The organism is Caulobacter sp. 1776, assembly GCF_040545685.1.
Lineage (GTDB): Bacteria > Pseudomonadota > Alphaproteobacteria > Caulobacterales > Caulobacteraceae > Caulobacter.
This window is the reverse complement of sequence record NZ_JBEPMI010000004.1, coordinates 169791-279930: the sequence shown is the minus strand read 5'-3', so window position 1 is coordinate 279930 and position 110140 is coordinate 169791. Positions and strand designations below refer to the sequence as shown.

The window sequence follows — 110140 nt, the reverse complement described above, 5'->3', positions numbered from 1 at the left end:
CCTGGCGGACGGGCGACGTCTACGATCCCGAGGACATCGCCGAACTGGAGCGCCGCCTGCGCGACACCAGCGTCTACGACTCGATCTCGGTCTCGCTCGCGGATCACGACAAGGCCACGCCCGAGGGGTTTCGGCCCGTCGTGGTCACCCTGTCCGACCGCCGGACCCGGACGATCGAAACCAGCGTCGGCTACTCCACCAGCGAGGGCGGCGGTGTCGATCTGCGTTGGAGCCACTACAATCGGCTGAAGCGCGCCGACACCATCACCTACGCCTTGAAGTTCGCCAAGCTTGAGCAGCGCTTGGGGGCCGAGATCGCGTTGCCGCATTGGCGGCGGCCGCAGCAGACCCTGAAATTGAACAGCTCGATCTTCCGCGAGGACACGGACGCCTACAATGAAACCGGCGCCACGATCGGGGTCGATCTCACCAAGCGCCGCCAGACGACGGCCTATCGCACCTTCGGCGTGTCGCTGGACCTGTCCCAGACCAAGGAGCAGGTCAGCAACAATGGTCTGGTCGCAGGGCGCAAGCTGAACCTTGCCACCTTCGCGGGCCTGGCGGCTTATGCCTGGGACTTCTCGGACAATATCCTGGATCCCAAGCGCGGCTGGCGGCTGGAGGCGCGGGGCGAGCCGACCTACGTGGTCGGCGATACGACCCTGCCATATTTGAAACTGACCACCCAGGGCTCGGCCTATCTGCCGTTCGGCAAGCTCGCCAGCACGGTGCTGGCCGCGCGCGTGAAGCTGGGCGCGATCCTCGGCGGCGGCGTCCCGGAAGTGCCGGCCTCACGGCGGTTCTTCGCCGGCGGCGGCGGCTCGGTGCGCGGCTATGCCTACCAAGCCATCGGCCCGCGCCTGGCCGACAACACGCCACAAGGCGGCGCTTCGCTGGTCGAGACCTCGTTCGAGGTGCGCCAGAAGGTCACCGACCGCTGGAGCGGCGTGGCCTTCATCGACGCCGGCGCCATTGGTACGGACAAGACCCCGCGGCGCGAGGATTTCCGGGCCGGCGCGGGCTTGGGCGTCCGCTATGACCTCGGCTTCGGCCCCATCCGCGCCGACATCGCCGTGCCGCTGGGCAAGCGTTCGGGCGATCCGGCTTTCCAGATCTATCTCAGCATCGGGCAAAGCTTTTGAGCGGGGAGCACGACAAGCCTGACCTGACGGAGACCGTCGCCCACGCCGCCGAAGCGGCAGGTGAGACCGCCGTGAAAGCCGCGAAGAAGATCGGCTGGGGCGGCGTGCTGCTGATCGCGGCGGGGATCCTGGCGGCGATCCTGATCGTGATGGCCGGCGGCCTGCGCTACGCGCCCATCACCCCACAAGGCCGCATGTTCCTGGAAGCCCGCGCCTCGGGCTTGAAGCTGGGCCGCATCGGCAAGCTGCATATCGAGGGCCTGTCGGGCGATATTTGGAAGGACTTCGGCGTCCGTCGCCTGACCATCTCGGATGAGAAAGGCGTCTGGCTCGAGGCGCATGACGTCCGCGTCGCCTGGCGACCCACCGAGCTGTTCGGCCGCCGGTTCCATGCCGAGCGGGTCGACGCCCGCGACGTCATGGTGCTGCGCCGACCCACGATGGCGCCGAAGGGGCCGAAATCCAGCGCGGCGCCGGTTTCGGTCGACCTCGACGCCTTCGCCTTCCGCTTGGTCACGCGACCGGCGTTCAGCGGCAAGGACGGCGATTTCGACGTCAACGGCGACTATGAGATGGCCCGGCAGGGCGGCCAGAAGGGCAAGGTGGCTGTGGCCTCGCGCCTGCATCTCGGCGATCACCTGACCTTCGACTTTGACCTGGGCCGCTCCCAGAGCCTTCACCTGAAGGCCGACGCCACCGAGGCGAACGGCGGCGCGATCGCCGGCGCGCTGGGCCTATCTCCCGAGCGCCCGTTCGATCTCAAGGCCAAGGCGGACGGCACGACCAGCCGAGCCGCGTTCAACGTCGTGGCGCGAACCGGCGATACGATCCCGCTGCGTGCGGAGGGGGCCTGGACGCCGGACGGGGGGGCGGCGCATGGGCGGCTGGATCTCGAGGCCTCGACCCTGACCCAGCGTTTGGCCCACATGTTTGGGCCTCAGGCCGACTTCACCCTCGAGGGCAGGAAGGCGACCAAGGACGGTCTGTCCGACCTGAACCTGGCGGTCATCGCCCAGAACATGACGCTGCACGGCCATGGCCTGGCGGATCTCGCCAAGAAGCGGACCGGTCCGGACGGCATCGCCTTCAGCGCCCAGGTCGGCGCTCTGAAGCGGATCGTCACCATCCCGCAGATGGGCCGAGGTCTGGCCGATGGCGTCTTCCGGCTGGAGGAGGGCGGTTTCTCCGTCGAGGGCGATGTCGACGTCGCCGATCTGGAGCTTCTGGGCTATCGGCTCAAGCGCGCCAAGGGCCCGGCCAAGGTGCGCTGGGCCAAGGGCGAATTGGAGATCAAGGCCCAGGCGGCTGGCTCGGGCGGCGGCGGGACGGGCCTATTAGCCGTACTCGGGTCCAGCCCCAAGGCGACCTTCGAAGGCGCGCGGATCAGGGGCGGTCGCTTTCTGATCAAATCGGCCCGCATCGACGCGCCGAACCTGATCGTCACCGGCAAGGGTGAACGCGGCGTGCTCGGCGGGCTGTCGTTCGACGGTGAGATGAAGGTGGCCAGTCTGGGACCTGTTCGTCCCGGCGCGAAAGGTTCGGTGACAGCCAAGTGGACCGCGTCCAGCTTCGCGGGAAAGCCGTGGAACTTCACCGTCGATAGCCGTGCGGCGGGCTTCGCCACCGGCTATGCCGAGATCGACCGCCTGCTGGGCGCGACGCCACGCCTGAATGGCAAGGGCAGTTGGAACGACGGGGTTCTGGCGATCGCCGACGCCAGGCTGGAAGGAACCGCCGCTAACCTCAAGACCGCGGGCAAGATGACCGTCGCCCAGGGCTTGAACCTTGACTTCAAGCTGGACTGGTCCGCCTCGGGTCCGTTCAGCGCGGGCCCGGTGGTGATCGCAGGCAAGGCGGCGGGCGACGGACATGTCGGCGGGACGCTGGCCGCGCCGAAGGCCGAGCTGAACGCCGACTTCGACTCCATCGATCTGCCTAGGTTGCCCCTGACCAAGGCGCATTTGACCCTGACCTTCGCCCGCGCCCCCAACGCCACCGACGGTGCGGCGGCGCTGCGGGCCGACAGCGCCTATGGCCCGGCGCTTGGCCGAACGGCCTTCCGTTTCTCGCCAGGCGGGATTGAGCTCAGCGAGCTGGACGTCGACGCCGGCGGGGCCAAGGCCAAGGGCGCGATGAGCCTGCGCGACGGCCTGCCGGCCACCGCCGACCTGACGCTGGCCGTCGGTCCCGGCGCCTTTCTGCCCCAGGGGCAGGTCAAGGGGACGGCCAAGCTGGTCGACGCGCCCGGCGGCGGTTCGGCGAGCGCAACGCTGGATCTGACCGCCGAGGACGTCGCCAGCGGAGCCTGGAAGGTGCATTCGGCAAAGATCAAGGCCGACGGCCCGTTGTCGCGTCTGCCGCTGTCGATCGACGCGCGGGGCGAGGCGCCTGGCGGGCGCTGGCGCCTCGGCGGCGCCGGCGAGTTGGCCCAGATGGGCAAGATCTACGACCTGACGCTGAACGCGGCCGGCCGCCTGGGTCGCACTGAGGTCAAAACCCGTGAGGCCGCTAAGATCCGGTTTGGTGACGGCCCAACCCAGGCTCGGCTGCGGCTGGCGATCGACAAGGGCCGCGCCGACATCGACGCCGATATCGGCGGGGCCGCGGCCATGCTGAAGGCCGAGCTGGCGGATGTGGCGATCACGGCCTTCAATCCTGACCTGGAGGGCGACATCGACGGCGCTTTCAATTTGCGGGGCGAAGGCGAGAGGCTGACCGGTGATTTCGACATGCGCCTGTCGAAGGCTCGCGAACGCGGCGCGAAGATCGAGCAGTCCCTGAACGCGAAGGTCCACGGTGACCTGAACGACAATCGCCTGACCATCGTCGCCGACGGCGACAACAGCCAGGGTCTCAAGGCCGAGGCCAACCTTGTGCTGCCGGTCGAAGCCTCGGCCAGGCCGCTGCGCCTGGCGGTCGACAAAAAGCGCGGCGTGCAGGGGCGCTTCTCGGCCCAGGGCGAGATCAAGCCGCTGTGGAACCTGCTGATGGGGGCGGATCGCTCGTTGTCGGGTCGGATCAACCTGCAAGCCAGTCTGGGCGGCACCCTGGCCGATCCGCGGCTGATTGGTTCGGCGACCTTGGACAATGGCGGTTTCGAGGATGGCCAGACGGGTCTGCGTCTGAAGAATGTCACCTTGCGCTCGGCTCTAGCCGACAACGCCATCGACGTCAGTCAGGCCATCGGCGAGGACGGGCAGGGCGGCACGATTTCGGGCGCCGGCCGGATCAGCCTGGCCCGCGACGGGATCGGCAGCTTCAAGCTGGACCTGAAGAGTTTCCGTCTGATCGACAACGACCTGGCCTCGGCCGTCGCCACCGGTCAGACCAGCATCAACCGCTCCGCCGATGGCAAGATCAAGCTGACCGGCGCGGTGACCATCGATCGGGCCGACGTCTCGGCCCAGAGCAAGACGCCGGTCGGCGTCGTGGCCATGGACGTGATCGAGCGCAACCGCCCGCAGGACCTGGACCAGGGCCTGCAGCGCCGCCCGACCACCGGCGGGATGATCCTGGACCTCGATCTGAAGGCCGCGCGTCGGGTGTTCGTGCGCGGCCGAGGGCTGGACGTCGAGCTGTCGCTGGACGCCCATGTCGGCGGCACCTCGCTGGCCCCGCAACTGAGCGGCGTCGCCCGCGTGGTGCGCGGTGAATACGACTTCGCCGGCAAGCGGTTCGAGTTCGACGACGACGGCGTCGTCTATCTGTCGACCCAGCTTGACCGCATCCGCTTGAACCTGTCGGCCTCCCGCCAGGATGCCTCGTTGACGGCCGTGGTCAGGATCCAGGGCACGGCCGCCAAGCCTGAGATTACCCTGACCTCCAAGCCCGAGCTGCCCAGCGACGAGGTACTGAGCCAGGTGCTGTTCGGCTCCTCGGCGGCTCAGCTTTCGCCGATCGAGGCCGCCCAGCTGGCCTCGGCCCTGGCCTCTATGGCCGGCGGCGGCGGCTTCGACGTGATCGGCAATCTCAGGAGCTTGGCGCGGCTGGATCGCCTTGCCTTCGCCGAGAGCGCCACGGGCATGACGGTGTCGGGCGGCAAGTACGTGACCGACGACGTCTATGTGGAGATCATCGGCGGCGGTCGTGAAGGCCCAGCCGCCCAGGTCGAGTGGCGGATTCGCCGGACTTTGTCGCTGGTCTCGCGGATCGGCGGTCAGAACGACGCGAAGCTTTCCGTTCGCTGGAGAAAAGACTACTAAAGACGCAAGGCTGTTGCGCGGGCGCCCGGTTACCTCGCTTGAGGTGAGCACGATTTACCCGCGGCCCTTGGTTATCGTGACTGAGGGAGGACCGGCCTAGATGCGTCTCAAGTCAGAAGATCGCGTGGTTCTGGATCACGTCGCGCGCGACGGCGGCCTGATCGTCGATCGCGCCGTGGACTGGTGCGCCGTGAACTCCGGAAGCCGGCACCCAGCCGGTCTGGAGCGCCAGAGGCAGATTTTGCTCGACGCCGCCGCACGCCTGCCCGCCGCGCCGATCGAGATCCCGTTGTCGCCGTCGCGCGAGATCACCGCCGAAGGGCGCGAAAGCGAGTTCCATCACCCGCCATCCCTGGCCGTGATCGTGCGCCCAGAGGCGCCGGTCCAGGTCGTGCTGACCGGTCACTACGACACCGTCTATCCCGAAACGAGCCCGTTCCAGGTTGTCCGGACCCGCCCCGATGGGGCTCTGCATGGGCCCGGCATCGCCGACATGAAGGGTGGAATCTCGGTGATGCTGGCGGCGCTGGAGGCGTTCGAGCGCCACCCCGATGCGGCGAACGTCGGCTATCGCGTGCTATTGTCGCCGGATGAGGAGATCGGCTCGATCGCGTCCGGCCCGGTGCTGGCGGAGTTCGCGCGGCAGGGCCATGTCGGCCTCACCTATGAGCCGGCTCTGGCCGACGGCGCCTTGGCCTCGGCGCGCAAGGGTTCCGGCAACTTCCACATCGTCGTCCACGGCCGCGCGGCGCACGCTGGGCGGGACTTCGCCACCGGCCGCAACGCCGTGATCGGCGCCGCGCGGGTGGCCGAGAAGCTTCATGACCTGAACGGCCGGCGCGACGGGGTCACGGTCAATGTCGCCCGCATCGACGGCGGCGCGCCGCTGAACATGGTGCCGGACGTTGCGGTGGTCCGCTTCAATGTCCGCTTCCCCGAAGCCGAGGCCGTCGCCTGGTTGGAGGCGCAGGTCGCGCGAATCGTCTCGGAAATTGGCGACGACCTGCACGCTCACCCGCATGGCCTGATCACCCGCGGCGCCAAGCCGTTCAACGTCGCCCAGCAGCAGCTGTTTGGCGCGGTGAAGGATGTCGGCGCTCTGCTCGGCCAGGACATAGCCTGGAAGCCCTCCGGCGGGGTCTGTGAAGGCAACAACCTGTTCGCGTCGGGCCTTCCGAACGTCGACACCCTGGGCGTGCGCGGCGGCGACATCCACAGCGAGGCCGAGCACGCCTGGCCCGAAAGCTTCGTCGAGCGCGCTCAGCTCTCGGCCCTGATCCTGATGAAACTGGCCAGCGGAGAGATCGATGCCAGAGCGATCCGCGCGGCCATGGGAACTGTCTAATGCTTGTTGTCCGTCCCGCCGGTTCCGCCGATTTCGACGCCTTGATGGAGCTCGCCGTCCTCTCCGGGCGAGGTTTCACCAGCCTGCCTGAAGACGAGCCGACCTTGCGCGCGCGCCTGGCGCTTTCCGAAGCCAGTTTCCAGGCGGGCGTCGCCGCGCCGGAGGCTTGGTACACACTGATGCTGGAAGACCTGGACGCCGGCGACGTGATCGGCGTGGCGGGCGTCAAGGCGGGGGTGGGGTTGAAGCGGCCGCACTTCTCGTTCCGGGTCGTAACCCTGGCTCAGTCCTCTCCGACCTTGGAAAAGCGGTTCGACCACCGGGCCCTGGTTCTGGTCAACGAGTGCGCCGGCTGGTCGGAAGTCGGCTCGCTGTTCCTGCGTCCCGAGCGTCGCAAGGGCGGGGCTGGGCGTCTATTGGCCCAGTCGCGCTACATGCTGATCGGCCTGGAGCCGCAGCGGTTCGCCGAGATGGTGCTGGCCGAGCTGCGCGGCTGGTTCGACGAGGACGGCGGCTGTCCGTTCTGGGACCACGTGGCCAGCAAGTTCTTCCGGCTGGAGTTCGACGAGGCCGACATGATGAGCGCCTCGACCGACGGCCAGTTCATCCTGGACCTGGCGCCGCGCCATCCGATCTATGCCGAACTGCTGCCCAGGGAGGCGCGCGAAGTCCTGGGCCGGGTTCATCGCGAAGGCGAGGCCGCGCGCGCCATGCTGGAGGCGGAAGGCTTCCGGTATGAGGGTCTGATCGACATTTTCGACGCCGGCCCGACGGTCGCGGCGCGTCGTGACGATATCAAGACCGTTCGCGAGGCCCGCCGCCTGCGCCTGAAGGTGGGCGAGGACGCGTTCGGAGAAGAAGCGCTGATTTCCACGGGAGCGATCGGCGCGTTCCGGGCCGTGCGCGCTCCGGTGCTGATCGACGGCGACACGGCGATCCTGAGTCGCGAGGCGGCCGAGGCGTTGCGGGTCTCGGAAGGCGAAATGGTACGGGTGAAGGTATGAGCGGCGCTCTCTATATCGATGGCAAGTGGCGTTCCGGCCGGGGCGTGGAACTGGTCTCGACCGATCCGGCGAGCGGCGAGGTCGTCTGGCGCGAGGCGACGGCCAGCGAAGCTGATGTGGCCGAGGCCGTCGAGGCCGCGCGCAGAGCCTTCCCGGCCTGGGCCGACCGCCCGCGTGACGAACGCATCGCCATCCTGCGCCGCTACAAGGAGGTTCTGGTCGAGCGCGCCTCCGCCTTCGCCGAGGCCCTGAGCCGCGAGACCGGCAAGGCGCTGTGGGAGACCAAGGCCGAGCTGGGTTCGATGGCCGGCAAGGTCGACCTGTCGATCAAGGCCTATGACGAGCGGACCGGCGTCACCGAGACCATCATGCCGTTCGGGCGGGCCGTGCTGCGCCATCGGGCCCACGGCGTCATGGCGGTGCTGGGACCGTTCAACTTCCCGGGCCACCTGCCCAACGGCCACATCGTCCCGGCCCTGCTGGCGGGCGACACCGTCGTGTTCAAGCCATCCGAAGAAACACCTTTGGCTGGCCAGCTGATGGTCGAGGCGCTGGAGGCGGCCGGCGTTCCGGCCGGCGTCATCAACTTGATCCAGGGCGGCCGCGAAGTCGGCCAGGCGCTGATCAACCAGGAGATCGACGGCCTGCTGTTCACCGGCTCGGCCGCGGCCGGGACCTTCTTCCGGCGCCACTTCGCCGACCGGCCGGACGTGATCCTGGCTCTTGAGCTGGGCGGCAACAATCCGCTGGTGGTGTGGGACGCGAAGGACGCCGAGGCGGTCGCGGCTTTGGTCGTGCAGTCGGCCTTCATCACCACCGGTCAGCGCTGCTCGTGCGCGCGTCGGCTGCTCGTGCCGGACGATGCTTCGGGTCGCGCCGTCATCGAGGCGACCGCGGCTCTGGCCGACCGGCTCCCGATCGGGCCTTGGAACGGGCAGGGCGAGGTCTTCATGGGGCCGCTGATCTCGGCCCGCGCCGCCGACGCCGCCCGAGCGGTCGCCACGACCATGGGCGGAGAACGCATCCGCTCGTTGGGGCCGGTCGAAGGACTGGGCGAAGCCTTCGTCACCCCGGGACTCGTGGACGTCACCGGTGTCGACACGCCCGACGAGGAATTGTTCGCCCCCTGGTTGCAGGTGCGCCGCGTGGCCAGTTTCGACGACGCCCTGAAGGCCGCCAACGCGACGCGTTACGGTCTGTCGGCGGGATTGATTTCCGACGAGTCGCAGCGCTGGGATCAGTTCGTGAACCGCATCCGCGCCGGGGTCGTGAACTGGAACCGACCAACCACCGGCGCGGCGGGCTCAATGCCCTTCGGCGGCCTCGGAGCGTCCGGCAACCACCGACCCAGCGCCTACTACGCCGCTGACTACTGCGCCTATCCGGTCGCCAGTTTCGAAGCCGAGGCCGTGACCGACACGCTCAAGGATATCAAGGGGCTGCGGGCATGAGCTCGGCGTTCGAGGCCAATTGCGACGGCCTAGTTGGCCCGACCCATTCCTACGTCGGTCTCTCGCCAGGCAACCTGGCCAGCACCCGGAACGCCGGCGAGGTCTCGAACCCACGCGGCGCGGCGCTCGAAGGGTTGTCGAAGATGCGGCGGCTGTCGGATCTGGGCGTGCCACAGTTCGTGCTGCCACCGCACGAGCGTCCGGCTGTAAGTCTTTTGAAGTCGCTCGGTTTCTCCGGATCCGACGAGACGGTGATCGAACAGGCCTGGAAGGACGCGCCGGTCTTGGCCGCCGCCGCCTGTTCGGCCTCGCCGATGTGGGCCGCCAACGCCGCGACCGTCACCCCCAGCGCCGACACGGCCGATGGCCGCGTTCATTTCACCGCGGCCAACCTGCTGACCAATCTGCATCGCAGCCTGGAAGGCCCTCAGACCACGCGAGCGCTGCGCCGTTTGTTCCCGGACGAGACCCGTTTCGCTGTGCATGATCCGCTGCCGGCCCAGCCGCACTTCGCCGACGAGGGCGCGGCTAACCACGTGCGGCTCTGCGCCGAACATGGCGCGCCGGGCGTCAATCTGTTCGTCTGGGGCCGCGAAGCCTGGGGCCACTGGGATGGCAAGTTCCCGGCTCGCCAGACCCGCGAGGCGTTCGAGGCGATCCAGCGCCGCCACGGCGCGGCGCGGGCGGTCTTTCCGCAACAGGCCAAGGCGGCGATCGAGGGCGGGGCGTTCCACAACGACGTCGTCTGCGTTGGCACACGGGAGTGCCTGCTCTTTCACGAGCGCGCCTTCGAGGACCACGCCCGGATGGAGCGCCACGTTCGGACCGCCGCCAAGGGCCTGTTCGAGCCGATGTTTGTCGAGGTTTCGGAAGCCGACCTGCCGATGGCCGATCTGGTGGCCAGTTATTTGTTCAATTCGCAACTGCTGGTCGTCCCTGGCGAGGACCGCCTGGTGCTGCTGGCCCCGGCGGAGACGCGCGACAACCCGCGCGCTCATGCCGTGGCCGAAGGCTTGGCAGGCGCCAACGGTCCGATCGGCCGAGTCGAATATGTCGATGTGCGTCAGAGCATGCGCAACGGCGGCGGTCCGGCCTGCCTGCGCCTGCGGGTGGTGCTGACCGAGGAGGAGCTGGCGGTCGCCAACCCGGCCCAACGCTTCCTGCCCGGGTTGCATACCCTGCTCGCGGACTGGGTCACGCGACGCTATCGCGATCGCTTGGCGCCCGCCGATCTGGCCGACCCTCTGCTGTTGATCGAGAGCCGCGAGGCGCTGGACGAGCTGAGCCAGATCCTCGACCTCGGCGGCGACTTCTATCCGTTCCAGAGGGATGCATGAGCTTCACTATCCGACCCGCCGCTTCGGCCGATCGCGACGCTATTGTCGCCCTGCACCGCGCCGCCGCCGTCACACCCGGCGCCTTGGCCCGCGCGCCCGAGGAGGTCACGCCCGCCTATGCGGACGGCGCGATCGCCGCCGATATCTGCCTGGTCGCGGTCGAATCCGATGGCTTTGTCTGCGGCGAGATCCACGCCAGGCGCGAGAGCCCGGCGATCTTCGCCCATGTGCTGGGCGGCCTGACCGTGGCCGTTCACCCGGAGCGCCAGGGGCAGGGGATCGGCTCGACGCTGTTCGAGGCGCTAATCGCCTGGGCGCGTGGCGCGGAGCCGCCGATCCTGCGCATCGAGTTGGCGGCGGGCGCGGGCAATCCCGGCGCGGTCCGGCTGTACGAGCGGCTGGGCTTCCAGCACGAGGGTCGCCAGGTCGCGCGGGGCCGGCTGGCCGACGGCCGCTTCGAGGACGACATCCTGATGGGGCTGCTGCTCTAGTCCCGCAGGGCCTTGAGCGCCTCGGGAAAGCGCCGGGACAGCGGTACTTCGAGATCGCCCAGCTCCACGGCGTAGTCGCCCGAGCCTTCCGGCTTCAGCCCGGTGACGCGGGCCTTGTTGACCAACCAGGACTTGTGGCTGCGGACAAAGCCGTGCGCGCTCAACTGCTCTGACACCGCGCTCAGCGACGAGCGCATCAACGGCCGCCGCTCCTCGGCCAGGACGAACTCGACGTAGTTGCCGGCGGATCGCACGGCCAGGATGTCGGCGACCGGTACGCGGATCAGCCGCGCGCCATCCTGGATGTCGAAGGTGGCCGGCGGCGCGGGAGCGTAGGTCTCCGGCGGTTTCTGGGCGCTGCGCCGCAGGGCCAGCCAGTAGATGATCGTGGCCAGGCCATACGACATCATGTCCTTGCGAAACTCGTACGGAAACTCCGTCGACAACGGCCCGAACGTGTAACGGTCGTGCAGGAACATCACGTAGCCGATCTTGCGCAGGATCACGAAGCCGGAGACGTGCAGGACCGAATAGACGACCACCGCGACGAGATGAGCCGGCGCGGCGATCCACCAACGCGGCCGACCACGCACCATCCAGAAGGCCATGGCGGCTGGAAGGACGAAGATACACAGGGTGATCAGCGCGCTGCTGCCCTCCCAAATCGAAGGCGCGATAACGCCCAGCTTCGGCGCGTCGTGCTGAATCGTCAGGACGTTGACGACCGCGATGGCGGCGATCAGGCAGGCTCCAAGGAGCCACGCACGACCAAGCCACAAACGCTCTTCGCCGGTCATCCCGAAAAGGTGGCCGGTCATCCCTGATGCTTTTCCGGTCGTCCCAGGCAGCGGCCGCTGATCCCCTGGCGCTTGGCCGCCGCCAGAGCCGTGGGGCACGTCGTCAGCATCGCTTTTCAAGCCGGACGCCCTCTCATGACCACGACCGCCTTACCCCTCGATCGGCGCTATGACCTCGACTGGATTCGGGTCGGCGCGTTCTTCCTGCTGATCCTCTACCACACCGGCATGTTCTACGTGCCGTGGGAATGGCATGTGAAGACCCCGCACATCGTGGAGGGCCTGATGCCCTTCATGCTGATGACCAATCCCTGGCGCCTCACCTTGCTCTTCCTGGTCTCGGGCGCGGCGACGCGGTTCATGGCCGACAAGACCCCAGTGGGAAAACTCACGGTGGCCCGGATCGCGCGGCTGCTGCCGCCGCTGCTGTTCGCCATGTTCGTGATCGTGCCGCCGCAGTCCTACTATCAGGTCGTCGAATATATCGCGGCTCACCCCGGCGCCCCCGCCGGCGTCGAGAACTTCTGGATCCGCTACGTTACCGGTTCCGGCCATTGGTGCGGGCCGGATGGCGAGTGCCTGGTCACCCCGACCTGGAACCACATGTGGTTCGTCGCCTACCTGCTGTTCTACACCCTGGTCCTGGCCGTCATGCTGCTGGTCTGGAAAAAGGCCGGCCAGCACATCCAGGCCGCCGCCGAGTGGCTGCTGAAGGGCGTCGGCCTGTTCGTTTGGCCGGTGCTGTTCCTGGGCATGCTGCGCGCCACCCTCTACGCCAAGTTTGGTGAAACCCACGCCCTGGTCGGCGACCACTATGTGCACGCCGTTTCGTTCAGCGCTTTTCTGCTGGGCTTCGGCCTGGCCAAGTCGGAAACCCTGCGCGACCGTCTGACCGCCGCGCGTTGGCCGGCCCTGGCGGTGGCCATCGCCGCCTGGCTGGCCTGGTCGGCCTATGTCTGGACCTATCGCAACGACACGCCCATTCCGGCGCCGCAACTGAAGCTCGTCATGCGCTTCGTGTTCGCCGCCGACACCTGGTGCGCGATCATCGCCATCCTCGGCTTCGGGGCCAAGCACCTGGCCAACAAGGGCGGCCCGGCGCTACGCTACCTGACCCTGGGCGTGTTTCCGTTCTATCTGGTCCACCAGACTCTGATCGTGGTCATGGCCCATCACCTGGCCAAGCTGGGTCTGCCGCAGGGGCTGGAGGGCGCGATCCTGGTCGTGGCCACCTTCGCCGGTTGCTTCGCGACCTACGAGATCGTGCGGCGCATCCCGGGCGTGCGAATCCTGTTCGGCTTGAAAGGTCAGCCGGCTGAGACGGTCGCCAGCCGGCCGCCGGCCTTCGCGTAGGCCTGGGTCCCTCGCGTGATGACGGCGTCGCCGGGAGCGATCTCGGCGACGCCGATGTCCGTGGCGCCGGCCAGGCGCGCGTAGAGGGCGCTGAAGTCGCGTAGCGTGACCTGCTGCAAGGTCTGAATCGAGTCGATCACGAAATAGACCTGCTGGAAGTCGTCGATCCGATAAAGGGTGCGCATGACCCGTTCCAGGTCGAAACCGATGCGGTTGGGGGAGGGATCGTCCAGCGCGAAGACCGATTCCGCGCGCGACGAGACGATGCCGGCCCCGTAGATGCGCAAGCCCGCGGGCGTGTTCATCAGGCCGAACTCGACCGTGTACCAGTAGAGCCGCGCCAGATTGGCCAAACGTCCCAGGCCCAGCGCCCTCTGACCGCCCTGGCCATAGGCCTGCATGTAGTCGGCGAAGGTCGGGTCGGTCAGCATCGGCACGTGGCCGAACACGTCGTGGAAGATGTCTGGTTCCTGCAGGTAGTCCAGCTGGTCCGGCTTGCGGATGAACTGGCCGGCCGGAAAGCGGCGATTGGCCAGGTGATCGAAGAAGACGTCGTCGGGCACCAGGCCCGGCACCGCGACCACGCTCCACCCGGTCAGGCGCTGGAGTTCTTCGTTGATGCGGTTGAAGTCGGGTATGCCCGTGCGGTGGAGGTCCAGCGCGTCCAGGCCGCGCAGGAATTCGTCGCAGGCGCGGCCGTGCAGCATGTCGGCCTGGCGCTCATACAGGGTGATCCAGACGTCGTGCTCGGCCTGGGAGTAGCTCTCCCAGCCCTGGTCGATCGTCCAATCGGGGCGGGCGCCCGGGGGCGGCCCATTGCTAAAGCCATCTCCGCTCATGGAACAACGCTACGCCCCGAATATCGCAAAAGCTGTTCGGAGTTTGCCCTAAAAGTGGGGATCGCCGGAGAGAGATTTCCGTTAGTGCGAGATCCGGGGGCGAAGCTTGTATTGCCCGTGATCGAACGACTCGAAGATCACCGCCGTTTGCGGGTGACCGACGGGCTCGCCGCTGTCGTCGGGCAGCAGGTTCTGCTCGGACACGTAGGCGACATAGCTGTTGTCGTCGTTCTCGGCCAGCAGGTGATAGAAGGGCTGGTCCTTCTTCGGCCGGATATCCTCGGGAATGGACTCCCACCATTCATCCGTATTGGCGAACACGGGGTCGACGTCGAACACCACGCCCCGGAATGGGAAGATGCGGTGCCTGACGACCTGTCCGATCGCGAATTTGGCGAGTCTCGAATCCATGGCGTTAAGAATAGCAGTCTCACCTGACTGAAACCTGAACGGCGTGAGCTCCGAACCCGGAACACAAGCGGGCGCCTTCCGACGGGCGAGCGACATGCTATGGTCGACTCGAAGTGAGGCGTCGCAACCGTTCGCGAAGCCTGCGAGACAGGTAGTAGAGACCATGTCGGACGCGCCGCGCGCGCCCGGCGCCCCGCAAGGACGGCGCCGGCGGTCTCCGGAAGAGTCGACGTGTTATGCGGCGCTCGACCTGGGGACCAACAATTGCCGCCTGTTGGTGGCGACGCCCTCGCCGCGCGGATTCCGCGTCGTCGAGGCCTATTCCCGCATCGTGCGCCTGGGAGAGGGCTTGTCGCAAAGCGGCCAGCTGTCCGAGGCGGCCATGGACCGCTCGCTGGCGGCCCTAAAGGTCTGCGCCGAGAAGATCCGCCGCCGCAAGGTGGTGCGGGTCAAGGCCGTGGCCACCCAGGCTTGCCGGGGCGCGACCAATGGTCCCGACTTCGTGCGCCGGGTTCACGAGGAGACCGGCCTCAAGCTGCAGATCATCAGCCCGCGCGAGGAGGCCCAGCTCTCCGTCGCCGGTTGCATGAGCCTGTTCGACCGGGAGCAGGACGCGGCGTTGGTGGTCGATGTCGGCGGTGGCTCAACGGAGTTGTCCTGGGTGGATCTGAAAGGGGGCGGTCTCGACGCCAAGCCGCGCCAGTTCGCCGCCTGGAAGCTGCCGATCAAGGCGTGGCTGTCGATCCCCGTCGGCGTGGTCACCTTGGCGGAGCGCTTTCCGGAGGGCGAGCGGGCCGACGAGAACTGGTTCCGGTCCATGGTCGACGATGTCAAGGCGCGGATCGAGGCCTTTCCGCACGCCGAGCCGATGCGCCAGATCTTCGCCGAGGGCAGGGCCCATCTGGTCGGCACCTCGGGTGCGATCACCAGTCTTGCGGGGTTGCACCTGGGCTTGCCGCGCTACGACCGCAACGTCGTCGATGGCCTCTGGATGGACCGGACCGACTGCGACGCCGCGTCCGAACGCCTATTGAGCCTGACCGCCGTCGAGCGGGCCCAGGAACCGTGCATCGGCGCGGACCGGGCCGATCTGGTCCTGGCCGGCGCGGCGATCCTGCAGGCGGTCCAGGAGCTGTGGCCATGTTCGCGCGTGCGTGTCGCCGACCGAGGGCTTAGAGAAGGGCTCCTGATGTCCCTGATGTCCGATCAGCAGCGACGCCCGCGCCGGCGTCGTCGCGGCGGCGCCTCGAAGAAGCCGGAAGCCGCATGAGCGATGAAGAACCGCCCCGCAAGCGCATGGTCAAGCCGCCGGCCGGGGGCAACGAGGGCGGTCGCGCCAAGCCCGCGCGCCTGAAGACCGCCTACGGCCGCACGCCCAGCCAGCAGGCCTGGCTGGAACGGCAGATCAACGACCCGTTCTCGGCCAAGGCCCGCGCCCTGGGCTATCGCAGCCGCGCGGCTTTCAAGATCAGCGAGATCGACGACAAGTTCCGTTTCTTCAAGAAGGGCGCGAAGGTCATCGACCTGGGCTGCGCGCCGGGCGGCTGGCTGCAGATCGCCGTCGAGCGCGGGGTCACCGACCTCGTGGGGATCGATCTTCTGCCGGTCGATCCCGTGGCCCCGGCTCACCTGCTCGAGATGGACTTCACCGCGGATGACGCGCCGGCCAAGTTGCTCGAACTGCTGGGCGGCGAGCCCGACCTCGTCATGTCGGACATGGCGCCGAACACCGTCGGCCATCGAGAAACCGACCACCTGCGTATCGTCGGTCTGATCGAGATCGGCGCCGAGTTCGCCATCGATGTCCTGAAGCCGGGCGGCGCGTTCGTCGCCAAGGCCTTCCAAGGCGGCGAGACGGCGGAAATCATCGGCCGTCTGAAGCGCCACTTCGACAAGGTCCAGCACTTCAAGCCCAAGGCCAGCCGTGCGGACAGTTCGGAGGTCTTCCTGGTCGCGACGGGGTTCAAGGGGCGCTGACGGAAAACGTGTAGAAATCTCTATTTCGTCTTTAGGTTATTGATAAATCACGGAAATTTACATTTCAGTCTCTTGCGGATCGGCCTGGAGTGGCGCGAGCCTGCGGCGTGCGCACATCGCGCCATTCGAGAGGCTTACCCATGTCGAAGTCCCTGAGCATCGCTGTCGCCTTTGCCATCGCCCTGTCCGGCGCGAGCGTCGCCTCCGCCGCCCCCTGCAAGGACGCCAAGGGTAAGTTCACCAAGTGTCCGGCCGCCGCGCCGGCCAAGCCGACCAAGTGCAAGGACGCCAAGGGCAAGTTCGCCAAGTGCGGCGCACCGGGCGCCAAGCCGGTCTAGACTGTTCGGCGGCGTCGCGGACGCCGCCGTCTTCCATCGGAAAGATTCCTCTCCATTTCCGACCTGCGCGGGTCGACAACCGCCGGCCTCACGGCTATATCCGCGCCGCAAAATGGAGACTCCGATGGAGATTCGCGAAGGGCTTACCTTCGACGACGTTTTGCTCGAACCCGGCCCGTCCGACGTCATGCCCACCCAGGTGACGACCGAGACCCGGTTCACGCGTGAAATCAGTCTGAACATCCCGCTCGTGTCCGCCGCCATGGACACGGTGACTGAAAGCCGCCTCGCCATCGCCATGGCGCAAGCCGGCGGCCTGGGCATCCTGCACCGCAACCTCACCAATGAGGAGCAGGCCGACCAGGTTCGCGAGGTCAAGCGCTACGAAAGCGGCATGGTCATCAACCCGCTGACCATCCATCCCGACACCACCCTGGCCGAGATCCGCGAGATCACGGCCCGCCGCAAGATCTCGGGCTTCCCGGTGGTCGAGCGCGGCAGCGGCAAGCTGGTCGGCATCGTCACCAATCGCGACATGCGCTTCGAGGGCGACGCCAGCGTCCCGGCTTCGGCGATCATGACCCGCGAGAACCTGATCGTCGTCGCGGAAGGCGTCGATCAGGCCGAAGCGCGGGAGCTGCTGCGCAAGCACAAGATCGAACGCCTGATCGTCGTCGACGAGGCCTATCGCGCCGTCGGCCTGATCACGGTGAAGGACATCGAGAAGGCCCAGGCTCACCCCCTGGCCGCCAAGGACGACAAGGGCCGCCTGCTGGTCGGCGCGGCCTCGACCGTCGGCGACGCCGGCTTCGAGCGCTCGATGGGCCTGGTGGACGCCGGCGTCGACGTCGTCGTCATCGACACCGCCCACGGCCACTCCAGTCAGGTCGCCCAGGCCGTCTCGCGCCTGAAGCGCGAAGCCAATCGCGTCCAAATCGTCGCCGGCAACATCGCCACCTACGACGCCGCCCGCGCCCTGATGGACGCCGGCGCCGACGCGGTGAAGGTGGGCATCGGCCCGGGCTCGATCTGCACCACCCGCATCGTCGCGGGCGTGGGCGTGCCGCAGCTGACCGCGATCATGGAAGCCGTCCGCGCCGGTCGCGAAAGCGGCGTGCCGATCATCGCCGACGGCGGCATCAAATATTCCGGCGACCTGGCCAAGGCCATCGCGGCCGGGGCCTCGACCGCCATGATGGGCTCGATGTTCGCCGGCACCGAAGAAGCGCCGGGCGAGGTGTTCCTGTACCAGGGCCGGTCGTACAAGAGCTATCGCGGCATGGGCTCCGTGGGCGCCATGGCCCGTGGCTCGGCCGACCGCTACTTCCAGAAGGAAGTCACGGACAACTTCAAGCTCGTGCCGGAAGGCATCGAGGGCCAGACCCCGTTCAAGGGCCCGATCTCGCCGGTGCTGCACCAGCTGGTCGGCGGCCTGCGCGCGGCCATGGGCTATGTCGGCGCGCCGACCATCGCCGAGCTGCAGAAGCGCGCCAGGTTCGTGCGCATCACCGGCGCGGGCCTGCGCGAAAGCCACGTCCACGACGTGATGATCACGCGGGAAGCGCCCAACTACCCGAGCGCGGTCTAGCCGATGCGGATGGCCTTCGAGCTGCAGATGGTGGCGGTGGCGGTGATCATCGGGATCATCCACCTCCTGTGGGCGGCCGCGGCCGCCCAGCCGCAGCGCGGCTTGAAGTGGAACATCGGTCCGCGCGACGAACCCGTCGTGCTGACCGGCGTCGCTGGAAGGCTCGAACGAGCCTTCGCCAATTTCCGCGAGACGTTTCCGTTTTTCGTGGCCCTGGTGGTTGTCGACTATCTCGGCGGTCGCCTGGGTGCGCTGACCTCCTACGGCGCGGTGATCTACGTCGTGGCGCGAGCGGTCTACGTCCCGCTCTATGCGTTCGGCGTTCCGATGGCCCGTAGCCTGGTCTGGTTGGCTTCCCTCGTCGGGATACTGCTACTGCTCGCGGCCCTGGTGCTCTGATGCGCGACGGAGGGCGGGTTTCGGCGGCGATCGAGGTTCTCACCGAGATCGAGACGCGGCATTTTCCGGTGAAGATGGCGCTGAAGCGCTGGGGTGAGACGGCGCGTTACGCCGGCTCCAAGGACCGGGCCTTCGTGTCCGGTTTGGTGCTGGACGCCCTGCGCCGCAAGCGCTCGCTAGGCTGGATGATGGGCGACACCAGCGCACGCGGCGTCGTACTGGGTGTGCTGGCTTTCATCTGGAAGTGGACCCCGGACCGTGTCGCCGAAGCCGCGGGAGAGGAACACGGTTTCGGAGCCCTGACCGACGCCGAGCGTGAGCGCCTGGGCGCGCCCATTTCCCTGGACGACGCCCCGGCCCCGGTGGCCGGCGACTACCCCGATTGGCTGGAAGAGCGTTTGGTCCGGACCTTCGGCGTCAACCAGATCGTGGAAATGCGGGCGTTGTCCGAGCGCGCGCCGGTCGACCTGCGGGTCAACACCTTGAAGACCGACGCCGAGCGCGCCGCCAAGGCCCTGGCGCCAATCCACGCCGCGCCGGCCGGGATCCTGCCCAACGCCTTTCGCATCCCCGCGCCCGCCGCCGCCGACCGCACGCCGTCGGTTGAGGCGGTTCCGGCCTTCTCCAAGGGCTGGTTCGAGGTGCAGGATCTGGGCTCGCAGATCGCCGCCGCCGTGGCCGGCGAGGTCAAGGGCAAACAGGTGCTGGACTTCTGCGCCGGCGGGGGCGGAAAGACGCTCGCGCTCGCCGCCGCCATGGGCAACACCGGCCAGATCTTCGCCCATGACAGCGACGCCCGGCGTCTGGCCGACACCATCCGGCGCGGCCAGAGGGCAGGGGTCCGCAACCTGCAGATCCGCTCGCCGATCGAGGCCACGCCGCTGAAGGGCCTGGAAGGCAAGATCGACGTCGTCTTCGTCGACGCGCCCTGCACCGGCGCGGGCACCTGGCGCCGCCACCCGGACGCCAAGTGGCGGCTGTCGCCCGACCAACTGGCCAAGCGCCAGATCGAGCAGGACAGCGTGCTGGAAGACGCCGCGACTTTTGTGAAGGCCGGCGGCCGCATGGTCTATGTCACCTGCTCTCTGTTGATCGACGAGAACGAGGACAGGGTCGCCGGCTTCCTCGATCGCCACCCCGAATTCTCCGTGAAGCCGATCGCCCTGCCGGGCGTCGAGCACGTCACGCCCGAAGGCTATCTGCGCCTGACCCCTTACCGCGCCGGGACGGACGGCTTCTTCGCCGCCGTATTGGAGCGCGCCTCCTACACGCCTTGACCGAAACTGACCGACCGCTGGAGACCCGCCGATGACCACTGAAACCCACCACCAGCGCGTCCTGATCGTCGACTTCGGCAGCCAGGTGACCCAGTTGATCGCTCGCCGGGTGCGCGAGGCCGGTGTCTATTGCGAGATCCATCCGTTCGACAAAGCCGAGGCCCTGGTCGACGACTACAAGCCCTCGGCCATCATCCTCTCGGGCGGCCCCGCCAGCGTGCTGGAGGAGGATAGTCCCCGCATCGGCCGCAAGTTGTTCGACTTGGGCCTGCCGATGCTGGCCATCTGCTATGGCCAACAGCTGCTGTGCGACGTGCTGGGCGGCAAGGTCGAGGGCGGCCATGCCGGGGAGTTTGGGCGCGCCGAGCTGACCATCGGCAAGGTCAACCCGCTGTTCCAGGGCTTAGCCGGCGTCGGCGAGTTGGAAACCGTCTGGATGAGCCACGGCGACCGCGTCACCGCCATCCCGGAAGGCTTCGAGGTCGTCGCCACCTCGACCGGCGCTCCGTTCGCCGCGATCGCCAACGACGAAAAGAAGATCTACGCCGTCCAGTTCCACCCCGAGGTGGTCCACACCGTCAACGGCTCGAGGATCTACAAGAACTTCCTGGCCCTGGCCGGGCTGAAGGGGGACTGGACCATGGCGGCCTTCCGCCAGGAGATGGTCCAGAAGATCCGTGACCAGGTCGGGACCGGCAAGGTGATCTGCGGCCTATCGGGCGGCGTCGACAGCTCGGTGGCCGCCGTCCTGATCCACGAAGCGATCGGCGACCAACTGACCTGCGTGTTTGTCGACACAGGTCTTCTCCGCAAAAACGAGGCCGACCAGGTCGTCACTCTATTCCGCGACCACTACAACATCCCGCTGGTCCACGTGGACGCTGGCGAGATGTTCTTGGGCGAACTGGCCGGCGTCAGCGACCCGGAGACCAAGCGCAAAACCATCGGCCGCCTGTTCATCGAGGTGTTCGACAAGGAAGCCGCCAAGATCGACGGCGCCGAGTTCCTGGCGCAAGGCACGCTCTATCCCGACGTCGTCGAGAGCGTCTCGGCCCGCGGCGGCCCCTCGGCCGTGATCAAAAGCCACCACAATGTCGGCGGCCTGCCGGACTACATGAAGCTGAAGCTGGTCGAACCGCTGCGTGAGCTCTTCAAGGACGAGGTCCGCGCCCTGGGCGTCGAGCTGGGCTTGGCCCCGGCGTTCGTCGGCCGCCACCCGTTCCCCGGCCCGGGCCTGGCCATCCGCATCCCGGGCGAGATAACACCCGAGAAGGTCAAGGTGCTGCAGGACGCCGACGCCATCTATCTGGAAGAGATCCGCAACGCGGGCCTCTACGACCGGATCTGGCAAGCCTTCGCCGTGCTGCTGCCCGTGAAGACGGTCGGCGTCATGGGCGACGCCCGCACCTACGAGAATGTCCTGGCCCTGCGCGCGGTCACCTCGACCGACGGCATGACCGCCGACTTCTTCGAGTTCCCCTGGCCGGTCCTGGGCAAGACCGCCACCCGGATCATCAACGAAGTGCGAGGGGTCAACCGGGTCGTCTACGATGTCACGTCCAAGCCGCCCGGCACGATCGAATGGGAGTGACGGTAGACGGGATGTCCGCACTTCGTGCGCGACGCATTCAAGGGTTTAGGTATCGGCGCGCCTCGACCAGCTGCGGTCGTTCGGGTCGATCGGCATGCGGGGCCATCACCACGAGCTTTTCGAAATAGGCGCGGGCCTTGCGGCTGTCGCCAGCGCGTTTGGCGGCCTCGGCGGCGCCACAGAGCGACCAGAAGCGATTGGGTTCCTGGACAAGGGACGCCTCGAACGCCGCTAGCGCCTCGGCGGGGCGACCTTGCTCCAGCAGCATGTCGCCCAGCATCTCCCGGGCCGGCGCGAGAGGGCCTGGGGTGACGGAAGCCAGCTGGGTCTTGTCCTCGATGTCCGCGGCCGCTCGCATGCCCGCCAGCGCCTCGGCGACCCGCCCTTGGCTCAAGGCGAGGATCGCCGCTACCGCCCGTCGCTGTATGTCGGTTTGCTGCGCCCAATAGTCCTCGCCCTGCTGGGTAAGTTTGTCGTGGATCTGGTCCAGTGACCCGATCGCCGCTCGCGCCCCGGCGTCGTCATTCAGATGCGCCGCGCCCAGGCCGCGAGCGAAATAGGTGATCGAGTCGGCGTAGGGGAAGCGGCTGGGTGTCGGCTCGAGCTTCGCCGCGCTCGCCCAATTTCGGCGCTCAAGGGCGTAGCGCGCCGGGATCGCGGCGTGGGCGTAATAGGCGGCCGAGGCTGGCGCCGCACCGTTGGCCTTGGCCGGATCGAAGCGCGAAAAGACCTGGACGGACGCTTCGGTCAGCTGTCCGGCCGCCTTGTCCTGTCCAGTCTGCAGGTAGGCATAGATCATGTAGTCGCTGGCGTGCAGTTCGTCGGCCGGCTGGCCGGCGGCCCGCGCCGAGGCCGCCGAGGCCAGGTTGGTGTCGATCGAGGCCTGCCAGTCGCCGATCCGGGTGAAGGTGTGGGAGGGCATGTGAAGGGCGTGCGGCGTCGAGGGCGCGATCGCGCCGTACCGCTTTGCTGCTTCGGCGGCGCGAGACGCCAGTGCCGGTTCGTCATAGGCGTGGATAATGTAGTGGGCGAGGCCCGGATGGTCGGGATACTTGGCGAACAGCGTCTCCAGGATCGCGCCGGCCTTCAGTTGCTTGGCGTAAGTCTTGTCGGCGGGATCGGCGGCCGCCGCCAAAGCCAGGGCGTAGAAGATCCGCGCTTCGGTGTCCTTGGGATAGGCGGCGGCCAGACGCTCCATCGCTTGTTCGTAGGCGACGGTTCGGGCGTCCTGGTCCAGCGTCGAGGCGTCGGTGTAGAGGTGCGCGACCGCCTCGATATAGTCCCGCTCGCGCGGGGTCTTGGCCTTCAGGGCGCGGCCGGCCTGAACCGCGTCGAGGCCCTGCTTCAGCTGGGCGGGCGACTTGAAGCCGGCGAACGGGTTGCTCCAGCTGCTCAGCGCAATGCCCCAGTAGGCGATGGCGCAGCTGGGATCGGCCGCGAGCACGGCGCGATAGCCGTCGATCGCCGAGCCGAACTGGAAGGAGTGCATCAGGGCCACGGCGCGATCGAAGCGAGGCTGGGCGTCGGCGTTGCACGAGGTCTCGAAGCTGACGCTGCCTAGGCGCTCCACGGCGGCATGGTCATGCCCGACTATCTGAGCGGAGGACTGGCTGGTGGCAAGCGCGGTCAGCAGGGACGCGGCGAGAAGGGTCTTGGATCTCATGACACCTGGCCATTCGCATAAGAGGTTGGGGACTAGGCTCTTAGGGCTTGCCGAAAAGTCCACCGCGACAACGGCAAACGGCAGAAGGCGCCTCCATCTCAGCTTGCAGGCCGCGGTGGACAGGCACAAGTGCGCGCGGGCGAGCGCAGGCGGCGCGACTTAGCTGGTCGGAAGGCCCGCTTCATGGAAGGGGCGCGGCCAGCCTTGGATTGGAGATGCGCGATGACGCTTGGTGGTGGTCTCGTGTTGCAGCCATCGGGGCGTGCTCGACACCGTTCGCCGGGCCCAGGCGCTCTCGGGCGTCGATAAGGTCCATGCCGTGGTCGGCGGGTTCCACCTGGTGCGCCCCCGCACCGAAGACGACGCGCGGCGGACGGCCGCCGAGTTCGTCAAGCTGGACTCGACCTACATCATCCCGATGCACTGCACCGGCGAGGTGTTCATCGCCGAGGCGACCCGGCTCATGCCCAGCAAGATGTTCCGATCGTATGTGGGGACGCAGCTGGTGTTCGACGCCAAGGCGTAGAGGGACGGGTATCGAGCTCCGCGCAGGTCCGCTTTCCGGCGGGACGCCAAGTTCCGCAACTGGCGCGACGCGGCCGGCGGCGGGAAGTTTCGGATCGGTTGGGCGGGGAGCCCCAGCAACGTGCAAGCCGACACGGCTCAGTCCGATAACGAGTTGGCGCGGTCTGCTAGTCGAATGGCGCGCTCGGTGAATGTTCAAATTCTCCGCTGCCCTAACTTCCCCTCATCGGCGCTGGCGATCTCGATGATCGCCGAGGCGCCCTGATCCTGGAGAAGGCAGTCATGAACAACCTCATCAACGACGCGCGTCACATCCCGGTCGGCGACACCGGGACCACGGTATCGTTCAGCCCGATCACCCTGGCCGCGCCCGGCCGGGCCCTGCCGCTCGAGCTGCGCATCACCGGGCCGGTTTCGGGCGAGGCCCTGCCCATAGTGCTCCTGTCGCACGGCCACGGACCGTCGAACTACATCCCCTCGAAGGATGGCTATGGTCCCCTGGTCAACTTCTATGCCGAGCGCGGCTTTGTCGTGATCCAGCCCACGCACCTGAACTCCAAAGTTGCGGGGCTGCCGACAGGCTCGGCCGGAGGACCGCTGTTCTGGCGCTCACGCGTCGAAGACATGAGCCTGATCCTGGATCAACTCGACGAGATCGAGGCCGCGGCGCCGGCCTTCAAGGGGCGACTCGACCGCGACAAGGTCGCGGTTGTCGGCCACTCGATGGGCGGACAGACCGCCGGCATGTTGCTGGGTGCGCGGCTCACCGATCCGAAAGACCCAGACGCTCAGGACGTCAACATGCTGGAGCCCCGCATCATGGCGGGTGTGGTTCTCACCGCGCCTGGCAATGGCGGCGACAGTCTGAGCGAGATGGCCGCCACAAACTACAGCTTCTTCAACCCCGACTTCTCCCACATGACCACGCGGAGCCTGGTCGTGATCGGCAGCGACGACGCCTCGGCCCACCTCACGGTCCGCGGTCCGTCCTGGCACGCGGACCCCTACTACTGCAGCCCCGGCGCCGAGGCGCTGATGACCGTCCTTGGCGGCAAGCACGGTCTCGGCGGCATTTCGGGCTATGACGCCAAGGAGACCGACGACGAGGACCCCGAACGCCTGGAGATCGTCCTGCGCATGACCTGGGCCTATTTGCGCTCGGCCTTCGACGGCGACGATCGCGCCTGGGCGGCCGCGCGCGCCGCCCTGCAGGTCCATGCCCCGTCACAGGCGCGGGTGGAGCTTCGCTAGCGGAACAGCGCGTTCCTGGCCATGCTTGGGCGCATGGCCAGGGACTCGCGCGAATGATAGGCAAGGAGCTACGGACATGACGTCCCCAGTGGCGGATCGAGGCCGGTTTCCACCGACGCTCTGGCGGGCCATGCACAGCGCCGGCCTGGAGCCGCCCAAGGTGCTACGCGCGGCGGGGCTGCCCGCCAGCCTGCATCTCGACGCCTCGGCAACACTCTCCACCCGCCAGCTCTTCGCGATCTGGAAGGCGCTAGAGAGGATCGCGGATGACCCGGGGGTGGCGCTGCGGCTGCTTGACGGCGCCGATCGCTGCGGCCATCAGCCCGCCTTCATTTCCGCACTCTACGCGTCGGATTTTCGGGACGCCATTCAGCGGATCGAACGCTTCAAACGGATGGGCGCCTGCGAGGTTTTCAGGATCGAGGAGGCGAACGGGCGGTGGACGATCATCAAGGAATGGCCGTTCGCCACAGAAGCGGAGCCGGCGGTCTCCGTCGACCTCAGCTTCATGTTCCTGCTGGAGCTTGGACGCCGAGGAACCGGCAGGCGCATTACCCCGGTGCGGATTGAATACCAGCGAGCCGACCCGGCGAACCGCGAACTCCAGGACTACTACGGCGCGCCTGTGGTCTTCGCGGCCGCTCGAAACGCGATGACCTTCCACGCCGATGACCTGGCCGCGCCCTTCCCCGGGCACAGTCCCGAGTTTCTCGATCTCGTCACGCCGGGTCTGGCGGCCGCCTTCGCGGAGATCCATGAAGGCCACACGATCGCCGACCGCGTGAAGTCGGTTCTCAAGCGCTCACTGGCCAGCGGGCGCCCTGAGTTGGCGCACGTGGCGCGGGATCTGGGGATGAGCGAACGTACGCTGCAAAGACGGATAACCGATGAGGCCACGACGTTTCGAACGCTGCTCTCGGATGCGCGGCGCGAGCTCAGTCAACAGTTGCTCGCCGATCCCGCCATTCACATCGACGAGGTGACCTACCTGCTCGGGTATCAGGACACCACGTCGTTCTATCGGGCTTTCAAGGACTGGGCGGGCGTTTCGCCGGGCGAGTGGCGCTCAGGAATTGGACAGGAATCCCAGACGTCCGAGGTGCTGCACTGAACGTCCGCTTGCTGAAGGGACGCCAACGTCAGCTCTTGGCGCATACGGGCCTGGGGGCTAACGCAGACTGGCGCGCAACGGCTTGAACCGACCTTATGCGAGCCGGACTAAGTCGTCAGCCAGCCGGGCGGGGATTTCAAGGGCGATTTCCGCGCCAACAATCCCAGAGGCCAAGCCGCCTTTCGAGCCGCTTGCCAGCCTCCCCGTGGAGCGAGATCCCCAGGCAGCCGCTTGAAAGGTCTCAGCGCCGCGCGCTGACATGCCCGCGCTCAGGCCTGCCGGTACTCACCCGAGCCAGACGTTCCAAGACCGGTTGTCTAGCAGGCGACGGAACTCGGCATGTTCGGGAAACCGCGCCTCGATGCCCACGCGGGTTAGGCGGTCGAGAACGCCGAATTCCTTCTCGCGCAGCCGCTCGTCGATACAGAACTTGCTGTCCTTGCCCGCCAAGCCGCCAAGCCGCCAAGCCGCCAAGCCGCCAAGCCGCCATGCCGCCAAGCCGCCAAGCCGCCATGCCGCAAGCGTCGCGGATGCGCTGACTCGTGTGAATGGTTCAATCCACGAGGCGGGGTCAGGTTTCCCGCCCCTCGGCAATGACTAGGGGCCGAACGTGCTCCCCTTGGTGACAGGCCAGCACCGGCCATTGGCGCGGGTCCGATTTAGATCCGTCGGAGCCGTCGGTATCGGCACGGGCTGCATCAGCCGCTTTCCGCTCTCAGGCGTCTATGAATGTCAGTGGCGGCGATGGCCGCCTCGGCCGCGGCGACGGCGATCTGGTTGAGACCGCGGACGACATCTCCGGCCGCGTAGAGGCCGTGGATCGATGTCTGCTGATGGGCGTCGACGATCAGGTTGCCCTCATCGTCGTGGGCCGCGCCCCAGCGGACCGCTAGGCGGCTCTGCATCTCGCAGCCCAGGGCCAGATAGAGGCAATCGAACGCGCGCCCGTCCGGGCCGGCCAGTTCGAGCCCATCGGTGTTCACCGAGAGTTGGGACAGCGCGATCGATCTGATAGCGACGCCGCGCGCCACCAGCGCAGCCGACTCTCCCAAAGACGAGGGGGCGCCAAGGTGCAGCAGGGTGATGTCCGAGGAATAGGTGCGCAGGAAGGCGGCTTCACGAGCGCCGAGATCCCCATCGCCGAGTACGGCGATGCGTTGGTCGATCGCCTCGTAGGCGTCGCAGATCGGGCACATGCGAACCCGGCCGGCGGTGATCGCCGCCTCGAGGTTGTCGAGCGCCGGCAGGCGATCGACGACGCCCGTGGCCAGGAGCACGAACGGCGTCAAGACCCCGGTCTCGCCGCCCTCGGCGTCGGTAATCCGCAGTTCGAAACCGTCGGCCGTTCGCGCCAGCGTCTGGGCGACGGCGGCACGACGCTGCGCGCCGTAGAGGCTGGCCTGCTCGGCCATGTTCCGAAGGAGGGCCGGGCCGCCGATCCCGCTGGGAAAGCCGGGCGTGTTGTGGCTTTGGGGGATCCAGGCCGCCCGCGGACGGCCGCCGTCGAGGACCAGCACCTTGCGGCGAAAGCGGCCCAGATAGGTGGCGGCGGTCAGACCGGCCGGACCGGCCCCTACAATAATCGTATCGAACCGTTCCATGACGCCTCTCCTTGATAAGCCCGCGTCGGGCAGGGCCGACAATAGAGGCTCCACCAGGGCGCGGCGCGCGACCCCGTCCTCGGTCGGGGCGGTCACACGATGCGGTCGCCGTTGACGCTGACGTGCGAGGTGATCCTGGCTAGGCCATGCGAAACTCGCGTTAGGCCGTCAGCAAACTCCGAACACCCCGCGCGGTTGCCTGTCGTACGCTTTGAAGACGGAACGGCGCCATCCGTCGGACCGTTGCTGGGAGAGCGGCGGCGTCGCCGTCTAGAGGGCATCTTGCGCGACCACGACTCGACTTTTTTGACGATGCGACGCCAAGCGCCCGCTCTGCTGAAGCGCCTTGACCTGGCGACGGTCCTCGAATGGGCTTCCCGCGGCGGCTATGCCGCGCGCGGGCTGGTCTATCTCGGCCTCGGCGGAATTGTCCTGCTGGCTGCCCTCGACCTGACACCCAGGGCCCGCGGAGCGCGCGGCCTGCTGGCGACATGGTCCCAGTGGCCGTTGGGTTCGATCCTGATCGGCGCGATCGGCTTCGGCCTCCTGGGCTTCGCGGCTTGGCGCGCTTTGCAGGCCGTGTTCGACGCCGACCGCCATGGGCGTTCGGCCAAGGCGTTGGCCATCCGCCTAGGCCAGGCTGTCAGCGGCGTGATCTACGGCGCCCTCGCTTTCAGCGCCTTCGAGTTGCGCGACCAGTTCGAGGACTTCGGCGCGGCCGACGAGGAACGATCGGCCCAGGCCCTGGCCGGCCGGCTCCTGGCGACGCCGCACGGTGACGGCTTGCTGCTTCTGGCGGGCGCGTTGATGTTCGCCGTGGGCGTCGGCAACATCGTCCAGGGGTTCGCGCAGGATTTCGGCAAGCGGCTGGACTGCGGCGAACGCCTTTGCCGGCGCGTCGTCGTGCTGGGTCGGATCGGCTATGGCGCACGCGGGCTGGCGACGCTGCCCACCGGCGCCTTCCTGGCCCGCGCCGGATGGCAAACCCGGAGCAGCGACGCTCACAGCTGGGCAGGCGCCCTGCAGGCTCTCGAGGGACAGCCGTTCGGCGAGTGGATGCTGGCGATGATCGCCGTCGGCCTGCTGGCGTTCGGTCTGTTTGGCCTCGTCGAGGCCGCCTTCCGACGTATCCGCCCAGTCACCCCAATTCATCAGAGCCATGGCGCGGCCTAGCCCACGGAACGGCCGCGCTCGCGCGCCGTTGTGGCTTGCTGCGGCAGGCCGGTGCAGATTTCAGGGACGAGATGGACAAGAACGGCTCGAGCAAGGGGCGCGCGCCTCGGCCATCGGAACGCGGTCCCATCCTGACCCGCACGCGAAACCTGAAGATGGCCCGTTCGGCCCATGCCTATGTCCGCGGCAGCACGGTGAGGTTCTACGAGTGGCTGGACGCCAGCGCCGGAAAGCTGCCCGGCGGACCGCCGATCTGGATCTGCGGCGATTGCCACCTTGGCAACCTCGGACCCCTGGCCGACGCTCGCGGCCGCGTGGACATCCAGATCCGCGACCTTGACCAGACCGTGATCGGCAATCCAGCCCACGATCTTATTCGCCTGGGCCTGTCGCTGGCCTCCGCCGCGCGCAGCTCGGATCTTCCCGGCGTCGTCACCGCCCGGATGATCGAGGGTCTGATCGAGGGCTACGAGGCCGCCCTGGCCGAGGATTTCGAAGCCAAGTCGCGCCATCCGCCGATGATCGGCGCGGTCTTGCGGCAAGCGTCGAAGCGTAGCTGGAAACACCTCGCCGCCGAGCGCCTTCGGGGCATCGAGCCCAGGATCACCTTCGGGAAGCGGTTCTGGCCGGTCAGCCGGGCCGAGCGCCGCGAACTGGAGGAGCTTTGCCTCAGCGAGCCCATCCATGGCTTGGTGACCAGCCTAAAGTCGCGCGACCGCGGCGCCGAGCTGCGCCTGCTGGACGCCGCCTACTGGATGAAGGGCTGCAGCTCGCTGGGTCGCCTGCGCTACGCCGCCCTGTTGGCCGTCGACAATGGCGATGGCGATGAGCACATCTGCTTCCTGGACCTCAAGGAGGCGGTCAAGGCGGCCGCGCCGCGCGATCCAGAAGGCGACATGCCGCGCGACAATGCCGAGCGCATCTTGGCTGGAGCCCGCGCCCTGTCGCCCAATCTAGGCGGTCGGATGGCCGCCTGCCGCTTGCTCGGCAGGCCCGTGATCGTGCGCGAACTGATGCCGCAGGACATGAAGATCGAGTTCATGGGTCTCACGCCGGACGAAGCCATGGCTTCGGCCCAGTCGCTGGCCCGGGTGGTTGGTGACGCCCATGGTCGTCAGATGGACGAGCCCACGCGCCGGAGTTGGCTGGATGAACTGGCGCGCAACCGCACCGGAGGACTCGATGCGCCGTCATGGCTGTGGTCCAGCGTCGTCGAACTGACCGCGGCCCACGAGGCGGCCTATCTCGAGCATTGCCGGCGCTATGCGCTCGGCCTGGCGGTGTGACGTCCAGTCTTGATCCGGAGGAAAGGCCGCTGACGATGGAATCGACTGGGATCCGTTCCGGTTGCGCTTGCGGCGCGAACTCCAGGTCTCGGCGCGATCCGGCCGATCTGCGGCGTCCGGGCGGTAGGACGAGGGAGCTGAGTTCTTTAGAGCAAGGCAATGATCCCGCGACTGTTCACAACGGGCGGTCGCGGACATGGCTCGGTCCGGATGAGTATCGAAAGGCGCGGGCGGCTCGGAGCCGGGACTAGTCCGGGCCTGCCTCCTTTCGATCGCCTCCTCGGAGACGTGCGGCGTTGCTACGGGATTGCCGCCAAGCCGTCTGCTGACCGTCCGAAAACTGCGCGCCACCCGAAGGCGCTTCCGGCGGGCTGCACCGACCAAGGCGATATCCCGATCGGCCGGACAGGATGGCTTCGCGGAGGCCCTGCCGTGATCCGCTAGCTTCCGGCAGCGCCAGGCAAGGATCGAGACCCGGAGCCAATTGGAACGTCCTTCGTTGCATGGGGTAGTCAGGGCAGCGCCCGCACGTGGGCGCCCGCCTGGTCGTCGCGGGAACGGCGATCGCGCATCGGAGCGGATGTCCCATGAGCAAGCCTGCAGGCATCAGCAGACCTCCGACGTTGATCGCCGCGCTCGCCGTCGCGATTGGCTTGCTCGGCCTTTTCAACCTAGTCGGCGGCGTGTGGTTGCTAGCGTTGAAGGGCAGCCCATACTATGCGGCGGCCGGAGCGAGCCTGCTTGCGACAGCGGTTCTGCTGTGGCGTCGACGCGCCATCGCCCTCCATGTGTTCGCCGCGGTCATCGCCGTCACCCTGGTCTTGGCGATCGTGGAAATCGGCTTTGACTGGTGGAAGCTGGCGCCGCGCGGCGACCTTCTTTTCCCGCTCGGCCTGCTGCTTCTGCTGCCTTGGGTGACGCGCCAGCTCGGCGACGGTTCGGGCGAGGCCAAACCCAGGCGATGGCGCGTTGGGCCGCTCGCTCTGACCCTGGTCGCGGCCAGCATCGTGGCGGTAGTCTCCATGGCCACGGACCACGACCTGCGAGGACGCCTTCCCGACGTGCGGAGCACGGTGGCGGCCGACCCCGGCGGCGTGGCTGAGGGCGACTGGAGCGCGTACGGCCGTTCATGGGCGGGCGACAAGTGGTCGCCGCTGAAGCAGGTCACGCCCGAGAACGTCGGCCAGCTGCAAGTCGCCTGGCGTGTTCGCACGGGCGACCTCAAGCGGCCCGGCGATCCCGAGGAGACGACCTACGAGGTCACGCCGATCAAGGTGGCCGACACGGTCTATCTCTGCACGCCGCACAACATCGTCCTGGCGCTCGACGCCGAGACGGGCGCGACGCGCTGGCGGTTCGACCCGCACATCGCCGTGCCCGCAGGGCTGCAGCATCTCACCTGCCGCGGGGTTTCCTTCCATGGCCCCACGGCCACCGAGGGCGCGAGGGAGCCCTGCGTTCAGCGCATTCTGATGGCGACGAACGACGCACGGCTGATCGCGCTCGACGCGCGCAACGGCCATCTCTGTCCCGGCTTTGGCCGCGGCGGCCAGGTCGATACGCTGGCCGGCATGCCGCCGCACGAGCGCGGCTGGTACCAGTTCACCTCCGCGCCTCTCGTGACCCGCGATCTCGTCGTGCTGGGCGGGGCCATCTACGACAACAAGTCGATCCACATGCCGTCCGGCGTCATCCGCGCCTACGATATCCGCGACGGTCATCTGGTCTGGAACTTCGACCCGGGCCGACCCGACGACACCACGCCCCTCAAGCCGGGCCAGCGCTACAGCGAATCCTCGCCCAACAGCTGGAGCACCTCGGCCGTCGACCAAGCCTTAGGCTTGATCTACGTGCCGATGGGCATGGGCGCCGTGGATCAATGGGGCGGCCGGCGTCCCGAGACGACCGAGCGGTTCGCCACCTCGATCCTGGCGCTCGATATCGCCACCGGACGGGCGCGCTGGGTGTTTCAGACCGTCCACCACGACCTGTGGGACATGGACGTGCCGGCCCAGCCCGCGCTCGTCGATCTGGACATCCCGGGCAAGGGCCGTGTTCCCGCGCTCGTCCAATCGACCAAGACCGGCAACATCTTCGTCCTGGACCGGCGCGACGGCAGGCCGATCCATCCGGTCGACGAGCGCCTCGCGCCGCAAGGCGCGGCGCAAGGCGACTGGACGGCGCCGACCCAGCCCCATTCCAGCCTGACCCTGATGCCCGAGCGCGCCCGCGAAAGCGGCATGTGGGGCGCGACCATGCTTGACCAACTGGCCTGTCGCATCAGGTTCCGGCAATTGCGCTACGACGGTCCCTACACCCCGCCATCGGTCCAGGGTTCGCTGGTCTATCCCGGCAACTTCGGGGTCATGGACTGGGGCGGCATGGCCATCGACCCCGAACGGCAGATCGCCTTCGCCCATCCCAACTACATGGGGTTCGTCGATCGCCTGGTGCCTCGAAACCAGGCCGGCGCCGATCGCAACGGCCCGAGCGGCGGATCGGACCTGAGGGGTTCGAGCGAGCATGGCTATAATCCAAACCGTGGGGCGCCGTTCGCGGTCGAGCTGAACCCGTTCCTGTCGCCGCTGGGACTTCCCTGTCAGGCTCCGCCTTGGGGCTATGTCGCGGGCCTGGATCTGGTGACCGGCAAGGTCGTCTACAAGCGTAAGAATGGCACCGTGCGCGACCAGACACCGTTGCCGCTGCCCTTCAAGATGGGCGTGCCCAGCCTAGGCGGACCTATGATCACCGCCAGCGGCCTGGCCTTCATGTCGTCGGCGATCGACAACTATGTCCGCGCCTACGACGTCAGAACCGGCGACGTCCTCTGGCGCGCGCGTCTGCCCGCCGGCGCACAGGCGACCCCGATGACCTATCGCTCGCCCGCTAGCGGCCGCCAGTTCGTCGTGATCGTGGCCGGCGGTCATAGCTCGCTGGGCACCAAACTTGGCGACTCGATCATCGCCTACGCTTTGCCGAACCACTGACAGAACGCGAGCGTCCAGACGACGCTGAAATCGCGGCCACCTATCGGGTTACTGAGCTTGCGACGGGCGGCGTTCGAGCACCGAACGTCGCGTTCCCGGAAGTGCGCCAATGCCAGCAATTGGCGCATAGAGGAAAGCCTGGCGGCCATGAACTGACCGGTTAGAGGCGCACGAAGGGGGCCAGGAGCTTGCCCAACCGTCCGGGTAAGACGATCTGGCCGTCCAGGGCCGCCACGCACAGGCAGGGCGAGTCGGATACCACGCGCGGCTGATGGAGTACGCTGGGGTCGGCCTCCTCGAAGTCCCCCGGCTCGAACACGCCGTCCTCGGTCGCATAGGCGCCCTCGATCACGCAGGTCAGCTCCACGCCCGCGTGTGTATGGCGCGGCGCCGACTGGCCCGGCGCGATGCGCAGCAGAATGACCCGGCAATCTCCGTCGCGCGGGCCCAGGACATTGCGAACGCGCACACCAGGTCCGGCCCAGCGCCACGGACCCAACTCGAAGCCGCGCAGCGGCGCCGGCAGGTCGTGATCGGCGGCGCTGGGCCGCGCCGTTGCGACGCCAGCCGTCGGATCGGGGCCGTCGAGGCGCGCCAGAACCGCGTCCAGGGCGCCGTCCTCAAGCGCGCTCGGCGCCAGGTCGTCGAGAACCGCGCCGCCCACGGCCTGGGCCAGATGTGTCCAGGCGCGGGTCTGGGGTCGCATCGCTAGATGGGTGGCGACGACAACCGCCTCCGGCGCGCTCAACGTTCCGGCCTCGAACGCCAGCAAGCGCTCTTCGCTGGGATGACGGCGCACGTTCATGCCTGGCCTCGCGTCTCACACTCGATGAACGCTCGCAGCTTCATCATGCCAAATCGGATCCGGGCCTTGACGGTGCCCAGCGGCACGCCGAGGGCCTGGGAAATCTGACTGTGGGTCTGTTCCTGGTAAAATGCCATTTCGATCGCTTGGGCTTGGTCGGGGTTGAGGCTGTGCATGGCGGCCCGGACGCGGGCGCCGTCTTGCGCGCCGCTCAAGATCGTGTCCGGCTGGGCCGGCGCCTCGGCCCCGAAGGTGGCGTCGAAGGTGTGGAGCGCCGAGGATCCCCGGCGCAGCGTGTCGCTCCTCAGATTGCGCGCGATCGTGAAGATCCAGGCCGCCACCGACGCGCGCGCCGGATCGTAAGAGGCGGCCTTGCGCCAGACTGCCAGCATCGCTTCTTGCGTCAGTTCCTCGGCCGCGGCGGGCGGGGTTCCGCTCTTGACCAGCAGGGCTTTGACGCGCGGCCCATAGTGGTTGAAGACCTCGATGAACGCCACGCGGTCCTGGTTCTCGGCGATGCGGGCGATCAGCGCGCCAAAGTCGCGCGGCGAGGGGCTCACCAAGGCGGTGGCCTTTCGTTGGACGGGCATGGTTCGAGTCGCATGCATGACCCTTATACGGCGCGGGCGGGCCGGTGGATGGATCGGCGTTGGGGCTTGGGCCAGATTTTTTGCTGAAACCCGTCCTGGCGGACTCATGGCGGGGCCGCGCCCACGTCCTCGAGCGCGTTGTCGAAGCCGAGTTCGCGCATGCGGGTCTTCAGCGCCGCCTGCTGAGCAGGCGGCAGTCCGGGCGTGCGCGCCAGCAGCGCCACGAACTTGCCGTCCGCGGTGCTGGCGATCATCCAGCCATAGCTGTCAGCGCGGTCGATGACCCAGTACTGCCGACGGATCAGGCCGCCGAAAAAGCTGGCCTCGAACTTGGCGTTGGTGGCCGGGTCCACGATCTTGGCGGCGGTGTCGACATGGCGAGCCGGGCCATTGCGGTCGCCAGCGTGACAGACCTGGTCGATGTCGAAAGACCCGTCGCGCTTCCGCGCCCAGACCTGATAGGCGCCGTGGCAGTTGCGCTGGCGGCTGTTGGGCGTGCGGACAATTTCGTACCAACGGCCCATGAAACGCTCGATCTCGACCACCCGCCGGGGCTGGGGCGCCGTTTCGGCCATGGCCGGCGTTGCGGCGAGGAGGGCGGCGAGGAGAAGGGGGAGGAGGGTTCGCAAGGTCATTGTCCCGGCCTCAGGGCTTCGCCATGGGTGATGAGATGAGCAGGCGCGGGCGGGCGTGGGCGTAGGCGGACGCCCTTGGCGAAGATCTTCAACGCTTCCCAGTGGATCGCCGCCACGACGCCAAAACTGAGCAGCGGATGACGGACAAGAGCCGACAGCAGGCCAGCGTCGGTGAGCGGCGAGCGCTTGCCGGCGAACCCCGCGGTGAGCACCACGCCGCCGGCGTCCAGGACCTCAACCCGCACCGCGATCGTCTCGGACGGCGGCGAGACCGTGAAGCGATAGGTCAGGTCCATGTCCATGAAGGGCGAGACGAAGAAGCGCTTAGGCGCGGTCTGATGGAGCGGACCATCTTCTTCAGGGACGGCGATCATATAGCCGTGGTCCTGGCCGAAGGTGTTGCGCACCTCGTAGAGAATCGCGTTCAGGCGGCCGTCGCGGCCATGACAGAAATACAGGCTCAAAGGGTTGAACCCATAGCCGAAGATCCTCGGCATGCACAGCAGGCGCACTGGCCCGCCCGGCTCAAGTCCCGCCTCGACCAGGCGCTCGGCGACATAGGTCCGAAGGTCTCCGCCGCGATGATCGCCATGGTCGCGGGTATCGAACGACGCCAAACCCACGCGTCCACGGCGCAGCCAGCGAAGACGGGCGAAAAGATCGTCGAGCTCGGTCAGGTCGAGCAGGAGCATGAAGATCCGATAGCGAAGCGCGTGGGCGCGGGGCCGCGCGCGCTTGTGGAACACCGGACCGCTATAGATCGCCGACGCGCTCATCAGGCGGCCTCCGCGAGCGAGGGCCGCGCCAAGGTGATGCGGCCGCTCTCGCCCGCCACCGTCCAGGGACGGCGCACCCCGCCGAGCTGTTCAGCGACCGCCAAGCCTGCCTGCAGTCCGTCCTCATGGAAGCCCGCGCCGAAATAGGCGCCGCAGAACCAGGTGCGTCGCGCGCCCTGCAGCGACCAGAGTGACTTCTGGGCGGTCAGGGCCGCGGCGTCGAAATGGGGGTGGTCGTAGGCGTGCGTGCTGTAGGTGAGGTCGGGATCGGGCGCGATGTGCGGATTGAGCGTTACGAAGAGGGGCGGGCGCCGGGGCAGGCCTTGCAGGTGGTTCATCCAGTAGGTGACGCAGCCGGCCGCCGGATCGTCGCGTCGGCCAAGATGGTTCCAGCTCGCCCAGGCCCGCCGGCGGCGCGGCATCAGCCGCACGTCGCCGTGCAGGACCGCGGTGTTGGGCGTGTAGCGAAAGGCGCCAAGCAACGCGCGCTCCTCGGCCGAGGGTTCATCCAGCAGGGCCAGGGCGCGCGGCGCGTGGGCGGCGATCACCACATGATCGAAGGCCTGCCAGCCGCCCGCGGCGTCCTCGACGATCGTCTCCGTGGGCGTGCGCCGCACGCGGGTGACGGGCGCGTTTCGGCGGATGTCTCCGGAGAAGGCCTTGGCCAGCGCCTCGACATAGACCCGGCTGCCGCCGTTGACCGTGCGCCAGCTGCGCCGTCCGATGAACCGCAGCAGATCGTGGTTTTCGAAGAAGCGGATGAAGGCCGCGGCCGGATGGTCGCCGACACCCTCGATGCTGGCCGACCAGATGGCCGCGGCCATAGGCAACAGATGATCCTGTCGCAGGGCCGCGCCATAGCCCTGATCCTTCAAGTACTGGCTCAGCGAGATGACTGGGTCGAGCGTCGCCAGATGGCCCGGCGCGGTCCGGTAGAAGCGGTTGAGATCGCGCAACATCGACCAGAAGCGTGGGCGCAGCAGGATGCTCGGCTGGGCGAAGAGCGATGCCAGGCTCTTGCTGCCATACTCCAGCTCGCCCTCGTCCAACGACACCGCCAGGGACATGTCGGCCGGCTTGGTCGGCACGGCGAGGTGGTCGAAGAGCGCGGTCAGGTTGGGATAGTTCACCTCGTTGTAGACGATGAAACCCGTGTCCACCGCCACACCGCCGGCTTCGACCGTGTTGGCGTGTCCGCCCAGGCGGTCCTCGGCCTCGTAGAGTGTCACGTCGTGCTCGCCGCTCAGCAGCCACGCGCATGAAAGCCCTGAGATCCCGGCGCCAACGACGGCGATCCGCAGCCGGCAGGCGCGGGGAGGGCGAGCGGGAGACTGGCCGTGCGGCATGGATGGCTCCGGGGCTGGGCGCGCCGTCGGGCGCGCTTCAAACCCTGATACGGCCGAGATGTTTTTTCGGACGCACCATGCGTCCGGCCCGTTAGCCGCCCCGTATCGAGGCCATGATCCTGCGCACACCCTCTCCATGGACGGCCCGTTCGGCCAGCTCGCCGCTAGAGCGCTTTCGGGTGCGCTCATGATCCTCGCAACAACCCTGGCTTTTGGCCTGATGACGCTCGTGATGGGCCTGGCCTGGGTCTGTGTTCTCCGAACGGGCAACGGCGGCTGGACGGACGTCTTCTGGACGTTCGGAACAGGCGCTTGCGGTGTGCTGGCCGTACTTACGCCATGGTCGGGCGCGCCGGACGCTCGGCGGGGCCTAGTCGCTGCGCTGGTGGCGATATGGTCCTTGAGGCTCGGCGCTTACGTCGCGCTTCGCGTCGCCCGGGGCGCCGAGGACGTGCGCTACCAGACGCTCAAATCTCAATGGGGCGAACGCTTCAAGCCGCGAATGCTGGCCCTGGCGCTGGTCCAGGCGCCCGTCAGCGCCTTGCTCTGCCTGTCCATCACCTCGGCCGCGGCGCGTCCTGGCCCAGGCCTGCGGGCCGTCGATCTCTTCGGCGGGGCCATCGCGCTGTTCGCCATCGGCGGCGAAGCCTTAGCCGACGAGCAGATGCGGCGCTTCAAGGCTGGCTGGCACGCGCCCGACGCGGTCATGGATCGTGGCCTCTGGGGATGGTCGCGCCATCCGAACTACTTCTTTGAATGGGTTGGGTGGCTGGCCTATCCGGTCATCGCCATCGATCTTTCGGGTGGATGGAGCGCGGGCTGGCTGTCGCTGCTAGCCCCGCTGGCCATGGGCCTGGTGCTGACGCGCCTAACCGGGGTCCCACCGCTGGAGCAGGCGATGCTCGCCGCCAAGGGCGAGGCCTACGCCCGGTACCAGGCGCGGGTCAGCGCCTTCTTTCCCCGTCCACCTCGCAGAGGAACTCCCCGATGAGCCTTTTGGCCGCCTCCATCAATCGGCTGCAAGACGCCCCGTGCCCGGACTTCATCGTGCGGCCCGCTATCGGTGCGCTGGTGGCCAATGCCCGCCGCCAACTCGCCCGGACACCGTGCGGGTCCGAGGCCGATTTCGCCGCCGTCATGGCGGCCCGACCGATCGCCGAGCACACCCAGGCCGCCAACGCTCAACACTACGAATTGCCGGCGCGGTTCTTCGAACGTGTCCTGGGACCGCGGCTAAAATATTCCAGCGCCTACTATGAGACGGCGGACGCCACCCTGGCGCAGGCCGAGGAGGCCGCGCTGGCTCGCACCTGCCAGAACGCCGGGCTAGCCGACGGCCAGACGGTGCTGGAACTGGGCTGCGGCTGGGGCTCGCTGTCCCTGTGGATGGCGGCGGCCTATCCCGGCGCGTCGATCACCGCGGTGTCCAACTCCCATGGCCAGAAAGCCTTCATCGACCAGCAGGCGCGCGAGCGGGGTCTCGCCAACCTGACGGTCGTCACGGCCGACATGAACGACTTCCAGACGTCGTCGCGCTTCGATCGCATCGTCTCGGTCGAGATGTTCGAGCATATGGCGAATTGGCGCGCGCTCTTGACCCGCATGCGCGGCTGGCTCGCGCCCGACGGTCGGGCCTTGGTCCATGTCTTCGCCCATCGGACCGCGCCTTACCGCTTCGAGGTCGAGGATCGCTCGGACTTTATCGCCCAGCACTTCTTCACGGGTGGCCTGATGCCCAGCCACGGCTTGATGCGTCAGTATTCCGATGTCTTCGCGGTCGAGGCCGACTGGCGCTGGAGCGGGGCGCACTACGCCCGTACGGCCAACGACTGGCTGGCCAATTTCGACCGCCACGAGCACGAGATCATGGAGGTGATGCGTTCGGTCTATGGCCAGGACGCCGTCCTTTGGACGCGCCGCTGGCGCCGGTTCTTCCTGGCGACGGCCGGCCTGTTCGGCGATCGCGGCGGCGCCGAATGGGGCGTCAGCCATTACCGTCTCGCGCCGGTTTGAGGAGAACCGCCATGCCCTATCTCACCGCCTATGTCACATCGATGATCGTCTTCCTCGGGCTCGACGCTGTCTGGCTATTGGTCATGGGGCCGCGTCTCTATCGACCCGTGCTGGGCGACATTTTGGCCCCAAAGCTCAACGCGCCGGCCGCCATCGCCTTCTACCTGATCTACGGCCTGGGCATTTTGATCCTGGGCGTGGCGCCGGCGTTGCGCGAGGGCGCGGCCGGAAGGGCCGCCCTGAACGGCGCGGTGCTGGGCTTCGTGGCCTACGCCACCTACGACCTGACCAACCAGGCCACCTTGCGCTTCTGGTCCACCCGTCTGACCCTGGCCGACATGGCCTGGGGCGCGGCGCTGACGGCCCTGGCCGCCTATGCCGGCCTCCAGGCCGCGCGGCTCGTGGCCCGCTAAAGGCATCGCCCTTAGCGAGATCGGGATCGATTGGGTCGCCAAATATGATTGGGTTTCAAGAGACGCCGGGTCGCAATGACCGCCTTGGCGTCTCCGTGCTGGTAAGGCCTCCACGATGAACGACCTGTCCCACGCGTCTTTCGTCGTCCCGCCGTGGCGCCGCCAGGCGCTCTTTCGTCCCGTCCTGGACCTGCTGTCGGCCAACTGGAGCTGGGGGCAGCTGACCATCGTCGAACGCGGCGGGCGCGACATCATCTGGTGGGCAAGCGGTTTGGATTGGACTATGCCGAACCTTGCGGCGCTGGTCCGAGCGCTTCGAGGACGCCGCCGCCAACAGCGCTCTGGATACGATGGGCCTCGACGAGCGATTTCGACGGCTGTGGCGGTTCTACCTAGCTTACTGCGAAGCAGGCTTTCGCGCAGGGCGCACCGACGTCGTTCAATTTTCGCTGGATCGCCATGGCTAGCTGTGGTGCTGAACTGAACGTCAAGTTCTCGGAGGGCTGACAACGTCAGCAAATGGCGCTACTCGCGCCGCGGACCGGGCAGGCGCGAGCGCTCGAGGCTCAGCGTGACGCCGGCGTTTCGCCCGGCCAGGGTGGCCACGCTGTATTCCGCGGCGACGCCGAGAATCAGCGAAGCCTCTGAGGCGTTGAGGCCATAGTCCTGCTCCAACCACTGGACCATGGCGCCCGTCGCCGCCCGGGCGGCTTCGTCCAAGGACGAGGCCTGACCTAGGACGCTTATCCGTTGATCGGTCTCGATCCGTGGACTGGCGATCGGTCGAGCGGGTAGGAGTTTGACGCTGAACTCCACGTCGAGGGAGGTCTCCAGCGCCCATTGGGTCGTCTCGCCATCGCCTTGCCGTGCATGGCCATCGCCCAGAAACAACATCGCGCCCGGCTGGAACACCGGCAGATAGACAGTCGCGCCCTCGACGATCCCGTTGAAGTCCATATTTCCGCCCCAACGGCCGCTGTCGCCTGCCGACTGCGGCGGAAAGCCAAAGTCCGGCGCGACGCCGAGGCCGCCCAGCATCGGGCGAACGGGAACGGCATAGCCCTTCAGGTTATCAGGGGCGCCTTCCAGGCTGGCCAGACCCGCAGCCCGATCGAGCCGCCAGCGAACCCGTTTGCCAAGGCCGCTCGCCTTCGCGGCCAAGCCCAAGGACATCGCCCGCCCTGTTACCCCGTCGAGGCTGTCGGCGTAGTCGCGATTGAGCGCCAGACGCCGGATCGTGATTGCGAGCACATCCCCGGCCTTCGCGCCCACGACATAGAAGGGTCCGGTTTGCGGATTGCCATAGAGGGCGACAACTCGCCCCTGTTCGTTGACGCCGCCGGAGTCGATCGTCCGTGTCGACACGATGTCCCCTGGTCGGATGACCAGGGCTGGCGGCAAGTCGGCGTTGAAAGTGTTCGAGAATTGCTTTGGCTCATAGGTCACTGAGCGGACGGGGCCCTGTGGAATATCCAGCCGCATCGCGCTAAAGGCGTGACGCGCGCGTCCGGTATTGGTGGTGTCGGGATAGTCCGCCCATCCAGTCCATCGATCACCGCGCGCGGTTGCCTCGAAACGATACGGCACGCCGTGGCTATCGACCGCTTCGAAGATCAATCGGCCCCCGTCATAGCGACCGGTCACCGGCCAACCGTCGAGCGACCCCGAAAGCGCTTTTCCCGCCGTCTCCAGGGTTAGAGCGCGATGCTCGGTGTTTCCCCATTGGTCCACCGCGAGAAGCCAGGTCTGGGGCGCGGCATACGCTGACGAAGCGGCGGCGAGAATGGCGAACGACAACAGCAGGGCGCGCACGGAGGCTCTCCAGAAGGCCGTCGCAAATTCGGCAATCGGTTCGCCGAAGACAAATGAAGCTTCTGAAAGGTTGGCGCTGGCGGCATCCAGTTCGACGGGTCTGATCTCTCAGTTGCCCGCGGCGCGGAGGCACGGCGAACGTCCCTTTTCTGGAGACTTGCCAATGGCAGCACCTGGCGCAGCGCTGCCGCGGGCTGAAAACCCCTTGCCATCCGTGTCGATGGACTTTGACGCCGAGAGAGACGGGCGGCCGTGGCGGGCCGCCCGCCTTCGGCCTGCGCTTAGTCCGTCTCGCTTAGCGCCGCCGCGATGGCTCGCGCCACGGGATAGGTCGGCTCCAGCCCGTCGATCGGCTCGAGCGGCGGCTGGGCGATGAAGCGAACCTGCCTGCCGCGATGCGGCTGGGCCGCGTGCACCAAGAACGGGTGGCAAAGATAGACCGTGCCCGCCGAACCCGTCGCGGCGACCTCACGCCGGTGCGCCGACTCCTCGAAGCCGGTGGCGGCCAACTCGCCCAGGGTCAGACCGATCTCGCCTGCTGGAGCCAGACGGCGGGCGATGTCCCGATGCGAACCGGCGCGAATGCGAGTTGGCGCGTCCGCGGGGCCGACATCGGAAAACAGGAACAGCACCAGGAGCGCCCGTCCGCGGGAGGCGATATTGGCGCGCCACTGCAGGAAGTCGGGGGTCTCGGTCCCGAAGCTCACGTCGATGTGCCAGCCGGCGTCGCCGGGGTCCTTTGGTGAGGGGAAGCGGATCGGGAAGGTCCCAAGCGCGCGCATCGGCCGCCAGCGGCCGGGTCCGACCAACTGGTCGAAGGCCGCGGCCAAGACCGGTGAGCCAGCGGCGTCCCTGAAAGGTTGGTCGGCGTGCATGCCAAGCCGGATCACAGGCTCGGTCCAGGTCGCCGGATCCTCGGGATCGCATCCGGTCTCGCGCCACAGGATGGCGCGACCGGCTTCGGCCAACGGGCGAGGAAAGGCCTCATCGAGGCGCACGAAGCCGTCGCGAACGAAGCGCTCGATCTCCGCCGCGCTCAGCGGGCGGGATGGGTGATTGGTCATGATGGGATCAACGCAGGTTTGAGCCGCCGCCGTAGGCGACGGTTGTCTGAAAGGGCGGGGCGCGAGGCTCGCGCCAACGAACCCGTCCGCGAAGGACGGCCGCGTTCAGTTCAGCGGAAAGCGAGTGCGGATCATCATCATGGCCAAGAGCCTATCGTGACGCGGCGAGACCGGCAATCTAGGCGCTCTTCCCAGCGGGCCGAAGGTCCGATCCAGATCGGGAGCCAAGGGCAGCTATTGGCGCAATCCCGATGCAGTCTTCTCTCCGAATGAGGCTTCTCGGGTTGAAAGCTTCGCGTAAGCCATGCCTGACATAGCGCTGGGCATCCTCCCCGGAGCCCTTCGCCATGACCCCTCCATCGTTGTTCTCTACTGTCCGATATGTCGGCCGGATCGCCAGCCTGGTCCTGTTGTGCGCCACGCCGCATCGGGCCCTGGCCCAAGCCTTGCCCGAGCCCGCCGCCGAGCCCGCGCCCGAAGTCACGCCTGAACCCGCGCTCAAGGCCGGGCCGCCCGCCAACGATCCGTGGGAGGCCTTCAACCGCAAAGCCTTCAAGTTCAATCGCGACTTCGATCGCGTCCTGATCGGGCCGCTGGGACGCGGCTACATGAGGGTGGCCCCGCGCGTGGTGCGCGGCCGGGTCTCGGCGTTCGTCGCCAACCTGGCTGAGCCGCGCACCGCCCTCAACGACCTGGCCCAGGGGCGTCTCCGCGCGGCCGGAGTGACGACCTCGCTGTTCGTGATCAACACCACGGTTGGCGGGCTTGGCCTGTTCGATGTCGGCGGTAAGCTGGGGCTGGAGCGCCACCAGGGCGACTTCGGCCAGACTCTCGGGCGCTACGGCGCCGGATCGGGCCGCTATCTGGTGTTGCCGCTGATGGGCCCGACCACGCTGCGCGACGGCGCGGGGCGGCTGGTCGACATGATGACCGATCCGGTGTCGATGGCGACGGCGGGCGGGTCGAGGGTGTTCGGTCCGGTTCGGTCGACGGCCACCCTGCTGGACGTCCGCGCCAATGCCGACGGCTTTTTGCGGGCGCTGGACGATGCGGCGGATCCCTATGTGATGATGCGCTCGGCCTACCTGCAGAACCGCGCGGACATGATCCGCCAGGCGCGCGGCGGGGTCCAGGTGCTGCCCGACTTCGACGCCGCCCGGATCGAACCGTGATGGCCTATCGCTTCACCCCCTGGCGGGTCGTGCTGGAGTGCGCGGCCCCGACGTCCCCGCCGCGACCCCAGCCCGCTCCGCCGTTGTTCAACGCCCCGGCAGCCGGCAAGACGAAGGGGCGCATGAAGGACCGCCTATGATCCGCAGCCTGCTGAAGCCGTCGCCTCACCGGCGGACCGGACCGTCGCTGATGCGGATGCTGGTCCCACTGGTGCTGTTCGCCGTGACCACGACCCTCCTGTTCGCGATGGTCCAGGGCGACGATCCCGACGACCGCGCGCTGACGGTCCAGGAGCGGCTGCGGCCGAGCCGGATCGCTGGTGAGCTTCGCGACTCGACGCCGGAGATCACGCTGCTGCTCGTCCTGATGATGGGCGGGGTCTATGTCACCCTGCACCTGGGGCTGCGGCCGCTGCGGCGCCTGTCCGACCTGGCCGGCGGCATCGCCCCGGCCACGATCGAGGCGCGGCTGCCCGTCGAGGCCGCGCCGCGCGAGGTCGCCCCGCTGGTCGAGGCCTTCAATGCGGCCCTTGACCGGCTGGAGGTGGGCCTGCGCGCGCAGCGGGACTTCTCGGCCAACGCGGCCCACGAGCTGCGCACGCCGCTCGCGACCCTGCGAGCCCAGGTCGAGAGCCTGCTGGAGCCGAACGAGCGGCGCGCCGCCAGCGAGGAGTTCGAGCGCCTGGGCCGGCTGATCGCCCAGCTGCTGGCCCTGGCCGAGGCGGAGGGCGGCGCGGCGGGCGCCAGCGCCCGCTTCGACCTGGTGGGCTTGGCGCGCGACGTGGCCAGCGACATGGCCGGCTTCATCCTGTCCAGCGGGCGCACCATCGGCTTCGACGGCTCGGTCGAGGTGCTGTTGGTCGACGGCCAGCCGGGCTTGGTGGAGACGGCGCTGCGCAACCTTCTGGAAAACGCTGTCCGTCACACCCCACCCGGGGCCGAGATCCTGGTGACGGTCACCGCCGCCGGTGTGCTGCGGGTCAGCGACGACGGCCCCGGCGTCCCGGTCGAGATCCGCGACCGGGCGTTCGAGCGCTTCAGCCGCGGTGATCCGCGCGGCGCGGGAGCGGGTCTTGGTCTGTCGATCGTACGCCAGATCATGGAGCGGCACGGCGGGGTCGCACGACTGGCGGCGTCCGAACGTGGCGCATGCTTTGAGTTGGAGTTCCGGTCGCGCGGCCGGCGCGATCAGTCGACGCCCGCTGCGCTGACAGGCAGCCGGACGGCCATGTAGCCCAGGCCTCGCAGCGCCCGGATCGTCACGTCGGCGCGCAGCTCGGCCATCTTCCGGCGCACCCGATGGACGTGCACCTGGATGGAGTTGTCGGTGTAGTCCTGTTCCAGGCTGTGCAGGCTGTCGCCCAGCTGGGCCTTGGTCACCACCCGGTCGGGATGGCGCAGGAAGCGCTCCAGCACGATGCTCTCGCCGCGCGACAGGGGCAGGCGCGCCTCGCCCACGCGGATCTCGCGAGCGCCCTGGTCGTATTCAAGGTCGCCATAGCGCAGGACGTCGGCCGTCAGGGCCGGCCGACGTCCCAGCGCCCGCAGGCGCGCCACAAGTTCCTCGATGGCGAAGGGCTTGACCAGATAGTCGTCGGCTCCGCGCTCCAGGCCCAGCACCCGCTGGTCGACGCTGCCCAGGGCGGTTAGCATCAGCACGGGCGTGCGCAGGTTGGCGGCGCGGGCCTGGGCCAGTAGGTCCAGCCCGCTGTCGCGGCCGAGCATGATGTCGAGGATCACCACGTCGTAGGTCACGCCGCGCCAGGCGTGCCAGCCGTCCTCGAGGGTCTCGAAGAGGTCGACGATGAAGCCGGCCTTGGCCAGCGACCGTGTGGTCGCCTCACCCAAGCGGACATTGTCCTCGATCAGCAGGGCGCGCATGGGATCAGAACGAGTACAGCAGGGCGAAGACCAGCTGGCCGTGATTGGCCGAGCCTTGGCGGTCGACTATCGGGCTGTCGGCCGCGCTGTCAACGAGACGGCCGTAGGCGCCGTGGGTCAGGGCGCTCCAGCGGTCGTTGATCCGATAGCGCAGGCTGGCGCCGACCTGGACGGTCTCCATCCCGGCGCCGGCGGCGTAGGGGGAGAGGCCGCTGGCGGCGGCCCCGCGTGCTGAGACGCCGTAATAGGTCTGCATGTACTTACGGTCGGCCCAGACGGCCGAGGCGTCCAGGCCCAGGCTCCAGCGGTCGGTCAGCTGGCGGTCGTAGGCGACTTCGAAGCGGGCCAGCTTGCCCTTGTGGACCTTGCCGGTATCGGTCAGGGCCTCGACCTCGATCGCCAGGTCTCCGTCGCCGACCTCGAACGACTTGCGCACGAAGACGCCGGCGTTGACGGCGGCGTCGATCTCGCCCAGGCGGCGGACAGCAAGGTTCTTGATGTCGTCCTTGCGGCCGCGCTCGTAGGCGACCACGGGGCCGGCTTCCAGGAAGCCGCCGGGCACGAGGTTGGCGCGCAGCGAGGCGCCTTCCAGCGCCACATAGTAGTCGCCCCGGCCGTAGCGCAGGCCGACGAAGGGCAGGGGCTTGAACTCGTAGTCCTTGGAGCCCTTGAACTCGGGGCGATAGACGCCGGCCGCGCCCAGGGACAGGCGCAGGCCGTCGCTATCCTCGGCGCGCGCGGCGCTGGCCATGGGGACGATCAGGCACAGGGTCAGAAGGGGAAGCTTCATGTCACTCGGGTCCGGCTAGGCCGCTTTCGCGCGGCAGCCGGGCTATGCGAGCCCAAGCTTGCGTGGAGCTTTCAAAGGAAAGTCGGCGCGGGGCGGCGAAACCGTTCGCCCTTTTATTCGCCGCCCGACGCGTGTCCGGTTCCCGCGCGGGGGCCGAGGTCTGCTTCTGGCGCCTTGCCGAAGAGGGCGGGCTAGCGCGGCATCGACGGAAGGACGACGCTGACCCTCAGGCCGGTCCCAGTCACGTCGTCCAGAAACGCATCGCCCCCGGCGCGCACCGCCAGAGCCTTGACGATGGAGAGGCCCAGGCCGCTGCCATGGCCGGAGCTTTGCGGGCCGCGCGCGAACCGCTCGAACGGGCGTCGCTTGAGGCTGACCGAAAGACCAGGACCATCGTCAGTCACGGTCAGCAGCGCTCCGGAGTCGGTCTGACGCGCGCCGATGACGACAGTCTTGCCGCCATAGCGCAGGACGTTGTCGACTAGGTTTTCCAGAATCTGCTCGACCAGCGGCGCGGCCAGCGGGACGAGGATTGGCTCAGCCTCGACCTCCAGGACCAGAGTCGCGCCCGCCGCGCTCACACGTCCAGCCCAGCGATCGGCGAGGGTCTGGACGCTAGCGGCCAGGTCGCTTTCCTGCCGTCCGTCCGTCTCGACGGCCTCGGCGCGCGCCAGGGTCAGCAACTGCTCGATCAGGCGCTGCAGGCGATCCACCGCCTCCAGGGCGTCGGTCAGCGAGGCCTGGTCCGAGGCCGGGCGCTTGCCGCGCGCCAGCAGGGTCAGGTGGGTCTTGAGGATCGCCAGCGGCGTGCGGATTTGGTGCGAGGCGTCGGCGGTGAAGCGCCGGACGCCGTCGACCGATCGCTCGAGTTGGCCCAGCAGGCTATTGAACGCCACCACGACCGGTTGCAGCTCACGTGGTACGTCGCCGACCGCCACCGGCGCGAAGTCCGGGTCGCGGGCGTCGGAGCGGTCGGCCAGACGTCGGCGGAGACCTTCCAGCGGTTTGAGGCTCCACCGCGCGGCCGGCCAGATTAGCAAGGCCACCAGGCCGACCAGCCCGACTTCGATCGCCCCGACCGTCGCCATCAGCGTCTTGCGGACCGCCGTCCGCGACTCCAGAGTCTGGGCCACCGAGATGACGACGGGAGCCTGCGCGCCGGGCACGCGCAAGGTCGCGGCCGACTGGCGCACGCGGCGGTCCTTGTAGACAAGGGTGCGGAAGACCGGTTCGCCGCCCGCGGCGATCGCCGTCGCGTCGAAGTCGGGCAGGTCGTCATAGCCGGTCAGCGCCCGGCCCGATTGGCGGACGTTGTAGAACACGCTGTCGCGCTGCGGGCTGTCGAGCAGGCCGAACGCCCAGGGCGGCAGGTCGACCTCGACCTGATGGTCCTCGACCGTCACCGACTCGGCGATCGCGCGCACCGACGCCGCCAGCAGGCGGTCGGAGGTATAGTCCACGACCCTCTGGGTCACCCACGCGTCGCCGATCCCGATCAGGACGGCCGACACGACCAGCGGCGTCACGAGGGCGACCAGCAGGCGGGCGGTGAGGGACTGGATGCCAACCATCAGGGCTCGAGCATGTAGCCCTGGCCGCGCAAGGTCAGGATCTTCGGGCCATTGGGCTCCAGCTTGCGGCGTACGCGGCCGACATAGACATCCAGCGCATTGGGGCCGGCCTCGTCGTCGTGGCCGAAGATCTCGCCCGTCAGGCGCTGGCGGGACACCACCTTGCCAGCGCTGGCGGCCAGCACCAGCAGGACGGTGTGCTCGCGCCGGCGGAGCTCCAGGTCGCGACCGTCGACATAGGCGCGCGCGCCGTTGCGGTCGATCGTCAGGCTGCCGACAGAGAGCGTGGGGGAGGGGTCTCCGCCTCGGCGGCGGGCCAGGGCGCGGACGCGGGCGGCCAGTTCCTCGGGCTCGAAGGGCTTGAGCATGTAGTCGTCGGCCCCGAGGTCCAGGCCGCTGACCCGGTCTTTGAGGGCGTCGCGGGCGGTCAGGATCAAGAGCGGCGTGCGGTTGCCGGCCCGGCGCAGGCGCACCAGCACCTCCAGGCCGCCGATGTCGGGCAGGCCCAGGTCTAGGACGATGACGGAATAGGGCTCGGCCAGCTGCTGGAGCGCGGTTTCGCCGTCGGTGACCCAGTCCACCGTGAAGTGTTCCGCCTTGAGGAAGGCCACGACGCCACGCCCCAGCGCCTCGTCGTCCTCCACGAACAGAAGCCGCATGTGGTCGGGTTCCAGGGTTGGACGACTCCGCCCCTATCATGCAACGTCGCTGGCTGTGAACAGGGCGAGCATGCTTCGAAGACAGCTTCTGATGACGCCGGTGGCGGGCCTGGTGGCCGGTTGCGCGCGGACCGACGGCGCCCGGTTCGGCGGCCTCGAGCACGCTTGGCGCGCCCGCGCCGCCGCGCGGGAAGGCGGCCTGACGGTCTACGCCAATACCGGCGACGCCGAGATCGAGCCCGTCGTTTCGGCCTTTCACGCCGAGCATCCGAAGGTGCGCGTCGACTTCCAGCGGCAGAACTCCGCCGAGCTCTACCAGCGCTATCTGGCCGAGCGGCGGGCGGGAAAGCCCAGCGCCGATCTCGTCTGGAGCTCGGCGATGGATCTGCAGATCAAGTTGATCAACGACGGCTACGCCCAGACTTTCGACACGCCGGCCCGCGCCATGCTGCCGCCGTGGACAATCTGGAAAAGCCAGGGCTTCGGCGTCACGGCCGAGCCGATCGTCTTCGTCTACGATCGGCGGCGGCTGCCCGACGCCCGGGCCCCCCGAAGCCACGCGGCGCTGCGCCAGATGCTCGAGGCGGGCCAGCTGAAGGGCTCGGTGGGCCTATTCGACACCGGCCGGTCAGGAGTCGGCTTCCTCTACTATTCCCAGGACCGCCAAGCCTGGGCCGACACCCTGGCCCTGACGCGGGCGATCGGGAAAACCCGACCGCATCTCTACGAGTCGACGTTCACGCTGCTGGAGGCGGTCACCGCCCAGCAGATCTTGCTGGGCTACAACGTCATCGGCTCCTACGCCCTGGAGCGGCAGCAGGAGGATCCGAATCTCGGCCTGATCTTCCCCGAGGACTACACCCTGGTGATGTCGCGGATCGCCTTCATCTCGGCCGCCGCGCGCCGGCCCAACGCCGCCAAGCTGTTCCTGGACTTCCTGCTCTCGGTGAAGGGCCAACGGCTGCTGGCCGAGCGCAACCTGACGCCGGTGCGCAACGACGTTGCAGGCGGCGTCGGAAAGGCGCCCGGGGCCTCGGCGCGGCCGATCGAGGTCGGACCCTCGCTGCTGGCCAATCTCGACCAGATGCGCCGCCGCCGCCTGGTCGCGGACTGGCGCGAGGCGCTCGGTCCCGATCACGTCGACGACTATCGCCGCGTTCGCGACAGTCTGGTGACAGGTAACCGACCCTAGCCTCCGGATAAGCGGCGGGGAGCCGCGCAACAAGGCCGGCGGAATCGCCGGTAGGAGGGGGATCTCCGGTGACCAGAATTCAATCCGCATTCGTCAGCGTTTCGGCCCTGGCGCTCGTGCTCGGCGCGGGCGAGGCCATGGCCCAGTCGATGCCGGCCCAAAACACGTCGGGTCAGGCCGAGACGGCCGCCGAGGCCACCACGCTCGACGCCGTCATCGTCACGGGCTCCAAAACCCGCCGGCGCGACGCCGACTCGGTCGGTCAACTGACCTCGATCACTGAAGAGGATCTCCAGCGCGCGGCCGTCGCCTCGGTCGGCGAGCTGTTGCAGAAGCTGCCTAGCGCCGGCGTCAGCTACAATTCGAACGGCACCCAGGGCACCTCGTACGGCGGCAGTTCGATCAGCCTGCGCTACCTGGCCAACACCGATGGCGCGGCCGATCGGACCCTGGTGCTAGTCGACGGCCACCGCTGGGTGGACGGTGTCGGCGCGCGCGGCATCCGTGACTTCGTCGACCTCAACACCGTGCCGATCGGCATGGTCGGCAGCATGGAGGTGCTGCAGGACGGCGCCTCGGCCATCTATGGCGCGGACGCCATCGCCGGGGTCGTCAATCTGAAGACCAAGCGCAACCTCGATGGCTTCCAGGTCGAGAGCAAGTACGGCGTCACCTCGCGCGGCGACGGCGAGTCGTTCAGCTTGCAGACCAACTGGGGCAAGAAGTTCGAGCGCGGCTCGGTGTTCGTGTCGCTGAGCTACGTCAACGAGGACCCGATCGAGACCAAGGACCGCGAGATCACCCGCGTGTCCCTGACGGCCGGGCCGAACAACCTCAGCGCCGCGCCCTCCAGCCCGCGCGGCCTCTATATCCTGCCGGGCTTCTCGACCACGGCGACGCCGCTGACCCAGAACGTCGGCGTCACCACGGCCACGGGCTTGGCCAGCTATCACCGCGCCACGCTCCCGGACGACTACTACAACACCATGGCCCAGGGCATCTACGCCGTCGGCCCCAGCGAGCGGTACGGGATCTTCGCCCGCGTCGACCAGGAGCTGACCGACCACGTCAAGCTGACGATGGACGTGATGTGGAACCGCCGCAGCTCCCAGCAGGTGTTCTCGCCGACCAATCTGTCCATTGGCGGCACGGCCGGCACCTATCGCGGTTTCTCGATCGCGGCCAACCAGCCATACAACCCGTTCGGCGTGGCCTTCGCGGCCAACCAGGCCTGGAACATCCAGATCTTCACCACGCCAGTCGGCTATCGGATCAGCAACCAGCAGGTCGACACCTACCGGGTGTCCGGCGAACTGGCTGGTGACGTCGACCTGTTCTCGCGCAATTGGAACTGGTCACTGTTCGGCTCGGCCGCCCAGAACCAGATGAAGTTCTCCTCGCCCGGCGGCATCGACCTTGAGCACCTGGCCCTGTCCCTGTCGGCTCCGTCGGTCTGCGCCGCCCAGGCCGGCTGCGTACCGGTCAACATCTTCGGCCAGATGACGCCGGAGCAGGCGGCCTACATCAATGCCACGGCCCGCGAGACCAACCTCACCAAGCTCTACGACCTGACCTTCGACGTGAACGGCGAGCTGATGCAGCTGCCGGGCGGGCCGCTGGCCATGGCATTCGGCTTCGAGTGGCGCAAGAACGTCGGCGAGGACCGCCCCGACGCCTATGTGAACACCGTCTCGACCGGGACGGGCGCGCTGCCGCTGCCGTCGACCACGGCGACCACCACCAACGTGATGCGCACGCCGACCGCGAACGGCTCGTATAACGTCAAGGAAGCCTTCCTCGAATTCACCGCGCCGATCCTGGCCGACCTGCCGCTGGTCAAGAAGCTCGAGCTGGACGTCGCCACCCGCTACTCCGACTACGACACCGCCGGCTCCAAGCTGACCTCCAAGGTCGGCGTCGGCTATCGCCCGATCGATGGCGTCCTCTTCAGAGGCACGTGGTCGCAAGGCTTCCGCGCGCCTTCCCTGATCGAGCTCTACACCGGCTCGCGTCAGTCCAACCTCGCGGGCAGCAATACCGACCCCTGCAACGGCGGCGCGGCCGCGCACCCCAATCTCCCCGGCTGCGCGGGCGTGCCGTCGACCTATAACCAGAGCTCGTACAATGGCGGCCTGCTGCCGTTGACGGTTTCGGGCAACGGCAAGCTCGATCCCGAGACCGCCGAGACCTGGAGCTATGGCGTGGCCCTGCAACCGGCCTTCGCGCCGGGCCTCAGCCTGACGCTCGACGGCTACGAGATCACCATCAAGAACGCGATCTCGACCCCGTCGGTGGCCAACGCCCTGCAGCTGTGCGCCACCCAGGCCGGCGCGTTCTGCGACCAGCTGACCCGCGACGCGACCACCGGCCAGGTGCTGAACTTCAGTTCGTCGTTTATGAACCTCAACCAGATCAAGACGGCCGGCTATGACATCGCCGCTCGCTATCGCCGGGTCACCGACCTCGGGATCTTCGAGGGCTCGGTCTCGGGTACGCGTCTGCAAAAGTTCGACGTCACCTCGCCGAACCCGGCCGGCGGCGCGCCGCTGGTCACCCACGCGGTCGGCACCTCGACCGGCGGCACCACTCCGGCCACGGCGCGAGCCACCTATCCGCGCTGGAAAGGCCTGGCCTCGTTGCGCTGGTCGAACGACGATTGGGCGGTGATGTGGCGCGGCCGCTATATCGGCTCGACCAAGGACGGCGCCGCGCCGGCCCTGCCGGCCACGCCGGTCAAGGGTGACCGCGTGAAGGCCATCGCCTACCAGGACCTGCAGGTGGAAAAGGCCTTCGAGAAGGTCCGGGCCAACGTGACGGTCGGCGTCAACAACGTCTTCGACAAGTCGCCGCCGCTGTCCTACGCCAACGCGCCGATCAACTTCGACATCTACACCTACGACGTCATGGGGCGGTACTACTATGTCCGCTTCGGCAAGTCGTTCTAGTCGATCGGAGCGCGCGTCTCATGGCGAATTCGCCGATCACCCGCCGCGCCTTCGGGGGCGCGGCGGCCTTCCTTGGACTGCTCGGTTCGACCCGGGCCCTGGCCGCTGCGACGCCCTTCGAGGTCGTTCTGGAAAGCAATGTCGGCGTGAAGACGCGTGACGGCGTCCGGCTGGCGACCGACATCTACCGACCGGCCCGCAACGGCAAGCCGGTCGCCGGTCGCTTCCCGGTGATCATGGAACGCACGCCCTACGGCCGAAACGTCGCCAGTTTCCGGGACATCACCGCGACCGACAAGACGCCCCGGACCCGCGCGAATATCGCCGAGATCTACGTCTCACGCGGCTATGTGGTGATCTTCCAGGACTGCCGCGGCCGCTACGATTCCGAGGGCGAGTTCATCAAGTATCTGAGCGAGGGCGCGGACGGTTACGACACCTGCGCCTGGATCGTCCGCCAGCCGTGGAGCGACGGCCGGATCGGCACGATGGGCCTGTCCTACGCCGCCCATACTCAGATGGCGCTGGGCTGCTTGAACGCGCCGGGCCTGAAGGCGATGTTCCTCGACTGTGGCGGCTTCTCCAACGCCTATCAGGGCGGCATCCGTCAGGGCGGGGCGTTCGAACTGAAGCAGGTGACCTGGGCCTACAACCTGGGTCTCGAGAGCCAGGCGGCGCAGAACGACCCGCGCCTGCTGGCGGCGCTGAAGACCGTCGACCTCAAGGCCTGGTTCGCCAGCATGCCGTGGAAGAAGGGCCACACGCCGGTCAGCCTGCTGCCGGACTACGAGGCCTATGTCTACGAGCAGTGGGAGCACGGCCAGTTCGACGGCTTTTGGAAGCAGGCCGGCATCTACGCAGAGGGCTACTACGGCGCCTTCCCCAAGGTCGACATGGTCCACATGTCGGGCTGGTACGATCCCTATTCGCGCACGGCGACCGACAACTATGTCGGCCTGAACAAGGCCGGGCGTAGCGTCCGCCTGATCATGGGGCCCTGGACCCACGGCGGCCGCTCGACCTCCCATGCCGGCGACGTCGAGTTCGGACCGGCCGCGACCATCGACGGGGATGGCGGCGTCGACTTCTTCACCCAGCGCCTGAAGTGGTACGACCGCCACCTGAAGGGCCTGCCCGCGACCGCCGCCGAGCCGCCGGTCCGGCTGTTCGTCATGGGCGGCGGCGATGGCCGCAAGACCGCCGAGGGCCGCCTGAACCACGGCGGCGCCTGGCGGAGCGAGACGGCCTGGCCGATCCCGGATCGTCGCGAGACTGTTTTCTATCTCGGCGCTGACGGCGGCCTGCGGACCGCCAAGCCGTCCGCCGGCGAGCGGCCGCTGAGCTACGACTTCGATCCGGCCGATCCTGTCCCAACTATCGGCGGCGCCGTCACCTCGGGCGAACCGCTGATGCGCGGCGGCGGCTTCGACCAGCGCGAGACGCCCGACCTCTACGGCGCCCGCGAACCCCTGTTGCCGTTGGAGGCCCGGCCCGATGTGCTGGTCTTCCAGACCGCGCCGCTGAGCGAGGACGTCGAGGTCACCGGCGCGATCACGGCCGAGCTGTGGATCTCGTCCGACGCGGTCGACACCGACTTCGTCGTAAAGCTGATCGACCTCTATCCGCCCAGCGCGGACTACCCGGCCGGCTACGCCCTGAACCTGACCGACGGCATCCTGCGCTGCCGCTATCGCGACTCCTGGGAGAAGCCCGAACTGATGACCCCGGGCCAGGTCTACCGGATCAAGGTCGAGGCCTTCCCGACCTCGAACCTGTTCAAGAAGGGTCATCGGATCCGGCTGGACGTCTCGTCGAGCAACTTCCCGAAGTTCGACATCAATCCCAACACCGGCGCGCCGGAGGGCGTGGGCCTGACCCGCGCGGTGGCCCGCAACACGATCCACCTCGACGCGGCGCGACCCTCGCACGTCGTCCTGCCGATCATTCCGAGGCGCACGTGACAATGTCGGCCGAACCCCACGCCGACGCCCCCGGGCCTCTGCTGACCCGCTGGTGGGCGCTGATGGAGACGCGCTTGGGCGTCGCGCCGCTACCGCTGCTGCTGATCGTCCTGGGCCTCGCCGGCGCCTATGTCGCCATGGGCAAGGCGCCGTCGGACATCCTGGCCAACATCGCTTTCCTGGTCACCGGCGGCTTCCTGTGCGCCGAGATCGGCAAGCGGATCCCGGTGCTGAACCGCCTGGGCTTCGCGGCGATCTTCGCGACGTTCGCTCCGTCCTATCTGGAATATGCCGGCCTGCTGCCCAAGGTGCTGGTCACGGCGATCTCGGACTTCACCGAGAGCTCGAACTTCCTCTACCTGTTCATCGCCTCGATCGTGGTCGGCAGCATCCTGGGCATGGACCGCCGCTCGCTGATCACGGGCTTTGGCAAGATTTTCATCCCGCTGATCCTGGGTTCGATGGTTGCCTTCGTGGTCGGCTGCTCGACCGGGGTGATGCTGGGCCTGGGCTTCAAGCACACCCTGTTCAAGGTCGTGGCCCCGATCATGGCCGGAGGGGTGGGCGAGGGGGCGATCCCGCTGTCGATCGGCTACGCCCACTTCTCGGGCCAGCCGCAGGGCGAGGCCTTCGCCGAAGTGCTGCCGCCGGTGATGCTGGGCAGTCTCAGCGCGGTGATCCTGGCCGGCGGGCTGAACTTCCTGGGCCGCCGCTTTCCCAAGCTGACGGGCGAGGGCCGTCTACAGCCGGGCGAAGAGGACGCCGCGCCGATCGCCCACGCCTCGGTCGCCGGCGCGCCGTCGCCCCAGACCCTCGGGGCCGCGTTGCTGATGGTGGCGGTGCTCTACCTGCTGGGCGCCCTGACCCAGAGCCTGCTCCATTGGCCCGGGCCGGTGGTGATGCTGGGCTTGGCGGTGGTCATCAAGCTGGCGCGTTTGGCGCCGCCGTCGCTGGAGCAGGGGGCCTACGCCAACTACCAATTCTTCTCGACTTGCGTGACCTATCCGCTGCTGTTCGCGATCGGCGTGGCCAAGACGCCATGGGAGAAGCTGATCTCGGCGTTCAACCTGCCGACCCTGATCACGATCTTCGTCACCGTGGTCTCGCTGATCACCACGGGGTTCGTGACCTCGCGCTGGGTCGGGCTCTATCCGATCGAGGCGGCGATCGTGAACGCCACTCATTCCGGACAAGGCGGCACCGGCGATGTGGCGATCCTGACGGCGGCCAACCGCATGCAGCTGATGCCCTTCGCCCAGATCGCCACGCGGATCGGGGGAGCCATTACGGTAACTTTTATCTTAGCCGCTTTCGCAAGGTTCAAGTGACGCTGTGTGACTAGCTTAAGGTCAGGTTCAGGGAGGCGAGCCAGCTCTTGGCGCTATGGCGACTTGAGCAACCGTCCCTAGAGAAAGCCCCGGTTCCAAGCCACCAATGGTCGCGCTGGTGTCAGGGCGCTTGCGTTGGCTGTTACCACCAGGATCGAATGGGTTCCGGCGTCGATCACCCTGTCGAAGCCGCAGCGTGCGCGGGCCAGTCCGCCACGATAAGCTGGCGGCGCCGAGGGCGCGAGGTCCCAGCGCTCGGGCGAAAAGCGCTCTGGCGCGCGGACGGAACTGGCGTAGCGCCAAGCCTCTTCTTGATCGTCCTGAGCCAGCAAGGCGACCCCACATTCTGACGCCTTGATCAGTGCGTCATGGCATCCGGCTTCCTTGCGGACGCAGAACAAGAAGCGCGGCGGCTCGACCGATAGCCCGGTGATCGAGCTGACGAGCAGGCCGCGCGGTGTCTCCCCGTCCCAGCAGGAGATGATGGCCACGCCGCCCGCCAGGTTAGCCAGGACCTCCTTGAAGTCGGCCTGGCCCGGGTCAGACTGGCTTGGCGCGGCGGACCGTGAAGGCGAGGCGGCGTCATAAGCCATGGCTCAGCTCGCCACGGCGGTCGGGTTGGCGTCGCGCTCGGCGACGAGGCGACGGACCAGCGGGATCAGGTCGCGACCATAGCCGATCGCGTCCTCGACCGGGTCGAAGCCCCGGATCAGGAAGGTCGAGACGCCCAGGTCATAGTAGTCGAGCAGGCTCTCAGCGACCTGCTCGGGTGTGCCGACCAGGCCCGTGGAGTTGCCTTGCGCACCGGTAACAGCGGCGACGCCGGTCCAAAGGCGCTTGTCGAGCCGCGAGCCCTGGGCGGCGGCGTCCAGCAGGCGCTGGGAGCCGGCGTTCGGCGGGCGATGGCCGCTGGTGGGCAGGCCGGCCGCCTCGCGCAGGGCCTTGGTGCGTTCAACAATCTCGTCGGCGCGCTTCCAGGCGGCTTCCTCCGTATCGGCGATCACCGGACGCAGCGACAGCGAGAAGCGGACCTGCCGGCCATGCTTGGCGGCGGCCGCGCGCACCCGGGCGATCGTCTCGCGCACCTGGGCCTGGGTTTCGCCCCACAGCGCGAAGATGTCGGCGTGCTTGCCGGCGACCGGAATGGCCGCCTCCGACGAGCCGCCGAAATAGATCGGGATGTGCGGGGCCTGCAGCGGCTTCACCGCGCCAAAGCCCTGGTCGACCTTGTAGTACTGGCCCTCGTAGTCGAAGGGCTTGTCACCCGTCCATTCGGCGCGGACGATGTCGAGATACTCGCTGGTGCGGGCGTAGCGCTCGTCCTTGGTCAGGTGGTCGCCGTCCTTGGCGAGCTCCTCGTCAGAACCGCCCGTGATGATGTGAACCGCGACCCGCCCGCCGGTGAAGTGGTCTAGCGTCGCCAGTTGCCGCGCGGCCAGGGTCGGCTGGGTGAAGCCGGGCCGGTGGGCGATCATGAAGTTCAGACGCTTGGTCACCGAGGCGGCGTGCGCCACGACGAGCTGGCTTTCCGGACCCGTCGAGTGGAAGGCCACCAGCGCGCGGTCGAAGCCGCCTTCCTCGTGGATGCGGGCGGTCTTCTCGACATAGGCCACGTCGATGGCCGGGCCGGTGGGCGGGTGGATCTCGGACGCGTGTTGCGTGCCGATGAAACCAATGAATTCGACGCTCATGGCGTTCTCCAATGTGTCTAGACAGATGTTAGGGCGGGGTGTCCTCGGCGATGAGCGAGGAGTTTTCAGGCGGGTTATGAGCGCGGCTCATCAAGCCGCGCCGTCTCATGCGACAACGGGCGCGGCCTCCTTTCGCAGGGCGCGGACGACCGAGGGGCGCGCGAAGGCGCGTGCGGCCTTGGCGTTCCAGGCTGGATAGAGGGCGGTGTCGATCGAGCGGCGCTCGGCCCAGCGCCAAATGACCAGAGCATAGGCGTCGACGGCGCTGAAGCTCTCGCCCAGCAGCCAGGGACCCGGGCCTTGGGCGAGACGCTCGATATCAGCCAGCGTGCGGGCGAAGCGCGCCTCGCCGGGTGTTGCCAGGGCGGCCTTGGTCGCCTCGTCGTCGGCATAACGCTCGGGCCGGGCGATCTGGGCGAAGGCGACGTGCACCGTGCTGGCGAACCAGCTCATCACCTCGTAGGCCTTGGCCAGCTTCAGCGGATCGGCCAGCGGCAGCAGTTCGGTGTGCGGGTAGCGGTGGGCGAGGTAGGTCAAGATCGCCAGGACCTCGGTCACCGGCTGGCCGTCGACGACCAGGGTCGGGACGCGGCCGCGCGGATTGACCTTGAGGTATTCTGGCTTGCGCTGATCGCCGACGGCGAGGTCCAGTCGATGGCCCGCATAGGGGATGTCGAGCTCCTCCAGCGCCACCAGTGGCGCGAGCGAGGATGAGCCGGGCGCGAAATAGAGCTGCAGGGTCATCGTCGGCCTCAGATCACGTAGAAGCCGTGCGTGCCGTCGCGGACCAGCTGGTCGACCAGGCCAAACTCCCAGTCGAGATAGGCCTGCATGGCTTCCGCTGCGTTGTCCGTGCCCTCATAGGGGCGCTTGTAGACATCCGTCGGGGCGTTCGCGGCGCGGATCAGACCCGTTTCGACGGCGCGGCCGGCGGCAATCCAGGCCTCCGTACCACCGGCCAACACCCGGACCGGCCGGTCCGTCAGCGCCTCCAGCTCGGGCGCCGCTAGGGTTGCGAGGGCGCCGTCGGATGACGTCAGGACGATGGTCTTGTTCGGCGGCGCCTGGGTCACGGCCACATCGAGTTGGGCGCGGATCCCGAACCAGGCCCCCGGCACGTGTCCTTTGCGGTGAACCGGGCTGGGCGCGAGATCGATCACCACGACCGCCTCGTCAGCGATGGCCTGCGCCAGGTCGCGCGGCGAAATGGTCTTAACCTCCGGCAAGGCCGGTAGGCTGGGCGTCCAGGTTCCACGCTCCAACGTTTGGCTGAAGCCGCCGTCCAGCACGTAGACCTCCCAACCCAGCTGGGCGAGCCACGAGGCGGTCATGTCGGCGCGTGGACCAAGGTCGTCAGCCAGCACGATGCGACCGCCCCGGACTGGCGCGAAGACGTCGGTCTCCTGAACGAGCTGGCCGCCCGGCGCCGAGCGGAAGCCTGGGATGTGGCCGGCGACGTACTCGTCGGGCGTGCGGACGTCGAAGCGATAGAGGGTCCGGTCGATGTCCTTGGCGAGGTCCGCCAGCCCTTGGGCGTCCACTCTGAGCACGCCGGCGCGATAGGCGACGTCGCGGGCGCGAGCGCGGGCCTCTTCCAAGGTCTGCTCGCCCACGCTGGGGAACTTGCGGCTCTGGCCTTGCTCGAGAGCCTGCTGAGCCAGGGTCCAGCCGATCGTGCCGTTGCGCAGGGCGAAGACGGGATTAGGCACGCCCGCGTTCACAAGCGACTGGGCCCCGATTAGGCTACGCGTGCGGCCGGCGCAGTTGACGATGATGGTCGTGGACGGATCCGGCGCCAGCTCGCGGGCCCGCAACACCAACTCCGCGCCGGGCGTGCTGATGCCGCCCGGGATGCTCATCGTCGCGTATTCCTCGAACCGGCGAGCGTCGAGGATCACCTGGTCGGCCTTGGCGTCGATGCGCGCCTTGACCTCCTGGGCGGGCAGGGACGGGGTGCGCCGGCGCGCCTCGACCAGTTCGCCGAACGCCTTGCTGTAGGAATTGACGTCCTGGAACAGCTCGTAGCCGGCCGCCCGCCAGCCCGCGAGACCGCCATGCAAGGCGTGGACGTTCGTATAGCCCAGCGCCGCGAGCCGCTCGCCCGCCGGCGCGACCAGGCCCTCGGCGTCGTCGTAGAGCACGACCTTGGTGGTCTTGCGTGGGACCCGGTCGAGGATTTCGATCTCGAGCCGCGACAGGGGCAGTTGCGAGGCGAACAGCGGGTGGGCCTTGGCGAACGGGTCCTCCTCGCGCAGGTCCAAGAGGGCGATCTCGCGTCGGGCGATCAAGTCGCCGCGCACCTCGTGCGGCGTGATCAGGGACAGGGTCATTCGGCGGCTCCGTAGGCCAGGGCGCTGGCGCGATCGAACAGGAGGGGCGGCGGGACGTCGGCGTAGCCGGAGATGAAGGTCTTGGGCCGGCCGTCGGCGTCGTAGGTCGAGCGCCGCACGGCCCCGATGTCAGCGCCGTAAACGTGGATGCTGATCGAGGTCCGATCGTCGAAGGCGTTGGCGACCCGATGGATGTCGCCGATCGTCGGCGAGACGGCTTCGACCTGTCCCGGCTCGAGGCGATGGACGGACCCGGCCGCCTTCAGTCCGTCCTCGCTTCGCACGTAGGCCTGGGAAATCTCGGCGCCGCGCAGCACGCCGACCAGACCCCAGACGGTGTGGTCATGGACAGGCGTGGCTTGGCCTGGGCCCCAGACGAAGCTGACGACCGAGAACCGGCCCGCCGGATCGCGATGCAGCAGATATTGCTGATAACGCGCCGGGTCGGGCTGGCTCTGCGCCTCGGGCAGCCAGTCGTCTTGCCCGACGAGATCCGCCAACAGCGCGGCGCCCTCGCGCAGGATGGCAGCCTCGTCGCGGGTCCGATCCAGCAGGGCGGAGAGGTCGGCGACGAAGTCGGAGAGGCGATGAGGGCAGTGCTGGCTCATGGATCACAGCGCGTATTTGAGGGTGACGAGGTAGGTCCGGGGATCGGGGAAGTTCAGCAGATAGATCCCGGTCGACGGCGTGTAGGTCGAGCTGACCGCCTTCTGGGAATTGAGGATGTTGCGGACGGAGAGGCTGACCGCCCACCGCGGGTCGGGGGCGGTCCAGGTCGCGACGCCGTTCAGGAAGCCCTGCGAGGGGATGTTGTTCTGACCGCCCGCCGCGGGCGTGGCGCTGGTGACGATCCCGCTCTGCCACTGAGCGTTCAGGCCAAGGCGCAGAGAGCCCGGGATGTGAAGATCAGGGTCGTAGGTCAGGCCGCCCGACACGCTCCACCGCGGCGAATTCAGGAGGCGATTGCCGTCGGCGTTCACCCCGGCGCCGCCCGCGCCTTTGTAGTCGTCATAGATCGCGTACAGCCAGCCGACGCTGAACTGGGCGCCCAAGCGCTCGGTCGGGCGCGCGTCGGTCTCCAACTCGACGCCGTAGGTGTGGGCCTTGCCGGCGTTGCCTCGGCGGCTGCCGACATAGGCCGGGTCGTAGAACGAGACCTGCAGGTCCTGATAGTCGTTGTAGAAAGCCGCCAGATTGGCGCGGAGGCGCTGGTCGAAGAGCTGGGTCTTCAGGCCCGTTTCGTAGGTGGTCACGTCCTCGGGGGCGAAGGGCAGGGTGGCCAGGTCCAGGCGCGTGGCGCGGTTGTCGAAGCCGCCCGACTTGAAGCCCTTCGAATAGCTTACGTACTGCAGGACGTCCGGCGTCCACTGGAACTGGGCCGAGACCTTGGGCGTGATCGCCGACCAGGTCTTGTCGGCCTTGCCCTTGATCGATTGCGACACCACCTGGCCCGCGAGATTCAGGCCTTTGTTATCGAAGACGAATTCCTTCTCCTCGTTGGTCCAGCGCAGGCCGCCGGTCAGGGACAGGCGATCGGTCGCCCTCCACGTCGCCTCGCCGAACACCGCGTAGGCGTCGGTGTTGGTGATGTTGTGGGCCCGGGCGAAGTTGTAGTTGCTGGGGGTCACCGTCGGGTCGGTCGCTTGGGCGTTGCGGCGGCTGTAGCCATCGCGCTGCACGAAGAACCGCTCGTGCAGATAGAACAGCCCGCTGGTGAAGGTCAGCGCACCGAAGTCGCCGTTCAGCTGCAGTTCCTGGGTGGCGTACTGATCGTTGTAGTGGATCAGGTTCTTCTGGATCAGCGCTGCTTCGCCGTCGTTGTCATAGGCGACCGGATTGAGGTTGAAGCCGCCATAGGAACTGATCGACTTCAGTTTCAGCTGGTCGGTCAGGTCGTACTGCACCCGCAGCGCGATGCTGGCCTGGTCAAGGTCCTGGACCGGCTCCACCTCGGAATAGGAGCGATCCTTGCGGAAGACGCCGCCGGGCTGTTTCACGGGGATGTAGGCGCGGGTGTCGCTGCGGTCGCGCAGGGCGTTGACCGTCAGCAGGGCGTCCAGCCGATCGGTCGGCGTCCAGCGCAGCTTGGCGCGGAAGGCGTCGACATCGATCCGATTGACGTCGTGGTTCAGCGTCGGGTCGAAGGTGACGCCGTCGCGCTTGTGATGGATGTAGGAGAAGCTGCCAGACAGCTTGTCTTGGACCAGCGGCCCCTCAATGAGGGCACGGAGATCCACCGCGCCGTAGTTGCCGAGGCCCACCTCGGCCTTGGCGCGCAGAGTCTGGCCCGGATCGCGCGTGATGACCCGTAGGGCGCCCGCGCTCGAATTGCGGCCGTAGAGCGTGCCTTGCGGGCCGCGCAGGACCTCGACCCGTTCCAGGTCGTTGAACTCGACCATAGAGCCGATCTGGCGCGGGATGTAGACGTCGTCGACATAGACGGCCAGCACCGGTTCCTGGATCGGATCAGCCTCGCCAACGCCGCGCAGGGCGTAGGTCTGGGTGGTGTGGCTGATCGTGACACGGCTGATCGACAGGTTCGGGATCTGGCCCGACAGGTCGCGGATGTTGTCGATCTTGCGGTCGGCCAAGACCTGCTGGCCGAAGGCCGAGATGGCGATGGCGGTCTTCTGCAGGTCGGTGGCGCGTCGCTCGGCGGTGACGATGACTTGTTCGACGGCGGGCGCCGCGCCGTCGGCGGCGGGCGTGGGCTCTGCGGCGCGGGCTGCGCCGGCGACCGCCAGACTGGAGGTCACGAGTAGAAGATTTCGCAGGTGGCGATTGCGCATTTTTATCCCCGATTTATTTAATAGGGATTTCGCATCTGCTTGATATCTCCTCAATGAATATAAAATCTTCGAGCGGACAGATTTGCTTAAATCGTCGATACTGATGATCTATATTCAGAATTATCATTCTATTTCAGGACGGGCGTAAGGCGGTCGTCCCAGAGCGGTTTGACTTCGACGCGCGCTGGAATGATCTTCGCGGCGGCGAATGTGTCAGCCACGGCCTGCTGGGAGGCGATCGCCGCGTCGCTGATGGGCTCCAGAATCGAAGCCGTGCTGCGTTCGCGGAATTCCTGCTCGTAGTAGGCTTGGCTTATGCCAGTCGCCTGAGCCCGAACCCGGGCCCAGCGCACGCCGTCCGCATTGATCCAGTCGAAGACCTTGCGATAGCGGCGGACGTAATCGCCGATGGCGGCTAGCCGCGCGGGATCGTCCAGCGCCTCCTTGGACGCCGTGATCAGATAGTTGCCGGAGAGAATCCCCTGGGCCGTGGTCAGGACCCGGGCGCCGGCCTCGCGGGCCTGATAAACGATCACGCCATAGATGACCCAGGCGTCGAGCGCGCCGCTTTGGAAGGCCGCCAGGCCATCCTGAGGCGACAGGGCCACGGGCGTGATGTCGCTCCAGGCGAGACCGGCTTTTTCCAGCAGGCGCAGAAGGATGTAGTGCGAGGTCGTGGCCTTCACATAGCCGATCCGCTTGCCCTTCAGCTCGCTGAAATCCTGCACGGAGGAGCCCTTGGGCAGCAGCACAACCTGGTTGTTCACGTCGGCGCGCAGCACCCCGACGATCCGGGCCTGGTTGCCGGGATGTCCCGCGACGAAGATCGGCGGGATCTCGCTCATGCCGCCAAAATCGAGGGCGCGCGCATTGATCGCCTCGACGATCAGATTGCCGCCAGCGAACTGACTGCGGGCAAGCTTGTAGGGCGGCTCGGCGACGCCGGCCTCGGAGAAGAAGCTCTCGGGATTGCCGCGATAGGTCGCCACCCGCAGCGTCAGGTTCGAAAGGTCGCCGGACTTGGCGTCCTTCCGAGGCGAGCAGGCGGTGAGGCCCGCCATGGAAAGCCCTGCGATCGACAGTCCGCCAGCCATCAGGTCGCGGCGGGAAAGGGAAAAGCCGGTCATCAGTCGAACAGGTCCGGCTCTTCTTCGGTGACGATCTCCCAGTACGGCTGGAAGGCCCAGAAGCCGCCGACCTCCGTGCCGACCTGGCCGGCCGTATGCTTGGCGACCTCTGGAGGCATCGGCTTGGTGGGCCCGGCCGCCTCGGCCAGTAGCTGCGCCTGGCAGGCGTTCTCCAGCGCCAGATAGCGCCACACGGCGGCTTCGACCGATTGGCCGACCGTCAGGATGCCGTGGTTCTGCAGGATCACCGCTTTCTTCGAGCCCAGCGCCTGGGCGATCTTCTTGCCCTCGCTGGTGTCGAGCACCACGCCCGAGAATTCCTCGAACAGGGCGTGGTCCTCGTAGAAGGCGGCCGAGTCCTGGGTTAGCGGGTCTAGCAGCCGGCCCAGCGCCGACCAGGCCTTGCCGTACAGCGAGTGCGAGTGAGCGGCGGCCACGACGTCCGGGCGGGATTCGTGCAGTTGGGAATGGATCGCGAAGGCGGCGCGGTTCAGCCGGGCGGGGACCTTGGCGGGCGGCTGGACGATCTCACCCGCGTGGCTGACCAGCATCAGGTCCGAGACCTTGATCCGCGAGAAGTGGACGCCGAACGGATTGACCCAGAAGTGGTCGGTCAGCTCCGGATCGCGAGTGGTGATGTGTCCCGCGCCGCCCATGTCGAAGCCGTAGCGGCCGAACAGTCGGTACGAAGCCGCCAGGCGCTGCTTGCGATAGAGGCGCTCAGCCTCGACCGTCGCCTGGCGGGGCAGCTCGCGCGAGCCGAATTCGGGCAGCACCGTCTCGATCTTGGCGGGATGCGGCGCGCCAGGCTGGAAGGCCCTCGGCGACGGGATGGCGGTCATGGCGCGATGTCCTTGCTAGTAGCCGCGCGAGAGGTCGACGACGCCCGTTAGAGGCTCGCCGGTCCGGAAACGGGCCAGGTTCTCGGCGAACTGGGTCGCCAGATTGATGCGGGTGTCGGGCGTATGCACCGAGGTGTGCGGCGACAGCCGAACCCGAGGATGGCTGTAGAAGGGGTGCCCCTCGTGGAGAGGCTCGGGATGGGTCACGTCCAGGCTGGCGCGGGCGACGCGGCCCTCGTTCAGCGCCGCCAGCAAGGCCTCGTCATCGATCAGCGCGCCGCGGGCGATGTTGATCAGATGCAGGCCGGGCTTGGCGTGCAGCAGGAGATCGCGATTGACGATCCGTTCGGTCTGCGGTGTCGCCGGCGCGGCCAGCACGACGTGGTCGCTGCGCTCGAACAGCGTCTTCAGGTCCGCCACGCGCTCCACGCCGGGGACGGGGATCGCGGCGTCGGAGCGACGGACCGCCAGCACCTTGATCCCAAGCGCCTGGGCGCGCGGCGCAAGGGCCTCGCCGATCGCGCCGAAGCCGACTAGGCCAAGCGTCGAACCGGAGACCAGTTTCAGTTGCCGGGGCGCCCAGCGTTCGGCGGTGTCGATCCAGATGTCGGGCAGGCGCTTGGCCTCGGCCAGGATCGCGGCCAGGGCGAATTCCGCCAGGGCGATGGCTGACGAGCCACGCGCGGAGGTGACAACCGGCCCCTCGAACAGCCAAGGCGGATAGAAGTCGATGCCGACCGAGACCAACTGCACCCAGCGCACATCAAAGGGCCAGCCGGGCGGCGCGCGGTCGGTCAGGGTCCCGCCCGCCTTGCGGAAGGGCGCGGCGACCAGGACCTTGGCCTTCGGCGGCAAGGGTGAGGTCAGGCCCGGCGGCACGGCCACGATCTCGGCGTCGGCCACGTGCTGGGCGAAGACGCTGTTGAACACCTCCGGCAACTGGCTGGCGACGACGATGCGGCTCATCTCGCTGCGCTCGCGAAGGCGGCCCGTCCGGCGCTGTTCAGGACGACGTCGGCCTGGGGCGTATGGACCCGACCGCACAGCACGTCGCGATGGTGGCGCTCCAGCGGGTTGGCGCGAGTCAGGCCTGGATTGCCGGTCAGCTTCAGCGCCTTCTCGACGACCGTGATCGCGTTCTCCGTGACGAGGTGCTTGACCAGGCTGGCCTCCACGCCGCCCACCTCGCCGCGCGCGGCGGTGTCGAGCAGGACGCGGTTGGAGAGCAGCAGGCCGTCGATCTCGCCGACGGCTTCCTGGAAGCGCGGCAGGGTCGAGAGCGAGGCGCCGAGATTGGCCGGCTTGCGGTCGATCAGGAACTCGACCAGCCAGTCGCGCGCCGCCCGCGCCATCGCGTCGTAGATCGCCGAGGTCAGCACGGACGACCAGGCCGCGAAGCTGGCCGGGTAGGGCGGCGGGGCGCCCAGCGGCTGGGGATCCAGCGCGTGGTCGAGCGGGACCAGCACGTCCTCAAAGACCACGTCATGGCTGGCGCTGGCGCGCAGGCCCAGGTGGTCCCAGGTTTCCTCGATCACCACGCCGGGCGTATCGGCCCGTACCAGCCAGCCGCCGACCAAGGGCTCGGGATCGTCGCTGCGGGCCCAAACGACGAACCAGGTCAGATTGGTCGAGCCGGTCGAGTAGATTTTACGTCCGCTGATCCGCCAACCTTCGGGCGTTCGACGCGCGATGGTCGCCGGCAAGCCGCCGCGCGCGGGCGTGCCGAGGTCCGGTTCGACGCGTAGGGCGTTGATCAGCGCGCCATGCTCTATGGCCTCGTCGATCACCCGACGCTTCAGATGCTCGGGCCAGCCCGAGCGGCCTTCGACCGAGGCGTGGAACAGGTACTGCATGACCAGGACCAGCGCCGTGGCGGGCTCGCCGCGCGCGACGGCCGAAATGACCTTGAGGGCGGTCTGCAGGTCGGCTTCCAGTCCGCCCAGACGCGCCGGCGCGGTCAGGGCCAGCAGACCCGCCTCGTGCAGGAGCCTGAAGTTCTCGGCTGGAAAGCTGGCCTCGCGATCATGCTGGGCGGCCGTGGCGGCGAAGGCCTCGGTCAGGGCGGGCAGGATCGCGTCGAGATCGGGCAGTTTCGCTTGCGCTTCAAAGCGATGGACGGGCGCGTTCACAGCACCACCTCGCCGGTGGGAAAGGCGACAAGGTGGCCTTCGGCGTGCGCGGGCGCGGCCTCGACGCCAAGGTGGCCCAACAGCCGACGGCGGATCGCCTGGAAGCGCGCGTCATGGGCGCGCGGGCGTTCCAGCGTGATCCGCTCTTCGGCGGCGATCCGGCCCTTGTCGAGCACCAGCACCCGGTCGGCCAAGGCCACGGCCTCGTCCACGTCGTGGGTGACCAGCAGCACGGCGGGGCTGTGCTCGCGCCACAGCGACAGGACGAGGTCATGCATCTTCAGGCGGGTCAGGGCGTCCAGCGCGGCGAACGGCTCGTCAAGCAGCAGGAGACCCGGTTCGCGGGCCAGGGCGCGCGCCAGGGCGGTGCGCTGGGCTTCGCCGCCGGACAGGGTGGCGGGCCAGGCGTCCAGGCGATGGCCAAGACCCACCTCCCGCAGCGCCGTTTCGGCGCGGCCGCGGATGTCTCGGCCGGAAAGGCCCAGCGCGACATTGCGCCAGACCTTCTTCCACGGCAGCAGGCGGGCGTCCTGGAAGACGACGGCCCGGGCGTCCGGTGTGCGGACATCCTGATCGCCCACGGGATCGAGGCCCGCCAGGGTGCGCAGCAGGGTGGTCTTGCCCGAGCCGCTGGCGCCGAGCAGGGCGACGAACTCGCCGGGCGCGATGGTCAGGTCCAGGCCGTCGATGACGGTGTTGTCGCCAAACCGGCGGACGAAGTCGCGCAGGCGGACCGCCGGCTCGGCGTTGGGCTTGGCGGAGGTCGGGCGAAGGCGCGGCTGAGGGGCGGCCATGATCATTGCTCCACGAGGCTGGGACGCCACGCCAGCGCCTTGCGCTCCAGCGTGCGGACGAAGGCGTCGGCCGACAGGCCGAGCAGGGCGTAGACGACCAGGCAGACGACGATGATGTCGGTGCGCATGAAGTCGCGGGCGTTGTTGACGAGGTAGCCGAGCCCGGCCTGGGCGTTGATCTGCTCGGAGATCACCAGCACCAGCACCGATACGCCGAGGGCGTAGCGCAGGCCGACGAAGAACGAGGGCAGGGCGCCGGGCAGGATCACCTCCCGGACCAGGCTCCAGCCACGAAGGCCGAAGCTCCGCGCGGCCTCGACCAGCCGCACATCGACGCCGCGAATGCCCGAGAAGAGGTTGAGATAGAGAGGGAAGGTCGCCGACACCGCGATCAGCGCGATCTTCGGGGTCTCGCCGATGCCGAACCAGACGATGAACAGCGGCGTCAGCGCCAGGACCGGGATGGTGCGCTTGATCTGCATCACCGGATCGACCAGCGTCTCGCCCCAGCGCGACAGTCCCGACACCAGGCCGAGGCTGACGGCGACGACCAGCGCGATCAGAAGGCCGGCGCCGGCTCGCGCCAATGAGACGGCGAGGTTCTTGGGGAGTTCGCCCGAAGCGGTCAGGCTCCAGAAGGTCTCCAGCACCGTAGAGGGCGCCGCCAGGATTCTCGGCGGGATCACGCCCAGCCGTGCGCCCAACTCCCACAGGAGCAGCAGCGCGACGGGCGAAAGCCAGCGCGCGCGAGACAGGCTCGGCCATCGCCAAGGCCTGGCTTCAGAAATTCTGTAGGTCGTCGCCAGAGACACTGGGTCTGTCCTTCGCTGGAAACCGTTGCGACGCGGTCGTCGCGGGTCCAAAAGAAGGACGCTTAATCCCTACTCAATCAATAGACTTATCCTCACGGGTCTTATTAGCAAATCTCAAGAGGCGTCGATGGTCACCAATCTGCCGACCGAACTGCTGCGAAGCTTCGTCGCCATCGTCGACTCCGGATCGATGCTTCGCGCGACCGAAAAGGTCTTCGTCACCCAGTCCGCGCTCAGCCTGCAGATGAAGCGGCTGGAGGAGACGGTGCTGACGCCGCTGTTTCACCGCGAGGGACGCCGGCTGATCCTGACGCCGGCCGGCCAGGCGCTGTTGCCTCGCGCCCGCGAAATCCTGGCGCTGAACGACCGGGCTGTCGTGGCCTTGACCGGCGACGCCCTAGCCGGGCCCGCGCGCGTCGGCCTGGTGCAGGACTTCGCCGAGACCCTGCTGTCGGGCGTGCTGGCCCGGTTCGCCAACCTCAATCCCGACACGCAGCTGCACGTTCGCGTGGCCGGATCGCCGGAGCTGCTCGGCCTTTTGCAGGCGGATCGACTGGACGTCGTGCTCTGCATGGGCGCGGCGGACGATCCCCGCGCTGTGCAGGTGACGCCCATGGTCTGGCATGGCGAAACGGCCCTGGCCGAGAGCGCCGTGCTGCCGATCGCCATCTTGGAGACGCCGTGCCGGTTCCGGGACGCCGCCCTGGCCGCGCTCGAGCGGGATGGCAGGCCCTATCGCGTGGCGCTGGAGACGCCGAGCCTGTCGGCCTTGCGGGCGGCGGTGCAGGCGGGATTGGCGGTGACCTGCCGTACGGCGCTTTTCCTGCCCGACCGCGCGCCGCTCGGCGGCAATCGCCTGCCGCCGCTGCCGGACGTCGCCTATGTCCAGCGGATCAACGCCTCGCCCCACGCCACGATCGACAAACTGGCCCAGCTGATCCATGCGGCCGCTCTGGCGCTCTAGGGTTCGAGGTCGGCCAGAACGCTCTTCGCGACGGCCGCCGCTTGGCCGCGAATATCGGGCACGGCGATGATCTCCGGAAGGCGTAGCCGATCTTGCCGCCCCGCACGGTGTACTTGCAGGTCGCATGACCGTCGGCGTCGAGGCGCATCTCCCGGATCTTGCCCGCGGCGATCACCAGTTGCCCGCTGGCGCGCGTGGTCAGCCGCCAACCTTGGCCGCAAGGTGCGATACGATCGCGTCCGGATTGACGACAAGCCGGCCCAGGCCTTCCGGCCCCTCGGCGATCTCCGCGATCTGCGCCTGGAGATAGCGCCCGTAGTCGGCGCGGCTGGCGAGCCCGTCGGGCCCGACGTCGAGCCCCTGGCCTGCCAGCCAGGTCACGAAGTGATCCGGGCGATCGGGCCAGGCGCTCATATTGCCCGCCCGCACATTTAGCTTGTGGCTCGGATTGTGGGTCGAATAGGACGCGCCAAGACCCACGGGCGCCCGCTTCTCGAAAAGAAGAACCTTCGCCGCGCGGCTCTGCGCCAACAGGTTGAGGGCGGTCATGACCCCGCTGAAGCCCGCTCCGACGACGGCGATGATCGGCGCTGGAGAGCCGCTCATGGCAAAACTCTATAAATTTACTGGAATTTTGTGCGCGATCGCCTCGTCCAAGACAAGCGCCTTTCAGGATATGCGCGCGCCTCAAGCGCCTTATGATTAGGAAAGATATATAAAACTCTGATTTTGCTCAGAGAAATACTCCATCGCGAGGTTCGCCCCCCCGCGCCATGGTCGCCCTGTCGACGCTCCAAGGGCCGGAGCCGACATCCGACGACCATGGAACGCCCGCGATAGCGGGTGGGGGATAGTTCTTTGATCTTGCCTGAACGCTTCAACACGTCCCGATGGCGCGCCGCGCTTTTGGCCTGCGCTTCTGTCGCCGCCATCGCTGGACCCGCCCGAGCCTCCGACACGACCACGAGCACCGCTCCGACCGCCGACGCGGAAGGCGCCAACGCGGTCGAGAGCCTAATCGTCACTGGCGTGCGCGGCGCCCGCCGCACCGTCGCCGACAGCCCCGCGCCGGTCGACGTGATCAGCGGGGAGCAGTTGCTGACGACCGGCAAGGTGGGGCTGAAGGAGGTGCTCAACACCCTGATCCCGTCGTTCAACCTGCCGGGCATCAATGGTGGCGGCACGTCCTGGACCGTTCGCGCCATCACCCTGCGCGGCCTGAACGGCGACCAGGCCCTGTTCCTGGTCAACGGCAAGCGCCGCCACACCACGGCGCTGATCAACAACCTGGCGCGCGTCGGACGCGGCGGCGTTCCGGTCGATCTCGACTTCATCCCGGCCTCGGCTATCGCGCGGATCGAGGTTCTGCGGGACGGCGCTTCGGCGCAGTACGGCTCGGACGCGATCGCCGGGGTGGTGAACATCATCCTGAAGGACGACGTCGATGAGCGCTCGTTCAGCTACACGGGCGGACAGAACTATCTCGGCGACGGCGACACCCGTTCGGCCACGCTTAACTGGGGACGGCCGCTGGGTGAGAACGGCGGCTTCCTGCATCTGGCCTTGAACTGGAAGAACAACGAGGCGGCCAGCCGCTCGGTCCCTTCGCGCGCCCAGTACATCTACCAGCCGACCGTCACCACGGTGAACGGCGTGACCACTGTGACGCCCGATCCGCGCGACGCCACAGCCGATCGCTACTTCTGGGGCAAGAGCTACGGGCTGGGCGAGGAAGACATCCTGGCGGCGTCCTACAACGCCGAGCTGCCCTGGCGGGATCTGAAGCTGTACGCCTCCGGCACGCTCAGCCATCGGTCGTCCAAGAAGAACACAGGTAGCTTCCTGCCCAACCTTGCGCCGGTCACGGGCGTCACCGCTGGCCGACCGCTGAACCGCAACTCGTTGCCCGAGGTCTATCCGGACGGCTTCAACGCGCTGCGCCGAATCTTCGAACTGGATTTCCAGAGCAGCTTCGGCGCGCGAGGCGAGCGAGCGGGCTGGGATTGGGACCTTTCAACCACCCTGGCGCAGGACCACGCTCAGCTCGACGGCCAGAACACGCTGAACGCCACGCTGGGCCCATCCAGCCCGACCTATTTCCACCTCTCGACGCATGAATTCCGCCAATGGACCAACAATCTCGACGTCACGCGGGAGTTCACGGGCTGGCTGAAGAACCCGCTGCAGGTCTCCTGGGGTCTTGAACACCGCTATGAGCGGTTCCTGATCGAGGCCGGCGACGAGGCTTCGTACGTAGTTGGGAACTATGTGATCCCGGCCGGCCAACCGTTCGCGGGCCTGCGACCCAACCCAGGCCTGGCGTCGTACGCCGGCACCGCGCCCGAGGACGCCGGCTCGGCCAGCCGCAATAGCGGGGCGGCCTATGTCGATCTCGGAACCAACCTGGCCGACAACTGGTACGTCGGCGTGGCCGGACGCTACGAGCGCTATGGCAAGGGCGTCGGCGACACCACCAGCGGCAAGCTGACCACCCGCTGGGAGTTCCTGCCGGGCTACGCCGTGCGGGCCACGGTCAGCAATGGCTTCCGGGCGCCGTCTCTGGGCCAGACGATCTTCGCGACCTCGACCATCAACGGCAGTCTCTGCGCTGCCGCGCCCAACAACATCTTCCGCGGCGCGCCCTGCACGCCAGGCGAGTATCTGACCTTCCCGACCAAGGTCCTGCGGACCGATAGCCTCGAGGCCAAGGCCCTGGGCGCCGAGCCGTTGAAGCCGGAGAAGTCGACCAACTACAGCTTCGGCCTGACCGCCGAGCCGTTCGCTGGCTTGCGGCTGACCCTGGACTCCTACCAGATCGGTATCGACGACCGGATCGTCGACACCAGCAACCTCGACCTTTCGGCGACCCAGCTGGCCTCGCGCGCGGACCTGGCCCCGCTGCTGGCGCGGTTCCCGCAGGGGCTGACGGCGACCTACTACACCAACGCCGTCTCGACCCGCACGACCGGGACCGACTTCGTCGCCGAGTATGGCGTGAATCTCGGCGAGCTTGGCCGGCTCAACCTCAACGCCGCCTATGCCTTCAACAAGACCAAGATCACCAAGCTGAAGGCCACCCCGGCCGTGCTGAAGGCGGTCAATCCCAGCCTCGTCCTATTCGACCGGCAGAAGATCGCTGACCTGACCGTCGGTACGCCGCGCGAGAAGGTCATCCTTGGCGCCCAATGGCTGCGCGGCGCCTGGAACGTCGGCCTGCGCAACACCCGCTACGGCCGCTACACCGAGGCGGGGACCTCGGGGAGCCTGGACCGCACCTTCACTCCCAAGTGGGTCACCGATCTCGATATCGGCTGGCAGGTCCGCGAGACGACCAGCATCGCCATCGGCGCCAACAACCTGTTCGACCAGCATCCCGACAAGATCGGCATCGTCAACGCCGACCAGGGCACGGGGCAGTTCGGGACCTTTTCGCCCTTCGGCATCACCGGCGGCTACTACTACGCCCGCCTCAGCCAACAGTTCTGAGGAGGGCGCGATGGACAGACGTCAGCTCGTCGCCGGCCTCGCCTTTGGCGGTCTTACGGCCTCGCTCTCGGCCTGCGCTAAGGGAAGCGGCCAGCCGGTCCTGAAGGTCGGCAGCCAGCGCGGTGGCACCAAGGCGGTGCTCCTGTCGTCGGGCGCGCTGGAGGGCGCTCCGTACCGGATCGAATGGAGCGAGTTCCCCGCCGCCGCGCCTCTTCTTGAGGCCCTGTCGGCCAGCGCCGTGGACCTGGGCGAGGCGGGCGACGCGCCATTCCTGTTCGCCTATGCCGGCGGCGCCCGGATCAAGGCCGTTCAGGCCGGGCAGACCGGCGGCGCCGGGACCGCGATCCTGGTCCGCAAGGACTCGCCAATCGCGACCCCCGCGGACCTGAAGGGCCGCAAGATCGCCACCGGTCGCGGCTCGATCGGCCACTATCTGCTGCTCCGCGTGCTGGAGAACGCGGGGCTCAAGCCCACCGACGTGACGCTCGTCTATCTGACGCCGGGCGACGCCAAGGCCGCCTTCACGGCGGGGTCGATCGACGCTTGGGTCACCTGGGGTTCGTACATCGCTCTCGCGCGGCTGCACGACGCCGCCCGGATTCTGGCGGATGGGCAGGGGGTCATCAGCGGCTTTGGCTACGAGGCCGCCAGCGAACGCGCCATCACTGACAAGCGCCCACAGGTCGAGGATTTTCTCAAGCGCCTGGCCAAGGCTCGTCGGTGGGCGGCCGCCAATCCCGAGGCCTTCGCCAAGGCGCTGTCGCGCGAGACGGGGCTCTCCGACGAGATCGCGCTCTACACGGTGCGCAACTACCGCGCCTTGCCGACGCCGATCGGGCCGGATTCCGTCGCCGAGGCCAAGGCCGTGCTCGACCACTTCCGGGCCGCCGGCGCGATCAGCGGCGCGCGTGATCCGGCGGGCGCCTTTGACGCCTCGTTCAACGGGGCGCTGGCATGAGCGAGTCCTTGTCCTTGGCGACCGACGTCCTGGTGATCGGCGGCGGCCTGGCCGGCGCCTGGGCGACCGTGGCCGCGGCGCGGGAAGGCGCGGACGTCGTCCTGGTCGATAAAGGCTATTGCGGCACGAGCGGCGTCACAGCGACGGCCGGTCCAGGCCACTGGTGGGTTCCGCCCGAGCGGCGCGAGGCGGCCGTCGCCGACCGGGTCCAGCGCGCCCAGGGCCTAGCCGACGCCGATTGGATGCGCCGCATCCTGGATCTGACCTGGACCAGCCTGCCCAAGCTCGGCGACTACTACGACTTCTCGACCGACGAGAACGGACAGGTCCAGTACCGCGCTTTGCGCGGGCCGGAATACATGGCCGCGATGCGCGCCTACGTCCTGGCGGCCGGCGCTCGCATCCTCGATCACCATCCGGCGCTGCAGCTGCTGCGCCACGGCGACGGTTCGATCGCCGGGGCGACCGGACTGGCGCTGCGCGGCGAACAGCCCTGGACGATCCGAGCTGGCGCCGTCGTCATCGCCACCGGCGGCGTCGCTTTCGCCTCGAGCCTGCTGGGCGCCGCGACCAACACCGGCGAAGGCCTGCTGATGGGCGTTGAGGCCGGCGCCGACCTCTCGGGCATGGAGTTCTCGAACTACTACACGCCGTCGGTCGCCGGCACGAACATGGCGCGGTCGATGGCCTACAGCTTCGCCCGCTGGTTCGACGTCGACGACAACGAACTCGACATCCCCGCAGGCCCGGACGTGACGCCGCACCTCGCGCGGGCTCTGCTGAAGGGGCCGTTGTTCTGCCGCCTGGACCGCGTGCCGGCCGACATTCGGGCGATCATGCCCCAAGTGCAGCCCAATTTCGTGCTGCCGTTCGATCGGATGGGCGTGGACGCCTATCGCGATCGCTTCGAGGTCACGCTTCACGCCGAAGGTACGGTGCGCGGCATCGGCGGCCTCCGTGTCGATGACGAGGACTGCCAGACGGCCGTGCCGGGCCTTTATGTCGCCGGTGACGCGGCCAGCCGGGAGCTGGTCACAGGCGCCATTTCCGGCGGTGGCGCGGTCAATTCCTCCTGGGCGCTGTCGTCCGGCCAATGGGCGGGCGCGGCGGCGGCTCGGCAGGCGAGGGCGCTGGGCGCGCGCGCTGATGCTCTCGTTGTCGCGACGGGGCAGGCGGGCCTATCGCCGCGCCGCGCGGTCCAGGATTTCGATCGGGCCGGCGCTGTCCAGGCGGTCCGCGAGGAGCTGAACGCCTATGACAAGAACATCTTCCGCCGTGGCGAGGCCCTGACCGCGTCTCTTGAGCGGCTGGACGGGATCTGGCGCGAGCTCGTCGATCATGGCCAGGCGCGGGGCAGGGCGGCGTCGCGCCTGCGCGAGGCCGCCGCGCTCGTCGCCGCCGGTCGCTGGAGCAAGGCCGCCGCCCTGGCCCGTCGCGAGAGCCGAGGCATGCATCGCCGCGAGGACGCTCCCGCGGCCGACGGACGGTTGGCCAGTCGCCAGCGTGTCCAGGGGCTAGATCGGGTCTTCACCCGGTTTGAGGTCGCCCCAACCCAGGCGGAGGTCGCCTGATGATCGAGGTCGTTGTCGAGGATCGCTGCAACGGATGCGGCGACTGCGTTCAGGCCTGTCCCAGCGACGTGCTGCGGATGGGGGCGGACGGCAGGGCAGTCATCGCCCATCAGGCCGACTGCCAGACCTGTCTGCTGTGCGAGCTCTACTGCACGACCGACGCCCTGTTCGTCTGGCCGCAGGTCGATCGGGTCGTCGGCCTCAGCGCCGAACAGGCCTTGGCCTCCGGTCAGCTGGGCGCCTTCCGCCGCGACCATGGCTGGGGCGAGCACACCACCACCCACACCAACCAACACTGGCGGATGGGGGCGATCTTCGAGCGCGCCCGCCTGCTGGCGGTCGAGACCGCCGCCGCCAAGACCGCTCGCCCCGAGGACATCCGATGAGCAAGAGCCTGAAAGAGCGCCTGGCCGATCTCCACGCCGAGCGCGAACGCACCTGGGATCCGGCCGCCCTGAAGATCAATGTCGACCAGCGACGAACCCTGGTCGAAACCGCCGATCCGACGGGTTGGGTCCAAGTCGGCGAGCGCCTCGAGCCGTTCGTCCTGAAGGACGTCGAAGGCGGTGACCTGTCGCTGGAGCGCCTGCTGGAGCGTGGCCCGGCGGTGCTGGTCTTCTTCCGCTTCGCCAGCTGCCCGGCCTGCAATATCGCCCTGCCTTACTATGAAGAGCGTCTGGCGCCGGGACTGCGCGATCTGGGCGCGACGCTCGTGGCCGTCAGCCCGCAGGTTCCCGAGCGGCTGGCGGACATCAAGGTGCGTCAACGCCTCAGCTTCAAGGTCGCTTCGGACCTCGGCAACGCCCTCGGCCGGCAGTTCGGTATCCTCTACACAGCCGACCAGGCCAGCCAAGCGGCCCAGCGCGCCAAGGGCGCCTTCATCGGCGAGACGACCGGGACGGGGACCTGGGAGCTTCCGCAGCCCGCCATCATCGTCATCGACCACGAGCGGGTCGTCCGCTTCGTCGACGTCAGCCCTGACTGGCTGGTCCGCACGGAGGCCGAGGCCGTCCTGCAGGGCGTCCGCGACATCACCCTCGTTCCCGCCGAATAGATCGGAGATCTTCCATGACCGCTCCCAAGGACGTTCAACGTCAGCTCAAGCTCGGCTTCATCCTGCATGGCGTCGGCCCCGGCTGGGGCGACTGGCGTCATCCAGACGCCGAACCGAACGCCAGCACGAACTTCCAGTTCTACAAGCGCCAGGCCCAGATCGCGGAGGCGGGCAAGTTCGACTTCCTGTTCGTCGCCGACAGCGTCTACATCACCGAGAAGTCGAGCCCGCACTACCTGAACCGCTTCGAGCCGCTGACCATCCTGTCGGCCTTGGCCGGCGCGACCAACAATATCGGCCTCGTGGGCACCCTGACGGTCAGCTACAGCGAGCCGTTCAACGTCGCCCGCCAGTTCGCCTCGCTGGACCACATCAGCGGCGGTCGGGCGGGGTGGAACATCGTCACCTCCTGGCTGGAGGGCAGTGCCGCCAACTACAGCCGCGACAAGCACTACGCCCACGACGTCCGCTACCGCCTCGCGGGCGAGTATCTTGATGTCGTCCAGGGGCTCTGGGATTCCTGGGAAGACGACGCCCTGACCTTCGACAAGAAGGGCGGCCAGTTCTTCGACCCGGCCAAGCTGCACACCCTGAACCACAAGGGCGAGTTCTTCTCGGTGAAGGGCCCGCTGAACATCAGCCGCTCGCCCCAGGGCCAGCCGGTGATCTTCCAGGCGGGCGCATCCGAGGACGGCAAGGCGTTCGCCGCCCGCCGCGCCGACGCGATCTTCGTCTCGCACGAGGATCTCGACGCCGCCCAGGCCTACTACAAGGACATCAAGGCCCGCGCGGCCGGGTTCGGCCGTGATCCCGATCAGTTGCACGTATTGCCAGCCGCGCGGCCGGTCGTGGGCCGCACGGCCGAGGAGGCGGAGGCCAAATACCAGGAGCTGATCGAGCTGGTGTCGATCGACAACGCGCTGTCGTCACTGGCGCGGCCGTTCAACGAGTACGATTTCACCCGGCACGACCTGGATGGCCCGTTCCCGCTGGAAGCCGCCGAATTCGGGGCCAACTCCAACCAAAGCGCGGTCAACCGGATCGTCGAGGCCGTGAAGGCCGAAGGTCTGACCCTGCGCCAGACGGCCCTGCGCTTCGCCACGCCGCGAGGACATTTCGTCGGTTCTCCCGAGCAGGTCGCCGACAGGCTGCAGCAGTGGTTCGAGGAGCGGGGCGCCGACGGCTTCGTGCTGTTCGAGAGTCTGCCGGGGCTGCTAGAGGCGTTTGTCGAACTGGTCGTGCCGATCCTGCAAGCCCGCGGACTGTTCCGCACTGATTACGAGGGCTCGACCTTCCGCGAGAGCCTGGGCCTGGATTACCCGGTCAATCGCTACGTCGGTGCGCTCGAGGCCGCGGAATAGGCGCAGCCGCCGGGAACGTATTGCCAGTGATGTTGAGGGGCGGCCACGGCTTGCCCTTCAACGCCAACGATTGGCCAACGGAGACCGAATGCCTGTCATGGCGCGGGCTTCGATCCTAAGGCCAAGATCGGGCGATCGGCTGGCGCGAGGCGCCGTTCGGCGATCAGGTCCTCACGGCGCGCCACCCTCGGATCATGAAGGCCTGGAAGAACGGGATCGGCTTCCGGAATCCGGCGGCCTTCCACAAAGCCTCTGTCTCCGCTGGCGTCAGAACGCCCAGGATATCACGCATCATGCCGCTGAGTTTCGCCAGCGACTCTGGCGTCGCGCCCATTAGAACCTGGACTCGCTTCCAGTCCTCTAGCATCTCGGGAAACTCCGGGGCGTCCAGGTCGACGCTGATCTCGGCGCTGGCGAAGCAGCCTCCCGGCTTCAGACGATCATGAATGGCCGAATAGAAGGCGCTTCGGTCCTCGCGCTTTATGAAGTGCGCGACCAGCAAGCTGACCGCGGCGTCGAATTCGTCGTGGGGAGCATCCTGGGCATATCCTTGGCGAAGCTCGCAGCGATCCAGCACGCCGGCCTGTTCGAGCCGGTGTCGCCCCACGGCCAGCATCTCGCTGGACGGGTCGACGCCGACGAATGACCAGCCGGGATACGCCTTGGCCAGCGACAGTATTTCGGCGCCGGTTCCGACCCCGACGCACAGCACGCGCGCGTCGGCAGGCAAGTCCGCCAGAACCAACCGCAGCAGGAAGTGCAGATTGTCGGAAATGGGCGCGAGGGCGCTGTTTCGCCGATCATAGTCGTCGGCGAGTTCCCGGTTGAAGAAGTTGGGCGGGACGTCGGGTCTCGGCTGCTTCATTGTTACACTATAACAGAATGCTCGGCGCGCCATCCACCCTGTCTCTGCGCAATCGATCAAGAATCCCGCTCATCGCCCCCATCAGCGGCGGGCCGACGGAACGGCGAACAGGGCGCCGCGATCGCGGTCTGTCGCGGCGTTGCGCTGGATCAAGGCGCGTGTCCCGCCCAGGGCCATGGTGCGGCTATGGGCGAGGATGGAAGCATGATCGTGACCGCTGGCGGCCCGCACGCTTTGATGGGCTTGCGATCGGCCGCCGATGCGGTCCGACCGTGGCGGGGCTGCGCGCAGGGCGCGGTCCTGGGGATGATCCTGCTGGCCCTCGCGGGGCCGGTAAGCGCCAGCGCCGCGCCGCCCGATCCCGCGCCAGCCGATGTCGTGGGCCGCGGGCGGGCCATCGTCCAGCGCGACTGCGCCGGCTGTCACGCCGTTGAGCGAACCGGGGATAGTCCCAATCCGAAGGCGCCGCGATTTCGGCGCCTGCACGAACGCTACGACGTCGACGCCTTGGGCGAGGCCTTGGCCGAAGGGCTGACGGTGGGGCATGGCCCGATGCCTGAATGGTCTTTCGGGCCGACCGACACCGCCGCGATCCTGGCCTATCTCAAGAGCTTGGAAGCGCCGGCGAGGAGCAAACCCAAGCGGGGGCCCGCCATCTGATCGGGTCCAGGTCGTGGGATTTGACGCAGGGCAAGCGGGCCCAGGAAGCCATCGCCTAGCCTTGGCCCCTGACCGCCAAGGAGCACGCGATCATGATCGATCATCTGGCAATCCGCGTTCGTGACTTCGAGGCTTCGCGGCGCTTCTACGACGTCGCGCTGGCGCCGCTCGGCCTTGGCGTCGTGATGGAGGTGACGCCCGAGGCCACCGGAGGCTATCACGGGCTAGGATACGGCTCGGCCGGCAAACCGGTCTTCTGGCTGTCCAACGCCGTCGGTTCGACGACGAGCGATCAGACGGGCCTCGCTCGGCTGCATGTCGCCTTCGCGGCCGCCGACCATGCCGCGGTCGATGCGTTCCATAAGGCCGCGCTCGCCCAAGGCGGGCGTGACAATGGACCGCCCGGCGTCAGGGCGCATTACCATCCGCACTATTGCGCCGCGTTCGTGCTCGATCCGAACGGGATCAATGTCGAGGCGGTCTGTCACCTCGCGCCTTAGAGGCCATGCCGGGTCGAAAAGCGCCCGCCTATGCCAGCCAGGTGGCCAGCAGCCCGACCGTCGCCGCCGCCATCACCGCCGTGGCGCTCCAACCGGCAAGTTTGAGGCCGGCGTGCAGCTTGAAGTCGCCCATGGCGGCCTTGTGGCTCGAGAGATGCATCATCAGGGCCATGACCGGCGCCGCGACGATCCCGTTGATCACCGCAGCGTAGAACAGCGCCTTGATCGGGTCGATCGCGCTGCCGTTCAGGCCCACGCCCACGAGCGTGGCCAGGGCGATGGCCCCGTAGAACGCCTTGGCCTGACGCGGCCTTCGCGCCAGGCCCACCGGCCAGCCGAACGTCTCGCCCAAGGCATAGGCGCACGATCCGGCCAGGACGGGCAGCGCCAGCAGGCCTGTCCCGATGATGCCCAAGGCGAAGACGAAGAAAGCCAAGGGGCCAGCGATGGGCCGCAAGGCTTCGGCGGCTTGGGCGGAGGTCTGGATATCGGTGACGCCATGGGCGTGCAGAGTCGCGGCGGTGGTGACCACGATGAAAAGCGCCACGGCGTTGGAAGCGCCCATGCCCAGATAGGTGTCCAAGCGAATGCGCCGAAACTCTGTAGCGGCCTGCTCGGGCGCGCGCAGCAAGGGCAGGGCCGGGGGGCGGGCCTGGACGTCCTCGACCTCTTCTTCTGCCTGCCAGAAGAAGAGATAGGGACTGATAGTGGTCCCCAGGATCGCCACGACGGCGGTCAGGTAAGGCGCGTCGAGCGTGATCCGTGGGACAAGGAGGCTTGGAGCCACGCGCGCCCAAGGCACGTGGACGACGAAGGCCACGCCGACATAGGCCAATAGCGACAGGGTCAGCCACTTCAGGATCGACACATAACGGGCGTAGCGGGAAAACACCTCCAGTAGCACCGACAAGAGTCCAAATCCGGCGACATAGACCAAGGCGGGGCCGCCGATCAGCAGCTTGAGGGCCGCGGCCATGGCGCCCAGGTCCGCGCCGATATTGATCACATTGGCGATGACAAGAAGCGACACGACGCTATGGACCACCAGCGGCGGATAGTGGCGCTTCAGATTGCCGGCGATCCCGCGGCCCGTCACCCTTCCGATCCGGGCCGAGATCTCCTGGATGGCGCACATCAGGGGCCAGCTGAACAGCAGAACCCAGCCGAGGCCATAACCGAATTGAGCGCCGGCCTGGGAATAGGTGGCGATCCCACTGGGATCATCGTCCGAGGCGCCGGTGATCAGCCCAGGGCCCAGGACCTGCAGCGCTCCGGGACGGACCGACTGTTCCACGACCGGGTCAGCCAGGCTCATGCGCCGGCCGAGGGTTCTTCGGCTTCCGCCGCCAGCAGCAAGCGTTCGACCGCGCCCCGCGCGTGTTCCAGCATCGCGATCTTGCCCCATCGATCATGATCCAGACGTCCCTGACCGAGGAGAAGGTCGAGCAGCTGGCGATCGATTTCCACCAGGGTTTGCCGAAGCTGGCTCGTCGTGGATTGCGCCATCGTGGTCTCCTGGGCGGGCGGGCCGCGAATCCCGTGGCCTGGGCCCAGTGGGCTGAAAACGGACAACGCCCGTTTCGCCGCGGCCGCGTGCGGGCACGGCGCAATCGAACGCCAGGACACTCCTAATCCCTGGGCGCGGCGCGCGGTTGATCAGGGTCAATCGACGCGCCCCTCAAAGAGCCGATGACAGGCGGGGCCGGCAACAGGGGCGGGCACGGCGCTCGCGCAAGCCGCCGACCTTTCCGCGTTCCGGGGCCAGAAACTCGCCGAACGCCATTGCGGCGGTTGTCATGCCGTCGGACCGAGCCCGCTGGCCGACGCGCCGCCGTTCGCCAATTTGAACCGCCGCTACCTCGAAGGCGTCTCTGACGTTGAGGGGGACGCGTCGAGGGATCGAGTTCTTCGCGCTCAGGGCGCGGCCGCGTCCGTCGGCTCGGTGCGCAGCCGGTCGCGAAACATCTTCAGCCGCTGCCGGTAGCCTTCGGCGTCGCCATAGTCGAGGAATTCCCAGTAGCGCCGATGCGGATCGCTCTGGCGGACGGCGTGCTTGATCGGGCACCAATATTGCTCGGTGCGGCTGGCCACCTCGCGCGCATAAGCGATGACGCCGTTGGCGTAAGCGCAATAGGCGCAGTTGAGCCGCTCGACGAGGTTGAGATAGCCCAGGCGATTGCGGTCGAACGCCAGGTAGTCGGTCCGTCTCACGCGCACGATGCCATAGGCGCGAAAGCAGACGGCCTGGTAGATGCTCACCCAAGCGTCGGCCAAGGCCAGCGGCAGGATCAGCGAATAGATCACCGGGGCGCTCAGCAAGGTGAACAACGAGCTTCGGCTCAGGAACTTGCCCATACCCAGGCGCAAGCGCCGATGCTCGGAGGCGATGCCGAACTCAAATTCGCCGATCTGGCTGGTAAGCCGCCATCCTAGCGCCCGACGGCGACGCTCGATTTCTCGATCCAGCTCGGCCTGCAGGCCGACGATCTGCTCGGCCAGGTCCTTCATACGCTGAGTCATCGGGACGACGTCGCCGTCTTGAGATCAGGCAGGCGTTTGAGTGACGGCGCGCCTGACGGACGCCGCGCATTGGTCCGAAGGCCCAGAGGCGACCGCCGGATTCTCAGGTCAGGTTTCAAGCTCGCCCGCCTCGACCAGATCGACGTGGCCAAAGCCCTTGCGATAGTCGAGCAGGGCGATCACGAGCGGGGTGACGCAGAATAGCGCCGTCTCCTCCTCGCCCAGCCCAAAACCGCCGCGCAGGGCCGGGAACTTGTCCAGGAACAAGCGACCGACCTGTAGGATCTGGTCGGGGTCGCTGAGCCGCGCGGCTAGTCCGCCGAGCGAGAGACCGCGGATGTCGTCCCAGCGCTCATAGGGCAGATCGACGGTTAGCGAGACCCGCTGATCGCGCGCCAGGTTGCGCGCCTTTTGCGATTGGGCCGAGCATCCGAAATAGATCGCGAGGCCGTCACTGGCGTAGGACACGGTGGTGACCTGGGGAAACCCGTCCTCGCGCAGAGCCGCCAGGCTGAGGTCCTTGCCGAGCTGGAGGACGTCGATGATCTGGTGGCGCAGGTTCTGGTCCATTGGGGTCTCTGGGAGCTTACGAGCCCGGCGATCATGACCCCGGGCCTCGGGGCGGGTTTTGATCCACGGCAATCGGCTTGCCGCTGCTGCCAAATCGCCGCTATGGGCCGGCCGGCGCCTTCAACCCGGTCGGGCTGTGGAGGCTGACCATCGCTCTTGCGCTTTGGGCTCCCTTGCTGGGCCGTCTGGCCATCCATCCCCCTTGGAGTGCTCGCCCTCGTCTCGGCGATCGTGGGTCTGGCCCTGGCGATGGGCCCGTCGCGTCGTCTTCGGGGGCGTGGTGATCGAGGGCCAGTCGCGCTCGCCGGCGGCCAGGCCAGGGTGGTCCGCGCGCGCGCCTCGCGGCGCAAGGCCGCGCCATGACGAACCTGATCGAGGGCTGAGCAAGGCCCAGCCCGCGCCTTGGAGGGCGCGGCAAGCATGCGGCGGTTTCTGGACGTCGTTGCGCCACGGCCGACAGACGGCGCCTCGCGCGCCATTCTGTCCCCGCGCCAGCGGGAGGGTTTGACGAGGATCAAGCGGTCCGACGCGCCGCGCGCGATGATCGTCCGGCGCCAAGCAGGCGCATCACCCTGACGGAGCACGCCATGTCCCTGCATGAGAGCAAACCCTTCCTGCCGGCCCTGAGCCAGCAGGCGACCCACATCTTCGCGCCGCTGCAGCGCGAGATCGATCGGGTGTTCAGCGAGTTTGGCCGCAGCCTGGGCGTCGCCGAGGCCTTCTCCAGCCCGAGCCTGGACTTCAGCGAGACCGCCCAAGGCGTCGAACTGAAACTGGACGTTCCCGGCTATGACCAGGACGAGCTCAGCATCACGCTCGACAACGACGTTCTGACCGTTCGCGGCGAGAAGGCCAGCGAAACCCAGAGCGACGACAAGACCTATCGCGTGTTCGAACGCCGTTCCGGCGCCTTCGCGCGCCAGGTCCCCCTGCCGCGCACCGTGGATGGCGACAAGTTCAGCGCCACGCTCAAGAACGGCGTCCTGACCATCACCGCGCCGAAGACCGCCGGCGCCCCGGGGCGAGACATCGCCATCCAGACGGCCAAGGCCGATCCGACCGTTTGAGCATGCAAGCCATGGTGCTGGAGGACGGCCGGTTAACGGCCGCCCTCCGACCGGTTCCCAGCCCCGGGGCTGGCCAGGTCCGTCTTCGGGTCTGCGCCTGCGGGGTCTGCCGGACCGATCTGCACCTGCTCGATGGCGACCTCGCCGTGAAGGGCGCGATCGTCCCGGGCCATCAGATCGTCGGGACCATCGACGCCCTGGGCGAAGGCGTGACGCGCTTCGCGCCAGGCCAAAGAGTCGGCGTCACTTGGCTCGGCTGGGCTTGCGGACGGTGCGTCTATTGCCAGGACGGGTTCGAGAACCTTTGCCAGGCCGCGCGGTTCACCGGTTGGACGCGCGACGGCGGATACGCCCAGATGGCCCTGGCCGAAGCCGCTTTTTGCCTGCCGATCCCCGACGCCTTCAGCGACTTGGAGGCCGCGCCCCTGTTGTGCGCGGGGGTGATCGGGTTTCGGGCCTGGCGGATGGCGGGGCAGGGGCGGCGCGTGCGGCGACTGGGCCTATACGGTTTCGGCGCGGCCGCGCACCTGCTGGCCCAGCTGGCGATCTTCGAAGGCCAAGCGGTCTATGCCTTTACCCGGCCTGGCGACGCCGCCGCCCAGGACCTGGCGCGATCGCTGGGCTGCGTCTGGGCCGGATCCTCGCTCGACGCGCCCGACCAGCCGCTCGATGCGGCGATCATCTTCGCGGCGGACGGCGCCCTGGCGCCGGCGGCCCTGCGCGCCGTGGACAAGGGGCGGTCGGTCGTCTGCGCTGGCATCCACATGAGCGCCATTCCCACGTTCGACTACGCCGACCTATGGCAAGAGCGCCGGCTGATGTCGGTAGCCAACCTGACCCGCGCCGACGGCGCCGACTATCTGCCGCGCGCCGCCGCCGCCGGGGTTCGCCCGCACCTCACCGCCTATCCGCTGCGGGACGCCGCCCGGGCCTTGGCGGACCTACGCGCCGGCGCGTTCGCCGGGGCGGCGGTCCTGGACGTGGCGGGCGCGAGTTGAGCGATAGGCGCGGCCGCGCGGATGACCTGGGCGTCATCGCAAGGTCCTGGAACGGTCTTTGGGGGCGCTAGCCTAGGGCCTGGCTCTTGTCCCGGATCGAGTTCGCCGCGCGCGGCCTAGCGATCCTCGACGATCCGCCCGTCGAGCATGCGCACGCGCCGATCGGCGGCCTCGGCGAAGCCCGCGTCGTGAGTGACGCAGATCACGGCGCGGTGCTCGTCATGGGCCAGGCGCTGAAATTCCTCGATCACCAGACGGGTGTTGAGGCTGTCGAGATTGCCGGTCGGCTCGTCGCAGAGCAGGATCGCCGGATCATTGGCCAAGGCGCGGGCGATCGCCACCCTCTGGCGCTGACCGCCCGACAGTCGATCGGGCCGACGCGCGGCCTGCGCCCCGACGCCGAGCTTGTCGAGCAGACCCTCGACCGCGGTGTCGATCTGCGCTCGTGATCGCTTGGCCAGGCGCCGCATGGGCAGGGCGACATTGTCGCGCGCCGTCAGCTCGGGCAGCAGGAAGTGAAACTGGAAGACGTAGCCGATCCGCTCCAGCCGAAGGCGTGTGCGGTCCGCCTCGGCCAGATGACCGGTCGGTTGACCATCGATCAGCACGTCCCCCTGATTGGGTCGGTCCAGCAGGCCGAGCAGATAGAGCAGGGAGGACTTGCCACAGCCCGACGGGCCCACGATCGCCACCAATTGCCCCGCCTCCACGCCGAGGCTGGCGGCATCGACCAGGGTGAAGGGCTCCGGGTCCGACAGGGTCCGGCTCACCGCCCGCGCCTCGACCAGGATGCTCATGCCGCCCCGCGAAGGATGGTGACCGGATCCACGCTGGCGGCCTTGCGGGCGGGCAGCCACGCCGCCACCAGGGCCGCGGCGAGCGAGGCGCCGCCGGCCAGCAGGTACTGCGGCGCGCCGCGATCGAGCGGTAGCACCAAGGGCTTGCCGCCCATCGACAGCGGCAGGCTGGCCAGGATCTCCAATAGTCCGGTGCCGACCGCGAAGCCGAGCAGGGCGCCCAGGACCCCGACCAGAAGACCCTCGATTAGAAAGATCGCCTGGATGTCGCCGACGGTGAAGCCCATGGCCCGCAGGATGGCGATGTCGCGCCGCTTGTCGGCCACGCTGTTGGACACGGCGGTGTAGATGCCGAAGCTGGCGACGATCAGAATGGCCAGGATCACCGCGTACATGATCACGTTGCGCACGACCAAGAGATTGAGGATGTCGGCCGAGCGCTCCTGCCAGGACTCCCATTTGTACCCCCAGCGCGCCTCCAGGGTCTGGGCCTGCGTCTGCGCGGTCTCGGATCGCGCCAGGCGGATATGGATCTGATTGACGATGTTGGGGCGAGAGAACAGCACCTGGGCGGTGCGCAGCAGGCCATAGGCCACCGTGTCGCCGGCGTAGAAGCCGGCCTGGGCGTCGGGCTCGATCAGCGCCACGATGCGCATGCGCTGCAGCGCCCCCGTCGAGGCGGTCACCACCAGCGTGTCGCCCAGACGCGCGCCGAGGCGATCGGCCAACGGGCGGCTGATGATGATCCCGTCGGGGCGCGCCTCCAGGTCACCCAACGCGCCGCCGACCAGGCTCTCGTCGATCTTGGCCAGGCGTCCTTCCAGCCGCGGATCCACCCCGCTCAACGCCACCGCCGCGGTTCGACCGGCGAAGGCGACGGTGACCGCTCCGTTGAGCGAGGCGGCCGCCAGGGCGCCCGGCACGGCGCGCGCGTCGGCCAGCATGGCCGGCCAGTCCTTCAGACCCCGCACCTCCTCCTGGGGGCGCAGGCCATGGATGGCGACGGCTGCTTGCGGAAAGACCTCGAGCCCCGGCTGCGGCGCGGGGCGGCGCTGTTCGTCACGCACGATGATGTGCGGCGCGGAGTCGACGAGGGTGCGGACAAAATCCTTTTGCGAGCCGACCATCATGCCTGACACCGCCAGGAAGAAGCCGACGCCGATCGCCACGCCCAAGGTCGCCACCACGGTCTGGCGCGCCCGCACCCGCAGGTGCGCCGTGGCGACGCCGTTGAGGACGGCCAGCAGACTCATGGCGCGGCCACACGCACCCGCTGTCCGTCCCGCAGGGACGCCGGGGGATGGAGGACCACGCGCTGACCCGCCGTCAGGCCGGCGCGGATCTCGGCGCGGCCGCCGCCGACCGCGCCCAGTTCGACCCCGACGCGGCGCACCCGGTCACCGTCGAGACGCCAGACGCCGTTGTTCTGAAGGGCCTGGGCGGGAACCAGCACGGCGTGGGGGCGGCGCTCGGCCACCAAGTTGGTCTCCACGGTCATACCCGGCGACAGGCCGCTGTCGGCGGGCAGGGCGATGCGAACCCGAAAGACCCGTCCCGTGGCATCGCCCGCGGGCGTGATCTGGGCGATGCGGCCCTGGAACACGCGTCCGGGGAAGGCGTCGCTGCGGATGAGCGCCTCGGCGCCGGGCGCGAGACGCGCGATGTCGCGTTCGTCGACATCGGCGGTGATGCGCAGCGTGCTTGGGTCGGCCAGCAAGAAGAGCACAGTCCCGGTTGAAGCCAGGTCGCCGGGTTCGGCGTCGCGCCGCAAAACGCGTCCGGCGAAGGGCGCGGTCAACCGATAGTCGCTCAAGCGGGCCGTGGCGCTGGCCGCTGCGGCGCCGGCCGCCCGGGCTTGAGCCTGGGCGTCGTCGTCGGCCGCGCGCGCGGCGAAACCAGCCTCGAACAGGCGGCGCGTGCGCCCCGCGACGATGCGCGCCTGAGCGGCCTGGACTGACAGCTGCAAGGCCGCGCCCTGGGCAGGGCCGTCCTCGAGCTGGGCGAGCCATTGGCCGACCGCCACCTCCTGGCCCTCGGAGACGAGGACGCGCCGGATCGGGGCGTTGACGACCGGAGCGATATGAGCTTGGCGGACATAGTCCACGATGCCGGACGCGTAGACGATATCGACCGCCTCGCCCAGCTGCGCGCGCGAGGCCTCGACGCGCGGCGGACGCAGGACGAGCGCCGCGCCGAGACCCGCGGCGGCCAAGACGATGGACGCCGCCATCGCCAGCCAGAGCCGCCGAGCAGGACGCCTGGCCAAAGCGGGCGCGCGCGCGGGCGGGTCGGAAGACCTGGAGACGGTCGACGTCGCCGAGGCGGCGCGCGATACCGATGCGTCCATCATCATATCCGTCCACGTAAGACTCGCCCAGATGAGGCGGTTCCTTGTCATGGCACGCGCCCGTCAGACGCGGATTGACCAAGATCATCCCGGCCCCTGAGCGACGGCGCCAAGCTGGTGCCATGAAAACGCTCCAGATCGGATCCCCCATGGCAAAGGCCCCTGACGGCGCGCGACGTTGGCTGATGGCGGCCGGCTTGGGCCTGCTGGTCCCCGGGGGCAACGCCTGGAGCCAGTCGGCCGAGCCCGCCAAGGCGCGCTTCAAGGGCGAGACCCTGGCCCTGGTCATCGGCTACCAGTCCGGCTCCGGAACCCTGACTTTCCAGGGGCGGCGCCATGCTTTCCGGTTGTCGGGCGTCAGCGCCGTGGGCCTTGGCGCCGAGCGCGTGGAGGGAACCGCCGAGGTGCGTCATCTGACGGCGATCGAGGATTTCGAGGGCCTTTACTGGGGTGTCGGGGCCGGTGGAACCCTGATCCTGGGTCGGGGGCGCGCGACCTTGCGCAACGCCAAGGGGGTGGAGATCACCCTGGCGCTGGAGGGGCGCGGCATCGGCCTGACGCTCGCCGCCGGCGGGGCGCGCATCGTGCTCGGCTAGCCCAGGGCGCGTCGTCCGGGCCGATCGCGCGAAGACGCCAAGCCAAGACGGAAGGGGGCGGATCGCCGCGCGAGCCGGCCGGACACCGCGCGTGGCGCTGATCGCCGGCGGCGTGGTGATCTGCCAGGCGCTCGAGGCCGATGACCGGAGGTCCGCGGCGCCCGTCGCGTCTGCGTATAATTGCGGATGCCGGTCCCGTTGCTCGCCGTCTAGCCTCGCGCCAGCCCATGTCCCAAACCCGGAGGCGACGATGAAAACGGTCCTGCTGCTCGTGCATCAAGACGAAGGCCAGGAAGCGCGGCTGCAGGCGGCGCTGGATCTGGTCCGCGCGCTGGACGGCCACCTCAAATGTCTCGACGTCACACCCGTGATGGTCGTCGCCGGTGACGATGGCGGCGTGGCCCAGGCCATGGTCCAGGCTGAGGCGCAGAAGCTCGAAGCGGCCAATCGTATCGCCCTGACCGCGCGCCTGACACACGAGGATATCGCCTGGGACTGGAGCGACACGCGCGGCGACGTCGCCGGATGCCTGCTCGCCGCTGCCGGCTTGGCCGACCTCCTGGTGATCAACTGCAAGCGCGACAGCTTTCTGCGGGTCGAGCCGCACGCCGTAGCCAACGCGGTCGTTCTGGCCGCGCGCTGCCCCGTCGTCGCGGTTCCCGACGAGGCCCGCGGCTTCGACGTGGGCGGTCATGCCCTGGTGGCGTGGGACGGGTCCGAACCGGCGATGGCTGCCGTGCGCGCGGCCGCGCCGCTCTTGCGCAGAGCCGGATCGGTGGCGCTGTTCACTGTCGAGGACAAGGCCAAGGGCGCGTCGGCCGAGGCGGCGGCCGCCTACCTCTCGCGCCATGGCGTCCATGCCGTGATCGAGCAGGTCTCCGCGCGCGGCCAGCGTCCCGATGCGGTGATCCTGCAAGCCTGCGCCGACCAGCACGCCAGCTATTGCGTGATGGGCGCCTACGGCCACGGACGGCTGCGCGAGGACCTGTTCGGCGGCGTCACGCGCGGCATGCTCGACGCCGCGCGCCTGCCCCTGGTGTTGGCCCACTGATCGGCGCCCTGGCCAAGGCTCAGGCTCGGCCGGCCGGGAGGCGGCGGGCCTGCCACGGCGCGGTCGTCAGCACGTCTCTCGCCTCGAGGGCCATCGCACCGTAGCACGCAGGGCCCAGCGCCGTCGCGCCCGCGGCCTCCGTGGCGCGCAGCCCGGCGACAAGGGTCTGGTAGTGGAGCGCGCGGCCGCCGCGCGAGTCGACCAGACGGCTTCATGAAGCGTCAGGGCCAACCGCTTGTTGAGCCTCGGCTCCGCCAGGCAGGCAATGCGCCGCCGCTTGAGTGTCGACGGCTCCGTGAACGAATGGCGTAGGGCGTGCTTGAGCTTGTAGGCGCGCGCCGGCCCCAGGAACACACGCGACATGTGTGTGTTCAGCCGGCGCGTGGGGCCGCCTTCGCCAAAGATCTGGCCTTGGTCAGGGCCTCACCAGCCGGGCCCGGCTGGGATGGATCAAGGCGGTTATCGCGTGGCTCCCACGACGCGCCGCCCTAGTGGGCGAAAAACAGGTTGAAGGTGCGACTCTCGGCGACCAGCGAGGCGGTGACGCCGCCCAGGATGTCCTCGCGCAGGCGCGAGTGCTCGAACGCCCCGGCGATCACCAGTCCGGCGTCCCAGTTACGGGCCTGACGGACCAGGCCGTCGGCCCGCATGCCGCCGGTTTCGACGTAGATCTCGATGTCGCGCACCTGATGCAGGCGCAGATAGTCGGCCAGGCGTTCGGGGTCGGTGGTCGAGCGGTCGCTCAGCCTCAGATGTTCGGGGTCCTGCAGGATCACCACCCGGCTGGCGGGCTTGAGCAGGGGCAGGGCGGCGCGCACGGCGCGCGCGGCCGACGAACCGCCGTTCCAGGCGATCACGGCCACCGCGGAAGCTTCATCTGGCGCACTGCTGATCGCCAGGACCGGAACCCGCGCGGCGAGCAGGGCGTCCGCCACGAGGCCGCTCCACGGGCCTAGGGTCTGGAGCGTCATGCGCCCCACCACCACCAGATCGGTCAGCAACGCCAAGCGCGACAGATCAAGGCTGTGGGCCGACTGCTCCTCGACCAGCACGATGCGGCCGGCGTCTTCGCCGATGTCCAGGCCAAGCTGTTCGGTGATTTCCCGGGCCAGGGCCTCGACCCCGCGGCGCAGCGCCGCCTGGGTCGTACGCGCCGCCTCGCGCACCACCGGCGCTACCCCGAAGCCGTCGGGCCCGCCGGCCCAGTCGCCGATGACCGCCAGCGGCGGCGCCAGGACCACCTTCACCTCGCCTCGGGCGGCATGCGCCAAGGCTGCGGCCGATTGCAGGGTCAGCGCGTCGTCGGCCGCGCCAGTCAGGACCGTCAGGATGCTTGCAAAGCTCATGGGTGTTCTCCTGAAGTCAGCTTGCGCCGCCCCGTCGAGCTCACCTTGCGCTGGATCAAGACCTGATCGCCGCGCCCTCTCAAAAGCGGCTGGTCGCCGACGCCGCGCGGCAGGAGCCGCGCGGCGTCGCGGCCCATCGCGGCCAAGCCCCTAGCTCGACTGGGCCGCGGGGCGGCCGATCGCCGGTGTGGCTGGAGGGACCATCGCCAAGGGGACGCGGCGGGGACCGTGCTTGATCCAGGGCCAGGCCCTTGAGCGCCTGGGCGCAGGCCAGGTAGGCGATCACCAGCGTAAGGATGGCGCCGAGGGCTGGCAGGCTGGGCGCGGCGAACCCCAGCAGCGTGGCGAACGGAGAGAACGGCAGGACCAGGGCGCAGGCCAAGCCGCAGACGGCGCTGGCGACCAGGGCGGGGTGGGGCCGGCTGGCCAGGATCGGAGCGCTCGTACGGATGATGAAGATCACCAGGATCTGACTGGCCATGGATTCGATGAACCACGCGGCGCGAAATTGCGCGGCGCCGGCGCCGAAGACGCCGAGCAGGAGCACGAAGGTGGCGATGTCGAACACTGAGGACAACGGCCCCATGATCGCGGTGAAGCGCACAAGGCCGCGCATATCCCAGTTTCTGGGGCGCGCCAGGTCTTCGGGGTCGGCGCCGTCCAAGGGAATGCCGATCTGGGCAAGGTCGTAGATCAGGTTGTTGAGCAGCACTTGCACGGCGGTGAGCGGCAGGAACGGCAGGACTAGCGAAGCCAGGGCCATGGTCAGCATGTTGCCGAAATTGGAGCTGGTGCCCATGCGGACGTACTTCATGATGTTGGCGTGGGTCCGGCGACCTTCGAGGACGCCGTCGGCCAACACGCCGAGGTCCGGCGCCAGCAGGATCATGTCCGCCGCCTCGCGAGCCACGTCGGTGGCGCCGTCGACGGACAGACCGACATCGGCGGCCCTGATCGCCGGGGCGTCGTTGACGCCGTCGCCGAGGAACCCGACCGTGTGGCCCCGGGCGCGCAGGGCGCGGACGATCCGGGTCTTCTGATCGGGCGTCACCCGAGCGAACAGATCTACGTGACCGACCAGAACGGCCAAGGCCTGGTCATCGAGCTTGTCGATCATGTCGCCGGTGAGCAGGCCTTCGACCGGCAGGTTCAGGGCCGCGACCAGGTGCTCGACGACGGCGGCGGCGTCGCCGGAAATCACCTTGATCCGCACGCCCGCCGCCTCCAGGCGCGCGATCGCGGGGGTGGCGCTGGCCTTGGGTGGATCGACAAAGACGCAGAAGCCGAGAAAGACCAGGCTCTCGTCGCCATCCGCGCCGATCCGGTCCTGGCCCGCGGCCGGTTTGAAGGCGACGCCCAGGAGGCGAAGTCCCTGAGCCGCCTGCTCGGCCTGCAACCTTGCCAAGCGCGCCCGCAGCGCCCCATCGAGCGCGACAAGCGCGCCCGAACGGTCTTGGGCTTGCTGGCACAACGCCAGCAAGGTCTCGGGCGCGCCCTTGACGATCTCCAGCCGCGCGCCGTCGCAAAGCCGCTCGACCAGCACCGAGACGCGCCGGCGCTCGAAGTCGAACGGGCGCTCGTCCAGCTTGCGCCAGCCATCCAGGCTTCGATCGGCCTGGTGCGCCATCAAGGCTTCGTCGAGTGGGCTCTTGAGACCCGTTTCGAACGCGGCGTTGACCGCCGCCCATCGGGCCACCTGCTCGTCGTCTTCGCCATCAAGCCCCAGATGCGCGACGAGCGTGACACGCGCCTGGGTGAGGGTGCCGGTCTTGTCGGTGCAGAGAATGTCCATCTGGCCAAGGTCGTGGATCGCCGAAAGGCGCTTGACCACCACCTTTCCCGCGGCCAGCCGCTGAGCGCCGCGCGAAAGGGCCACCGTCATGATCATCGGCAGCAGTTCAGGCGTCAGGCCGACCGCCAGGGCCATGGCGAACAGGAAGGCTGGGAGGGCCGGGCGGCCCAGGGCCAGGTGCGCCAAGAGCACGAACAGCACCAGAAAGAGGGTCATGCGCACCACCAGCACCCCCAGCTGGTGCAGCCCCTGTTCGAAGGCCGTCGGCGGCTGGGCGCCGGACAAGGCCCCCGCGATCGCGCCAAGGCGAGTCCGCGCGCCCGTCGCGGCGATCAGCATGCGGCCCGCGCCGGCCACCACCGAGACGCCGTCGAACAGGGCGGCGCGCGCGTCGGCGAGGTCGGCCTGGTTCGCGGCCGGCTCCGGCGACTTTTCCACCGGGTAGGGCTCGCCCGTCAGCAGGGCCTGGTTGACCTGGAGGCCGTTGGCCTGAAGGACCACGCCGTCGGCGGGCACCAGGTCGCCAGCCGCCAACTCGACGACATCGCCAGCCACCAGCTGGCTCACGGGGATCTCGCCGCGCGCGCCGTCACGCCAGACACGGGCTCGCAAGGCCAAGGTCTGGCGCAAGGCCTCGGCCGCCGCCTGGGCTCGATGTTCCTGGACCAGGTCCAGCCCTGTCGAGGTCAGCACCACCGCGACGATGATCGCGAAACTGGCCAGGTCGCCGGTCGCCCCGGCGATGGCGGCGGCCACCAACAGGATCGCCACCAGGGGATTGGCCAGGCGACGCGCCAGGTCCGCCAGGAGATGATGGCGCCGGGCGGGCGCGATGGCGTTCGGTCCGTCTCGCGCCAGCCGCGCCTGGGCCTCAGCGGTGGAGAGGCCCTGGCGATCGCTAGCCAGGGCCTTGATCAAGGCGTCGGCGCCTAGTCGCCAAAACGCATCAGGTGTCGCGCTCATCGCCGCCAAGCCGTCGAGCGACGGGTCGCCAGCAAGGCATAGGCTCCAAAGAGCGCCGCCGCGGCAAGGGGCGAAAGCCGGGTGACGGCGCCGCCGAGGACGACAACCAATCCCAGCGGCGCCAAGGTCACGGCCCAGCCCATTGGGATTGGTCCTTGCTCGGCGAACAGGACTTGGGAAATCATCGGCAAGTTGGCGCAAGCCCAGGCTCCGGCGGCGGAAGTCAACACCGCGCCGCTCATCCAAAGCCAAACGGCCACCATGAAGTCGATGCGGCCCGCCTGGTCGCCGAGGCCGCGCCCACGAACCTCGAGTCTTTCATAATTTGTCATGGCCGAACTCCCTCGGCGGGATCCGCGTTGGAATCGAAGGATCGGTCTGGCCACGCGTGCGCCCAATTGGGAAAGCTACGTAGGTTTGCGAAGTTCTTCGGCGGCCGGGACGGCGTAAGGCTCAAGCCTTCGAGGAGATCCGTGGCCATGACCCCTTCGCGGCGGATCGACCAGACCGAGCCAAGGCCGAGCGACGCCGTCGATTTCCGCGACGTGGCGCGTATCGATCCGTGCGCGCCGCCCGCCGAGCGCCTGGTCGGTCGCCAGAAGGCCTCAAGGGCTGACCTTGGCGCGGCGCTGGGATCCTATGTCCATGACTGAAACACCGGCCCATCCCGCGCCAGGCGGCGTTTGGCGCCGGTGGCTGCTCGGTGCGGCGACGGCCGCGGCCCTGGTCTGGGCCGTCTTCCACTTCGGCGAGTTGACCGCGTTCGCCCAACTCCTCAGACGCGCCCAACCCGCTTGGCTGGCGCTTGCGCTGGCCCTGCAGATCTTAACCTATGTCAGCGTCTCGGCGGGTTGGGGCCTAGTGCTGGCGCGGGCGCGTTCGCCCCGCTCCCTGTGGGTCCTGACGCCGATCGCCGTGACCAAGCTCTTCGCCGACCAGGCCATGCCGACGGCGGGCCTTGGCGGCAACATCGTCCTGATCGACCAGTTGCGCAGATTGGGCGTTGCGCGCGGAACGGCGGTCGCGGCGCTGTTGGTGTCGTTGATCGGCTACTACCTGGCCTATGCGGCCCTAGCCTTGGTCATGTTACTTCTGCTCTGGATGCATGACCATGCCACGCCCTTGATGGTCGGCCTGGTGACGACGTTCCTTCTGGTGGCGCTCAGCGTTCCGGCCCTGGCCCTATGGTTGCGCGGGCGCGGCGGCAAGCCGCTTCCGACCGTGGTCGAGCGGATAGGGCCCGTGCGTCTGCTGCTGCAAACCTTGGGACAGGCGCCGGCCGATCTCGTCGCGGACCGTCGCTTGATCGCCGGCGTGGCGGCCTGCAACGGCCTGGTGTTTTTGATCGACGCGGCGACCCTGCTGGCCTGCCGCCTGGCCTTGGGGGGAGATGCAAGCTTCGCCACCAGCTTCATAGCGTTGATGATGGCCTCGATCGTTGCGACCCTGGGCCCTGTCCCCTTGGGCCTGGGGACCTTCGAGGCGACCTGCACGGCGACCCAGCATCTACTGGGTGTGCCGCTGGAGCAATCCTTCACCGCAACCATCGTGTTGCGCCTGTTGACCTTGTGGGCCCCGATGTTGCCTGGCTTGGCGCTGCTGCACCTCAGCCCCCGCGGTCGGCCCAATCGCTCGAGGCTCGCAGGCCGACCGTCTGGCCACCGGCGACGCTCTTGACCGCCATCGAGGCCAACTGGAGCCGCGCCCTGAGCGCTCAGGCTTCAGGGGGGGGCGACCTTCAGCCCGGCCGCCACCAGCTTGCGCCACGTCGCTTCGGCGCCGTCGGCGAACGCCAGGAGCTGCAGATCGGCGGCCTCGACCATGCCGTTGGCGACCAGGGCGTCCAGACAGATCACCGATCGCCAATAGGCCTCGTCGACCAGGACGATCGGAATCGGCGGGGCCTTGCCGGTTTGTCGTAGGGTCAGAAGCTCGAAAAGCTCGTCCAGGGTGCCAAAGCCGCCGGGAAAAACCACGAGCGCGGCCGCTCGCATGGCCAGATGCATCTTGCGCATGGCGAAATAGTGAAAGCGGAAGGTCAGCGCCGGCGTGGAATAGGGATTTGGCTGCTGCTCGCGCGGCAAGGTGATGTTGAAGCCGATCGACGGCGCGCCGACCTCATAGGCGCCCTGGTTGGCCGCTTCCATCAGGCCTGGACCACCGCCCGTGGCGATGACGTTGTCGCGCAGCCCGCCCGCCTTTCGAAGCGCCCCGCCGCGTTGGGAGGCGATCTGGCCGAAAAGCCGCGCCTGCTCGTGCCAGTACGGCTGGCGTCCCGGTCCGTCGGCGCGCGCCCGGGCGCTGCCGAACACCACAATCGTCGAGCGCACGCCAAACGCGCGCAGCGCCTCGTCGGCCTTGGTGAACTCCAGCAGGAACCGCACGCCCCGCATCGAATCGCCCAGCAAGAAGTCCTGATCCAGCGCGGCCAGGCGGTAGGAGGGCGAGGCCTGCTGCGCGAGGTTGCTCGGAAGCCCTGGCGGGTCGGAAGCTCGGTCCAGCATCGCGCTAGGTCAGGGCCGGGGCGAAGAGATCGCGAAGGATCGCGTGGTGACTGGTGGCGCGCAGATGCTCCACGCAGGTGCGCGCGATCGCCGCGCAGAAGCTGGTCGGCTCGGGGTGGGCGAGGATGACGGCGTGTTTCATGGCCAAAAGCCCTGTGAAGGGGAGGTGGCCTAGAGCCTACCCGTCGGCCTCCGGCGGGATTTGATCTGGGTCATGATTGGGGGCGGGCAGACGGGCGAAACTGGCTCGAACAGGGAGGTGCGGCATGACACCGGACACGAGAACCTTGGTGATCGTCGCCGATGGCGAGCGCGCGCGCGTCTTCGAGGAGGCGCGGCGCGGCGGTCGCCTCACCGAGCGCGCCGACTGGCTGACCGAGATCGAGGCGGCCGCCAAATCGCGGCCGCCGGTCGGGGCGGTGCACGACCGGATGGGCCACGCGCTGCACGGATTGGCGACCGAAAGCCGCGCCGACAAGGCCGCGCGGGATTTCGTGGCCCGGCTCGGCGAGCGGCTGGAGGCCCTGGTGCGCGGCGAGCGCTTCGACGCCCTCGTGATCTTCGCGCCGCCCCGCGCCCTCGGGCTGCTTCGCGCCGGTCTCAGCCCCGCCCTGCGCGCCAAGCTTCGTCACGACGCCCCGGCCGATCGGCTCAACGACACGCCCGACACCCTGCGAGACCATCTGCGCGACCTACGGTTTTCGGAAGCGTGAAACCATTCTCAATGCCTTCAAAGGCCAAGCCATGACCCCGATCCTGACGTTCCATGGCGCGGCCGGCTGCGTCACCGGCTCCTGCATGCGGCTGCAGACCGACCAGGCCACCGTGCTGATCGATTGCGGCATGTTCCAAGGCTCCAAGACCCTCAAGGCCCTGAACTACGGCCCGTTTCCGTTCGACCCGCGCGAGATCGACGCCGTGCTGCTAACCCATGCCCATGTCGACCATTCCGGTTTGCTGCCAAAACTGATGCGAGCGGGATACGAGGGTCCCATCTACGCCACCGCCGCTACGCGCGACCTGAGCGCGGTGATGCTCGTCGACGCTGGCGGAATCCAGGAAGGCGAGGTCGAGGCGCTCAATCGGCGCAATCAGCGCCGGGGCCTGTCACCGGTCGAACCGATCTACACCGCCGCCGATGGCAAGGCGATCATGCGTCAGTTCAGGAAGGTCAAGCTGAACGAAGCGGTCACCGTCGCGCCCGGCGTGGCGGCCACCTATTGGGAGGCGGGCCACATCCTGGGCGCGGCCTCCATCGCTCTGGAGATCCAGACGAACACAGGTCCGCGCAAGCTGCTGCTGTCGGGCGACATCGGCCAGGGCGGCAGTCTCTTCGTGGGCGACCCGCAAGGACCTCAGGGCGTCGACCATCTGGTCGTGGAGTCGACCTACGGCGATCGCGAACGGATCGGCGCGGACGCCGCGAGCCGGCGCGCGGCCCTGGCGCAAGAGGTCCAGGCCGCCCACGACGCCGGCGGTCCGTTGCTGATCCCCGCCTTCGCGGTCGAACGCAGCCAGGAACTGCTGGTGGATCTCTTGACCCTGATGGACGAAGGGCTGGCGCCGCGCGGCGACATCTTCCTGGATTCGCCGTTGGCCATCGAGGCCAGCAAGGTCTTCCAGGAGCGGGGATGGAATGCCCAGGTCCAGGCCAACCCCTTCGTCAGAATCCGACCGTCCGAACATTTGCACTTCCTCGACAAGCCCTGGGACAGCGACGGCCTGGAGAAGCTGTCGGGCTGGCACGTGATCCTGGCGGCCAGCGGCATGTGCGACGCGGGCCGCATCCGCAAGCATCTCAAGCGGCTGCTGTGGCGCAAGGAGGCCACCGTGCTGCTCTGCGGCTTTCAGGCCGCTGGAACCCTGGGCCGGCTGATCGCCGACGGGGCCGCGCGCGTCAGCATCCAGGGGGACGAAGTACGAGTGCGCGCCCGGGTCCGCAAGCTGGACGCCTATTCGGCCCACGCGGACGCCCGAGCGCTGGTCGCCTGGATCAAGGCGCGCGGTCCGGTCGCCGGCTCGATCTTCCTGGCGCACGGGGAACCGGAGGCCGCCGCGGGCCTCAAGCGCCGACTGATCGCCGCGGGCCTGGAGGCCGACCGCATCGTGGTTCCGGAGCTCGACCAGACCTTCACCCTGGAGGCTGGTCCTGCCGCCGAGGCGGCGCGGACCGGACGGCGCCTGCCGCCGGAAGCGGCCTCGCGTCTGGACTGGCACAACGACCGAGCCGCCTTCAATATCGCCCTCAACGCGGCTCTGCAGAGCGCGCCGGACGACACCGCCCGCGAGCGGCTGATCGCCGCCCTGCGGGCGGCGCTGCCCGATCCGGCCGACCACGTCAGCCCTCCCTCCGAGAGTCACCGGCCTGAGCGAGCATCTCAACCTCGTTCTCAGATGGATCGATCCGCCCAGGGACCGACGACCGCGCCGGCTTGACCCAGGTCAAAACCCCCGGCCCAGGGCGGGCGATGGTGAAACCCCAGCCCAACCGGAGCGAAACCATGACCCAACCCGCCGTCCGTCTCGACAAGCTTGGCCATGAAGGCGCCGACGCCTTCGCCAAGGTCTCCCATCATCTCAAGGACGTCACGGCCCAGTTGGCCGAGCAAGGCGGCGACGCCATGTCGGCCTCGGCCGTGGCTCTGGGACATGCGGCGGTCGATCTCGTCGGCGAGCTGCAGACGCGGCTTGACGCGCTGCGCGACGAGGCCCGCCGCGAGGTTCGTCGCCATCCGGTCGAAAGCCTGGCGTCGGCGTCCATCGCCGCGGCCCTGGCGGCGGCGGCCGTGGCCAGCCTGGCCACCTACGCGCTGACGCGCCGCCAAAGCTGACCGCCTCGGAGCCGCAGATGCCAGATCCGCGGCAGGGCTTGAGCGGCGAGGAGGCTGCGCGCCGGCTCGCCGCGATCGGCCCCAACCACATCGACGGTCCGCGCGGGCGCAGCTGGGTTCAGATCCTGGGCGCGACCGTGCTCGAGCCCATGTTCGGACTGCTTCTGGCGGCTTCGGCGCTCTATCTCGTGCTAGGCGACCTGGCCGAAGGCCTGGTCCTCCTGGTCGCCGCCAGCGGGACGATCCTGCAGGTCGTCCTGCAGGAGGCGCGAAGCGAACGGGCGCTCGCGGCGCTGCGCGACCTGGCCGAGCCCAGCGTCAGGGTTATTCGCGATGGCGTCGAAATGACCATTCCCGGCCGTGACCTCGTCCCGGGCGACCTGATGCTCGTGGCCGAGGGCGGCCGCGTCGCCGCCGACGGTGTCCTCGTCGAGGGCGAGGTCCTGACGATCGACGAGTCGGCCCTGACCGGGGAGTCCGTTCCGGTGATGCGGGCCCCGGCCGGGGGAGCCGAGACGCTCGAGGACAAGGTGTCGGCCGCGACACTGGTCGTCTCCGGCCAGGGCCTGGCCGAAGTGACCGCCACCGGCGCGCGCACGGCGGCCGGAGCGATTGGCCTGGCCCTGGCGCAACTCAAGCCCACGCGCGCGCCGCTGCAGGACTCGATCGCCAGGCTGGTGACCTGGCTGGGGAGCGCGGCGATCCTCTTCTGCTTGGTGGTCGTGCTGGCCTACGGGCTGGTGCGCGGCGACTGGCTCGAGGCAGGGCTGGCCGGTCTGACCTTGGCGATCGCCGTGATCCCCGAGGAATTTCCCATGGTGCTGACGGTTTTCCTGGCGCTGGGATCTTGGCGACTGGCCAAGCATAACGTCCTGGTGCGGCGCGGCGCGGCGATCGAGGCGCTGGGTCAGGCCAGCGCCCTGTGCGTCGACAAGACCGGCACCCTGACCGAGAACCGCATGCGCTTGGTGCGAATCTGGCGGGAGGGCCAGGCGCTGACGGTCGATGCGGCGGCCGCCCGGCCGGTCCTAGAGGCCGCCGCCCTGGCCAGCGCCGTGCGCCCCACCGATCCCATGGACCGGGCGATCGTGGCCCTGGCCGCGGCCAGCGAGGCCAAGCTGGAGCGGGTCTGGCCCCTGACCCCCGCGCGCCTGTCGGTGGTTCAGCGCTGGCGGCGGGGAAAGACGGTCACGCTCGCGGCCAAGGGCGCGCCGGAGACGGTCTTCGCCCTTTGCCGCATGTCGCCACAGGCGGTCCTGGCGGCGCGGTCGGCCTTGGAGAGCTTGGCCGCCGAAGGCCTTCGCGTACTGGCCGTGGCCGCCACGCAGGGCGCTCGGGCGCAGGAGGAGCCCGAGAGCGCCGGCTTGGCCCTCGTAGGCTTGATCGGCTTTTCCGATCCGTTGCGCCAGGACGCCGCGTTGGCCGTGTCTCAGGCCCGGATGGCCGGGATCAGGGTGATCATGGTGACGGGCGACTACCCGGCCACGGCTCTGCAGCTCGCGCGACAGGCGGGGCTGGAAACGGCCGGCGGCGTGCTGACGGGAGAGGACCTCGACCGTCTCGATCCGGCCGGGCTTCAGGCGGCCGTCGAGCGCGTGAGCGTGTTTGCGCGGGTGCGGCCATCCCAGAAGCTGGCCCTGGTCGAAGCGTTCAAGGCCAACGGCGAGATCGTGGCCATGACCGGCGACGGGGTCAATGACGCGCCGGCCCTCGAGGCAGCGCACATCGGCATCGCGATGGGGCGCCGCGGTACGGACGTGGCGCGCGAGGCCGCCGACCTGATCCTGCTCGACGACAGCCTGGCCTCGATCGTCGGCGGGGTGCGGCTGGGCCGGCGCATCCACGACAACCTGCGCCGCGCCCTGATCTACATCACCGCTATCCACGTGCCGATCGCCGGGATCGCCTTGATCCCCGTCCTGCTGGGCGCGGCGCCCATGCTCTATCCATTGCATGTCGTCTTTCTCGAGCTGATCATCGATCCTGTCTGCTCGCTGGTGTTCGAGGGGGAGCCGGACGATCCCCGGGCCATGGCTCGGCCGCCGGAGCCGGCTGGCCGGCCCTTGTTCGGGCCGCGCCAAATCATCCTTGGCGTCATGCAGGGTGTGGTGCTGCTGATGGCGGTGCTCGGCGTCTATTTCTGGGGGCTGGCCCAGATGAGCGCCGATCAGGCGCGCGCCGGCGCCTTCGTCGCCCTGGTCTCTGGCAACCTCAGCCTGGCGGTCACCGACGCCGCCGTCCGTGGGTCCAGACTGTTCACCGCGCGCCGCTGGGTGTTCTGGAGCATCGCCGCGCTGGCCGCGACGATCCTGGCCGCGATCCTGCTGGTCCCGGGTCTTGGCGCGCTCTTCCAGATGAGGCCGCCGCCAGCGACGGTCCTCGTCGCCAGCGTCCTGGCCGGATGCTGCGCGGCCGGTTGGGCTTGGCTGTGGCGCGCCTTGCCACGACCAGCAAAAAACTGACCGGGATCAACGCACGGCCGGGCCGGCCGGCTGAGATGACGGTGAAGTGAGGCGCCGCCAATGACCATCAAGGACATCCTGCTCCATCTGGACAGTTATCCCGAACCGACTCCCGACGCGCTGGTGGAGCAGGCCATCTGGTGGGCCCGCTACCTGCGCGCGGACGTGACGGCGCTGAACGTCGACATTCAGATCCCCGTCCACAGCAACCGGATCGCCGACTACTTGATCGGCCTGACCGAGATGGCGCGGGGCGAGGAGGAGCGTTCACGCGCGCAGGGCCGGGCGGTGCTTTCCCTGGCCGCCGATCGCGCCCTGGCCGCGAACGTGGCGTTGACCCCCCAGACTGTCCGAGGCGGCCTCTATGACCTGGCCGATCTGGTGGTGCGGGCCGGGCGGACGCACGACCTGACGATCGTGCCGCTGACGGGGAAATACGATGACCAGCAATCGGTCGCCCGCGCCGTGGTGTTCGGTTCGGGCCGTCCAAGCCTGATCCTGGGCCAGAGCGCCGTGGACGAAGCCGCGACCGGCTGCGGCCATGCGGTGATCGCTTGGGACGGGGGCGCCTGCGCCGCGCGTGCGCTTGGCGACGCTCTACCTTTGCTGACCCAGGCCGCCAGGGTCACGGTCGTGATTGTCGCGGACGACAAGCCGAGCGTCGGCTCGGACCTATCTGGCGACATCGTGCGCCACATGCGCGCCCATGGCGTCGAGCCGTCGGTGCGGACCCTATCCCGGCAAGGCCGGTCGGCCGGCGCGGTGATCGAGGCCTATGTGCGCGAAGCCGGCGCGGACCTCTTGGTCATGGGCGCCTACGGCCATTCCCGAGCGCGTGAATTCGTGCTGGGCGGGGCTACCGAGCACATCCTAGGCGCGCCCCCGTGCGCGGTTTTGATGGCCCACGCCTGAACGAGCAGGCGGGACGAAGAGAGTCGCTCCGCGCCTCGTGCACCTCAATGATCCCAGGTCTACGCAGAACCTGCCGAGGGGTTTTCCAGATCCCGCAGCCTCGATGGCGGCCGGGTCAGCCACGGGCCGCGATCCGATCCGCCGCCTCCGCCACGATCGGACGCTGTCCGGCCAGGATCTTGTCCAGGGCGGTCGCCAGATCGAAGTAGGCGACGGCGTCGACCTCGGGCGCATTGATCCATCGTCCCGAGCGCGGCGGCCACTCCAAGCGGAAGGATTCGCTGTGGAAGCCGGCCAGGTCTAGGTCGGCGTGGGCGAGCCAAGGCGTGACGATCTTGCCGCGATAGGCCGTTCGTGGCGTCAGCGCCTCCAGCGGCGCGGCGAGCGCAAGCCCCGTCTCCTCGTGGAATTCGCGCAGGGCCGCGGCCTGGGCGGTTTCTCCGGGCCCGACCAGCCCTTTGGGGATCGACCACGCGCCAACGTCGCGGTCGCGCCAGAAGGGCCCGCCGGGATGGGCCAGGAGGAATTGCGGCGCGCCAGGGTCGCCGCGCCAGACCAGGACGCCGGCTGAGTATTGCACCATCAAAGCACCTTGAAGGCCCGCGCGGCGGTGACAAGCCGTCAACACAAAGAAAGGCCGTCCCGTCGGCGGACGGAACGGCCAGGGCTCGCGCGGCGGTAAGCGTCGCACGAGCCTCCGCGGCGCCGGGGTGTGGGCTCGGACGCCGCCACCACGGCCTCGGCGTTCAGACGCCGATGGCGACGCGGTCCTCGACGGCGCTGACGCCCGGAGCGGCCCAGGCGGCGCGCTCGGCGATGTCGCGCTCGAACCAGGCCCGCACCTTGCCGTCCAGCCGCACCTTGCCGCCATCGACGGTGACGCGAATGGTGTCGGCGTCCAGGTTGGCCTGCCGCGACAGGGCGCTTTCGATGCGGCGCTTGATGTCCGAGGCTTCCAGGTGTGGCTTGACCTCGATCTGGTTGTACAGGCCGCGAACGCCCTGGATGCTGCGCACGCCGGTCTCGGCGGCCGATCGCTGGAATTGCCAGTCGACCGCTCCCGTCAGCGTCACGAAACCCTTGTCGACCTTGACCTTAACCGCGCCCGTCGGCACCGACACGTGCCAGTCGATGAGATTGGCCACGCGGCCGGCGATGGCCTCGTCCGACAAGATGTCCGAGAACACGCGGATCTGCAGGTCATCGACATAGCCGCGGACGCCCTTGACCCGCTTGACGCAGGCCTCGGCCGACATCTTCTGCAGATAGTTGGCCACGTGGCCGGTCAGCCGGACCACGCCGTTCTCGACGGTTACGCCGACGTCGGCGGCGTCAATGCTCGGCTCCCACTCAAGTTCGTCCTGCACCATTTTCTTGATCGTCTTGTCTTGCATCGTCTCGACTCCCAGTTTGGGACCTCGAAGGAGATCCTGGGCAAAGTGTGCGCCCCCTCCGTGGGACGGGTTTGACCAGGGTCAAGCTGGCGAAGGCGGGACGCCGTCGGCGCCGTGCGGCTGGGTGACGGTGGTCAATCGCCAATCGGCTTCCACCGAAAAATGCTGGGCCGCGGCGCCGACTGACTCGTAGTCGATCAGCGACACCAGCACCGGTCGCGCCTCCAGCAGCGCCACGGCGACGCCGGAGGGATGGGGTGTAAAGCGCTGGTCGTCGGGGTCCCCCCAGATGCGGCGGTTGAGCGCCTGGATACGGACCGGGTCGTTGACCTCGCTGACCCGCGCGGCCATCGACAGCCCAACCGCCGCGCCTTGGGCGTCGGTCCCCAAGGCGATGGCGACCCGGGGATCGCGGGCGATGTTGACCAGCTTCTGGCTATTACGCGCCACCACGAAGAACAGCGACAGACCTTCGGCCAGGTAGTTGACCACCGTGGCTTGCGGCCATCCGTCGGGGCGCACGGTGGCCAGGGTCATCAGCCGTCCGTGGGCCAGAATATCAAGCGCCCGGGCCTTGGCCTGCTCCGGATCGAGTGGCGCCGGGACCGCCTTGAGATCGTGACTCGACATGGGAGCCTCCCGGAACTTTCTGGCCTCGCCCTCAGGCGAGCGCCAGATGCGCTAGCCTATGCGGAGCCAGCACGCGAAAGCGTCGGCAACCGTCCAGGGCGATCACGCCATCCGCCTGCAGCTGCGTGAACATCCGCGAAACCGTCTCGATGCTTAGGCCCAGGTGGTCGGCGATGTCCTGGCGGCCCATCGGTAGCTCGCTGCAGGGGCCGGCCTGGCGCCCGGCGATCTGCGACAGGAACCCGGCGAGCTTTTCGACCGCGCTCTTGCGGGCCAGGAGCATCATATGCTCGTGGGCGCGCTCCAGCTCGCCGCCCGTGGCGCGCCAGATCAGGCGCTCCAGGCGCTCTCCGGCCTCGCCATAATGCTTGAGCGCCGAGCGCTTGGTGACCAAGATCCGGGTCGCGCCCAAGGCTTCAGCCGAGGAGCGATGCACCGGCCCCGTTTCCAGGCCGAAGAAGTCGCCCGGATAGTAGAATCCGGCGATCTGGCGACGGCCATCGCTGAGCAGGCGTGAGGCGCGCACCGCGCCACTCTGGACCTGGTAGACCATGTCGGTCTCCTCGTCCTGAGCGTAGATTTCCTCGTCGCCGGCAAAACTCATGCTGACGCCAAACGCGATGAAATCTTCTCGCGCCAGAGGCGACGCGATCGCCAAGGCGGCGCTGGAAGCTAGAAAACCTGGCATCGACATGACGGCTCTCCCTGAAACGATAAAATAGGGGTAATCCGTCCGTTAGATTTCGCCCATTGTGGACAATACCTAAGCGACTGGAGAACTTGGAAACGTCTTTCGGGAACTTTGGGTTTTTAGCACTGGCGCGCGCGATATCCGTAGAATCCCGCATTTTTGCCGTCCCTTCACGCTCGTAGGTTGGTCGCGCCAAGTCAGGCGAAGCGCCATGGAGGCCATGATGAAAACGGTATTGTTGCTGGTGCATGACGACGTGGGTCAGGAAGCTCGCCTGCAGACCGCCCTGGACCTGACCCGATCGCTCGACGGACATCTGACCTGCGTGGACGTCACGCCCACTCCCATCTTCGCCGGCGACATCGGCGGCGCGGCCCAGGCCATGGTCCTGGCCGAGGAGCGGAAGGTCGAAACGGCCAACAGGGCGACGCTTCAGACGCGCCTTTCGCAAGAGGCCGTGGCCTGGGACTGGATCGACGCCACCGGCGATTTCACCCGATGCCTGATGCAAGAGGCGGGGCTGTCGGACCTGATTGTCGTCAACAGCAAGCGCGACACCTGGCGTGACCTGGAGCCGCGAGGCGTGGTCGCCTCCATCCTGACTCAGGCGCGCTGTCCGGTCGTCGCCGCGCCCGACCATGTTCGCGGATTTGACGCCAGCGGCGCGGCCATGGTGGCCTGGGATGGCTCCGAGGCGGTGGCGACGACGCTGAGGGCCTGCGTGCCGCTGCTCAAGCTGGCGAGCTCGGTGCGCCTGTTCACCGTCGAGGACGTCGGCGAAGGCGCGTCGGCCGAGGCGGCCGCGCTTTATCTGTCCGAGCACGGGATCCACGCCGAGGTCGACCGGATGGCCGCCGACGGCGCCAAGCCCGACGATTTGATCCTGACGGCCTGCGCCGCCCTCGACATAAGCTATTGCGTGATGGGCGCGTTTGGTCACGGTCGCCTGACCGAAGAGGTGTTCGGCGGGGTTACGCGCCGCATGCTCGACGCGGCTCAGCTGCCGCTGGTGATGGGACGCTAAGGACCGCTCGCCCGACAGGGGCGGCGAGACGGCCGCAAGTTAGGGCGCCGGTCTTGGACTGGCGCCCTTCGTCGTGTCTGCTGGCTTGCCCGTGCGCGGCGAACGCCCAATGGCCGCGATGACCGGCGTGGCGGGCCTGATCCTGGGCGCGGCGTTCCGGAGGGCGAGCGGCCCCCCGTCGCTGACGCTTTTCCAGGCCGCTTTTGCTCCGCGTCAAGTTTGCCCCCGGGCAAGGAGCGGACACTGATCTTCCAAACCGGAGGCGTGACCCATGAGCATGCTGCAATCGAGCTTTTTCGTCCTGGACGTGATCGGCGTGGTGACGCTGATCATCGCTGTGTCCCTGACGTCCGTCGTGGCCGCCTGCGGCGACGGCCCGGTGATGCGCCGGCCAAGGGGGCGTCGATGAACCGCTCGCCCAACCCGGTTCCCTGGGGCGCCGTCGTCGGCGTCCTGGTCATCCTCGGAATCGCTAGCCTGGCCAGCTGCCAGTCCCTGCGGCGGCTGAAGCCGCCCTATCATGAACCGGCCGTCGCGCCGCTCGACCGGCGTTAGCGCGATGCAAAGCAAGCCCTCGATCGCGCGCGCCCCAGCCGGGTCCGGCTACGGCTGGGCGCGGGGCCTGGCCCGCCGCGCGCGCCGCGCCAGGCCCTTCGATGGCCAAGGCCGGTGGCGCTGGCTGTTTCCCGTCTTGGCCCTGGCCGGACCGCTGGCGGGCGAGGCGGCGGGGGAGTTCCTGCCGGGCTGTCTGTTGTTTGGCGCGGTCGTTGGACTGTGGCGGGCCCATCGAACGGGCGCGGTCTGGTCGGTCCTGGTCTGGTGCGTGGTCACCGGGGGCTTCGCCACGGCCCTGGTGTTAGTCGAGGTTCCCGATATTCCGCTGTTCCTGCTCCCCCTCGGCGCCTGCGTGACCGCGGTTCTCCAGGCCTTCGCGCTGCTGATGATCGGTGCGCCGGCGACCATCGCCGGATGGTCGGCGCGTGGCATGTTGCTGGCCGCCCTGGCTGGACCGGCGGCCTTGGCGCTGCTGGCCGTCGACGGGGTCCCGGCCTGGGAAGCGATCGCGCCGAGCCTGGCCGTCAGCCTAAACCTCGCCGCGCTCCCTTTGGCCTTGCTGGCGCGTCGACGGGCGGGCGCTTCGATCGTGCGTCCTTAAGGCCGAAGGCCCGCAGCTGCCCACTCGGCGCTTTTGGGCGTTGGACGGACCGGCCCTGTCAAAGGTTAGCGGGCGCCTCGATCGATCCCGGAATTCAGGCCGCGAATAAAGGCGGTCACATCGGCGATCCGGTGGCGGTGAGAGGCTTGCGGGCCATGCGATAGTGGCCGCCCTGGGCAATGGCCTCAAGCTCCCAGTCCAGCCGCCATTCGCGGTATCGGCCCGCGATCGCGACGAGGTCGGGCGTGGGGGTGGCCGGCTGCGCGCCTTGAGCCCCAATGACGTGGCGGACCAACGCCCCGCCGGGAACGAAGGGCCCCATATCACAGCCTGGCCAGGCTTTGCGGCCACAAGGTCCGCAACGGCACAGGCAGTTGACGCAACACCTTGACCAGCAAGGCCTCGTCCATCAGGCGCGACCAGCGCGCGAAAGACACCCATCGCGGCGCTTTCTGTCTCGATGGCGAAGTCCTCGGGAAGGGTCATCTCGATGCGCGAGAGGAACTCGGCGACATGATGGTCCTTCGTCGGCGTCAGCGCCGGGCGCCAGCCTTCGGTGAACACGCCCCGCAGCAGCATCGGCAACTGGGCGGCGAAGTTAATCGCCGCCTCGGGCGACAGCCGGTCGCGCAACGCATGCAACGTGGCGCGCAGGATCTGATAAGCCTGATGCTGGTCGCAGGGCGACAGCTCCGCGGCCACCGCCTTGAGCCAGGCGTGGGTTTCCGCAAGGGTGGTGTCGAAAACTTCAAGGTGGTCGCTCATGGCTGCTCTCCAGCAAGAACCATCGAAGCCTGGCCCATTCCACCGCTGAGGCGTTGCGCCAGATCAAGGCGTCACCCTGAAAGACAGCCGCCCTGGCATTCGGCCCGTTGCGCCAACGGCCTGGTCAGGCGACCAGTCTAGTCCCGCTCGTTCCGTCCAACAGGCCGGCCAGATCGTCCAGCGCCCCGATCAGCACGTCGTGGCCGGTGGCCTCGATGAACTGCCGGGCGGCGCGGACCTTGGGTCTCATCGACCCCTCCGCGAACGCGGATTCCACGAGATCGGCGGCGCGGACCTCCCTCAGCGCCGTGGGCGCGGGGCCGCCCCATCCGCCATAGATCGCATCGACATCGGTCAGGATGATCAGCCGGTCGGCGCCAAGACGGATCGCCAGAAGGGCGGCTACCAGATCCTTGTCGATCACCGCCTCGACGCCGCGCAGGCCGCCAGCTTCGTCCCGGGTCACCGGCGTCCCGCCGCCGCCCGCGCAGATCACCAGGGCGCCGTCGGCCACCAGCGCCTCGATCGTCGCCTGCTCGACGACCTCCAGCGGCGCGGGCGAGGCGACCACGCGGCGCTGACCCGCGCCGTCCATCGTGAACGACCAGCCGCGCGCCGCGGCGAGGGACAAGGCCTGGTCCTGCGGATAGATCGGGCCGATCGGCTTGGTCGGGCGAGCGAAGGCCGCGTCCTTGCCGTCGACCAGCGTCTGGGTCAGCAGGCCGATGATCGCGCGCTGGGGATCGGCCGCGCCCAGCGCCTGGGCCAGGAGATAGCCAATCATGCCCTGGGCCTCGGCGCCCAAGACATCGAGTGGATAGGCAGGGACCTCGGCATAGGCCAGGGCTTGCAACGCCAGAAGGCCGATCTGCGGGCCGTTGCCGTGCACCAGGGCGGTCTCCACGCCTTCGCAGGCGCGGACCAGCGGGCCGGCGGCCTGGGCGATGTTGCGCCTGTGGTTCTCCGCCGACGCGATCTCGCCGCGCTTGAGCAAGGCGTTGCCGCCAAGGGCGATGACCTGGCGCATCCTAGGCACGCCCCGCGTTAGTCACTGATCCGCCGCCGGCGGGCTCCTGCTGGGTGATGCAATGAATATTGCCGCCGCCCAGCAGGATCTCGCGCGCCGCCACGGGCAGGATTCTGCGATCGGGAAACAGCTTGGCCAGGAGCGCTTGAGCGGGGGCGTCCTGAGGGTCGTCGAAGGCCGGAACCACCACCACGCCGTTGGCAATGTAGAAGTTGACGTACGAGGCCGCCATCCGGTCGCCGGCCTGCCGCGGCAGTGTGCCGGGCACGTGGTCCACGCCCGCGGCTTCCTCGGCAGTGATCGTCACGGGCGCGGGCTGGCGTAGCTTGTGAACCCGCAAGGATCGGCCCTGGGCGTCCCGCGCGCGGGTCAAGATCTCGAGCGCCGCCGCCGAGCGGGCCCACTGAGGGTCCGTCATGTCGTCGGTCCAGGTCAGGACCACCTCGCCAGGCGCCACGAAACGGCAGAGATTGTCGACGTGGCCGTCGGTCTCGTCGAGATAGACGCCCTGGTCGAGCCAGATCACCGTCTCGACTCCCAGGTAGTCGCGCAGGCGTTGTTCGATCTCACCCTCTCCGAGGCCGGGGTTACGATTGGCGTTGAGAAGGCATTCGCGGGTGGCCAGGACCGCGCCTTGCCCGTCCACGTCGATGGAGCCGCCCTCGAGAATGA

The 110140-nt window shown here is 68.3% G+C and carries 106 protein-coding genes and 1 pseudogene (2 of these 107 only partly in view); 57 read left to right on the top strand and 50 right to left on the bottom strand.

Annotated features, from left to right (window positions below; genetic code table 11):
• From ABIC66_RS12590 to ABIC66_RS12560, 7 genes are all read left to right on the top strand, one after another.
• Nucleotides 1-1142, top strand: partial view of an autotransporter assembly complex protein TamA gene (locus ABIC66_RS12590; RefSeq protein WP_354070622.1) — the 3' portion only. 643 nt of this gene lie to the left of the window's left edge; only the last 1142 of its 1785 coding nucleotides appear in the window; the start codon falls outside the window, past its left edge; the stop codon is at nucleotides 1140-1142.
• A 71-nt stretch (nucleotides 1143-1213) separates the two neighbouring features.
• A complete protein-coding gene (locus ABIC66_RS12585; RefSeq protein ID WP_354070844.1) occupies nucleotides 1214-5344 on the top strand; it encodes a translocation/assembly module TamB domain-containing protein in 4131 nt (1376 codons plus the stop codon).
• Between the two features lie 100 nt (nucleotides 5345-5444).
• On the top strand, nucleotides 5445-6689 hold the full coding sequence (locus ABIC66_RS12580; protein WP_354070621.1) for a hydrolase: 1245 nt from the start codon (nucleotides 5445-5447) through the stop codon (nucleotides 6687-6689).
• Nucleotides 6689-7693 (top strand): arginine N-succinyltransferase, encoded by a 1005-nt coding sequence (locus tag ABIC66_RS12575; RefSeq protein WP_354070620.1) that lies wholly within the window; start codon nucleotides 6689-6691, stop codon nucleotides 7691-7693. Before ABIC66_RS12580 ends, ABIC66_RS12575 begins: the two co-directional genes overlap by 1 nt.
• The gene (astD, locus tag ABIC66_RS12570) at nucleotides 7690-9144 is read left to right on the top strand and encodes a succinylglutamate-semialdehyde dehydrogenase (protein ID WP_354070619.1); all 1455 of its coding nucleotides are present in this window, start codon (nucleotides 7690-7692) and stop codon (nucleotides 9142-9144) included. The genes ABIC66_RS12575 and astD overlap by 4 nt, the downstream gene beginning before the upstream one ends.
• Complete coding sequence (gene astB / locus ABIC66_RS12565; protein WP_354070618.1) at nucleotides 9141-10481, top strand: N-succinylarginine dihydrolase; 1341 nt, start codon at nucleotides 9141-9143, stop codon at nucleotides 10479-10481. The genes astD and astB overlap by 4 nt, the downstream gene beginning before the upstream one ends.
• Nucleotides 10478-10972, top strand: a complete 495-nt coding sequence (locus tag ABIC66_RS12560) for a GNAT family N-acetyltransferase (protein ID WP_354070617.1) — start codon at nucleotides 10478-10480, stop codon at nucleotides 10970-10972. Before astB ends, ABIC66_RS12560 begins: the two co-directional genes overlap by 4 nt.
• On the opposite strand, the gene ABIC66_RS12555 is transcribed toward ABIC66_RS12560, so the two are convergent.
• Complete coding sequence (locus ABIC66_RS12555; RefSeq protein ID WP_354070616.1) at nucleotides 10969-11790, bottom strand: LytTR family DNA-binding domain-containing protein; 822 nt, start codon at nucleotides 11788-11790, stop codon at nucleotides 10969-10971. The two genes, ABIC66_RS12560 and ABIC66_RS12555, sit on opposite strands and share 4 nt — an antisense overlap.
• 114 nt (nucleotides 11791-11904) lie before the next feature.
• Between ABIC66_RS12555 and ABIC66_RS12550 the strand changes: the two genes are divergently transcribed.
• Nucleotides 11905-13122, top strand: a complete 1218-nt coding sequence (locus ABIC66_RS12550; RefSeq protein ID WP_354070615.1) for an acyltransferase family protein — start codon at nucleotides 11905-11907, stop codon at nucleotides 13120-13122.
• Here the strand turns inward: ABIC66_RS12550 and phhA are convergent.
• Together phhA and hspQ are read right to left on the bottom strand one after the other, a co-directional pair.
• The gene (gene phhA / locus ABIC66_RS12545; protein ID WP_354070614.1) at nucleotides 13077-13961 is read right to left on the bottom strand and encodes a phenylalanine 4-monooxygenase; all 885 of its coding nucleotides are present in this window, start codon (nucleotides 13959-13961) and stop codon (nucleotides 13077-13079) included. The genes ABIC66_RS12550 and phhA overlap by 46 nt on opposite strands.
• 81 nt (nucleotides 13962-14042) lie before the next feature.
• Nucleotides 14043-14372, bottom strand: coding sequence for a heat shock protein HspQ (gene hspQ / locus ABIC66_RS12540; RefSeq protein ID WP_354070613.1), 330 nt, complete (start codon nucleotides 14370-14372; stop codon nucleotides 14043-14045).
• Nucleotides 14373-14535: 163 nt separating this feature from the next.
• Between hspQ and ABIC66_RS12535 the strand changes: the two genes are divergently transcribed.
• The 7 genes from ABIC66_RS12535 (at nucleotide 14536) to guaA (ending at nucleotide 21542) form a co-directional block, all read left to right on the top strand.
• The gene (locus ABIC66_RS12535) at nucleotides 14536-15642 is read left to right on the top strand and encodes a Ppx/GppA phosphatase family protein (RefSeq protein WP_354070612.1); all 1107 of its coding nucleotides are present in this window, start codon (nucleotides 14536-14538) and stop codon (nucleotides 15640-15642) included.
• Nucleotides 15639-16349, top strand: a complete 711-nt coding sequence (locus tag ABIC66_RS12530) for an RlmE family RNA methyltransferase (RefSeq protein WP_354070611.1) — start codon at nucleotides 15639-15641, stop codon at nucleotides 16347-16349. Before ABIC66_RS12535 ends, ABIC66_RS12530 begins: the two co-directional genes overlap by 4 nt.
• A gap of 140 nt (nucleotides 16350-16489) precedes the next feature.
• Entirely contained in the window at nucleotides 16490-16687 is a 198-nt protein-coding gene (locus tag ABIC66_RS12525; RefSeq protein ID WP_354070610.1) for a hypothetical protein, read from the top strand.
• Nucleotides 16688-16811: 124 nt separating this feature from the next.
• On the top strand, nucleotides 16812-18275 hold the full coding sequence (gene guaB / locus ABIC66_RS12520) for an IMP dehydrogenase (protein ID WP_354070609.1): 1464 nt from the start codon (nucleotides 16812-16814) through the stop codon (nucleotides 18273-18275).
• Between the two features lie 3 nt (nucleotides 18276-18278).
• The gene (locus tag ABIC66_RS12515) at nucleotides 18279-18674 is read left to right on the top strand and encodes an MAPEG family protein (protein WP_354070608.1); all 396 of its coding nucleotides are present in this window, start codon (nucleotides 18279-18281) and stop codon (nucleotides 18672-18674) included.
• Entirely contained in the window at nucleotides 18674-19951 is a 1278-nt protein-coding gene (locus ABIC66_RS12510) for an RsmB/NOP family class I SAM-dependent RNA methyltransferase (protein ID WP_354070607.1), read from the top strand. Before ABIC66_RS12515 ends, ABIC66_RS12510 begins: the two co-directional genes overlap by 1 nt.
• A gap of 31 nt (nucleotides 19952-19982) precedes the next feature.
• Nucleotides 19983-21542 carry a glutamine-hydrolyzing GMP synthase gene (guaA, locus tag ABIC66_RS12505; RefSeq protein WP_354070606.1) on the top strand — a complete coding sequence of 520 codons (1560 nt, stop codon included), beginning with the start codon at nucleotides 19983-19985 and terminating at the stop codon, nucleotides 21540-21542.
• A 37-nt stretch (nucleotides 21543-21579) separates the two neighbouring features.
• Here guaA and ABIC66_RS12500 read toward each other — a convergent pair whose 3' ends face one another.
• Complete coding sequence (locus ABIC66_RS12500; RefSeq protein WP_354070605.1) at nucleotides 21580-23205, bottom strand: tetratricopeptide repeat protein; 1626 nt, start codon at nucleotides 23203-23205, stop codon at nucleotides 21580-21582.
• 262 nt (nucleotides 23206-23467) lie between these two features.
• On the opposite strand from ABIC66_RS12500, the gene ABIC66_RS12495 reads away from it, so the two are divergent.
• From ABIC66_RS12495 to ABIC66_RS12485, 3 genes are all read left to right on the top strand, one after another.
• Nucleotides 23468-23731, top strand: a complete 264-nt coding sequence (locus ABIC66_RS12495) for an MBL fold metallo-hydrolase (RefSeq protein ID WP_354070604.1) — start codon at nucleotides 23468-23470, stop codon at nucleotides 23729-23731.
• A gap of 281 nt (nucleotides 23732-24012) precedes the next feature.
• Nucleotides 24013-24981, top strand: coding sequence for an alpha/beta hydrolase family protein (locus ABIC66_RS12490; protein WP_354070603.1), 969 nt, complete (start codon nucleotides 24013-24015; stop codon nucleotides 24979-24981).
• A 130-nt stretch (nucleotides 24982-25111) separates the two neighbouring features.
• Nucleotides 25112-26092, top strand: coding sequence for an AraC family transcriptional regulator (locus tag ABIC66_RS12485; protein WP_354070602.1), 981 nt, complete (start codon nucleotides 25112-25114; stop codon nucleotides 26090-26092).
• 285 nt (nucleotides 26093-26377) lie between these two features.
• Here the strand turns inward: ABIC66_RS12485 and ABIC66_RS12480 are convergent, their stop codons facing one another.
• Together ABIC66_RS12480 and ABIC66_RS12475 are read right to left on the bottom strand one after the other, a co-directional pair.
• Nucleotides 26378-26542, bottom strand: a complete 165-nt coding sequence (locus ABIC66_RS12480; RefSeq protein WP_354070601.1) for a hypothetical protein — start codon at nucleotides 26540-26542, stop codon at nucleotides 26378-26380.
• Between the two features lie 248 nt (nucleotides 26543-26790).
• Entirely contained in the window at nucleotides 26791-27693 is a 903-nt protein-coding gene (locus ABIC66_RS12475; protein ID WP_354070600.1) for an NAD(P)/FAD-dependent oxidoreductase, read from the bottom strand.
• 312 nt (nucleotides 27694-28005) lie between these two features.
• Between ABIC66_RS12475 and ABIC66_RS12470 the strand changes: the two genes are divergently transcribed.
• From ABIC66_RS12470 to ABIC66_RS12460, 3 genes are all read left to right on the top strand, one after another.
• On the top strand, nucleotides 28006-28866 hold the full coding sequence (locus tag ABIC66_RS12470) for a DUF1206 domain-containing protein (RefSeq protein ID WP_354070599.1): 861 nt from the start codon (nucleotides 28006-28008) through the stop codon (nucleotides 28864-28866).
• A 71-nt stretch (nucleotides 28867-28937) separates the two neighbouring features.
• Nucleotides 28938-30152 carry a DUF2252 family protein gene (locus ABIC66_RS12465; protein ID WP_354070598.1) on the top strand — a complete coding sequence of 405 codons (1215 nt, stop codon included), beginning with the start codon at nucleotides 28938-28940 and terminating at the stop codon, nucleotides 30150-30152.
• 587 nt (nucleotides 30153-30739) lie between these two features.
• A complete protein-coding gene (locus tag ABIC66_RS12460; RefSeq protein WP_354070597.1) occupies nucleotides 30740-33139 on the top strand; it encodes a membrane-bound PQQ-dependent dehydrogenase, glucose/quinate/shikimate family in 2400 nt (799 codons plus the stop codon).
• Between the two features lie 160 nt (nucleotides 33140-33299).
• Here ABIC66_RS12460 and chrR read toward each other — a convergent pair whose 3' ends face one another.
• The 5 genes from chrR to ABIC66_RS12435 form a co-directional block, all read right to left on the bottom strand.
• Nucleotides 33300-33944, bottom strand: a complete 645-nt coding sequence (gene chrR / locus ABIC66_RS12455) for a cadmium/peroxide/UV radiation responsive anti-sigma factor ChrR (RefSeq protein ID WP_354070596.1) — start codon at nucleotides 33942-33944, stop codon at nucleotides 33300-33302.
• Complete coding sequence (locus tag ABIC66_RS12450; protein ID WP_354070595.1) at nucleotides 33941-34534, bottom strand: sigma-70 family RNA polymerase sigma factor; 594 nt, start codon at nucleotides 34532-34534, stop codon at nucleotides 33941-33943. The genes chrR and ABIC66_RS12450 overlap by 4 nt, the downstream gene beginning before the upstream one ends.
• Before the next feature lie 104 nt (nucleotides 34535-34638).
• Nucleotides 34639-35109 (bottom strand): lipocalin family protein, encoded by a 471-nt coding sequence (locus ABIC66_RS12445; RefSeq protein ID WP_354070594.1) that lies wholly within the window; start codon nucleotides 35107-35109, stop codon nucleotides 34639-34641.
• A gap of 56 nt (nucleotides 35110-35165) precedes the next feature.
• The gene (locus ABIC66_RS12440) at nucleotides 35166-35945 is read right to left on the bottom strand and encodes a DUF1365 domain-containing protein (RefSeq protein WP_354070593.1); all 780 of its coding nucleotides are present in this window, start codon (nucleotides 35943-35945) and stop codon (nucleotides 35166-35168) included.
• Nucleotides 35945-37291: an NAD(P)/FAD-dependent oxidoreductase gene (locus ABIC66_RS12435; RefSeq protein ID WP_354070592.1), complete on the bottom strand. Its 1347-nt coding sequence runs from the start codon at nucleotides 37289-37291 to the stop codon at nucleotides 35945-35947. Before ABIC66_RS12435 ends, ABIC66_RS12440 begins: the two co-directional genes overlap by 1 nt.
• Nucleotides 37292-37478: 187 nt before the next feature.
• On the opposite strand from ABIC66_RS12435, the gene ABIC66_RS12430 reads away from it, so the two are divergent.
• From ABIC66_RS12430 to ABIC66_RS12415, 4 genes are all read left to right on the top strand, one after another.
• Complete coding sequence (locus ABIC66_RS12430; RefSeq protein ID WP_354070591.1) at nucleotides 37479-38282, top strand: DUF1295 domain-containing protein; 804 nt, start codon at nucleotides 37479-37481, stop codon at nucleotides 38280-38282.
• Entirely contained in the window at nucleotides 38279-39304 is a 1026-nt protein-coding gene (locus ABIC66_RS12425; RefSeq protein WP_354070590.1) for an SAM-dependent methyltransferase, read from the top strand. The genes ABIC66_RS12430 and ABIC66_RS12425 overlap by 4 nt, the downstream gene beginning before the upstream one ends.
• A gap of 11 nt (nucleotides 39305-39315) precedes the next feature.
• Entirely contained in the window at nucleotides 39316-39717 is a 402-nt protein-coding gene (locus ABIC66_RS12420) for a DUF2177 family protein (protein ID WP_354070589.1), read from the top strand.
• A gap of 293 nt (nucleotides 39718-40010) precedes the next feature.
• Nucleotides 40011-40184 (top strand): class I SAM-dependent methyltransferase, encoded by a 174-nt coding sequence (locus tag ABIC66_RS12415; RefSeq protein WP_502910343.1) that lies wholly within the window; start codon nucleotides 40011-40013, stop codon nucleotides 40182-40184.
• Between the two features lie 58 nt (nucleotides 40185-40242).
• On the opposite strand, the gene ABIC66_RS12410 is transcribed toward ABIC66_RS12415, so the two are convergent.
• Nucleotides 40243-41529, bottom strand: coding sequence for an acetamidase/formamidase family protein (locus tag ABIC66_RS12410; RefSeq protein WP_354070588.1), 1287 nt, complete (start codon nucleotides 41527-41529; stop codon nucleotides 40243-40245).
• 281 nt (nucleotides 41530-41810) lie between these two features.
• A complete protein-coding gene (locus ABIC66_RS12405; RefSeq protein ID WP_354070587.1) occupies nucleotides 41811-42593 on the bottom strand; it encodes a phytanoyl-CoA dioxygenase family protein in 783 nt (260 codons plus the stop codon).
• Between the two features lie 347 nt (nucleotides 42594-42940).
• Here ABIC66_RS12405 and ABIC66_RS12400 point away from each other — a divergent pair, with 347 nt between their 5' ends.
• Nucleotides 42941-43765, top strand: coding sequence for an MlaA family lipoprotein (locus ABIC66_RS12400; RefSeq protein ID WP_354070586.1), 825 nt, complete (start codon nucleotides 42941-42943; stop codon nucleotides 43763-43765).
• A 136-nt stretch (nucleotides 43766-43901) separates the two neighbouring features.
• A complete protein-coding gene (locus ABIC66_RS12395) occupies nucleotides 43902-44999 on the top strand; it encodes a sensor histidine kinase (protein WP_354070585.1) in 1098 nt (365 codons plus the stop codon).
• On the opposite strand, the gene ABIC66_RS12390 is transcribed toward ABIC66_RS12395, so the two are convergent.
• The 4 genes from ABIC66_RS12390 to ABIC66_RS12375 all read right to left on the bottom strand — a co-directional run bounded on the left by ABIC66_RS12390 (nucleotide 44954) and on the right by ABIC66_RS12375 (nucleotide 48666).
• Nucleotides 44954-45646, bottom strand: a complete 693-nt coding sequence (locus tag ABIC66_RS12390; RefSeq protein ID WP_354070584.1) for a response regulator transcription factor — start codon at nucleotides 45644-45646, stop codon at nucleotides 44954-44956. The two genes, ABIC66_RS12395 and ABIC66_RS12390, sit on opposite strands and share 46 nt — an antisense overlap.
• A gap of 4 nt (nucleotides 45647-45650) precedes the next feature.
• Nucleotides 45651-46436, bottom strand: a complete 786-nt coding sequence (locus ABIC66_RS12385; RefSeq protein WP_354070583.1) for a MipA/OmpV family protein — start codon at nucleotides 46434-46436, stop codon at nucleotides 45651-45653.
• 191 nt (nucleotides 46437-46627) lie between these two features.
• On the bottom strand, nucleotides 46628-48007 hold the full coding sequence (locus ABIC66_RS12380; RefSeq protein WP_354070582.1) for a sensor histidine kinase: 1380 nt from the start codon (nucleotides 48005-48007) through the stop codon (nucleotides 46628-46630).
• Nucleotides 48007-48666 (bottom strand): response regulator transcription factor, encoded by a 660-nt coding sequence (locus tag ABIC66_RS12375; RefSeq protein WP_354070581.1) that lies wholly within the window; start codon nucleotides 48664-48666, stop codon nucleotides 48007-48009. The genes ABIC66_RS12380 and ABIC66_RS12375 overlap by 1 nt, the downstream gene beginning before the upstream one ends.
• A gap of 70 nt (nucleotides 48667-48736) precedes the next feature.
• Between ABIC66_RS12375 and ABIC66_RS12370 the strand changes: the two genes are divergently transcribed.
• From ABIC66_RS12370 to ABIC66_RS12355, 4 genes are all read left to right on the top strand, one after another.
• Complete coding sequence (locus ABIC66_RS12370) at nucleotides 48737-49858, top strand: ABC transporter substrate-binding protein (protein WP_354070580.1); 1122 nt, start codon at nucleotides 48737-48739, stop codon at nucleotides 49856-49858.
• 68 nt (nucleotides 49859-49926) lie between these two features.
• Complete coding sequence (locus ABIC66_RS12365) at nucleotides 49927-52803, top strand: TonB-dependent receptor domain-containing protein (RefSeq protein WP_354070579.1); 2877 nt, start codon at nucleotides 49927-49929, stop codon at nucleotides 52801-52803.
• A gap of 20 nt (nucleotides 52804-52823) precedes the next feature.
• The gene (locus ABIC66_RS12360; RefSeq protein ID WP_354070578.1) at nucleotides 52824-54764 is read left to right on the top strand and encodes a CocE/NonD family hydrolase; all 1941 of its coding nucleotides are present in this window, start codon (nucleotides 52824-52826) and stop codon (nucleotides 54762-54764) included.
• A 2-nt stretch (nucleotides 54765-54766) separates the two neighbouring features.
• Nucleotides 54767-56092: a 2-hydroxycarboxylate transporter family protein gene (locus ABIC66_RS12355; protein WP_354070577.1), complete on the top strand. Its 1326-nt coding sequence runs from the start codon at nucleotides 54767-54769 to the stop codon at nucleotides 56090-56092.
• 77 nt (nucleotides 56093-56169) lie between these two features.
• Here the strand turns inward: ABIC66_RS12355 and ABIC66_RS12350 are convergent, their stop codons facing one another.
• From ABIC66_RS12350 to ABIC66_RS12295, 12 genes are all read right to left on the bottom strand, one after another.
• On the bottom strand, nucleotides 56170-56685 hold the full coding sequence (locus tag ABIC66_RS12350) for a flavin reductase family protein (protein WP_354070576.1): 516 nt from the start codon (nucleotides 56683-56685) through the stop codon (nucleotides 56170-56172).
• 3 nt (nucleotides 56686-56688) lie between these two features.
• Complete coding sequence (locus ABIC66_RS12345; RefSeq protein WP_354070575.1) at nucleotides 56689-57783, bottom strand: LLM class flavin-dependent oxidoreductase; 1095 nt, start codon at nucleotides 57781-57783, stop codon at nucleotides 56689-56691.
• A gap of 105 nt (nucleotides 57784-57888) precedes the next feature.
• The gene (locus tag ABIC66_RS12340) at nucleotides 57889-58527 is read right to left on the bottom strand and encodes a glutathione S-transferase family protein (protein ID WP_354070574.1); all 639 of its coding nucleotides are present in this window, start codon (nucleotides 58525-58527) and stop codon (nucleotides 57889-57891) included.
• A gap of 8 nt (nucleotides 58528-58535) precedes the next feature.
• The gene (locus ABIC66_RS12335) at nucleotides 58536-60113 is read right to left on the bottom strand and encodes a rhodanese-like domain-containing protein (RefSeq protein ID WP_354070573.1); all 1578 of its coding nucleotides are present in this window, start codon (nucleotides 60111-60113) and stop codon (nucleotides 58536-58538) included.
• Nucleotides 60110-60721 carry a cysteine dioxygenase family protein gene (locus ABIC66_RS12330; RefSeq protein ID WP_354070572.1) on the bottom strand — a complete coding sequence of 204 codons (612 nt, stop codon included), beginning with the start codon at nucleotides 60719-60721 and terminating at the stop codon, nucleotides 60110-60112. The genes ABIC66_RS12335 and ABIC66_RS12330 overlap by 4 nt, the downstream gene beginning before the upstream one ends.
• Nucleotides 60722-60724: 3 nt before the next feature.
• The gene (locus ABIC66_RS12325; RefSeq protein WP_354070571.1) at nucleotides 60725-62902 is read right to left on the bottom strand and encodes a TonB-dependent receptor; all 2178 of its coding nucleotides are present in this window, start codon (nucleotides 62900-62902) and stop codon (nucleotides 60725-60727) included.
• 128 nt (nucleotides 62903-63030) lie between these two features.
• Complete coding sequence (locus ABIC66_RS12320; RefSeq protein ID WP_354070570.1) at nucleotides 63031-64029, bottom strand: ABC transporter substrate-binding protein; 999 nt, start codon at nucleotides 64027-64029, stop codon at nucleotides 63031-63033.
• The gene (locus ABIC66_RS12315; protein ID WP_354070569.1) at nucleotides 64029-64871 is read right to left on the bottom strand and encodes a class II aldolase/adducin family protein; all 843 of its coding nucleotides are present in this window, start codon (nucleotides 64869-64871) and stop codon (nucleotides 64029-64031) included. Before ABIC66_RS12315 ends, ABIC66_RS12320 begins: the two co-directional genes overlap by 1 nt.
• A gap of 15 nt (nucleotides 64872-64886) precedes the next feature.
• Nucleotides 64887-65837: a D-isomer specific 2-hydroxyacid dehydrogenase family protein gene (locus tag ABIC66_RS12310; protein ID WP_354070568.1), complete on the bottom strand. Its 951-nt coding sequence runs from the start codon at nucleotides 65835-65837 to the stop codon at nucleotides 64887-64889.
• On the bottom strand, nucleotides 65834-67000 hold the full coding sequence (locus ABIC66_RS12305; RefSeq protein WP_354070567.1) for an acyl-CoA dehydrogenase family protein: 1167 nt from the start codon (nucleotides 66998-67000) through the stop codon (nucleotides 65834-65836). Before ABIC66_RS12305 ends, ABIC66_RS12310 begins: the two co-directional genes overlap by 4 nt.
• Entirely contained in the window at nucleotides 66997-67794 is a 798-nt protein-coding gene (locus ABIC66_RS12300; protein WP_354070566.1) for an ABC transporter ATP-binding protein, read from the bottom strand. The genes ABIC66_RS12305 and ABIC66_RS12300 overlap by 4 nt, the downstream gene beginning before the upstream one ends.
• A 2-nt stretch (nucleotides 67795-67796) precedes the next feature.
• Nucleotides 67797-68480 (bottom strand): ABC transporter permease subunit, encoded by a 684-nt coding sequence (locus tag ABIC66_RS12295; RefSeq protein WP_354070565.1) that lies wholly within the window; start codon nucleotides 68478-68480, stop codon nucleotides 67797-67799.
• Between the two features lie 253 nt (nucleotides 68481-68733).
• Between ABIC66_RS12295 and ABIC66_RS12290 the strand changes: the two genes are divergently transcribed.
• Nucleotides 68734-69570, top strand: a complete 837-nt coding sequence (locus ABIC66_RS12290) for a LysR substrate-binding domain-containing protein (protein ID WP_354070564.1) — start codon at nucleotides 68734-68736, stop codon at nucleotides 69568-69570.
• A 198-nt stretch (nucleotides 69571-69768) separates the two neighbouring features.
• Here the strand turns inward: ABIC66_RS12290 and ABIC66_RS12285 are convergent, their stop codons facing one another.
• On the bottom strand, nucleotides 69769-70119 hold the full coding sequence (locus ABIC66_RS12285; RefSeq protein WP_354070563.1) for an FAD/NAD(P)-binding protein: 351 nt from the start codon (nucleotides 70117-70119) through the stop codon (nucleotides 69769-69771).
• Between ABIC66_RS12285 and ABIC66_RS12280 the strand changes: the two genes are divergently transcribed.
• From ABIC66_RS12280 to ABIC66_RS12250, 7 genes are all read left to right on the top strand, one after another.
• Entirely contained in the window at nucleotides 70118-70276 is a 159-nt protein-coding gene (locus ABIC66_RS12280; RefSeq protein ID WP_354070562.1) for a hypothetical protein, read from the top strand. The genes ABIC66_RS12285 and ABIC66_RS12280 overlap by 2 nt on opposite strands.
• A gap of 200 nt (nucleotides 70277-70476) precedes the next feature.
• Nucleotides 70477-73056, top strand: a complete 2580-nt coding sequence (locus ABIC66_RS12275; protein ID WP_354070561.1) for a TonB-dependent receptor plug domain-containing protein — start codon at nucleotides 70477-70479, stop codon at nucleotides 73054-73056.
• A 10-nt stretch (nucleotides 73057-73066) separates the two neighbouring features.
• Nucleotides 73067-74014 carry an ABC transporter substrate-binding protein gene (locus tag ABIC66_RS12270; protein ID WP_354070560.1) on the top strand — a complete coding sequence of 316 codons (948 nt, stop codon included), beginning with the start codon at nucleotides 73067-73069 and terminating at the stop codon, nucleotides 74012-74014.
• Nucleotides 74011-75585 (top strand): FAD-dependent oxidoreductase, encoded by a 1575-nt coding sequence (locus ABIC66_RS12265; RefSeq protein ID WP_354070559.1) that lies wholly within the window; start codon nucleotides 74011-74013, stop codon nucleotides 75583-75585. The genes ABIC66_RS12270 and ABIC66_RS12265 overlap by 4 nt, the downstream gene beginning before the upstream one ends.
• On the top strand, nucleotides 75585-75971 hold the full coding sequence (locus ABIC66_RS12260) for a 4Fe-4S dicluster domain-containing protein (protein ID WP_354070558.1): 387 nt from the start codon (nucleotides 75585-75587) through the stop codon (nucleotides 75969-75971). The genes ABIC66_RS12265 and ABIC66_RS12260 overlap by 1 nt, the downstream gene beginning before the upstream one ends.
• The gene (locus tag ABIC66_RS12255) at nucleotides 75968-76639 is read left to right on the top strand and encodes a peroxiredoxin-like family protein (RefSeq protein WP_354070557.1); all 672 of its coding nucleotides are present in this window, start codon (nucleotides 75968-75970) and stop codon (nucleotides 76637-76639) included. The genes ABIC66_RS12260 and ABIC66_RS12255 overlap by 4 nt, the downstream gene beginning before the upstream one ends.
• Nucleotides 76640-76653: 14 nt before the next feature.
• Nucleotides 76654-78000: an LLM class flavin-dependent oxidoreductase gene (locus ABIC66_RS12250; RefSeq protein ID WP_354070556.1), complete on the top strand. Its 1347-nt coding sequence runs from the start codon at nucleotides 76654-76656 to the stop codon at nucleotides 77998-78000.
• A 163-nt stretch (nucleotides 78001-78163) separates the two neighbouring features.
• On the opposite strand, the gene ABIC66_RS12245 is transcribed toward ABIC66_RS12250, so the two are convergent.
• Nucleotides 78164-78898: a class I SAM-dependent methyltransferase gene (locus ABIC66_RS12245; RefSeq protein ID WP_354070555.1), complete on the bottom strand. Its 735-nt coding sequence runs from the start codon at nucleotides 78896-78898 to the stop codon at nucleotides 78164-78166.
• 171 nt (nucleotides 78899-79069) lie between these two features.
• Here ABIC66_RS12245 and ABIC66_RS12240 point away from each other — a divergent pair, with 171 nt between their 5' ends.
• Together ABIC66_RS12240 and ABIC66_RS12235 are read left to right on the top strand one after the other, a co-directional pair.
• Nucleotides 79070-79525 (top strand): c-type cytochrome, encoded by a 456-nt coding sequence (locus ABIC66_RS12240; RefSeq protein ID WP_354070554.1) that lies wholly within the window; start codon nucleotides 79070-79072, stop codon nucleotides 79523-79525.
• Nucleotides 79526-79617: 92 nt separating this feature from the next.
• Nucleotides 79618-80025 (top strand): VOC family protein, encoded by a 408-nt coding sequence (locus tag ABIC66_RS12235; protein ID WP_354070553.1) that lies wholly within the window; start codon nucleotides 79618-79620, stop codon nucleotides 80023-80025.
• A gap of 28 nt (nucleotides 80026-80053) precedes the next feature.
• On the opposite strand, the gene ABIC66_RS12230 is transcribed toward ABIC66_RS12235, so the two are convergent.
• The 4 genes from ABIC66_RS12230 to ABIC66_RS12210 all read right to left on the bottom strand — a co-directional run bounded on the left by ABIC66_RS12230 (nucleotide 80054) and on the right by ABIC66_RS12210 (nucleotide 83115).
• The gene (locus ABIC66_RS12230) at nucleotides 80054-81340 is read right to left on the bottom strand and encodes an NRAMP family divalent metal transporter (protein ID WP_354070552.1); all 1287 of its coding nucleotides are present in this window, start codon (nucleotides 81338-81340) and stop codon (nucleotides 80054-80056) included.
• Nucleotides 81337-81531, bottom strand: a complete 195-nt coding sequence (locus ABIC66_RS12225) for a hypothetical protein (protein ID WP_354070551.1) — start codon at nucleotides 81529-81531, stop codon at nucleotides 81337-81339. Before ABIC66_RS12225 ends, ABIC66_RS12230 begins: the two co-directional genes overlap by 4 nt.
• Before the next feature lie 408 nt (nucleotides 81532-81939).
• Nucleotides 81940-82545 (bottom strand): hypothetical protein, encoded by a 606-nt coding sequence (locus ABIC66_RS12215; RefSeq protein ID WP_354070550.1) that lies wholly within the window; start codon nucleotides 82543-82545, stop codon nucleotides 81940-81942.
• A 108-nt stretch (nucleotides 82546-82653) separates the two neighbouring features.
• The gene (locus ABIC66_RS12210; RefSeq protein WP_354070549.1) at nucleotides 82654-83115 is read right to left on the bottom strand and encodes a pyridoxamine 5'-phosphate oxidase family protein; all 462 of its coding nucleotides are present in this window, start codon (nucleotides 83113-83115) and stop codon (nucleotides 82654-82656) included.
• Nucleotides 83116-83702: 587 nt separating this feature from the next.
• Here ABIC66_RS12210 and ABIC66_RS12205 point away from each other — a divergent pair.
• Nucleotides 83703-84182 carry an Hsp20/alpha crystallin family protein gene (locus ABIC66_RS12205; RefSeq protein ID WP_354070548.1) on the top strand — a complete coding sequence of 160 codons (480 nt, stop codon included), beginning with the start codon at nucleotides 83703-83705 and terminating at the stop codon, nucleotides 84180-84182.
• A 2-nt stretch (nucleotides 84183-84184) separates the two neighbouring features.
• On the top strand, nucleotides 84185-85180 hold the full coding sequence (locus tag ABIC66_RS12200; RefSeq protein WP_354070843.1) for a zinc-binding alcohol dehydrogenase family protein: 996 nt from the start codon (nucleotides 84185-84187) through the stop codon (nucleotides 85178-85180).
• A 116-nt stretch (nucleotides 85181-85296) separates the two neighbouring features.
• Here ABIC66_RS12200 and ABIC66_RS12195 read toward each other — a convergent pair whose 3' ends face one another.
• From ABIC66_RS12195 to ABIC66_RS12185, 3 genes are read right to left on the bottom strand one after another with little or no spacing between them, the layout of a single operon-like run.
• Complete coding sequence (locus ABIC66_RS12195; protein WP_354070547.1) at nucleotides 85297-85977, bottom strand: ABC transporter ATP-binding protein; 681 nt, start codon at nucleotides 85975-85977, stop codon at nucleotides 85297-85299.
• Nucleotides 85974-87230, bottom strand: a complete 1257-nt coding sequence (locus ABIC66_RS12190) for an ABC transporter permease (protein ID WP_354070546.1) — start codon at nucleotides 87228-87230, stop codon at nucleotides 85974-85976. Before ABIC66_RS12190 ends, ABIC66_RS12195 begins: the two co-directional genes overlap by 4 nt.
• On the bottom strand, nucleotides 87227-88207 hold the full coding sequence (locus ABIC66_RS12185) for an efflux RND transporter periplasmic adaptor subunit (RefSeq protein ID WP_354070545.1): 981 nt from the start codon (nucleotides 88205-88207) through the stop codon (nucleotides 87227-87229). Before ABIC66_RS12185 ends, ABIC66_RS12190 begins: the two co-directional genes overlap by 4 nt.
• Here ABIC66_RS12185 and ABIC66_RS12180 point away from each other — a divergent pair.
• From ABIC66_RS12180 to ABIC66_RS12170, 3 genes are all read left to right on the top strand, one after another.
• Nucleotides 88194-88424: a hypothetical protein gene (locus ABIC66_RS12180; RefSeq protein ID WP_354070544.1), complete on the top strand. Its 231-nt coding sequence runs from the start codon at nucleotides 88194-88196 to the stop codon at nucleotides 88422-88424. The two genes, ABIC66_RS12185 and ABIC66_RS12180, sit on opposite strands and share 14 nt — an antisense overlap.
• A 49-nt stretch (nucleotides 88425-88473) precedes the next feature.
• On the top strand, nucleotides 88474-88920 hold the full coding sequence (locus ABIC66_RS12175) for a hypothetical protein (protein WP_354070543.1): 447 nt from the start codon (nucleotides 88474-88476) through the stop codon (nucleotides 88918-88920).
• Between the two features lie 250 nt (nucleotides 88921-89170).
• Nucleotides 89171-89971, top strand: coding sequence for a universal stress protein (locus ABIC66_RS12170; protein WP_354070542.1), 801 nt, complete (start codon nucleotides 89171-89173; stop codon nucleotides 89969-89971).
• A gap of 488 nt (nucleotides 89972-90459) precedes the next feature.
• Here ABIC66_RS12170 and ABIC66_RS12165 read toward each other — a convergent pair whose 3' ends face one another.
• Together ABIC66_RS12165 and mgtA are read right to left on the bottom strand one after the other, a co-directional pair.
• Nucleotides 90460-91317: a putative universal stress family protein gene (locus ABIC66_RS12165; RefSeq protein WP_354070541.1), complete on the bottom strand. Its 858-nt coding sequence runs from the start codon at nucleotides 91315-91317 to the stop codon at nucleotides 90460-90462.
• Between the two features lie 79 nt (nucleotides 91318-91396).
• The gene (gene mgtA, locus ABIC66_RS12160; RefSeq protein ID WP_354070540.1) at nucleotides 91397-94072 is read right to left on the bottom strand and encodes a magnesium-translocating P-type ATPase; all 2676 of its coding nucleotides are present in this window, start codon (nucleotides 94070-94072) and stop codon (nucleotides 91397-91399) included.
• A gap of 479 nt (nucleotides 94073-94551) precedes the next feature.
• On the opposite strand from mgtA, the gene ABIC66_RS12155 reads away from it, so the two are divergent.
• Both ABIC66_RS12155 and ABIC66_RS12150 read left to right on the top strand, forming a co-directional pair.
• On the top strand, nucleotides 94552-94725 hold the full coding sequence (locus ABIC66_RS12155) for a hypothetical protein (protein WP_354070539.1): 174 nt from the start codon (nucleotides 94552-94554) through the stop codon (nucleotides 94723-94725).
• Complete coding sequence (locus tag ABIC66_RS12150; RefSeq protein WP_354070538.1) at nucleotides 94718-95749, top strand: lysylphosphatidylglycerol synthase transmembrane domain-containing protein; 1032 nt, start codon at nucleotides 94718-94720, stop codon at nucleotides 95747-95749. Before ABIC66_RS12155 ends, ABIC66_RS12150 begins: the two co-directional genes overlap by 8 nt.
• Before the next feature lie 44 nt (nucleotides 95750-95793).
• On the opposite strand, the gene ABIC66_RS12145 is transcribed toward ABIC66_RS12150, so the two are convergent.
• Nucleotides 95794-96576: an LOG family protein gene (locus ABIC66_RS12145; RefSeq protein ID WP_354070537.1), complete on the bottom strand. Its 783-nt coding sequence runs from the start codon at nucleotides 96574-96576 to the stop codon at nucleotides 95794-95796.
• A 4-nt stretch (nucleotides 96577-96580) separates the two neighbouring features.
• Nucleotides 96581-96718, bottom strand: coding sequence for an NAD(P)H-dependent oxidoreductase (locus ABIC66_RS12140; RefSeq protein ID WP_354070536.1), 138 nt, complete (start codon nucleotides 96716-96718; stop codon nucleotides 96581-96583).
• Nucleotides 96719-96842: 124 nt separating this feature from the next.
• Between ABIC66_RS12140 and ABIC66_RS12135 the strand changes: the two genes are divergently transcribed.
• The 5 genes from ABIC66_RS12135 to ABIC66_RS12115 all read left to right on the top strand — a co-directional run bounded on the left by ABIC66_RS12135 (nucleotide 96843) and on the right by ABIC66_RS12115 (nucleotide 102781).
• On the top strand, nucleotides 96843-97289 hold the full coding sequence (locus ABIC66_RS12135) for a host attachment protein (protein ID WP_354070535.1): 447 nt from the start codon (nucleotides 96843-96845) through the stop codon (nucleotides 97287-97289).
• A 31-nt stretch (nucleotides 97290-97320) separates the two neighbouring features.
• A complete protein-coding gene (locus ABIC66_RS12130; protein ID WP_354070534.1) occupies nucleotides 97321-99012 on the top strand; it encodes an MBL fold metallo-hydrolase in 1692 nt (563 codons plus the stop codon).
• A gap of 65 nt (nucleotides 99013-99077) precedes the next feature.
• The gene (locus tag ABIC66_RS12125; protein WP_354070533.1) at nucleotides 99078-99407 is read left to right on the top strand and encodes a hypothetical protein; all 330 of its coding nucleotides are present in this window, start codon (nucleotides 99078-99080) and stop codon (nucleotides 99405-99407) included.
• Between the two features lie 17 nt (nucleotides 99408-99424).
• On the top strand, nucleotides 99425-101869 hold the full coding sequence (locus tag ABIC66_RS12120; RefSeq protein ID WP_354070532.1) for a cation-translocating P-type ATPase: 2445 nt from the start codon (nucleotides 99425-99427) through the stop codon (nucleotides 101867-101869).
• A 60-nt stretch (nucleotides 101870-101929) separates the two neighbouring features.
• Nucleotides 101930-102781: a universal stress protein gene (locus ABIC66_RS12115; protein ID WP_354070531.1), complete on the top strand. Its 852-nt coding sequence runs from the start codon at nucleotides 101930-101932 to the stop codon at nucleotides 102779-102781.
• 115 nt (nucleotides 102782-102896) lie between these two features.
• On the opposite strand, the gene ABIC66_RS12110 is transcribed toward ABIC66_RS12115, so the two are convergent.
• From ABIC66_RS12110 to ABIC66_RS12095, 4 genes are all read right to left on the bottom strand, one after another.
• Nucleotides 102897-103364 carry an NUDIX domain-containing protein gene (locus tag ABIC66_RS12110; RefSeq protein WP_354070530.1) on the bottom strand — a complete coding sequence of 156 codons (468 nt, stop codon included), beginning with the start codon at nucleotides 103362-103364 and terminating at the stop codon, nucleotides 102897-102899.
• 163 nt (nucleotides 103365-103527) lie between these two features.
• Nucleotides 103528-104175 carry a BON domain-containing protein gene (locus ABIC66_RS12105; RefSeq protein ID WP_354070529.1) on the bottom strand — a complete coding sequence of 216 codons (648 nt, stop codon included), beginning with the start codon at nucleotides 104173-104175 and terminating at the stop codon, nucleotides 103528-103530.
• A gap of 81 nt (nucleotides 104176-104256) precedes the next feature.
• Nucleotides 104257-104805, bottom strand: coding sequence for a pyridoxamine 5'-phosphate oxidase family protein (locus ABIC66_RS12100; protein WP_354070528.1), 549 nt, complete (start codon nucleotides 104803-104805; stop codon nucleotides 104257-104259).
• Nucleotides 104806-104836: 31 nt separating this feature from the next.
• Complete coding sequence (locus ABIC66_RS12095; protein ID WP_354070527.1) at nucleotides 104837-105409, bottom strand: helix-turn-helix domain-containing protein; 573 nt, start codon at nucleotides 105407-105409, stop codon at nucleotides 104837-104839.
• A gap of 310 nt (nucleotides 105410-105719) precedes the next feature.
• On the opposite strand from ABIC66_RS12095, the gene ABIC66_RS12090 reads away from it, so the two are divergent.
• From ABIC66_RS12090 to ABIC66_RS12075, 4 genes are all read left to right on the top strand, one after another.
• Nucleotides 105720-106520 (top strand): universal stress protein, encoded by an 801-nt coding sequence (locus tag ABIC66_RS12090; RefSeq protein ID WP_354070526.1) that lies wholly within the window; start codon nucleotides 105720-105722, stop codon nucleotides 106518-106520.
• A 271-nt stretch (nucleotides 106521-106791) separates the two neighbouring features.
• Nucleotides 106792-106929, top strand: a complete 138-nt coding sequence (locus ABIC66_RS12085) for a hypothetical protein (protein ID WP_354070525.1) — start codon at nucleotides 106792-106794, stop codon at nucleotides 106927-106929.
• Nucleotides 106926-107075: a hypothetical protein gene (locus ABIC66_RS12080; protein ID WP_354070524.1), complete on the top strand. Its 150-nt coding sequence runs from the start codon at nucleotides 106926-106928 to the stop codon at nucleotides 107073-107075. The genes ABIC66_RS12085 and ABIC66_RS12080 overlap by 4 nt, the downstream gene beginning before the upstream one ends.
• Before the next feature lie 4 nt (nucleotides 107076-107079).
• The gene (locus tag ABIC66_RS12075; RefSeq protein ID WP_354070523.1) at nucleotides 107080-107676 is read left to right on the top strand and encodes a hypothetical protein; all 597 of its coding nucleotides are present in this window, start codon (nucleotides 107080-107082) and stop codon (nucleotides 107674-107676) included.
• A gap of 115 nt (nucleotides 107677-107791) precedes the next feature.
• Here the strand turns inward: ABIC66_RS12075 and ABIC66_RS12070 are convergent, their stop codons facing one another.
• The 4 genes and pseudogenes from ABIC66_RS12070 to aguA all read right to left on the bottom strand — a co-directional run.
• Complete coding sequence (locus ABIC66_RS12070) at nucleotides 107792-107998, bottom strand: hypothetical protein (RefSeq protein ID WP_354070850.1); 207 nt, start codon at nucleotides 107996-107998, stop codon at nucleotides 107792-107794.
• Between the two features lie 158 nt (nucleotides 107999-108156).
• A pseudogene (locus tag ABIC66_RS12065) lies at nucleotides 108157-108441 on the bottom strand (DUF2267 domain-containing protein); the annotation flags it as partial.
• 124 nt (nucleotides 108442-108565) lie between these two features.
• On the bottom strand, nucleotides 108566-109468 hold the full coding sequence (locus ABIC66_RS12060; protein ID WP_354070522.1) for a carbamate kinase: 903 nt from the start codon (nucleotides 109466-109468) through the stop codon (nucleotides 108566-108568).
• 1 nt (nucleotide 109469) lies between these two features.
• Nucleotides 109470-110140, bottom strand: the 3' portion of a protein-coding gene (gene aguA / locus ABIC66_RS12055) for an agmatine deiminase (protein ID WP_354070521.1). 454 nt of this gene lie beyond the right edge of the window; the window shows 671 of its 1125 coding nt (coding positions 455-1125); its start codon lies off the right edge, out of view — the gene reads right to left on this strand; its stop codon occupies nucleotides 109470-109472.

Bases quoted from the DNA above. Each gene is read 5' to 3' on its own strand.
- ABIC66_RS12580 (WP_354070621.1), top strand. From the start codon at position 5,445: ATGCGTCTCAAGTCAGAAGATCGCGTGGTTCTGGATCACGTCGCGCGC.
- ABIC66_RS12575 (WP_354070620.1), top strand. From the start codon at position 6,689: ATGCTTGTTGTCCGTCCCGCCGGTTCCGCCGATTTCGACGCCTTGATG.
- astD (WP_354070619.1), top strand. From the start codon at position 7,690: ATGAGCGGCGCTCTCTATATCGATGGCAAGTGGCGTTCCGGCCGGGGC.
- astB (WP_354070618.1), top strand. From the start codon at position 9,141: ATGAGCTCGGCGTTCGAGGCCAATTGCGACGGCCTAGTTGGCCCGACC.
- ABIC66_RS12560 (WP_354070617.1), top strand. From the start codon at position 10,478: ATGAGCTTCACTATCCGACCCGCCGCTTCGGCCGATCGCGACGCTATT.
- ABIC66_RS12555 (WP_354070616.1), bottom strand. From the start codon at position 11,790: ATGACCGGCCACCTTTTCGGGATGACCGGCGAAGAGCGTTTGTGGCTT.
- ABIC66_RS12550 (WP_354070615.1), top strand. From the start codon at position 11,905: ATGACCACGACCGCCTTACCCCTCGATCGGCGCTATGACCTCGACTGG.
- phhA (WP_354070614.1), bottom strand. From the start codon at position 13,961: ATGAGCGGAGATGGCTTTAGCAATGGGCCGCCCCCGGGCGCCCGCCCC.
- hspQ (WP_354070613.1), bottom strand. From the start codon at position 14,372: ATGGATTCGAGACTCGCCAAATTCGCGATCGGACAGGTCGTCAGGCAC.
- ABIC66_RS12535 (WP_354070612.1), top strand. From the start codon at position 14,536: ATGTCGGACGCGCCGCGCGCGCCCGGCGCCCCGCAAGGACGGCGCCGG.
- ABIC66_RS12530 (WP_354070611.1), top strand. From the start codon at position 15,639: ATGAGCGATGAAGAACCGCCCCGCAAGCGCATGGTCAAGCCGCCGGCC.
- ABIC66_RS12525 (WP_354070610.1), top strand. From the start codon at position 16,490: ATGTCGAAGTCCCTGAGCATCGCTGTCGCCTTTGCCATCGCCCTGTCC.
- guaB (WP_354070609.1), top strand. From the start codon at position 16,812: ATGGAGATTCGCGAAGGGCTTACCTTCGACGACGTTTTGCTCGAACCC.
- ABIC66_RS12515 (WP_354070608.1), top strand. From the start codon at position 18,279: ATGCGGATGGCCTTCGAGCTGCAGATGGTGGCGGTGGCGGTGATCATC.
- ABIC66_RS12510 (WP_354070607.1), top strand. From the start codon at position 18,674: ATGCGCGACGGAGGGCGGGTTTCGGCGGCGATCGAGGTTCTCACCGAG.
- guaA (WP_354070606.1), top strand. From the start codon at position 19,983: ATGACCACTGAAACCCACCACCAGCGCGTCCTGATCGTCGACTTCGGC.
- ABIC66_RS12500 (WP_354070605.1), bottom strand. From the start codon at position 23,205: ATGAGATCCAAGACCCTTCTCGCCGCGTCCCTGCTGACCGCGCTTGCC.
- ABIC66_RS12490 (WP_354070603.1), top strand. From the start codon at position 24,013: ATGAACAACCTCATCAACGACGCGCGTCACATCCCGGTCGGCGACACC.
- ABIC66_RS12485 (WP_354070602.1), top strand. From the start codon at position 25,112: ATGCACAGCGCCGGCCTGGAGCCGCCCAAGGTGCTACGCGCGGCGGGG.
- ABIC66_RS12475 (WP_354070600.1), bottom strand. From the start codon at position 27,693: ATGGAACGGTTCGATACGATTATTGTAGGGGCCGGTCCGGCCGGTCTG.
- ABIC66_RS12470 (WP_354070599.1), top strand. From the start codon at position 28,006: ATGCGACGCCAAGCGCCCGCTCTGCTGAAGCGCCTTGACCTGGCGACG.
- ABIC66_RS12465 (WP_354070598.1), top strand. From the start codon at position 28,938: ATGGACAAGAACGGCTCGAGCAAGGGGCGCGCGCCTCGGCCATCGGAA.
- ABIC66_RS12460 (WP_354070597.1), top strand. From the start codon at position 30,740: ATGAGCAAGCCTGCAGGCATCAGCAGACCTCCGACGTTGATCGCCGCG.
- chrR (WP_354070596.1), bottom strand. From the start codon at position 33,944: ATGAACGTGCGCCGTCATCCCAGCGAAGAGCGCTTGCTGGCGTTCGAG.
- ABIC66_RS12450 (WP_354070595.1), bottom strand. From the start codon at position 34,534: ATGCCCGTCCAACGAAAGGCCACCGCCTTGGTGAGCCCCTCGCCGCGC.
- ABIC66_RS12445 (WP_354070594.1), bottom strand. From the start codon at position 35,109: ATGGCCGAAACGGCGCCCCAGCCCCGGCGGGTGGTCGAGATCGAGCGT.
- ABIC66_RS12440 (WP_354070593.1), bottom strand. From the start codon at position 35,945: ATGAGCGCGTCGGCGATCTATAGCGGTCCGGTGTTCCACAAGCGCGCG.
- ABIC66_RS12435 (WP_354070592.1), bottom strand. From the start codon at position 37,291: ATGCCGCACGGCCAGTCTCCCGCTCGCCCTCCCCGCGCCTGCCGGCTG.
- ABIC66_RS12430 (WP_354070591.1), top strand. From the start codon at position 37,479: ATGATCCTCGCAACAACCCTGGCTTTTGGCCTGATGACGCTCGTGATG.
- ABIC66_RS12425 (WP_354070590.1), top strand. From the start codon at position 38,279: ATGAGCCTTTTGGCCGCCTCCATCAATCGGCTGCAAGACGCCCCGTGC.
- ABIC66_RS12420 (WP_354070589.1), top strand. From the start codon at position 39,316: ATGCCCTATCTCACCGCCTATGTCACATCGATGATCGTCTTCCTCGGG.
- ABIC66_RS12405 (WP_354070587.1), bottom strand. From the start codon at position 42,593: ATGACCAATCACCCATCCCGCCCGCTGAGCGCGGCGGAGATCGAGCGC.
- ABIC66_RS12400 (WP_354070586.1), top strand. From the start codon at position 42,941: ATGACCCCTCCATCGTTGTTCTCTACTGTCCGATATGTCGGCCGGATC.
- ABIC66_RS12395 (WP_354070585.1), top strand. From the start codon at position 43,902: ATGATCCGCAGCCTGCTGAAGCCGTCGCCTCACCGGCGGACCGGACCG.
- ABIC66_RS12390 (WP_354070584.1), bottom strand. From the start codon at position 45,646: ATGCGCGCCCTGCTGATCGAGGACAATGTCCGCTTGGGTGAGGCGACC.
- ABIC66_RS12385 (WP_354070583.1), bottom strand. From the start codon at position 46,436: ATGAAGCTTCCCCTTCTGACCCTGTGCCTGATCGTCCCCATGGCCAGC.
- ABIC66_RS12380 (WP_354070582.1), bottom strand. From the start codon at position 48,007: ATGGTTGGCATCCAGTCCCTCACCGCCCGCCTGCTGGTCGCCCTCGTG.
- ABIC66_RS12375 (WP_354070581.1), bottom strand. From the start codon at position 48,666: ATGCGGCTTCTGTTCGTGGAGGACGACGAGGCGCTGGGGCGTGGCGTC.
- ABIC66_RS12370 (WP_354070580.1), top strand. From the start codon at position 48,737: ATGCTTCGAAGACAGCTTCTGATGACGCCGGTGGCGGGCCTGGTGGCC.
- ABIC66_RS12360 (WP_354070578.1), top strand. From the start codon at position 52,824: ATGGCGAATTCGCCGATCACCCGCCGCGCCTTCGGGGGCGCGGCGGCC.
- ABIC66_RS12355 (WP_354070577.1), top strand. From the start codon at position 54,767: ATGTCGGCCGAACCCCACGCCGACGCCCCCGGGCCTCTGCTGACCCGC.
- ABIC66_RS12350 (WP_354070576.1), bottom strand. From the start codon at position 56,685: ATGGCTTATGACGCCGCCTCGCCTTCACGGTCCGCCGCGCCAAGCCAG.
- ABIC66_RS12345 (WP_354070575.1), bottom strand. From the start codon at position 57,783: ATGAGCGTCGAATTCATTGGTTTCATCGGCACGCAACACGCGTCCGAG.
- ABIC66_RS12340 (WP_354070574.1), bottom strand. From the start codon at position 58,527: ATGACCCTGCAGCTCTATTTCGCGCCCGGCTCATCCTCGCTCGCGCCA.
- ABIC66_RS12335 (WP_354070573.1), bottom strand. From the start codon at position 60,113: ATGACCCTGTCCCTGATCACGCCGCACGAGGTGCGCGGCGACTTGATC.
- ABIC66_RS12330 (WP_354070572.1), bottom strand. From the start codon at position 60,721: ATGAGCCAGCACTGCCCTCATCGCCTCTCCGACTTCGTCGCCGACCTC.
- ABIC66_RS12325 (WP_354070571.1), bottom strand. From the start codon at position 62,902: ATGCGCAATCGCCACCTGCGAAATCTTCTACTCGTGACCTCCAGTCTG.
- ABIC66_RS12320 (WP_354070570.1), bottom strand. From the start codon at position 64,029: ATGACCGGCTTTTCCCTTTCCCGCCGCGACCTGATGGCTGGCGGACTG.
- ABIC66_RS12315 (WP_354070569.1), bottom strand. From the start codon at position 64,871: ATGACCGCCATCCCGTCGCCGAGGGCCTTCCAGCCTGGCGCGCCGCAT.
- ABIC66_RS12310 (WP_354070568.1), bottom strand. From the start codon at position 65,837: ATGAGCCGCATCGTCGTCGCCAGCCAGTTGCCGGAGGTGTTCAACAGC.
- ABIC66_RS12300 (WP_354070566.1), bottom strand. From the start codon at position 67,794: ATGGCCGCCCCTCAGCCGCGCCTTCGCCCGACCTCCGCCAAGCCCAAC.
- ABIC66_RS12290 (WP_354070564.1), top strand. From the start codon at position 68,734: ATGGTCACCAATCTGCCGACCGAACTGCTGCGAAGCTTCGTCGCCATC.
- ABIC66_RS12280 (WP_354070562.1), top strand. From the start codon at position 70,118: ATGACCCCGCTGAAGCCCGCTCCGACGACGGCGATGATCGGCGCTGGA.
- ABIC66_RS12285 (WP_354070563.1), bottom strand. From the start codon at position 70,119: ATGACCGCCCTCAACCTGTTGGCGCAGAGCCGCGCGGCGAAGGTTCTT.
- ABIC66_RS12270 (WP_354070560.1), top strand. From the start codon at position 73,067: ATGGACAGACGTCAGCTCGTCGCCGGCCTCGCCTTTGGCGGTCTTACG.
- ABIC66_RS12265 (WP_354070559.1), top strand. From the start codon at position 74,011: ATGAGCGAGTCCTTGTCCTTGGCGACCGACGTCCTGGTGATCGGCGGC.
- ABIC66_RS12260 (WP_354070558.1), top strand. From the start codon at position 75,585: ATGATCGAGGTCGTTGTCGAGGATCGCTGCAACGGATGCGGCGACTGC.
- ABIC66_RS12255 (WP_354070557.1), top strand. From the start codon at position 75,968: ATGAGCAAGAGCCTGAAAGAGCGCCTGGCCGATCTCCACGCCGAGCGC.
- ABIC66_RS12250 (WP_354070556.1), top strand. From the start codon at position 76,654: ATGACCGCTCCCAAGGACGTTCAACGTCAGCTCAAGCTCGGCTTCATC.
- ABIC66_RS12245 (WP_354070555.1), bottom strand. From the start codon at position 78,898: ATGGCGCGCCGAGCATTCTGTTATAGTGTAACAATGAAGCAGCCGAGA.
- ABIC66_RS12240 (WP_354070554.1), top strand. From the start codon at position 79,070: ATGATCGTGACCGCTGGCGGCCCGCACGCTTTGATGGGCTTGCGATCG.
- ABIC66_RS12235 (WP_354070553.1), top strand. From the start codon at position 79,618: ATGATCGATCATCTGGCAATCCGCGTTCGTGACTTCGAGGCTTCGCGG.
- ABIC66_RS12230 (WP_354070552.1), bottom strand. From the start codon at position 81,340: ATGAGCCTGGCTGACCCGGTCGTGGAACAGTCGGTCCGTCCCGGAGCG.
- ABIC66_RS12225 (WP_354070551.1), bottom strand. From the start codon at position 81,531: ATGGCGCAATCCACGACGAGCCAGCTTCGGCAAACCCTGGTGGAAATC.
- ABIC66_RS12215 (WP_354070550.1), bottom strand. From the start codon at position 82,545: ATGACTCAGCGTATGAAGGACCTGGCCGAGCAGATCGTCGGCCTGCAG.
- ABIC66_RS12210 (WP_354070549.1), bottom strand. From the start codon at position 83,115: ATGGACCAGAACCTGCGCCACCAGATCATCGACGTCCTCCAGCTCGGC.
- ABIC66_RS12205 (WP_354070548.1), top strand. From the start codon at position 83,703: ATGTCCCTGCATGAGAGCAAACCCTTCCTGCCGGCCCTGAGCCAGCAG.
- ABIC66_RS12200 (WP_354070843.1), top strand. From the start codon at position 84,185: ATGCAAGCCATGGTGCTGGAGGACGGCCGGTTAACGGCCGCCCTCCGA.
- ABIC66_RS12195 (WP_354070547.1), bottom strand. From the start codon at position 85,977: ATGAGCATCCTGGTCGAGGCGCGGGCGGTGAGCCGGACCCTGTCGGAC.
- ABIC66_RS12190 (WP_354070546.1), bottom strand. From the start codon at position 87,230: ATGAGTCTGCTGGCCGTCCTCAACGGCGTCGCCACGGCGCACCTGCGG.
- ABIC66_RS12180 (WP_354070544.1), top strand. From the start codon at position 88,194: ATGGACGCCGCCATCGCCAGCCAGAGCCGCCGAGCAGGACGCCTGGCC.
- ABIC66_RS12185 (WP_354070545.1), bottom strand. From the start codon at position 88,207: ATGGCGGCGTCCATCGTCTTGGCCGCCGCGGGTCTCGGCGCGGCGCTC.
- ABIC66_RS12175 (WP_354070543.1), top strand. From the start codon at position 88,474: ATGGCAAAGGCCCCTGACGGCGCGCGACGTTGGCTGATGGCGGCCGGC.
- ABIC66_RS12170 (WP_354070542.1), top strand. From the start codon at position 89,171: ATGAAAACGGTCCTGCTGCTCGTGCATCAAGACGAAGGCCAGGAAGCG.
- ABIC66_RS12165 (WP_354070541.1), bottom strand. From the start codon at position 91,317: ATGAGCTTTGCAAGCATCCTGACGGTCCTGACTGGCGCGGCCGACGAC.
- mgtA (WP_354070540.1), bottom strand. From the start codon at position 94,072: ATGAGCGCGACACCTGATGCGTTTTGGCGACTAGGCGCCGACGCCTTG.
- ABIC66_RS12155 (WP_354070539.1), top strand. From the start codon at position 94,552: ATGACCCCTTCGCGGCGGATCGACCAGACCGAGCCAAGGCCGAGCGAC.
- ABIC66_RS12150 (WP_354070538.1), top strand. From the start codon at position 94,718: ATGACTGAAACACCGGCCCATCCCGCGCCAGGCGGCGTTTGGCGCCGG.
- ABIC66_RS12145 (WP_354070537.1), bottom strand. From the start codon at position 96,576: ATGCTGGACCGAGCTTCCGACCCGCCAGGGCTTCCGAGCAACCTCGCG.
- ABIC66_RS12140 (WP_354070536.1), bottom strand. From the start codon at position 96,718: ATGAAACACGCCGTCATCCTCGCCCACCCCGAGCCGACCAGCTTCTGC.
- ABIC66_RS12135 (WP_354070535.1), top strand. From the start codon at position 96,843: ATGACACCGGACACGAGAACCTTGGTGATCGTCGCCGATGGCGAGCGC.
- ABIC66_RS12130 (WP_354070534.1), top strand. From the start codon at position 97,321: ATGACCCCGATCCTGACGTTCCATGGCGCGGCCGGCTGCGTCACCGGC.
- ABIC66_RS12125 (WP_354070533.1), top strand. From the start codon at position 99,078: ATGACCCAACCCGCCGTCCGTCTCGACAAGCTTGGCCATGAAGGCGCC.
- ABIC66_RS12120 (WP_354070532.1), top strand. From the start codon at position 99,425: ATGCCAGATCCGCGGCAGGGCTTGAGCGGCGAGGAGGCTGCGCGCCGG.
- ABIC66_RS12115 (WP_354070531.1), top strand. From the start codon at position 101,930: ATGACCATCAAGGACATCCTGCTCCATCTGGACAGTTATCCCGAACCG.
- ABIC66_RS12110 (WP_354070530.1), bottom strand. From the start codon at position 103,364: ATGGTGCAATACTCAGCCGGCGTCCTGGTCTGGCGCGGCGACCCTGGC.
- ABIC66_RS12105 (WP_354070529.1), bottom strand. From the start codon at position 104,175: ATGCAAGACAAGACGATCAAGAAAATGGTGCAGGACGAACTTGAGTGG.
- ABIC66_RS12100 (WP_354070528.1), bottom strand. From the start codon at position 104,805: ATGTCGAGTCACGATCTCAAGGCGGTCCCGGCGCCACTCGATCCGGAG.
- ABIC66_RS12095 (WP_354070527.1), bottom strand. From the start codon at position 105,409: ATGAGTTTTGCCGGCGACGAGGAAATCTACGCTCAGGACGAGGAGACC.
- ABIC66_RS12090 (WP_354070526.1), top strand. From the start codon at position 105,720: ATGAAAACGGTATTGTTGCTGGTGCATGACGACGTGGGTCAGGAAGCT.
- ABIC66_RS12085 (WP_354070525.1), top strand. From the start codon at position 106,792: ATGAGCATGCTGCAATCGAGCTTTTTCGTCCTGGACGTGATCGGCGTG.
- ABIC66_RS12080 (WP_354070524.1), top strand. From the start codon at position 106,926: ATGAACCGCTCGCCCAACCCGGTTCCCTGGGGCGCCGTCGTCGGCGTC.
- ABIC66_RS12075 (WP_354070523.1), top strand. From the start codon at position 107,080: ATGCAAAGCAAGCCCTCGATCGCGCGCGCCCCAGCCGGGTCCGGCTAC.
- ABIC66_RS12070 (WP_354070850.1), bottom strand. From the start codon at position 107,998: ATGGGGCCCTTCGTTCCCGGCGGGGCGTTGGTCCGCCACGTCATTGGG.
- ABIC66_RS12060 (WP_354070522.1), bottom strand. From the start codon at position 109,468: ATGCGCCAGGTCATCGCCCTTGGCGGCAACGCCTTGCTCAAGCGCGGC.